This window comes from Kocuria nitroreducens (assembly GCF_042879195.1).
Classification (GTDB): Bacteria; Actinomycetota; Actinomycetes; order Actinomycetales; family Micrococcaceae; genus Kocuria; species Kocuria nitroreducens.
In genome coordinates, this window is record NZ_JBHZTC010000002.1 from 1 (window position 1) to 115343 (window position 115343).

Annotated in this window: 93 protein-coding genes, 5 tRNA genes, 2 pseudogenes and 1 riboswitch (1 of these 101 running past the window's edge); of the genes and pseudogenes, 26 read left to right on the forward strand and 74 right to left on the reverse strand. The window is 72.9% G+C overall.

What is annotated here, in order from left to right:
* From ACFYE1_RS01185 to ACFYE1_RS01210, 6 genes are all read left to right on the forward strand, one after another.
* Positions 1-650: transaldolase family protein (locus ACFYE1_RS01185; RefSeq protein WP_387739085.1), on the forward strand; the 650-nt coding region annotated here is incomplete at its 5' end.
* A gap of 56 nt (positions 651-706) precedes the next feature.
* Positions 707-2323: a glucose-6-phosphate isomerase gene (locus tag ACFYE1_RS01190; protein ID WP_387739087.1), complete on the forward strand. Its 1617-nt coding sequence runs from the start codon at positions 707-709 to the stop codon at positions 2321-2323.
* A 160-nt stretch (positions 2324-2483) separates the two neighbouring features.
* Positions 2484-3995: a glucose-6-phosphate dehydrogenase gene (gene zwf / locus ACFYE1_RS01195; RefSeq protein ID WP_387739474.1), complete on the forward strand. Its 1512-nt coding sequence runs from the start codon at positions 2484-2486 to the stop codon at positions 3993-3995.
* Positions 3992-5113 (forward strand): glucose-6-phosphate dehydrogenase assembly protein OpcA, encoded by a 1122-nt coding sequence (locus tag ACFYE1_RS01200; RefSeq protein ID WP_387739089.1) that lies wholly within the window; start codon positions 3992-3994, stop codon positions 5111-5113. The genes zwf and ACFYE1_RS01200 overlap by 4 nt, the downstream gene beginning before the upstream one ends.
* On the forward strand, positions 5110-5859 hold the full coding sequence (pgl, locus tag ACFYE1_RS01205) for a 6-phosphogluconolactonase (RefSeq protein WP_387739091.1): 750 nt from the start codon (positions 5110-5112) through the stop codon (positions 5857-5859). Before ACFYE1_RS01200 ends, pgl begins: the two co-directional genes overlap by 4 nt.
* Before the next feature lie 99 nt (positions 5860-5958).
* Positions 5959-6717, forward strand: coding sequence for an AfsR/SARP family transcriptional regulator (locus ACFYE1_RS01210; protein ID WP_387739093.1), 759 nt, complete (start codon positions 5959-5961; stop codon positions 6715-6717).
* 94 nt (positions 6718-6811) lie between these two features.
* Here ACFYE1_RS01210 and ACFYE1_RS01215 read toward each other — a convergent pair whose 3' ends face one another.
* From ACFYE1_RS01215 to ACFYE1_RS01280, 14 genes are all read right to left on the reverse strand, one after another.
* Positions 6812-8194, reverse strand: a complete 1383-nt coding sequence (locus ACFYE1_RS01215) for an FAD-binding oxidoreductase (RefSeq protein ID WP_387739096.1) — start codon at positions 8192-8194, stop codon at positions 6812-6814.
* A 210-nt stretch (positions 8195-8404) separates the two neighbouring features.
* Complete coding sequence (gene secG, locus ACFYE1_RS01220; RefSeq protein ID WP_387739098.1) at positions 8405-8659, reverse strand: preprotein translocase subunit SecG; 255 nt, start codon at positions 8657-8659, stop codon at positions 8405-8407.
* Positions 8660-8730: 71 nt separating this feature from the next.
* Complete coding sequence (gene tpiA, locus ACFYE1_RS01225; RefSeq protein WP_387739100.1) at positions 8731-9546, reverse strand: triose-phosphate isomerase; 816 nt, start codon at positions 9544-9546, stop codon at positions 8731-8733.
* A gap of 125 nt (positions 9547-9671) precedes the next feature.
* Positions 9672-10895 carry a phosphoglycerate kinase gene (locus tag ACFYE1_RS01230; protein WP_387739102.1) on the reverse strand — a complete coding sequence of 408 codons (1224 nt, stop codon included), beginning with the start codon at positions 10893-10895 and terminating at the stop codon, positions 9672-9674.
* 40 nt (positions 10896-10935) lie between these two features.
* The gene (gene gap / locus ACFYE1_RS01235; RefSeq protein ID WP_387739104.1) at positions 10936-11940 is read right to left on the reverse strand and encodes a type I glyceraldehyde-3-phosphate dehydrogenase; all 1005 of its coding nucleotides are present in this window, start codon (positions 11938-11940) and stop codon (positions 10936-10938) included.
* A 274-nt stretch (positions 11941-12214) separates the two neighbouring features.
* Positions 12215-13195, reverse strand: coding sequence for a DNA-binding protein WhiA (gene whiA / locus ACFYE1_RS01240; protein WP_387739106.1), 981 nt, complete (start codon positions 13193-13195; stop codon positions 12215-12217).
* A gap of 47 nt (positions 13196-13242) precedes the next feature.
* The gene (locus ACFYE1_RS01245; protein ID WP_387739109.1) at positions 13243-14349 is read right to left on the reverse strand and encodes a gluconeogenesis factor YvcK family protein; all 1107 of its coding nucleotides are present in this window, start codon (positions 14347-14349) and stop codon (positions 13243-13245) included.
* Positions 14350-14380: 31 nt separating this feature from the next.
* Complete coding sequence (gene rapZ, locus ACFYE1_RS01250) at positions 14381-15307, reverse strand: RNase adapter RapZ (RefSeq protein ID WP_387739111.1); 927 nt, start codon at positions 15305-15307, stop codon at positions 14381-14383.
* Positions 15308-15468: 161 nt separating this feature from the next.
* Positions 15469-17517 carry an excinuclease ABC subunit UvrC gene (gene uvrC / locus ACFYE1_RS01255; protein ID WP_387739112.1) on the reverse strand — a complete coding sequence of 683 codons (2049 nt, stop codon included), beginning with the start codon at positions 17515-17517 and terminating at the stop codon, positions 15469-15471.
* Between the two features lie 13 nt (positions 17518-17530).
* The gene (locus ACFYE1_RS01260) at positions 17531-18229 is read right to left on the reverse strand and encodes an HAD hydrolase-like protein (RefSeq protein ID WP_387739114.1); all 699 of its coding nucleotides are present in this window, start codon (positions 18227-18229) and stop codon (positions 17531-17533) included.
* A complete protein-coding gene (gene uvrA, locus ACFYE1_RS01265; RefSeq protein WP_387739477.1) occupies positions 18226-21231 on the reverse strand; it encodes an excinuclease ABC subunit UvrA in 3006 nt (1001 codons plus the stop codon). Before uvrA ends, ACFYE1_RS01260 begins: the two co-directional genes overlap by 4 nt.
* 44 nt (positions 21232-21275) lie before the next feature.
* Positions 21276-23033 carry an MDR family MFS transporter gene (locus ACFYE1_RS01270; protein WP_387739116.1) on the reverse strand — a complete coding sequence of 586 codons (1758 nt, stop codon included), beginning with the start codon at positions 23031-23033 and terminating at the stop codon, positions 21276-21278.
* Positions 23030-23638: a MarR family winged helix-turn-helix transcriptional regulator gene (locus ACFYE1_RS01275; protein WP_387739118.1), complete on the reverse strand. Its 609-nt coding sequence runs from the start codon at positions 23636-23638 to the stop codon at positions 23030-23032. The genes ACFYE1_RS01270 and ACFYE1_RS01275 overlap by 4 nt, the downstream gene beginning before the upstream one ends.
* A 255-nt stretch (positions 23639-23893) precedes the next feature.
* Positions 23894-24451, reverse strand: coding sequence for a hypothetical protein (locus ACFYE1_RS01280; protein ID WP_387739120.1), 558 nt, complete (start codon positions 24449-24451; stop codon positions 23894-23896).
* Between the two features lie 153 nt (positions 24452-24604).
* On the opposite strand from ACFYE1_RS01280, the gene ACFYE1_RS01285 reads away from it, so the two are divergent.
* The 3 genes from ACFYE1_RS01285 to ACFYE1_RS01295 all read left to right on the forward strand — a co-directional run bounded on the left by ACFYE1_RS01285 (position 24605) and on the right by ACFYE1_RS01295 (position 29792).
* Positions 24605-25264 carry an MBL fold metallo-hydrolase gene (locus ACFYE1_RS01285; RefSeq protein WP_387739123.1) on the forward strand — a complete coding sequence of 220 codons (660 nt, stop codon included), beginning with the start codon at positions 24605-24607 and terminating at the stop codon, positions 25262-25264.
* Positions 25258-26232 (forward strand): bile acid:sodium symporter family protein, encoded by a 975-nt coding sequence (locus tag ACFYE1_RS01290; protein WP_387739125.1) that lies wholly within the window; start codon positions 25258-25260, stop codon positions 26230-26232. Before ACFYE1_RS01285 ends, ACFYE1_RS01290 begins: the two co-directional genes overlap by 7 nt.
* Before the next feature lie 74 nt (positions 26233-26306).
* Positions 26307-29792, forward strand: coding sequence for a DUF3376 domain-containing protein (locus ACFYE1_RS01295; protein ID WP_387739127.1), 3486 nt, complete (start codon positions 26307-26309; stop codon positions 29790-29792).
* A 48-nt stretch (positions 29793-29840) separates the two neighbouring features.
* Here ACFYE1_RS01295 and ACFYE1_RS01300 read toward each other — a convergent pair whose 3' ends face one another.
* Complete coding sequence (locus ACFYE1_RS01300) at positions 29841-31577, reverse strand: formate--tetrahydrofolate ligase (protein ID WP_387739129.1); 1737 nt, start codon at positions 31575-31577, stop codon at positions 29841-29843.
* 123 nt (positions 31578-31700) lie between these two features.
* Here ACFYE1_RS01300 and ACFYE1_RS01305 point away from each other — a divergent pair, with 123 nt between their 5' ends.
* Entirely contained in the window at positions 31701-34313 is a 2613-nt protein-coding gene (locus tag ACFYE1_RS01305) for a DEAD/DEAH box helicase (protein WP_387739131.1), read from the forward strand.
* 114 nt (positions 34314-34427) lie between these two features.
* Here ACFYE1_RS01305 and ACFYE1_RS01310 read toward each other — a convergent pair whose 3' ends face one another.
* Together ACFYE1_RS01310 and uvrB are read right to left on the reverse strand one after the other, a co-directional pair.
* Positions 34428-35756 carry a TerC family protein gene (locus tag ACFYE1_RS01310; protein ID WP_387739133.1) on the reverse strand — a complete coding sequence of 443 codons (1329 nt, stop codon included), beginning with the start codon at positions 35754-35756 and terminating at the stop codon, positions 34428-34430.
* Positions 35757-36016: 260 nt separating this feature from the next.
* Positions 36017-38137, reverse strand: coding sequence for an excinuclease ABC subunit UvrB (gene uvrB / locus ACFYE1_RS01315; protein ID WP_387739136.1), 2121 nt, complete (start codon positions 38135-38137; stop codon positions 36017-36019).
* Positions 38138-38286: 149 nt separating this feature from the next.
* On the opposite strand from uvrB, the gene ACFYE1_RS01320 reads away from it, so the two are divergent.
* Both ACFYE1_RS01320 and ACFYE1_RS01325 read left to right on the forward strand, forming a co-directional pair.
* A complete protein-coding gene (locus ACFYE1_RS01320) occupies positions 38287-39096 on the forward strand; it encodes a phosphatase PAP2 family protein (protein ID WP_387739138.1) in 810 nt (269 codons plus the stop codon).
* 158 nt (positions 39097-39254) lie between these two features.
* The gene (locus tag ACFYE1_RS01325; protein WP_387739140.1) at positions 39255-40109 is read left to right on the forward strand and encodes an SDR family oxidoreductase; all 855 of its coding nucleotides are present in this window, start codon (positions 39255-39257) and stop codon (positions 40107-40109) included.
* 89 nt (positions 40110-40198) lie between these two features.
* Here ACFYE1_RS01325 and ACFYE1_RS01330 read toward each other — a convergent pair whose 3' ends face one another.
* The 8 genes from ACFYE1_RS01330 to ACFYE1_RS01365 form a co-directional block, all read right to left on the reverse strand.
* Positions 40199-41053 (reverse strand): DUF1206 domain-containing protein, encoded by an 855-nt coding sequence (locus ACFYE1_RS01330; RefSeq protein ID WP_387739142.1) that lies wholly within the window; start codon positions 41051-41053, stop codon positions 40199-40201.
* A 50-nt stretch (positions 41054-41103) separates the two neighbouring features.
* Positions 41104-42102, reverse strand: coding sequence for a sugar phosphate isomerase/epimerase family protein (locus ACFYE1_RS01335; RefSeq protein ID WP_387739144.1), 999 nt, complete (start codon positions 42100-42102; stop codon positions 41104-41106).
* A gap of 45 nt (positions 42103-42147) precedes the next feature.
* Positions 42148-43314, reverse strand: coding sequence for a Gfo/Idh/MocA family protein (locus ACFYE1_RS01340; protein ID WP_387739146.1), 1167 nt, complete (start codon positions 43312-43314; stop codon positions 42148-42150).
* Positions 43311-44180 carry a sugar phosphate isomerase/epimerase family protein gene (locus tag ACFYE1_RS01345; protein ID WP_387739148.1) on the reverse strand — a complete coding sequence of 290 codons (870 nt, stop codon included), beginning with the start codon at positions 44178-44180 and terminating at the stop codon, positions 43311-43313. Before ACFYE1_RS01345 ends, ACFYE1_RS01340 begins: the two co-directional genes overlap by 4 nt.
* A 98-nt stretch (positions 44181-44278) precedes the next feature.
* Positions 44279-45529 (reverse strand): substrate-binding domain-containing protein, encoded by a 1251-nt coding sequence (locus tag ACFYE1_RS01350; RefSeq protein ID WP_387739480.1) that lies wholly within the window; start codon positions 45527-45529, stop codon positions 44279-44281.
* Positions 45529-46626 (reverse strand): ABC transporter permease, encoded by a 1098-nt coding sequence (locus ACFYE1_RS01355; RefSeq protein WP_387739151.1) that lies wholly within the window; start codon positions 46624-46626, stop codon positions 45529-45531. Before ACFYE1_RS01355 ends, ACFYE1_RS01350 begins: the two co-directional genes overlap by 1 nt.
* The gene (locus tag ACFYE1_RS01360) at positions 46623-47633 is read right to left on the reverse strand and encodes an ABC transporter permease (RefSeq protein ID WP_387739153.1); all 1011 of its coding nucleotides are present in this window, start codon (positions 47631-47633) and stop codon (positions 46623-46625) included. The genes ACFYE1_RS01355 and ACFYE1_RS01360 overlap by 4 nt, the downstream gene beginning before the upstream one ends.
* Entirely contained in the window at positions 47630-49138 is a 1509-nt protein-coding gene (locus tag ACFYE1_RS01365) for a sugar ABC transporter ATP-binding protein (protein ID WP_387739155.1), read from the reverse strand. Before ACFYE1_RS01365 ends, ACFYE1_RS01360 begins: the two co-directional genes overlap by 4 nt.
* Positions 49139-49253: 115 nt before the next feature.
* On the opposite strand from ACFYE1_RS01365, the gene ACFYE1_RS01370 reads away from it, so the two are divergent.
* Complete coding sequence (locus ACFYE1_RS01370) at positions 49254-50474, forward strand: ROK family transcriptional regulator (protein ID WP_387739158.1); 1221 nt, start codon at positions 49254-49256, stop codon at positions 50472-50474.
* 158 nt (positions 50475-50632) lie between these two features.
* Here the strand turns inward: ACFYE1_RS01370 and ACFYE1_RS01375 are convergent, their stop codons facing one another.
* The 3 genes from ACFYE1_RS01375 to ACFYE1_RS01385 all read right to left on the reverse strand — a co-directional run bounded on the left by ACFYE1_RS01375 (position 50633) and on the right by ACFYE1_RS01385 (position 52234).
* Complete coding sequence (locus ACFYE1_RS01375; protein WP_387739160.1) at positions 50633-50947, reverse strand: hypothetical protein; 315 nt, start codon at positions 50945-50947, stop codon at positions 50633-50635.
* Positions 50948-51103: 156 nt separating this feature from the next.
* Positions 51104-51820, reverse strand: coding sequence for a sigma-70 family RNA polymerase sigma factor (locus tag ACFYE1_RS01380; protein ID WP_387739162.1), 717 nt, complete (start codon positions 51818-51820; stop codon positions 51104-51106).
* Between the two features lie 6 nt (positions 51821-51826).
* Complete coding sequence (locus ACFYE1_RS01385; RefSeq protein ID WP_387739165.1) at positions 51827-52234, reverse strand: YciI family protein; 408 nt, start codon at positions 52232-52234, stop codon at positions 51827-51829.
* Positions 52235-52443: 209 nt separating this feature from the next.
* On the opposite strand from ACFYE1_RS01385, the gene ACFYE1_RS01390 reads away from it, so the two are divergent.
* Positions 52444-52971, forward strand: coding sequence for a nuclear transport factor 2 family protein (locus ACFYE1_RS01390; protein ID WP_387739167.1), 528 nt, complete (start codon positions 52444-52446; stop codon positions 52969-52971).
* 25 nt (positions 52972-52996) lie between these two features.
* On the opposite strand, the gene ACFYE1_RS01395 is transcribed toward ACFYE1_RS01390, so the two are convergent.
* From ACFYE1_RS01395 to ACFYE1_RS01410, 4 genes are all read right to left on the reverse strand, one after another.
* Positions 52997-53266: a hypothetical protein gene (locus ACFYE1_RS01395; protein ID WP_387739169.1), complete on the reverse strand. Its 270-nt coding sequence runs from the start codon at positions 53264-53266 to the stop codon at positions 52997-52999.
* A gap of 110 nt (positions 53267-53376) precedes the next feature.
* A complete protein-coding gene (locus ACFYE1_RS01400; protein WP_387739171.1) occupies positions 53377-55134 on the reverse strand; it encodes a BCCT family transporter in 1758 nt (585 codons plus the stop codon).
* Between the two features lie 111 nt (positions 55135-55245).
* Positions 55246-55863 (reverse strand): dephospho-CoA kinase, encoded by a 618-nt coding sequence (gene coaE / locus ACFYE1_RS01405; RefSeq protein ID WP_387739174.1) that lies wholly within the window; start codon positions 55861-55863, stop codon positions 55246-55248.
* Positions 55864-55907: 44 nt separating this feature from the next.
* On the reverse strand, positions 55908-57629 hold the full coding sequence (locus ACFYE1_RS01410) for an alpha-amylase family protein (protein ID WP_387739176.1): 1722 nt from the start codon (positions 57627-57629) through the stop codon (positions 55908-55910).
* Between the two features lie 89 nt (positions 57630-57718).
* On the opposite strand from ACFYE1_RS01410, the gene ACFYE1_RS01415 reads away from it, so the two are divergent.
* A complete protein-coding gene (locus ACFYE1_RS01415) occupies positions 57719-58438 on the forward strand; it encodes an IMPACT family protein (RefSeq protein ID WP_387739178.1) in 720 nt (239 codons plus the stop codon).
* Positions 58439-58589: 151 nt separating this feature from the next.
* On the opposite strand, the gene rpsA is transcribed toward ACFYE1_RS01415, so the two are convergent.
* From rpsA to ACFYE1_RS01435, 4 genes are all read right to left on the reverse strand, one after another.
* Entirely contained in the window at positions 58590-60083 is a 1494-nt protein-coding gene (gene rpsA / locus ACFYE1_RS01420) for a 30S ribosomal protein S1 (RefSeq protein WP_387739181.1), read from the reverse strand.
* 172 nt (positions 60084-60255) lie between these two features.
* Positions 60256-61668, reverse strand: a complete 1413-nt coding sequence (locus tag ACFYE1_RS01425; RefSeq protein ID WP_387739183.1) for a GNAT family N-acetyltransferase — start codon at positions 61666-61668, stop codon at positions 60256-60258.
* A gap of 62 nt (positions 61669-61730) precedes the next feature.
* Entirely contained in the window at positions 61731-64619 is a 2889-nt protein-coding gene (polA, locus tag ACFYE1_RS01430; protein ID WP_387739185.1) for a DNA polymerase I, read from the reverse strand.
* A gap of 85 nt (positions 64620-64704) precedes the next feature.
* Entirely contained in the window at positions 64705-65307 is a 603-nt protein-coding gene (locus ACFYE1_RS01435) for an ANTAR domain-containing response regulator (protein WP_387739482.1), read from the reverse strand.
* A gap of 227 nt (positions 65308-65534) precedes the next feature.
* Between ACFYE1_RS01435 and ACFYE1_RS01440 the strand changes: the two genes are divergently transcribed.
* Positions 65535-65618, forward strand: a tRNA-Leu gene (locus ACFYE1_RS01440).
* Positions 65619-65665: 47 nt separating this feature from the next.
* On the opposite strand, the gene ACFYE1_RS01445 is transcribed toward ACFYE1_RS01440, so the two are convergent.
* From ACFYE1_RS01445 to ACFYE1_RS01510, 14 genes and pseudogenes are all read right to left on the reverse strand, one after another.
* Complete coding sequence (locus ACFYE1_RS01445) at positions 65666-66124, reverse strand: PaaI family thioesterase (RefSeq protein ID WP_387739485.1); 459 nt, start codon at positions 66122-66124, stop codon at positions 65666-65668.
* 14 nt (positions 66125-66138) lie between these two features.
* Entirely contained in the window at positions 66139-67617 is a 1479-nt protein-coding gene (gene pyk / locus ACFYE1_RS01450) for a pyruvate kinase (RefSeq protein WP_387739187.1), read from the reverse strand.
* Between the two features lie 289 nt (positions 67618-67906).
* Entirely contained in the window at positions 67907-69370 is a 1464-nt protein-coding gene (locus ACFYE1_RS01455; protein ID WP_387739188.1) for a glutamate synthase subunit beta, read from the reverse strand.
* Positions 69363-74033, reverse strand: a complete 4671-nt coding sequence (gene gltB, locus ACFYE1_RS01460) for a glutamate synthase large subunit (protein ID WP_387739190.1) — start codon at positions 74031-74033, stop codon at positions 69363-69365. Before gltB ends, ACFYE1_RS01455 begins: the two co-directional genes overlap by 8 nt.
* 302 nt (positions 74034-74335) lie before the next feature.
* A complete protein-coding gene (gene lgt / locus ACFYE1_RS01465) occupies positions 74336-75226 on the reverse strand; it encodes a prolipoprotein diacylglyceryl transferase (protein WP_387739192.1) in 891 nt (296 codons plus the stop codon).
* A gap of 78 nt (positions 75227-75304) precedes the next feature.
* On the reverse strand, positions 75305-76111 hold the full coding sequence (trpA, locus tag ACFYE1_RS01470; RefSeq protein WP_387739488.1) for a tryptophan synthase subunit alpha: 807 nt from the start codon (positions 76109-76111) through the stop codon (positions 75305-75307).
* A gap of 44 nt (positions 76112-76155) precedes the next feature.
* On the reverse strand, positions 76156-77409 hold the full coding sequence (trpB, locus tag ACFYE1_RS01475; protein WP_387739490.1) for a tryptophan synthase subunit beta: 1254 nt from the start codon (positions 77407-77409) through the stop codon (positions 76156-76158).
* Positions 77410-77469: 60 nt separating this feature from the next.
* Positions 77470-78282: pseudogene (trpC, locus tag ACFYE1_RS01480) on the reverse strand (indole-3-glycerol phosphate synthase TrpC); the annotation flags it as partial.
* 154 nt (positions 78283-78436) lie between these two features.
* The gene (locus ACFYE1_RS01485) at positions 78437-78700 is read right to left on the reverse strand and encodes an HGxxPAAW family protein (protein ID WP_387739193.1); all 264 of its coding nucleotides are present in this window, start codon (positions 78698-78700) and stop codon (positions 78437-78439) included.
* Positions 78701-78895: 195 nt separating this feature from the next.
* On the reverse strand, positions 78896-79495 hold the full coding sequence (locus ACFYE1_RS01490) for a Trp biosynthesis-associated membrane protein (protein WP_387739195.1): 600 nt from the start codon (positions 79493-79495) through the stop codon (positions 78896-78898).
* On the reverse strand, positions 79488-81086 hold the full coding sequence (locus ACFYE1_RS01495; RefSeq protein ID WP_387739196.1) for an anthranilate synthase component I: 1599 nt from the start codon (positions 81084-81086) through the stop codon (positions 79488-79490). Before ACFYE1_RS01495 ends, ACFYE1_RS01490 begins: the two co-directional genes overlap by 8 nt.
* Before the next feature lie 45 nt (positions 81087-81131).
* The gene (gene hisI, locus ACFYE1_RS01500; protein ID WP_387739198.1) at positions 81132-81512 is read right to left on the reverse strand and encodes a phosphoribosyl-AMP cyclohydrolase; all 381 of its coding nucleotides are present in this window, start codon (positions 81510-81512) and stop codon (positions 81132-81134) included.
* Between the two features lie 90 nt (positions 81513-81602).
* The gene (locus tag ACFYE1_RS01505; protein ID WP_387739200.1) at positions 81603-83075 is read right to left on the reverse strand and encodes an AAA family ATPase; all 1473 of its coding nucleotides are present in this window, start codon (positions 83073-83075) and stop codon (positions 81603-81605) included.
* Positions 83041-83706, reverse strand: coding sequence for a Pr6Pr family membrane protein (locus ACFYE1_RS01510; RefSeq protein WP_387739202.1), 666 nt, complete (start codon positions 83704-83706; stop codon positions 83041-83043). The genes ACFYE1_RS01505 and ACFYE1_RS01510 overlap by 35 nt, the downstream gene beginning before the upstream one ends.
* A gap of 194 nt (positions 83707-83900) precedes the next feature.
* Here ACFYE1_RS01510 and ACFYE1_RS01515 point away from each other — a divergent pair, with 194 nt between their 5' ends.
* Positions 83901-84359 (forward strand): hypothetical protein, encoded by a 459-nt coding sequence (locus ACFYE1_RS01515; RefSeq protein ID WP_387739204.1) that lies wholly within the window; start codon positions 83901-83903, stop codon positions 84357-84359.
* A 10-nt stretch (positions 84360-84369) separates the two neighbouring features.
* On the opposite strand, the gene ACFYE1_RS01520 is transcribed toward ACFYE1_RS01515, so the two are convergent.
* From ACFYE1_RS01520 to ACFYE1_RS01600, 17 genes and pseudogenes are all read right to left on the reverse strand, one after another.
* Entirely contained in the window at positions 84370-85374 is a 1005-nt protein-coding gene (locus tag ACFYE1_RS01520) for a helix-turn-helix transcriptional regulator (protein ID WP_387739206.1), read from the reverse strand.
* A gap of 330 nt (positions 85375-85704) precedes the next feature.
* On the reverse strand, positions 85705-86469 hold the full coding sequence (gene hisF, locus ACFYE1_RS01525) for an imidazole glycerol phosphate synthase subunit HisF (protein WP_387739208.1): 765 nt from the start codon (positions 86467-86469) through the stop codon (positions 85705-85707).
* A gap of 44 nt (positions 86470-86513) precedes the next feature.
* Positions 86514-87359 carry an ATP phosphoribosyltransferase gene (gene hisG, locus ACFYE1_RS01530; RefSeq protein ID WP_387739209.1) on the reverse strand — a complete coding sequence of 282 codons (846 nt, stop codon included), beginning with the start codon at positions 87357-87359 and terminating at the stop codon, positions 86514-86516.
* Positions 87360-87418: 59 nt separating this feature from the next.
* Positions 87419-87682 (reverse strand): phosphoribosyl-ATP diphosphatase, encoded by a 264-nt coding sequence (locus tag ACFYE1_RS01535; RefSeq protein WP_298590715.1) that lies wholly within the window; start codon positions 87680-87682, stop codon positions 87419-87421.
* Positions 87683-87752: 70 nt separating this feature from the next.
* Positions 87753-88232, reverse strand: coding sequence for a 6,7-dimethyl-8-ribityllumazine synthase (gene ribH, locus ACFYE1_RS01540; protein ID WP_387739210.1), 480 nt, complete (start codon positions 88230-88232; stop codon positions 87753-87755).
* 218 nt (positions 88233-88450) lie between these two features.
* A pseudogene (locus ACFYE1_RS01545) lies at positions 88451-89074 on the reverse strand (GTP cyclohydrolase II); the annotation flags it as partial.
* Positions 89071-89745: a 3,4-dihydroxy-2-butanone-4-phosphate synthase gene (gene ribB, locus ACFYE1_RS01550; protein WP_387739492.1), complete on the reverse strand. Its 675-nt coding sequence runs from the start codon at positions 89743-89745 to the stop codon at positions 89071-89073. The pseudogene ACFYE1_RS01545 and the gene ribB, both read right to left, overlap by 4 nt.
* On the reverse strand, positions 89745-90422 hold the full coding sequence (locus ACFYE1_RS01555) for a riboflavin synthase (RefSeq protein ID WP_387739211.1): 678 nt from the start codon (positions 90420-90422) through the stop codon (positions 89745-89747). The genes ribB and ACFYE1_RS01555 overlap by 1 nt, the downstream gene beginning before the upstream one ends.
* 140 nt (positions 90423-90562) lie before the next feature.
* The gene (gene ribD, locus ACFYE1_RS01560; protein WP_387739213.1) at positions 90563-91621 is read right to left on the reverse strand and encodes a bifunctional diaminohydroxyphosphoribosylaminopyrimidine deaminase/5-amino-6-(5-phosphoribosylamino)uracil reductase RibD; all 1059 of its coding nucleotides are present in this window, start codon (positions 91619-91621) and stop codon (positions 90563-90565) included.
* 117 nt (positions 91622-91738) lie between these two features.
* Positions 91739-91902: riboswitch (FMN riboswitch) on the reverse strand.
* Between the two features lie 54 nt (positions 91903-91956).
* Positions 91957-92622 (reverse strand): ribulose-phosphate 3-epimerase, encoded by a 666-nt coding sequence (gene rpe, locus ACFYE1_RS01565; RefSeq protein ID WP_387739215.1) that lies wholly within the window; start codon positions 92620-92622, stop codon positions 91957-91959.
* A gap of 31 nt (positions 92623-92653) precedes the next feature.
* Positions 92654-94258 (reverse strand): RsmB/NOP family class I SAM-dependent RNA methyltransferase, encoded by a 1605-nt coding sequence (locus tag ACFYE1_RS01570; protein ID WP_387739217.1) that lies wholly within the window; start codon positions 94256-94258, stop codon positions 92654-92656.
* Positions 94255-95178: a methionyl-tRNA formyltransferase gene (gene fmt / locus ACFYE1_RS01575; RefSeq protein WP_387739219.1), complete on the reverse strand. Its 924-nt coding sequence runs from the start codon at positions 95176-95178 to the stop codon at positions 94255-94257. Before fmt ends, ACFYE1_RS01570 begins: the two co-directional genes overlap by 4 nt.
* Positions 95179-95216: 38 nt before the next feature.
* Positions 95217-95783, reverse strand: a complete 567-nt coding sequence (def, locus tag ACFYE1_RS01580; protein WP_387739221.1) for a peptide deformylase — start codon at positions 95781-95783, stop codon at positions 95217-95219.
* A 72-nt stretch (positions 95784-95855) separates the two neighbouring features.
* The gene (locus ACFYE1_RS01585) at positions 95856-96710 is read right to left on the reverse strand and encodes a cytochrome (protein WP_387739223.1); all 855 of its coding nucleotides are present in this window, start codon (positions 96708-96710) and stop codon (positions 95856-95858) included.
* Positions 96711-96919: 209 nt separating this feature from the next.
* A tRNA-Val gene (locus ACFYE1_RS01590) sits at positions 96920-96994 on the reverse strand.
* A gap of 50 nt (positions 96995-97044) precedes the next feature.
* A tRNA-Cys gene (locus tag ACFYE1_RS01595) sits at positions 97045-97115 on the reverse strand.
* Between the two features lie 60 nt (positions 97116-97175).
* Positions 97176-97248, reverse strand: a tRNA-Gly gene (locus ACFYE1_RS01600).
* Between the two features lie 297 nt (positions 97249-97545).
* Here ACFYE1_RS01600 and ACFYE1_RS01605 point away from each other — a divergent pair.
* Positions 97546-97617 (forward strand) — tRNA-Val (locus ACFYE1_RS01605).
* A 164-nt stretch (positions 97618-97781) separates the two neighbouring features.
* Here ACFYE1_RS01605 and zapE read toward each other — a convergent pair.
* A complete protein-coding gene (zapE, locus tag ACFYE1_RS01610) occupies positions 97782-98843 on the reverse strand; it encodes a cell division protein ZapE (RefSeq protein WP_387739226.1) in 1062 nt (353 codons plus the stop codon).
* Positions 98844-99088: 245 nt separating this feature from the next.
* Here zapE and ACFYE1_RS01615 point away from each other — a divergent pair, with 245 nt between their 5' ends.
* Genes ACFYE1_RS01615 through ybaK form a run of 3 tightly spaced genes read left to right on the forward strand, consistent with a single transcriptional unit; the run spans position 99089 to position 100958 of the window.
* The gene (locus ACFYE1_RS01615) at positions 99089-99997 is read left to right on the forward strand and encodes a sulfurtransferase (protein ID WP_387739228.1); all 909 of its coding nucleotides are present in this window, start codon (positions 99089-99091) and stop codon (positions 99995-99997) included.
* The gene (locus tag ACFYE1_RS01620; protein WP_387739229.1) at positions 99994-100449 is read left to right on the forward strand and encodes a SufE family protein; all 456 of its coding nucleotides are present in this window, start codon (positions 99994-99996) and stop codon (positions 100447-100449) included. Before ACFYE1_RS01615 ends, ACFYE1_RS01620 begins: the two co-directional genes overlap by 4 nt.
* A gap of 17 nt (positions 100450-100466) precedes the next feature.
* Positions 100467-100958 carry a Cys-tRNA(Pro) deacylase gene (ybaK, locus tag ACFYE1_RS01625; protein ID WP_387739231.1) on the forward strand — a complete coding sequence of 164 codons (492 nt, stop codon included), beginning with the start codon at positions 100467-100469 and terminating at the stop codon, positions 100956-100958.
* A 7-nt stretch (positions 100959-100965) separates the two neighbouring features.
* Here ybaK and ACFYE1_RS01630 read toward each other — a convergent pair whose 3' ends face one another.
* Positions 100966-102279, reverse strand: coding sequence for an alpha/beta hydrolase family protein (locus ACFYE1_RS01630; protein ID WP_387739233.1), 1314 nt, complete (start codon positions 102277-102279; stop codon positions 100966-100968).
* A 169-nt stretch (positions 102280-102448) separates the two neighbouring features.
* On the opposite strand from ACFYE1_RS01630, the gene msrB reads away from it, so the two are divergent.
* From msrB to ACFYE1_RS01645, 3 genes are all read left to right on the forward strand, one after another.
* Positions 102449-102883: a peptide-methionine (R)-S-oxide reductase MsrB gene (msrB, locus tag ACFYE1_RS01635; protein ID WP_387739236.1), complete on the forward strand. Its 435-nt coding sequence runs from the start codon at positions 102449-102451 to the stop codon at positions 102881-102883.
* A gap of 96 nt (positions 102884-102979) precedes the next feature.
* Positions 102980-103642 carry a DUF3000 family protein gene (locus tag ACFYE1_RS01640; RefSeq protein ID WP_387739238.1) on the forward strand — a complete coding sequence of 221 codons (663 nt, stop codon included), beginning with the start codon at positions 102980-102982 and terminating at the stop codon, positions 103640-103642.
* A gap of 52 nt (positions 103643-103694) precedes the next feature.
* A complete protein-coding gene (locus ACFYE1_RS01645) occupies positions 103695-105041 on the forward strand; it encodes an HRDC domain-containing protein (RefSeq protein WP_387739240.1) in 1347 nt (448 codons plus the stop codon).
* 127 nt (positions 105042-105168) lie between these two features.
* Here ACFYE1_RS01645 and ACFYE1_RS01650 read toward each other — a convergent pair whose 3' ends face one another.
* Positions 105169-105597 (reverse strand): hypothetical protein, encoded by a 429-nt coding sequence (locus ACFYE1_RS01650; protein WP_387739242.1) that lies wholly within the window; start codon positions 105595-105597, stop codon positions 105169-105171.
* A gap of 246 nt (positions 105598-105843) precedes the next feature.
* On the opposite strand from ACFYE1_RS01650, the gene ACFYE1_RS01655 reads away from it, so the two are divergent.
* Entirely contained in the window at positions 105844-106266 is a 423-nt protein-coding gene (locus tag ACFYE1_RS01655; protein WP_387739243.1) for a Rieske (2Fe-2S) protein, read from the forward strand.
* 6 nt (positions 106267-106272) lie between these two features.
* Here the strand turns inward: ACFYE1_RS01655 and dxs are convergent, their stop codons facing one another.
* From dxs to ACFYE1_RS01675, 4 genes are all read right to left on the reverse strand, one after another.
* Entirely contained in the window at positions 106273-108315 is a 2043-nt protein-coding gene (dxs, locus tag ACFYE1_RS01660; protein ID WP_387739246.1) for a 1-deoxy-D-xylulose-5-phosphate synthase, read from the reverse strand.
* A 166-nt stretch (positions 108316-108481) separates the two neighbouring features.
* Positions 108482-111310 (reverse strand): aconitate hydratase, encoded by a 2829-nt coding sequence (locus ACFYE1_RS01665; RefSeq protein WP_387739248.1) that lies wholly within the window; start codon positions 111308-111310, stop codon positions 108482-108484.
* A gap of 165 nt (positions 111311-111475) precedes the next feature.
* Positions 111476-112876: a class I SAM-dependent RNA methyltransferase gene (locus tag ACFYE1_RS01670; protein ID WP_387739251.1), complete on the reverse strand. Its 1401-nt coding sequence runs from the start codon at positions 112874-112876 to the stop codon at positions 111476-111478.
* Positions 112873-114885 carry an APC family permease gene (locus ACFYE1_RS01675; protein ID WP_387739254.1) on the reverse strand — a complete coding sequence of 671 codons (2013 nt, stop codon included), beginning with the start codon at positions 114883-114885 and terminating at the stop codon, positions 112873-112875. Before ACFYE1_RS01675 ends, ACFYE1_RS01670 begins: the two co-directional genes overlap by 4 nt.
* 86 nt (positions 114886-114971) lie before the next feature.
* On the opposite strand from ACFYE1_RS01675, the gene ACFYE1_RS01680 reads away from it, so the two are divergent.
* Positions 114972-115343: the 5' portion of a potassium channel family protein gene (locus ACFYE1_RS01680; protein WP_387739257.1), read on the forward strand. Its footprint extends 375 nt past the window's final position; only the first 372 of its 747 coding nucleotides appear in the window; it begins with the start codon at positions 114972-114974; its stop codon lies off the right edge, out of view.

The following is a 115343-nucleotide window of genomic DNA, read 5'->3' on the forward strand; positions in this document are numbered from 1 at the left end:
CCACCATCGCCGAGGGGATCTCCGTCAACGTGACGCTGATCTTCTCCCTCGAGCGCTACCGCGCGGTCATCAACGCCTATCAGCTGGGGCTGGAGCAGGCGCTCGAGAACGGCAAGGACCTGGCCGGCATCCACTCCGTGGCCTCCTTCTTCGTCTCCCGGGTGGACTCCGAGGTCGACCAGCGGCTGGACGCGATCGGCACCGACGAGGCCGAGGAGCTGAAGAGCCAGGCCGGGCTGGCCAACGCCCGGCTCGCCTACCAGATCTACGAGGACGCCCTGACCACCGAGCGCTGGGAGCGGCTGGCCGCGGCCGGGGCGAATCCGCAGCGCCCGCTGTGGGCCTCCACCGGGGTGAAGGACCCGTCCCTGCCGGACACCCTGTACGTGACCGGTCTGGTGGCCCCGAACACCGTCAACACCATGCCGGAGAAGACCCTCGAGGCGACCTTCGACCACGCCGAGATCACCGGGGACACCGTCACCGGCACCTACGCGGAGTCCAACGAGCTCCTGGACCGGATCGCCGGCGTGGGGATCTCCTACGACGAGGTCGTCGACAAGCTCGAGGCGGAGGGACTGAAGAAGTTCGAGGACTCCTGGGCGGAGCTGCTCGACACCGTGCGCGCCGCCCTCGACAACGCCCGCTGAGCCCGTCCCGATCTGATGCGCGTTCTGTCCGTGCTGCCCGACCCCAAGGAGAACCCATGAGCTCCCTGTCCGTCCAGACCTCCGGCGCGGCCCGCGAGGCCGTCGACCGGCACGTGCCCGCGCTGGTGGGCGACGGCTTCGCCTCGAAGCTCTTCGCCCAGGACCCCACCCTGTGGGGCACCGCGGCCGAGGACGAGTCCGCCAAGCGGCTGGGCTGGGTGGAGGCCGCCGAGGTCTCCCGTCCGCTCGTCGCCGAGATCACCGCGCTGCGCGAGGAGTTCGCGGCGGAGGGCGTGGACCGGTTCGTGCTCGCGGGCATGGGCGGGTCCTCCCTCGCCCCCGAGGTGATCACCCGGACCGCCGGTGTCGAGCTGTTCGTGCTCGACTCGACGGACCCGGAGATGGTGGGCGCGGCCCTCGCCGACCGCCTCGAGCGCACCGCGATCGTGGTCTCCTCCAAGTCCGGCTCGACCGTGGAGACCGACTCGGCGCGCCGGGTCTTCGCCCGGGCGTTCGAGGACGCGGGCATCGACGCAGCCTCCCGCATCGTGGTGGTGACCGATCCCGGTTCGCCCATGGAGGCGTCCGCGAAGGAGGCCGGCTACCGCCGGGTCTTCACCGCCGACCCGACCGTGGGCGGGCGTTTCTCCGCGCTGACCGCCTTCGGCCTCGTCCCCTCCGGCCTGGCCGGGGTGGACGTCGGGGCCCTGCTCGACGACGCCGACGAGGCCGTCGAGGTGCTGCGCGAGGACGCCGAGGACAACCCCGGCCTGCACCTGGGCGCGGCACTCGGCGGGACGCAGCCGTTGCGGAACAAGCTCGTGTTCCGGGACCTGGGCTCCGGGATCGCCGGGTTCGCCGACTGGGCGGAGCAGCTGATCGCGGAGTCCACCGGCAAGGAGGGCAAGGGCGTGCTGCCCGTCGTCGTCGGCGCCGGTGACGCTCCGGAGGCCACCTCGGGAGCGGCCGACGTCCTCGTCGTGGAGCTCGTCGGCGTCGACGAGGAGCAGGTCCCCGAGGGCGACGTCGTACGGGTCTCCGGTTCCCTCGGCGCGCAGCTCATGCTGTGGGAGGTCGCCACCGCGGCGGCCGGGCGGCTGCTCGGCATCAACCCGTACGACCAGCCCGACGTGGAGTCCGCCAAGAACGCCACCCGCGCCCTGCTCGAGGACAAGCCGCAGCCCACGGCCGCGGACGTCGTGGACGGACCCGTGGAGATCCGCGGTGCGCAGGAGTTGCTCGACGGGGCGCAGACGGTCGAGGACGCGCTGGCCAGGCTGCTCGCGCAGCTGCCGGTGACCGGCTACCTGTCCGTGCAGGCGTACTTCGACCGGCTCGCGTGGGCTGAGCTGGAGAGCGTGCGCCCGGACCTCGCCCGCGCCACCGGCCGGCCCGTCACGTTCGGCTGGGGCCCGCGGTTCCTGCACTCCACCGGCCAGTACCACAAGGGCGGACCGGCAGAGGGCGTGTACCTGCAGATCACCGCCGCCTCGGAGACCGACCTCGACATCCCCGACAGCCCGTTCAGCTTCGGTGAGCTGATCTCTGCCCAGGCGGACGGGGACGCCCAGGTCCTCGCCGACCACGGCCGGCCCGTGCTGCGACTGCGGCTCGCGGACCGCGCCGCGGGCGTGGCACGGCTGCGGCAGGCCGTCGACGCACTCGGCGGCTGACCCGGTCGGAGCGACCCGACCGCTGACCTAGAATGGGAGCACGCCACGGTCGGCGCGGGAGTCCCCGCGCCGACCGTTGCGCGTGCAGGCCGCCATGGGTGCCACGGCCCCGCAGAGACGTGAAGGAGTTCCGTTGCCAGACACCAACGCCCGCAATCCCCTGCGGGACCAAAGGGACAGGCGGCTCGTCCGGGTCGCAGCCCCGTCGGCGCTCGTGCTCTTCGGCGTGACGGGAGACCTCGCGAAGAAGAAGCTGCTGCCGGCGATGTACGACCTCGTCAACCGGGGGCTGTTGCCGCCGTCCTTCGCGCTCGTCGGCTTCGGCCGCCGTGACTGGTCCCACGATCGGTTCCGGGAGGTGGTGCGCGAGTCCGTCGAGGCCCACGCACGCACCCCGTTCCAGGAGGACGTGTGGCGCCAGTTCGCCTCCGGCGTCCGGTTCGTGCGCGGGGAGTTCGACGAGGACACGGCCTACGAGGCGCTCAAGTCGACCCTCAAGGAGCTCGACGTGCACTCCGGGACGCGCGGCAACCACGCGTTCTACCTCTCGATCCCGCCCAAGGCGTTCGAGACGGTCTGCCAGCAGCTCGCCGACCACGGCCTGGCCCAGCACGAGAACGCCTCCGGGTGGCGCCGCGTGGTCATCGAGAAGCCCTTCGGCCACGACCTCGACTCCGCGGCGGAGCTCAACGCCATCGTCGAGCGGGTGTTCCCGGCGGACTCGGTGTTCCGCATCGACCACTACCTGGGCAAGGAGACGGTGCAAAACATCCTCGCGCTGCGCTTCGCGAACCAGATGTTCGAACCGCTGTGGAACGCGCAGTTCGTGGACCACGTGCAGATCACCATGGCCGAGGACATCGGCATCGGCTCCCGCGCCGGCTACTACGACGGCGTGGGCGCGGCCCGCGACGTCATCCAGAACCACCTGCTGCAGCTGCTGGCCCTCACCGCCATGGAGGAGCCGCTGTCCTTCCAGGCCCACCACATGCGCGCGGAGAAGGCGAAGGTGCTGGCCTCCGTCGTCGTCCCCCAGGACCTGGCGGCGCACTCGGCGCTCGGCCAGTACGGGTCCGGGTTGCAGGGCGGTGAGCGCGTGCGGGCCTTCCTCGAGGAGCAGGACATCCCCGCCGACTCCCGGACCGAGACCTACGCGGCGCTGCGCCTGGACATCAACAACCGCCGGTGGGCGGGCGTGCCGTTCTACCTGCGGGCGGGCAAGCGCCTGGGCCGGCGGGTGACCGAGATCGCGGTGCAGTTCAAGAACTCGCCCAACCTGCTGTTCGGCGACAACGGCCACGAGGACCTGGGGCAGAACGTCATCGTGATCCGGATCCAGCCCGACGAGGGCGTGACCATCCGGCTGGGCTCCAAGGTGCCCGGGACGCAGTCGGAGATCCGGGACGTGACCATGGACTTCGGCTACGGCCACTCGTTCACCGAGTCCAGCCCGGAGGCCTACGAGCGCCTCATCCTCGACGTGCTGCTCGGGGAACCGCCGCTGTTCCCGAACCACGAGGAGGTCGAGCTGTCCTGGCGGATCCTCGACCCCTTCGAGGAGTGCTGGGAGCAGCAGCAGATCATGCCGGAGCCGTACGCGCCCGGGTCCTGGGGACCCGCCGCCGCCGACGAGCTGCTGGCCCGTGACAGACGCGTCTGGAGGCGACCGTGATCGTTTCGATGGAGAACACCACCACCTCGGCCATCGACAAGAAGCTGAACCTGCTCAGGGACCAGCACGGCGTCGTGACGCTCGGACGGGTCCTCACGCTCGTGATCATCGCCCAGGCGGGGCACTCCGAGGCCGCCCTGGAGGCCGCGAACTTCGCCAGCCACGAGCACCCGTGCCGGATCCTCGTGCACGTTGCCCACTCCCAGGCCGAGAGCACCCGGCTCGACGCCCAGCTGCGGATGGGCGGTGACGCGGGCGCCTCCGAGGTCATCGTGCTGCACGGCTACGGCGAGCTCGCCGAGCCCACGGAGACCCTGTTCTCGGCGCTGCTGCTCCCGGACGCGCCGATCGTCGCCTGGTGGGCGCACACGGTACCGCCGCCCTCGCCCCACACGTCGTCGATCGCCGGGATCGCCCACCGGCGGATCACGGACTCCGCGCGCAGCGACGACGCCTACGAGGCGCTCGCGGAGCTCAGCGCCCGGTACGTCCCCGGCGACACGGATCTCGCCTGGACGCGGGTGACCAACTGGCGCATCCAGCTGGCCGCGGTCCTGGACCAGGCGGAGCCCGCACCCGTGCGGGAGGTCGTCGTCGAGGGGTGCGGCCGCTCCCCCAGTGTGGTGCTGCTCGGCACGTGGCTGGGCACCCGGCTCGATGCCGAGGTGACGCTCGTCAACAACCCGGGGCCCCGCCGCCTGGACCGGGTGACCCTCGTCCGGGACGACGGCGAGATCGTGCTCGAGCGCCCGGGCCGGTCCGTGGCGATGCTGCGGCAGCCGGGCCAGCCGGACCAGCAGATCGCCATGCCCGTGCGGGACCTCAACGCCTGCATCGCCGAGGAGCTCCGGCGCCTGGACCCCGACGAGGTCTACGGCGAGGTCGTCACCACCGGTCTGCGGGACGTGCGCGTCGCGCAGATCGTGGACACGACCGGCGAGCTCACCCCCGGCGCCGAACGGTTCCTGGCCGAGCACGGCGGAGGCTCCCCGGACCCGGAAGGTTCGGCGCGCGCGACGCCCGGCGACGCCGCGGAGCCGGTCGCCGATCTGCCGGAGCCCGACGAGGTCCCGGCCGTCGAGCTGTCCGTCCCGGTCCCCGGAGAGGAGCACGCATGAGCGCCGAGCTGGAGACCATCGCCCACCCGGACAAGGAGTCGCTTGCCGCGGACACCGCGGAGCGGGTCCTCGACGTCGTCGTGGCGGCGCAGGAGGATCGCGGTGGGGCGAGCGTCGTGCTCACCGGCGGGAGCATGGGCACCGCGGTGCTCGCGGCCCTCGCGTCCTCCGCCCGCCGGGAGGAGGTCGACTGGGCGCGGGTCGACGTGTGGTGGTCGGACGAGCGCTTCGTGGCCGGGGACAGCCCCGAGCGCAACAGCGTCCAGGCCGCCGAGGCAGTGGGTGACGCCCTCGCGCTGAACCCTGACCGGGTGCACCGCATGGGCAGCGCGGACGACTTCGACGCCGCCGAGGACGCCGCGTTCGACTACCGGCGGGAGCTCGCCGCAGCCGCCGACGCGGAGCTCCGGACGGAGGCCTTCCCCCGGTTCGACCTCTTGCTGCTGGGCCTGGGCCCCGACGGCCACGTGGCCTCCCTGTTCCCGGGGCTGCCGCACGTGCACGAGGACGACGCCACCGTGCTGGGGGTGCAGGACTCCCCGAAGCCCCCGCCCGAGCGGGTGAGCATGACGCTGCCGATGATCAACAGCGCGGAGCGGGTCTGGTTCCTCGTGGCCGGGGCGGACAAGGCCGAGGCGGTCGCGGCCGTCCGGGCCGGGGCCCCGGTCGAGCGCACGCCCGGGGCTGGGGTGCGCGGGACCGAGGAGACGCTGCTGCTCGTGACGGAGGACTGCCTGCCCGGCTAACGATCCGGCCACGCCCGTGGACCGCCCCGGCCCGCGACGGGGACCATGGGCACACGCGCACCGTTCCGCGCCCGCCGCCCGCCGAGGGAAAACTCCGCCATGATCCACGAGCCCGTCCCCGCACCCGTCCCCGCACCCGTCGCCGGGACCGTCTCCGAGCCGGTTCTGCAGCTGCGGCTGCTGGGCTCGTGCGCGGTCCTGTGCGGCGGGGACAGGGTGGACCCGGGCGCCCGGCAGCTGCGGCTCCTGGCGGCCCTCGCCCTGCTCGGGCGCCGGGCGCGGGGATACCTCGGCGGCCTGCTGTGGCCCGGCTGCCCCGACGCCCGGGCGCTGGGGAGCCTGCGGGCCGCGGTCTTCGGCGTCAACCACCACCTCCCCGGGGTCCTGGTCGCCGACGGCCACGACCTCGCGCTGTCCCCGGCCCTCGGCGTGGACGTGCACGCGCTCCGGGCCCGTCTCGCGGCGGTGGCGCAGGCCGAGGAGCCCGCCGCGCTGGGCGCCGCGGACCCCGCCGGCCCGGGCGTCCCCCAGCTGCTTCCCGGGTGGTACGACGACTGGGTGCTCGCCGAGCAGGATCGGCTGCGCAGCCTCTACGTCCACGCGGCCGAGCATGCCGCCGGACTGTGCCTGGCGCACGGCGACCCCTCCCGGGCCGCGAGGTGGGCGGAGGCGGTGCGCGCGGCGGACCCGCTGCGCGAGAGCGCCGTGCGCCTGCTCGTGCGAGCCCATCTCGCCCTCGGAAACCCGGCCGCGGCCCTGCGGGACTTCCGCCGCTACTGCGCCGTCGCGGTGGCCGAGACGGGCGCGGGCCCGTCGGACGAGCTCGTCCGTCTCGTCGGCTCCGTGGCGCGCCTGTGACGCGGTGACCGCCTGCGCGGTCCACCGGGACACCTCGACGCAGGGCCTGGGCGCACGCGCGTGCAGCACCCGGGCCTCGGCGTCCCGCGGACGCTCAGGCGCGCACCGCGTGCTGGAACCGGAGCAGGTTCTCGGGGTCGTAGGCGGCCTTCGCCGCCAGCAGCCGGGCGTGGCCCTCCTCGCTCCAGGCGCGGGAGGAGTCCGCGTTCCCGCCCACCGAGCCCAGGAAGTTGACCATCGTCCGTTCCGACACGTGCCCGCCCAGGGACGCCAGGATGCCCTCGATCGCCGCGGGCACCCGCTCGCCGTCCGGCGGCACGGCGAGACCGACGAGGCCGATCAGGTACGGGGCGTCGCGGCCCGGGACGAGCTCCGCGCCGCCCTCCGGGACCCGGGACAGGGCGCCGCCCAGGAGCCGGATCTCGATGAAGGCGAGCGGGCAGTCCGTGTCCGGGCCCGCCTGCGCCAGGAGGGCGTCGATCGTGGCGTCGTCCACGTCCTCCAGCAGCCGGCCCGCGTCCCGGAACGGGAGCGGGACCGGTGGGTCCAGGTGGATCGCGTCGACGTCCCGGTAGCTCATGCGCCCCACCGTGTCCATGACCGGGTCGGAGAGGTGCCGCATCGGCGCCAGCAGCCGCACCGCCTCCTCGTCCCCGGCCGTGCAGGCGTACCGGAGGTGCAGCACGAAACGGTTCCGCAGCGGCTCCGGGACGATGTCCATCGCCGGCAGCCGCAGCAGCGCGATCGAGGTGGAGACCGTTTCCGGCAGGTCCGCGGACCACCGCGACCATGCGGTGAGCACGTCTCGGGCGTCGGCGCCGGGGTAGAAGATCCCTCCGCCGTAGAGGCCGTCGAGCGGGAGCAGCCCGAACTCCAGCGCCGTGACGACGCCCAGGTTGCCCTTGCCCCCGCGCAGCAGGTCGAAGAGCTCGGGATCGTGCGTGGCGTCCACCGTCCGGCGCCGGCCGTCGGGGGTGACGACGTCGGCGGAGCGCACGTGGTCGGCCGCGAACCCGTAGGTCCGCCCGAGCACCGGGAGTCCCCCGCCCAGGGTGTAGCCGACCACGCCCACGTCCGTCGTGGAGCCGTTGAGACCCACGAGCCCGTGCGGCACGGAGGCCTCCAGCACGCTCCGCCAGCGCACCCCGGCGCCCACGCGCGCGGTGCGGGCCTCCGGGTCCACCGTGCACTCCTGCAGGCGGGCCGTGCTGATGAGCAGACCGCCCTGCATGGGAAGGTCGGCTCCGTGGCCGGTGGCCTGTACGCCGACGGGCACGCGGTGGGCTGCGGCCCAGGCCACGGCGGCGGACACGTCGGCGGCGTCCACGGCCCCCACCACCACGTCGGGGCGGATCGGTGTCGCGAGGTTGTAGGCGGCGGTCTCCCGCTCGTAGCCGTCGTCCTGCGGGGTGAGGACCGGGCCGGCGACCTGCCGTCCGAGCTCCTCCACGTCCGCCGGAGGAATTGTCGGGACCATGGTGTCGGCTCCTCGGGGAGTGGGCGGCTCGCCGGGCCCCGGACGGGGCGCGGCACGTCGCCAGCATCCCGCCGCTCGTGTGACGGGGGCGTGATCACCCGCGTCACACGACGACATGCGGCACCGGTGCGGACGACCCCGGGTTCCCCGTCCGGCCACGACGTTCCGTGGCCGGACGGGGAACCCGGGGTCGTCCGAGGGGCGGTCGGCTCAGGCGGCCACTTGGGCGAAGCGCATGGTCAGCGCGTAGGCCGCGATCGACAGGGCCCAGACCACGGCCGTGGCGGTGGTCAGGCGGACCAGGTTCTTCTGCGCCACGCCCGAGGTGTTGAGGGACTGGGTCATCCCGCCGCCGAACATGTCGGAGAGGCCTCCGCCCTTGCCCTTGTTGAGGAGCACGAGCAGGACGGCCAGGAGGCTCGTGACCACGATGATCGCCAGGAGCACGTTCTGCAGAATTTCCACTGGGGCCTTCCCTCGGGGGTGTCCGTCGAGCAGCCGCGCCCGGTGCGGCGCGGACGGTCAGGGGGTCGTGATCAGTCGGTCACGAGGTGCTGCTCGAACCTGGCAATGCTAGCAAACTCCTCGGCGTCGAGGCTGGCGCCGCCGACGAGGACGCCGTCGACGTCCTTGCCCTTGAGGATCGAGCCCGCGTTGGCGGCCTTCGCGGAGCCGCCGTAGAGGACGCGGGTCTTCGCCGCGGTCTCGGCGTCGTAGAGACCGGCGAGCTCGGCGCGGATGGCGGCCGCCATCTCCTGGGCGTCCTCCGGGCCGGCGACCTCGCCGGTGCCGATCGCCCACACGGGCTCGTAGGCCACCACGAGCTCGGCCACCCGGTCCGCCTCGAGACCGGCGATGGAGCCGCGCAGCTGCTCGAGCGTGAAGGCGACGTGCTCGCCGGCCTGCCGGACCTCGAGGCCCTCGCCGACGCACAGCACCGGGACCAGTCCGTGGCGGTGGGCGGCGGCGATCTTGGCGTTGCACAGCTCGTCGGACTCGCCGTGAAGAGTGCGGCGCTCGGAGTGGCCCACGAGCACGTAGGTGCAGCCGAGCTTGGCCAGGAACTGGCCGGAGATGTCGCCGGTGTAGGCGCCGGAGTCCTGGTCGGAGAGGTCCTGGGCGCCGTAGACGACGCGCAGGTCGTCGCCGTCCACGAGGCTCTGCACGGAGCGGAGATCGGTGAACGGCGGGAAGACGGCCACCTCGGCGCGGGCGTAGTCGTGCTTGGCGTCGTCCAGGGTCCACGCGAGCTTCTGCAGCAGGGTGATCGCCTGGGCGTGGTCCATGTTCATCTTCCAGTTGCCGGCGATCAGCGGCGTGCGGTCGAACTGTCCGTTGGTCTGGGAGGTCATCGGGGACTCCTGTCCGCGGCGGGTGCGCCGCTCGTCGTGCGTTTCGGCAGTGGTGCGCTGGCCGTCAGGGGCGCCCGGGGCGGGCGGCTCCGGGCGCCCCTGACGGGGGTGGTCGAGCGTGCGGGTCAGGCGCCCAGGGCCACGACCCCGGGCAGCTCCTTGCCCTCGATGAACTCGAGGGAGGCCCCGCCGCCGGTGGAGATGTGCCCGAACTGGTCGTCCGAGAAACCGAGGTTGCGCACGGCCGAGGCGGAGTCGCCGCCGCCGATGACGCTCATCGCGTCCGAGGCGACGACGGCCTCGGCGACCGCTCGGGTGCCCCCGGCGAAGGCCTCCATCTCGAACACGCCCGCGGGGCCGTTCCAGAACACGGTCTTCGCCCCGCGGATCCGCTCGGCGAACAGCTTCGCGGACTCGGGGCCGATGTCCAGGCCGAGGCCGGTGGAGCCGATCTCGCCGTCCTCGATGGCGTCGACGGGGCGCACCTCGTGCGCCGCGTCCGCGGCGAACTCGGCCGCGTAGACGATGTCCACGGGCAGGACGATCTCGGTGCCGGCCGCCGAGGCCTTCTCGAGGTAGTCCCTGACCGTCCCGATCTGGTCCTGCTCCAGCAGGGACCCGCCGACGGAGTGCCCCTGCGCGGCCAGGAACGTGAAGACCATGCCGCCGCCGATGAGCAGCGAGTCGGCCTTCCCGATGAGGTTCTCGATCACCGCGAGCTTGTCGGAGACCTTGGACCCGCCCATGACCACCACGAAGGGACGCTCGGGGGCGGAGACGACCTTGGTGAGCACGTCGAGCTCGCGCTTGACGAGGTCGCCCAGGTAGGCCGGGAGGCGGTGGGCGATGTCGTACACGGAGGCGTGCTTGCGGTGGACAGCGCCGAAGGCGTCGTCCACGTAGGCCCCGTTCTCGCCCGTCAGGGCGGCGAGCTCGTCCGCGAAGGCGCCGCGCTCGGCGTCCTCCTTCGAGGTCTCGCGGGCATCGAAGCGCACGTTCTCGATCACGAGCACCTCGCCGTCGGCGAGGGTCTCGGCCTTGGCCCGGGCGTCGTCCCCGACGACGTCGGAGGCGACCGCCACACGGAAGCCGGCCAGCTCGGCCAGCCTCCGCGCGGCGGGGGCGATCGAGTACTTCGGGTCGACCTGTCCCTTGGGCCGGCCGAGATGCGCCATCACGATGACGCGGGCCCCGGCGTCGGCCAGCTTCTGCAGGACCGGCAGGGACGCGCGGACGCGCCCGTCGTCGGTCACGGTGGAGCCGTCCAGGGGGACGTTCAGGTCGGAGCGGACCAGGACGCGGCGCCCGGCGACGCCGTCGGCGATGAGTTCGTCAAGTGCATGAGCCATGTCACTCACCCTACCCCGGGGACGTCGCGCGGACGCGGTGTCAGAGCTGCCCGCCGACGTGGGAGACGACGTTGACGAGGCGGGAGGTGTAGCCCCACTCGTTGTCGTACCAGGCGATGACCTTGACCTGGTTGCCGATGACCTTGGTCAGCGGGGCGTCGAAGATCGTGGAGATGCTGTCGCCCTGGATGTCCGAGGAGACGATGGGGTCCTCGGTGTACTTGACGATGCCCTTCATGGGGCCCTCGGCGGCCTCCTTCATGGCGGCGTTGACCGACTCGACGGAGACCTCCTTCTGCGCGTCGAAGGTGAGGTCCACGACCGAGCCGGTGGGCACGGGCACGCGTACGGCGAAGCCGTCCAGCTTGCCCTTGAGCTCGGGGAGTACGAGGCCCACGGCGGCGGCGGCGCCGGTGGTGGTCGGCACCATGTTGAGGGCGGCGGCGCGGGCGCGGCGCAGGTCGCTGTGCGGGCCGTCCTGCAGGTTCTGGTCCGCAGTGTAGGCGTGGATCGTGGTCATCAGACCCTGCTCGATGCCGAACGCGTCGTTGAGGACCTTGGCCATCGGGGCGAGGCAGTTCGTGGTGCAGGAGGCCGCGGAGACGATGTTCATCGACGCGGAGTCGTAGGTGTCGAGGTTGACGCCGGGCACGAACGTGCCGTCGATCTCCTTGCCGGGGGCGGACAAAACGACCTTCTTGGCGCCGCCGTCCAGGTGTGCCTTGGCCTTGGAGCCGTTGGTGAAGCGGCCGGTCGACTCGACGACGACGTCCACTCCGAGCTCGCCCCAGGGGAGCTTGGCGGGGTCGGGCTCGGCGAGGAACTTGACGTCGTGGCCGTCGACGCTCATGGTGTCGCCGTTGAGGGTCACCTCGCCGGGGAACCGGCCCATGATGGAGTCGTACTTGAAGAGGTGGACCAGCGCCTCCGGGTCCGTGAGGTCGTTCACGGCAACGACCTCGATGTTCTCGCCCTGCTCGCGCGCGGCGCGGAGGAAGTTGCGTCCGATGCGTCCGAATCCGTTGATGCCCACTCGAATGGTCACTGGCTTCTCCTGTGTTGGTCGGGGTCTGGATCGTTGAAGTCTGGATCGTTGAACCGGAGTCCATTCTACGTGGTTATCCCTGGGATGTCTTGGGGTCATGAAAGATTGAACCCGCATTCATCGCTAAAACCACATAAACCCACATCGACAGTCGTGGAACCTCGGAAACCCACGCGGGAACGTCCGGAAGGCCTCCGGCGCCGCCCTGAAGGACCGCCCCGGCGGAACTGCTCCGCCGCGCCGGCCGTGGACGAGCCCCGCCGGAGCGCTCCGCTCAGGAGGGCAGGGCCTCCGCGGCGACACCGGAGTCGGTGCCGGGGAGATTCAGCTCCTCCGCCCGGCGGTCCGCCATGGCCAGGAGCCGGCGGATCCGGCCCGCCACGGCGTCCTTGGTGAGCGGGGGGTCCGCGAGCCGGCCGAGCTCGTCCAGACTGGCCTGCTTGTTGGACAGCCTCAGCTCCCCCGCCTGCCGCAGGTGCTCCGGGACCTCGTCGCCGAGGATCTCCAGCGCGCGCTCGACCCGGGCCCCGGCGGCCACGGCGGCCTGCGCGGAGCGGCGAAGGTTGGCGTCGTCGAAGTTGGCGAGGCGGTTGGCCGTGGCGCGCACCTCCTTGCGCATCCGCCGGTCCTCCCACTGGAGGAGCGTCTGGTGGGCGCCCATCCGGGTGAGCAGCGCGGCGATCGCGTCCCCGTCCCGCACGACCACGCGGTCGACCCCGCGCACCTCGCGGGCCTTCGCGAGGACGCCGAGCCGGCGGGCCGCACCGACGAGCGCGAGGGCCGCCTCGGGGCCAGGGCAGGTGAACTCCATCGCGGCGGAGCGGCCGGGCTCCGTGAGGGAGCCGTGGGCGAGGAAGGCCCCGCGCAGCACCGCCTCGGCGTCGGCCACGGCCCCGTTGACCACGGCGGGCGGGAGCCCGCGCACGGGGCGCCCTCGCGAGTCGAGCAGGCCCGTCTGGCGGGCGAGGGCCTCGCCGTCCTCGACCACGCGCACCACGTACGAGCTGCCGCGACGCAGTCCCCCGCCGGAGACGACCACGATCTCGCTGTCGTGGCCGAAGACCTCGTGGACGGCGCGGCGCACCCGGCGCGCGGTGGCGCCGAGGTCCACCTCCGCCTCGACGACGATGCGTCCCGAGACGATGTGGAGCCCGCCCGCGAAGCGCAGCAGGGCGGAGAGCTCGGCGCGACGCTCCGAGGACCTTTTGATCTCGAGACGGGACAGTTCTTCCTTCACCGATGACGTCAGAGCCACGCGGTTCCTTTCCTGGGGATGCTGGGGGTGTGGGGTGGGCGGAGGGCTCAGCGGTGGCGCTCGAAGATCTCCTGGTAGGCGGCCGCGAGCCGGAGCGTGTTGTGCACGGCAGTGCCGGGGTGCGCCCGGACGTCGGCGTAGAAGACCTCGGCGCCCAGGCCGCGGGCGACCTCCTCGAGGTCGGCGCCGTCCTCGGTGGCGGAGGGGTCGGCGAGGACGACGTCCAGGGACAGCTCGGGGCAGTAGGAGTGCAGGACCCGCAGGTGGTCGGCTGCCGTCTTGCCGCGGGTCTCGGTGTCCGGCGAGAGGTTCAGGGTGACGCAGCGGCGCGCCCGGGTGCCGCAGATGGCCTCGCGCAGCTCGGGCAGCAGCAGGTGCGGCAGCACGGAGGTGTGCCACGAGCCCGGACCCATGATCACCCAGTCGGCGAGCCCGACCGCCTCGACCGCCTGCGGGCACGCCGGGGCGTCCGGAGGCACGAGCCGCACGTTGCCGACGTCGGCCTGCTTGGCCAGGACGGCCTGCCCGGTGATCGTGCGCACCGTGCCGAGGGACCCTTCCCCCTCCGGGGTGCTGCCACCGGCGGACGGGGCACCGGGGGCGTCACCGGTGACGTCCCCGGGGACGTCACCGGCGATGACCAGCGGCTGCGTGGACATCGGCAGCACCCGGCCGCGGGCGCCCAGCAGGGCGCCCGCCCACTCGAGCCCCGCCACCGGGTCCCCCAGCAGCTCCCACAGCGTGACGATGAGCAGGTTGCCCAGCGCGTGGTTGTCGAGCGTCGTGGAACGGCCCTCCGAGGAGCTGAACCGGTGCTGCATGACGTCGCGCCACGTCCGGCCCCACTCGGAGTCGTCGCACAGCGCCGCGAGCGCCATCCGCAGGTCTCCCGGAGGCAGGACCCCGAGCTCGTCGCGCAGCCGGCCGGAGGAGCCGCCGTCGTCGGCCACCGTCACCACCGCGGTGAGCACCGGGGTGATCCGGCGCAGGGCCGCGAGGTTGGCCGAGAGCCCGTGCCCGCCGCCGAGGGCGACCACGGAGGGGCTGGCGCCGCCGGGCCGCCGGGCGGAGGGGTCCGGCGAGTGGTGGGGGTCGACATCGGCGCCGCTGCTGAGGGGCAGCCGGGGGAAGGCGCCGGTGGGAGGAAATGTCATCGGAGGTCCAATTGGGGTGAGGGCGAGCCGGTCACTCGCGGCCCATGTCCCGGTGCTGGATGTTGACGGTCACGAGCGGCAGCTTGGCGAGCCTGCGGGCCACCTCCTCGCTCACGGCCACGGAGCGGTGCTTCCCGCCCGTGCAACCGATCGCGATGGTGGCGTAGTGCTTGTTCTCCGTACGGTATCCCGCGAAGACGGGTTCGAGCATGGCGACGAACCGGTCCACGAACTGCTGGGGGCCCTCGTCCTGGAAGACGTAGTCCCGGACCTCGTCGTCCTTGCCGGTGCGCGGTCGCAGCGACGGGACCCAGTGCGGGTTGGGGATGAAGCGGACGTCGGCCACGTAGTTCGCGTCCGCGGGGACCCCGTACTTGAAGCCGAAGCTGAGCACGGTCAGGCGCAGGACCACAGGCCCGTTCGTGGAGAAGAGGTCGGCCACGGCCCGGGACAGCGCGTGCACGTTGAACCCGGAGGTGTCCAGGACCACGTCCGCCGACTCCCGCAGGTCCGTCAGCAGTGCGCGCTCGGCGCGGATGCCGTCGAGGATCCGCCCGCCGGCCTGCAGCGGGTGCGGCCGGCGCTGGTGCTCGTAGCGGGAGACCAGCACGTCGTCGGCGGCGTCCAGGAACAGCACTGAGAAGTCGACGTCGGACGCCTCGAGGGCGGCCAGCGTCTCCTTCATGTCGCTGAACAGGGCCTTGCCGCGCACGTCGATGACGACGGCCAGCTTGGGCAGGGCCTGCGGGGTCCGGGAGACGAGGTCCGCGAGCGTGTGCAGCATCTGCGGCGGCAGGTTGTCGACCACGTACCAGCCGAGGTCCTCGAGGGCGTTCGCGGCCGTGCTGCGCCCGGCACCGGACATGCCCGTCACGACGAGCAGCTCCGAGCTGGTCGGCCTCGCGTGGTCCGTCCTGTCCGCCGTCCCGACGTCCGCCCCGGCGGTGTGCTCGCTCATGTCCGCTCCGTCTCCCGTCGTCGTGCCCTGCGCCTGGTGATCCGTGGACGCTGCTCCCGCCGCGCCCGGCGCACCGGTCGCGGTCGGCCTCGTGCGGCGCTCCCGCCCCAGCCTAACGAAGTCCGCGGGGCGCCGCGGCGACCCCGGCGGCGCGCCCGCGCTCAGGAGAGTACCTCTCCGGTGGTCATGTTGACCGCCGGGGCGGTGTCGGCGTCGGAGGCCTGCAGCGCCGCGGCCACCTTCTCGGCCAGGGTCCGCCCGAAGCCGGGGACCTGCTCGAGCTCCTCGACCCGGGCCGCCCGGAGCTTCTTGACCGAGCCGAAGTGCTTCAGCAGCGCCTTCTGCTTGGCGGGGCCCACCCCGGGCAGCTCGTCGAGCACGGAGACCGTCATGGCGGAGGAACGCTTCTTGCGATGGAAGGTGATGGCGAAGCGGTGGGCCTCGTCGCGGATCCGCTGGAGCAGGTACAGGCCCTGGCTCGCGCGCGGCAGGATCACGGGGAACTCGTCGTCCGGCACCCAGACCTCCTCGAGCCGCTTGGCCAGGCCGACCACGTGGACGTCGTCGATCCCGAGGTCGCTCAGGGCCCGGGCCGCTGCCGCGACCTGCGGGGGCCCGCCGTCGACCACCACGAGGCTGGGCGGATAGGCGAACCGCGCCCGCTCGGGGGCCTCGGCCCCCGCGTCCACCTGTCCGGTGCGCGGCCCGGCGGCCTCCCGCTCGGCCTGCTCCTCGAGGTGCCGGCGGAAGCGCCGGGAGATGACGTCGTACATGGATGCGGTGTCGTCCCGTGCGGCCTCGCCGGTGACCGAGAATTTCCGGTAGTCCGACTTCCGGGGCAGCCCGTCCTCGAAGACGACCATGGAGGCGACGACGTTGGTCCCCTGCACGTGCGAGATGTCGTAGCACTCGATCCGCATCAGCGGCACGGGGATGTCGAGGGCCTCCTGGAGCTCCTGCAGGGACGCGGAGCGGGTCGTGATGTCGCCCGCCCGCCGGGACTTGTGCAGCTTCAGGGCCTGCCGGGCGTTCTCCTGCACCGTCTCCATGAGGTGCGCCTTCTCCCCGCGCTGCGGGACGGCGATCGAGACCCGGGACCCGCGCAGGCCCGAGAGCCACTCCTCGAGCCGGTCGGTGCTGTCGGCGGGCTCGGAGAGCAGCACGGTGCGCGGGATGGCGTCCTCCCGGTAGGCGAGCTCCGCGGAGGGCCGGTGCTTGGACCCGCTTGCGGACGGGGGCGCGGCGGAGTGGGCGCTCTCGGCGGCGTCCGCGGCGGTGTCGCCGTAGACCTGCTCGAGCAGCTGCTCGAGGAGCCGTCCGCCGTCGGCCTCCTCGACCTTCTCGGTGACCCAGCCGCGCTGTCCGCGGATCCGCCCGCCCCGGACGTGGAAGACCTGGACGGCGGCCTCCAGCTCGTCCTCGGCGAGTGCGAAGAAGTCGGCGTCGGTGCTGTCGGAGAGCACCACGGCGTTGCGCTCGAAGGCCTTCTCCAGAGCGGCGATGTCGTCCCGGCGCGCGGCGGCGGTCTCGAAGTCCATGGCCGCGGAGGCCTCCTGCATCTGCCGCTGCAGCTCCCTGATGAATGGGGTCGCGTGCCCGGCCATGAACCGGCACAGGTCCTCCGCGAGGGCGTAGTGGTCCTCCTCGGAGATCCGCCCGACGCACGGGGCGGAGCACTTGTCGATGTAGCCCAGCAGGCACGGGCGACCGGACTGCTCGGCGCGCCGGTAGACGCCCTTGGAGCAGGTCCGCACGGGGAAGACGCGCAGCAGGGCGTCGAGGGTCTCGCGGATCGCCCAGGCCTGGGAGTAGGGGCCGAAGTAGCGGTTGCCCTTCTTCTTGTCCCCCCGCACCACCTGGGCGCGGGGCACCGACTCGGCCATCGTCACGGCGAGGTAGGGGTAGGACTTGTCGTCCCGGTAGGCGATGTTGAACCGGGGCTTGAACTCCTTGATCCAGGTGTACTCGAGCTGCAGCGACTCCAGCTCGCTGCCCACCACGGTCCACTCGACGCCGGCCGCGGTGGTGACCATGGCGCGGGTCTTGGGGCTCAGGGCGTGCGGGGGCGCGAAGTAGGAGCTCAGCCGGTTGCGCAGGTTCTTGGCCTTGCCCACGTAGACCACGCGCCCGTACTCGTCCCGGAAGCGGTAGACCCCGGGGTCGGTCGGGATGTCCCGGCGGGCGGGGCGGTAGCTCTCCGGATCGGCCACGGTCCGGTCCCCCTCAGCGGCCGGTCGGGGCCGGGGCGGTGTACCGGGCCAGCAGCTCCCCGAGCTCGGCGGCGTCGCCGGCCACGGCGGCGAAGCCGGTCCCCAGCTCGCCCTCGTCGGCGAAGCCCCAGGCGACGCCCAGGCAGTCGATCCCGTGGGCGGCCGCGCCCTCGGCGTCGTAGCGGCGGTCCCCGATCATGACGGTGCGCGCGGGGTCCGGGGCGTCCACGCCGAGCCGGCGCAGGGCCTCGGCGATGATCGCGGGCTTGTCGTGGGCGAGCCGCGGGTGCGTCTGCGGGGCGGCGAGGTCGTCCGCGGCCCCCGAGACCGTCTCGAACCACCGGCCGAGTCCGAACGTGCCGACGGCGAGCTGGGCCGTGGGCTCGGGCTTCTGGGTGGCGACGGCCATCCGCACACCGGCGCCGTGCAGGCGCTCCAGGAGCTCCTCCACCCCGGGGTAGACGCGGGTCTGTGCAAGCCCCTCGGTGCGGTAGCGGGCCCGGTAGGAGGCGACCACGCCCGGGATCTCCTCCTCCGGGACGTCGGTGAAGGTCCGCAGCGAGAAGCCCACGGGCGGGCCCACGAACCGGCGCAGGTCCTCGGGCACGGCGTGGCCGTGCTCGGCCAGGGCCCGGGCGATGCCGCCGGTGATGGCCCCGGCCGGGTCGAGGAGCGTGCCGTCGAGGTCCCAGAGCACCACGGGTGCGGTCATCGGGCGGCCCCCACGGGGGCGGAGCGCCCGCCGAGGACCTCGGCCAGGAACCGGCCGGTGTGGCTGTCCGTGCTCCGGGCCACCTGCTCCGGGGTGCCCTCCGCCACGACCTGGCCGCCGCCGGAGCCGCCGTCCGGGCCGAGGTCAACGATCCAGTCGGCGGACTTGATGACGTCCAGGTTGTGCTCGATGGTCATCACGGTGTTGCCCTTGTCCACCAGACCCTGCAGCACGAGCAGCAGCTTGCGGATGTCCTCGAAGTGCAGGCCGGTGGTGGGCTCGTCCAGCACGTAGATGGAGCGGCCGTTGGAGCGCTTCTGCAGCTCCGCGCCCAGCTTCACGCGCTGGGCCTCGCCGCCGGACAGGGTCGTGGCGGGCTGGCCCAGCCGGACGTAGCCCAGACCGACGTCCACCAGCGTGTTGAGGTGCCGGGCGATCGGGCCGAACGCCTTGAAGAACTCGGCGGCCTCCTCGATGGGCATCTCCAGGACCTCGGCGATCGTCTTCCCCTTGTAGTGCACCTCGAGGGTCTCCCGGTTGTACCGGGCGCCCTTGCACACCTCGCACGGGACGTAGACGTCCGGCAGGAAGTTCATCTCGATCTTGATCGTGCCGTCGCCGGAGCACGCCTCGCAGCGCCCGCCCTTGACGTTGAAGGAGAACCGGCCGGCCTGGTAGCCGCGCACCTTAGCCTCCGGGGTCTCGGCGAAGAGCTTGCGGATGTGGTCGAACACGCCCGTGTACGTGGCGGGGTTGGAGCGCGGGGTCCGGCCGATGGGGCTCTGGTCCACGTGCACCACCTTGTCCAGCAGATCCACGCCGTCGATCCGCTTGTGCCGGCCGGGGACCTGCTTGGCCCCGTTGAGCTTGTTGGCCAGGGACGTGTAGAGGATGTCGTTGACCAGCGTGGACTTCCCGGACCCGGACACCCCGGTCACCGCGGTCAGCACCCCCAGCGGGAAGGAGACGTCGATGCCGCGCAGGTTGTTCTCCCGCGCCCCGACGACCTTGAGCATCCGCCTGCGGTCGATCGCGCGCCGCTGCGCGGGCACCCGGATGGCCCGGCGGCCGGAGAGGTAGTCGGCCGTGATGGACCCCTCGTTGGCCAGCAGCTCCTCGTAGGTGCCGGAGTGCACCACGCGCCCGCCGCGCTCACCGGCGCCGGGGCCGACGTCCACGATCCAGTCGGCCTCGCGGATGGTGTCCTCGTCGTGCTCGACCACGATCAGGGTGTTGCCCATGTCCCGCAGCTTGGTGAGGGTCCCGATGAGCCGGCGGTTGTCCCGCTGGTGCAGGCCGATCGACGGCTCGTCCAGGACGTAGAGCACGCCCACGAGCCCGGCCCCGATCTGGGTGGCCAGACGGATGCGCTGGGCCTCGCCGCCGGACAGCGTCGCGGCGGCGCGCTCGAGGTTGAGGTAGTCCAGGCCCACGTCCACGAGGAAGGTCAGGCGGGCCTGGATCTCCTTGAGCACCTGCTCGCCGATCTTCGTCTCGCGGGTGCTCAGCTCCAGGTCGCGGAAGAACGCGTGGGCGTCCCGCATGGGCATCCGGGTGGTCTCGGCGATGTTCTTCCCGCCCACGGTCACGGCGAGCATGGTCGGGTTCAGCCGGGCGCCGTCGCAGGCCGGGCAGGCCACCTGGCGCATGTACTGCTCGTAGCGGTCCTTGGCGTTGTCCGACTCCGTCTCCGCGTGCTTGCGCTTGATGTAGCCGATCACCCCCTCGAAGCCCTGGGTGTAGCGGCGCTCCCGGCCGAACCGGTTCCGGTAGGCCACGGTGACCTGGTAGTCCTTGCCCTCGAGGATCGCCTTGCGCGCCTTGGCGGGCAGCTTCTTCCACGGGGTGACGAGGTCGAAGCCGAGCTCGTGGCCCAGCCCGGCGAGCAGGCGGTTCCAGTACTCGCTGGTGGCCTTGCCGAGCGACCACGGGGCGATCGCGCCCTCCACGAGGGACAGGTCCGGGTTGGGGACCACGAGCTCCTCGTCGACCTCCAGGCGCGAACCGATGCCGTCGCACTCCGGGCACGCGCCGAACGGGGCGTTGAACGAGAAGGACCGGGGCTCGATCTCGTCGGCCTGCAGCGGGTGCTCGTTGGGGCAGGCGAGGTTCTCGGAGAACGGGCGGCGCAGTTCCAGCGGGTGGGCGATCTCCTCGTCCGTGCGGGGCACGAGCTCGACGACGACGCGCCCCTCGGCGAGACCGAGCGCCGTCTCGACGGAGTCGGTCAGGCGCTGGCGGATGCCCTCCTTGACCACGAGCCGGTCCACGACCACCTCGATGGTGTGCTTGAACTGCTTCTTGAGCCTGGGCGGGTCCGAGAGCTGGACCGTCTCGCCGTCCACGGTGGCGCGGGAGAAGCCCTTCGCGGAGAGCTCCTGGAAGAGGTCCACGAACTCGCCCTTGCGCTCGCGCACCACGGGTGCGAGCACCTGGAAGCGGGTCTTCTCCGGCATGTCGAGGAGCTGGTCCACGATCTGCTGGGGGGTCTGCTTCTTGATCGCCTCGCCGCACTCGGGGCAGTGCGGGTGGCCGACGCGCGCCCACAGCAGGCGCATGTAGTCGTAGATCTCGGTGATCGTGCCCACGGTGGAGCGCGGGTTGCGGGAGGTGGACTTCTGGTCGATGGAGACCGCCGGGGACAGGCCCTCGATGAAGTCGACGTCCGGCTTGTCCACCCGGCCCAGGAACATCCGGGCGTAGGAGGAAAGGGACTCGACGTAGCGGCGCTGGCCCTCGGCGAAGATGGTGTCGAACGCCAGCGACGACTTCCCGGAGCCGGACAGACCCGTGAACACGACCATGGCATCCCGCGGCACGGTCAGCGACACGTTGTCGAGGTTGTGCTCGCGCGCGCCCTGCACGACGATCTCGGTGAGGTCGGACCGGCGGGCGGACCGGGCGCCGGTGGCGGTCACCGGCCCGTCGAGGGCTTCGGAGGAGTCCGTCGACGGACTCAGGACCAGGGTGGACGTGGGGATCGGCTCAGACACGCCCTCCACTCTAGTACCGGCCCCGGACATCGGGGCCGGGTCCGTGGGCGGGTTCACACCCGGTCCACGGGGCCGGTGGAGGTGTCCTCGCGAACGAGCTGGCGGGCCGCTCCTCCGGTGGACGAGCCCTCCCGGGCGCGGGTGGCGCCGTCCGCCCGCGGACCGGCCTCCTCGGGAACCGGGCCCACCGCGGCGTCCTGCTGCCGGCGGACCCCACGGGCGTCGACCGTGCGGGTGACGACCTTGAGCCGGCCCGTGGCGGGGTCCACCTCGACGATGTCCACGGTGCGCCGCAGCGGGACCTCCTTGATGAGGAGCACCGCGAGCAGGGTCGCCAGGGACGCGACGGCGGCGACGAGGAAGACGAGTCCGGTGCCCGTGCCGTAGGCCTCGCGCACCACCCCCTCGACGGAGGCGGGCAGCGACTCCAGGTCCATCGTGGAGCTGTCCACGGCGGCGGGGTCCCCGCCCCGGGCCCGGGTGCTTTCGGCCAGCTGCCGGGCGAGGTGGGAGCTCATGAGGGCGCCGAAGACGGCGACCGCCACGGCGCCGCCCATGGTGCGGAAGAACGCGACCGAGGAGGACGCCGCGCCCATGTCCTTGAGCCCCACGGTGTTCTGCACGGCCAGGACCAGGTTCTGGTTCAGCGCGCCGATGCCGAGGCCCACGAGGAAGATAAGCGCGCTCACGCCCCACAGCGCGGTGTCGTGCGTGAGCGTCGCGGCGAGGAACAGGCCGGTGGACATGAGCACGGCGGCGACCACCAGGATGATCTTCCACCGCCCGTAGCGGGTGATCAGCTGCCCGGCGACCGTGGCGCCCACGAGGGAGCCGAACACCTGCGGGAGCATGAGCATCCCGGCCATGGTGGGGCTGAAGCCCTGGCCGAGCTGGAAGTACTGGCCCAGGTAGGTGGTCGAGGCGAACATGGCTCCGCCGGTGGCGATGGCCGCCACGATGGCCAGGGCGGTGGTGCGCTCGGTGACCACCCGGATGGGCAGGACCGGCTCGGTGGCCCGCTGCTCCACGAGCACGAACAGCACGGTCCCCACGAGCGCGGTGGCGGCGAGGGCCGCGGAGGTCGGCGAGATCCACTCGAACATCCCCGGCTGGCCGGCCAGGGACACCCACAGCAGCAGCGCGGAGGCCGAGAGGACCAGCAGCACGATGCCGAGCCAGTCGATGCTCACCTTCCGGGGCGCCTGCGGCGGGATGTGCAGGGTGCGGTGGACGAGCACGGCCGCCAGGACCGCCAGCGGGGCGGGGATGAGGAACACCCACCGCCAGCCGAAGAGGTCCACGATGAGTCCGCCGAGGAGCGGGCCGGCTGAGGTGGCCACCGCCATGACGGCGCCCATGTAGCCGGCGTAGCGACCGCGCTCCCGGGGCGGGATGATCGTGCCCATGATGGTCATGGCCAGGGCCATGATGCCGCCCATGGCCACGCCCTGGACCACGCGGGCCAGGATGAGGAACTCGATGGTAGGGGCCAACCCGGCCATGGCCGAGCCGAGCACGAAGATCACGATGGACAGCTGGAGCAGCTTCTTCTTGTCGAAGAGGTCGGCGAGCTTGCCCCAGACGGGCGTGGTGGCGGCGTTGGCGAGCAGGGTGCCGGTGACCGTCCAGGACAGCGACGTCTGATCCCCGCCGAGGTCGGCCATGATCACGGGCAGGGCCGTGCCGATGATCGTGAGGGTGACCATCGCCATGAAGAACACCGCGAGGATCCCGGTGAGCGCCCGCATCACGTCCTGGTGGGAGGCGCCGGTCCCCCCGCCCGGTGCGGCGGTCGATTGCTGTGACGTCATGGTGCGGGGTGCTCCTCGTGCTCTCGGTCTGCGGGGTCCTGTCCTGCGTGGTCCTGGACCGTGTTGTCGTGGGCGGCGTGCTCCGGGTCGGCGTCGGCCCCGCCGATGGCCGCCCCCGTGCGGTCAGGCTGGTGGGGGCTGCGGCAGGACGTGGTGCGCTCCACGCCGAGGGAGTCCAGGAAGACGGTGGTGATCTCGTTGATGGCCCCGCGGCTGCCACGGGCCTGCTCCTCGTCCCAGCCCTCGAGCCGCGCGGCGAGCCGCTGGGCGTCCTGTTCCAGCACGGTCCGGACCTCCTCCCGGCCACGCTCCGTGATGGCGACGAGCGCGGCGCGCCCGTCGTCGGGGTCGGGGGTGCGCTCGACGTGGCCCTCCCCCTCGAGGACGGCCAGCTGGCGGCTCAGCCCCGAGGGGCCGAGCCCGGTCTCGGAGGCCATCACGGTGGCCCGCCGCGGCCCGTTGCTGTCGAGGTAGTAGAGCAGGGCGATCGCCGTGGGGTTGAGCTGGCGCTGGCCGGCGTCGGTCTTGGTCACGCGCTTCATGACGCGCTGCAGCTCCAGCAGGTCGCGCACCAGTTCCACGGCGGTGTCGTGGGAGACGGGCAACGGGGCTCCTCCGGGATCGGGGACGGTTCGGACGGCAACCTCGTTCGGGCACCCGGTCCGCACTCCCCGTTGCTCGGGGGTCCCGCCTCGACGACGACGCGGGCGTGGTGCCACCGGATACCCTGATATTTTGTTGCCGCACGCAACTTTATGCGGGACGGTCGAAGGAGACAAGCACCCGGCATGTGCCGTCCGACACGGGCAGAGGTGTTCCGGCCGGGCGGCAGAGCCCGTGATGCCGTGGCCGGTGCGCCCCTATGGAGCTGGGGGCGGTGTGGGCACCGACTGGGTGGCGCAGTAGTCCTGCACGATCGCGATGTTCTCCGGAGTCGTCGGCACGTCCCCGAAGTGCCCCGAATGGCAGATCCCACCGCTGCGCACGAACAGGTCGACGACCGCCTGCGGGTCCGCAGGAGGCAGTGTGGGCAGCGGTTGCGTGGCGCAGTAGTCCTGCACGATCGCGATGTTCTCCGGAGTCGTCGGCACGTCCCCGAAGTGCCCCGACTGGCAGATCCCACCGCTGCGCACGAACAGGTCGACGACCGCCTGCGGGTCCGCGGCCGGCGCGGCCGGGGACGTGGCCGGCGCGGCCGGGGACGTGGCCGGCGCGGCCGGGGACGTGGCCGGCGCGGAGGCCGCCGGCGTCGAGGGTGCGGGCGGCGGCGTCGGAGACGGCGCCCGGGTCGACGTCGCGCTGCCGGACGCGCCGGCGGAGGCCGTCGGACCGGAACCTCCCGGTGGCTCCGGGGCACCGGAGCACCCGGTCAGCACGATCCCTGTCAGCGTCAGGACCAGCAGAGCTTCTCTCGGCACGATACTCTCCTCCTCCACCGGGCGGTGCTCCGGGACGAAGCACCGCCTCCATGTTCCCTGGTGCTAACGGTCCGGACCAGAGCGCGGAGGTCACGATGGGATCTCCGAGCCCGCGATTGGCGAGTGCCGGGGCACGGGAGTACCTTCGTCCTCATGATCGCAACGAAGACGGAGGTCACCGACCTCGCCGAGGTCACGATTCGCCGGATCTCCGTGAGCGAGATGGACAACAACGTCTACCTGCTCACGTCCAAGGACGAGGGAACGCAGGTCCTCATCGACGCGGCCGACGACGCCCGGGCCATCGCCGGTCTCGTGGGCGCCGGCAACGGCGACTGCTCCAAGACCTACGGGAATCTCCAGGTCATCATCACCACCCACTCCCACTGGGACCACGTCCGCGCCCTCGAGGAGGTCCGCTCCCGGTCCGAGGCCATGACGGCGTGCGGCGCCGACGACGAGTCCGACATCGCCGTGCCCATGGACCTGACCTTCGAGGACGGGGACACGGCCGAGTTCGACGGCTTCGACCTCGAGGTCATCGGCCTGCGCGGGCACACTCCCGGTTCGATCGCCCTGGTCTACCGCGACCCGGAGGGCCCGGCGCACATCTTCTCCGGCGACTCCCTCTTCCCCGGCGGCGTGGGCCGGACCAACAGCCCCGAGGACTTCCGGCAGCTGATCGACGACGTCACCGAGCGCGTCTTCGAGCGCTTCGACGACGACACCGTGGTCCACCCCGGCCACGGCAAGCCCACCACGCTGGGGGCGGAGCGTCCGCACCTGGACGAGTGGCGGGCCCGCGGATGGTGAACGCCGGCCCCGCGACCGCGGCCGAGACCACTGCCCCCGATCGCAGCGCCTACATCGCCGTCCTGCTCTTCCCCGTGCTCGTCCTCGCGGGCGGTCTCGTCGGGTTCCTGGCCCCCGGTGCCGTGAGCGGGCTGTCCGGATGGATCAACCCCCTGCTCGGGGTGGTCATGTTCGGCATGGGCCTGACCCTGCGTCCCGTGGACTTCGCGCTCGTGGCGAAGCGGCCGCTGCCGGTGCTGCTCGGTGTCGCGACCCAGTACGTGGTCATGCCCCTCGTGGCGCTGCTCGTGGTATTCCTGCTGCGGCTCCCGCCGGAGCTCGCCGCGGGCGTGATCCTGGTGGGTTGCGCGCCCGGCGGAACGGCGTCCAACGTGGTCGCCTACCTCGCCCGCGGTGACGTGGCGCTGTCGGTCGCCATGACCTCGATCTCCACGCTGCTCGCGCCGCTGCTCACTCCCCTGCTCACGCTGTGGCTGGCCGGACAGTACCTGCCGGTGGACGGCGGGGCCATGGCCTGGTCGATCACCAAGATCGTTCTCCTGCCCGTCGTCGCAGGCCTCGGCGTGCGCCTGCTGGCGCCCCGCCTGGTCGAGCGCGCCCTGCCCGTCCTGCCGTGGGTGTCGGTCGCGGCCATCGCCCTGATCGTGGCCATCGTCGTCTCGGGCAGCGCCGACCGGATCGTGGAGGCCGGCCTGCTCGTGCTCGCGGCCGTGGTCCTGCACAACGTGATCGGCCTGGCCCTGGGCCACTTCGTGGGCGCGGTGACGCGGCAGCCGATCGCCGTGCGGCGCACCACCGCCGTGGAGGTGGGCATGCAGAACTCCGGACTGGCCGCCGGGCTCGCCGCCCAGTACATGAACCCCCTGGCAGCCCTGCCGGCGGCGGTCTTCTCGGTCTGGCACAACCTGTCGGGCGCCCTGTTCGCCGTGCTCTGCCGCCGCGCCGACGCCCGCCGCGCCCGCGCTTGAGCGACCACCGGCCGGGCCGCCGGCGGGACGTCCCGGCGACCGGCCACCGTCCGCCGGAAGCCACGAATCCGCTGGTGAGTGCGGGCACAGGGTCCGTCGCTGCTCCTCTGCCCGTCACGCTGCTGCTGCCCGCACAGCCCCTCGCGGACGCGACCGCGGGGAAGGAACCGGCCTTCGGCCGCACCCTCCGGCTCGCCCTGGCCATGCGCGGCGGCGTGAGTCTCGCCGTGTGGATCGGCGGTGCCGTGGCGGAGCTGGACGTCCTGCGCCGGATCCGGATCCACCGGGACGGCCGCGGAGCGCTGCACGCCTACCTCCTGCACCCCTCCGCGACCCCTGATCCCCTGGTCGAGGAGCGCGCCGCGGTGTACGCGCGGCTGCTCGCGGACGCCGGCTACGACCGGGTGGAGTTCGATCTCCTCGCCGGGGCCAGCGCCGGCGGGCTCAACGGCGTGGTGCACGCCGTGGCCCAGCGCGCCGGCTCCGACATGGACGCCCTCGGCCGGATCTGGGCGGAGCACGGCGACCTCGGCCGCTTGCTGCGCCCGCTCGGACGGCGCCCCGTGGACTCCCTGCTGCGCGGCGACGAGTACTTGTGGCCGCGACTGCTGGAGGCGCTCCGGGCGCTTCGGGGCAGCACGGAGCACCACCCGGACCTGGAGGCCGAGCACGTCACGGTCGAGCTCTCCGCCACGGTCCTGGACAGCGACCCCTCCCCCCACAGCGCATCGGCGGAGGGGCGGAGCGACTTCCACTTCTCGTCCCCGGAGCCCGGCTCCCCCGCCCCGTCCCTGGACAACGACATCCCGGGGCGGGACACCGCCCCCGCGGAGGCCGCGGCCGCGCTGTCCCGGCTGGCCTACGCCGCCCGGGCCACTGCCTCCTTTCCCGGGGCCTTCGAGCCGGCCTCGGTGTGGGCCGCCCCGACCCCGGGCCCGCGGGGCGCACCGGGCCCGGAGGCCGGACGCCCGGACCTGAGCCAGGCGTTCGGCGCGCACCGCGACCCCGCGGAGCTTCCCTACCACGTGGTCGACGGAGGCGTGTTCGACAACATCCCCATCGACCGGGCGCTGGAGGCCGCGCGCACCAGGACGTCCCTGCGGCACGCCGACCGGGGCCTGCTGTACCTCGACCCGGACCCGCCCCACCGCGAGCGGGGCGTGCGGTTCGAGCGCGATCTGCCGCGCCTCGTGGGCACGCTCGCCGCCACGGTCGCCCGGCTGCCCCGGCGGGAGTCGGACGAGGACGAGGTGCTGGCCTTGTCCGACTACCTGGACACCCAGCTCGTGGCCCGCGGTCGCCTGCACCCGCTCGCGGCCCTGATCGGGTGCTGGGACGAGGCCTCGCTCGACGAGCGTCGCCGGGCCTATCTGCGCTGCCGGGCCCGGACCGACGCCGACCTGCTGTCCCGCCTCCTGACCCGTCCGGCGGAGTGGCAGCTCACCTCGACCCTGGCCCGGCGCGACGCCCTGCGGGCGCGGCCGCCCGGGGCGCTCGGGCCGTTGCGGACCGAGCTGCTCCGGCGCTACGACGCCCTTTCCCGGGGCCCGCTCGACGACCCTGCCGCCGCGGCGGTGCTGCGGGGAGCTCAGGCGCTGTTCGACGCCGCGTCCTGCGTGCTGTCCTGGGTGCGCGTCCTCGAGGAGCTGGACCTCGACGGGCTGCCCGCTCCTGCCGGCGGCTTCGACAGGGCCCTCGCCCGCGAGCGCGCCTACCGGGTGCTGGCGGTCGCCCGCCACGAGCGCGACCGGCGGTTCCACGCCGTGCTCGCCGCCGGCGCGGGTCAGGCGGAACGGCCCCCGGGAACCGTCGACTCCTGGCTGGGCGCCTCCGGCGCGGAGCACCGGCCGACCGCCGCTTCGTGGGCCGAGCTCGACGCGGTCGTGGCCGGGCTGCGGGGCCTGCACGCCGTGGTGGGCGAGCACCTGGCCGTCGACGGCCCCGGCGGGGCGGCGCGGCGGGCGGACTGGGAGGCGTCCCCCTGGTCGAGGATCCCTGCCGGGGGCACGGCGCCGGCCGCTGTGGACCTGCCCCCGCTCCTGGCCGCGGCCGGGATCCCCGCGGCGGTCTCCCGGGTGGCCTACGGGGAGATCCGCGGGGACCAGGCGCCCGCGGCGCCGGACTCGTTCCCCGCCCTCCGGGCGTCGCTCGCCCGTGACCGTCTCCAGCGGGCCCTCGACGCTCCGGGGGCGGGGACCAAGGAGCTGGCGCGGCTGCTTTCGGACGGTGACGGCCGGATGCCCGCGGGCGCCAAGCTGGCCGGTGCCGGACTGCTGAACTTCCGGGGGTTCCTGGCCGGGGACTGGCGGGCCAACGACTGGTGGTGGGGGCGCCTCGACGCGGCGGCCGGCGTGGCCGGGTTCCTGCGCGGGCTGCCCGCGCCTCCCCCGGCGACCTCGCCCGGCGCTCCCGGTGCTCGGCCCGCCGGGAGCACCGGGACGGCCGATCCTGTCGTCGCCGGACTGCAGGACGCCCTGTTGCGGGACGTCGGCGACGGCTGCGCCGAGCGCGGCCGGGCGGTGGTCGGCGCGAGCGCCGACGGGCTGGACCGGCTGGCCCCCGGCCACCGCCTCTCGCTGGCCTCGCGCGGGGTGCGCGTGCTGGGGCGGGCCCTGGCGGGCACCCCGGACCTGCCCCGCCCGGTCTGGGAGGTCGTGCTGCTGGTGCTCCAGCCCGTGCTCGTGCTCGTGCCCGCGGTGGTCACCCCGGTGCGCGCCGCCCTGGTCGCCGTCGCGCTGGCGGCCGGGCTGTGGGCGGCCGCGGGTCCGCTCGCCGCGGACGGGAGCGCCTGGTCGTGGCCCGGAGCCGCCCTGCTCACGGCCGGTGCAGCGGCGCTGGTGCTGTCCCTCCTGCGGACGGGCCGGCGTGCGCAGCGGCGGTGGACGGCCGTCCAGGAGGCCGCCGGGGTCCGGCCGCCCCCTCGTCCAGCGCCCTCGGCCGCGGGGCGCGCCGCGCCGCCGGTCACGGCCGGTGCGGTCGCCGCCGCCCGCCGCGGCGCACTGTGGCGGGCCGCCCTCGTGGGCGCCGCCGCGCTGTCCCTGCTGCTCCCGCTCTGGACCGCCGTGCCGTCCGGGCGCGCCGGCGCTGCCCTGCTGCTGGTGCTCGCCGTGCTCGCTCTGGAGCGCCTGGCCGCGATCGTGGCGGTGCGCGTGCCGAGGCACCGGGGTCTGGACGAGGTCGGTGGTGCGGCCCTCGTGGTGCCGGCGGCGGTGGCGGTCTGGGCCGGGGCCGCCCTGTCCGGGCTCCCGGACCGCGTGCCGGACGGCGCCGGGCCGCGGGCCGCCGCACTGGCCATGGCGCTGCTCGTGGTCGGTGCCCTGCTCCTGGCGGGATGGGTGCGGCCGGCGTGGGCCCTCGTCGTCGTGGTGGCCGCGGCGTTCCTCGGGGGCGCCGCGGCCTGGGTCCTGTGGTCCTGGACGGGCGGCCACGGGTCGCTCTCGACCGACCTGCCGGCCGTGGCCGGGGCGGCCTACTGCTGGGCGGCCGTCCTGTGGTGGGCACCCGGGGAGGGCATGCTGCGGCGGTACGGGCCCGGCGAGGAGCTGCTGCCCCGCCGGTGAGCCGCCGGCACGTGCGCCGGGCGTGGCGTGCGTCGGGGGTGGTGTGCGTCAGAACAGGCCGGTGACGCGCCCGTCGTCGTCGACACCGATCCGCTCGGCCGCCGGCGAGGTGCCCAGCCCCGGCATGGTGCGCATCGTCCCGCAGATCGCGTAGAGGTAGCCGGCGCCCACGGCGGCGCGCAGCTCCCGGACCGGCAGTAACCACCCGGTGGGCGCGCCCTTGCGGGCGGGGTCCGCGGTCGTGGACAGGTGGGTCTTGGCGATGACGACCGGCAGGCCTCCGTAGCCGAGCTCCTCGTAGCGGGCCAGCTGATGCTCCGCGGCCGGGGTGATCTGGATTCCGTCCGCGCCGTAGACGCGGGTGGCGACCGCCGTGAGCTTGTCCTCGAGGGACTCGGTGAGCCCGTAGGTCGGGGTGTAGCCGGCCGGGTGCTCGCACGCGGCGGCCACGGCGTCGGCGAGCTCGGCCGCCCCGGCACCGCCCTCGGACACCGCCGTGCACACGGCCACCTCCGCCCCGGTCGTCCGGGCGATCCGGCGGATCGCCTCGTGCTCCGAGGCGTGGTCCCCGGGGAACGCGTTGATCGCCACGACCGGGGAGATCCCGAAGGCCCGGGCGATGGCTAGGTGGTGGAGCAGGTTGGCTGCGCCCGCCTCCACGTCCCCGGGGTTCTCCTGGAGCATCTCCGCCGGCAGCGCCTTGCCCGGCAGCACGGTGTAGCGACCGGAGTGGGTCTTCAGCGCCCGCACCGTGGTCACGAGCACCGCCGCGTCCGGGGTCAGGCCCGAGGCCCTGGCCTTGACGTTGACCAGGCGCTCGAGGCCCATGTCCGCGCCGAACCCCGCCTCGGTGATGACGTAGTCGGCGTGGGCCATGGCCACGTAGTCGGCGACCACGGAGGAGTTGCCGGTCGCGATGTTGCCGAAGGGCCCGGCGTGGACCAGCGCGGGGGTCGCCTCGAGGGTCTGGAGCAGGTTCGGCTGGAAGGCGTCCTGCAGCATCACCGCCATCGAGCCGGCGGCCTTGAGGTCCTCCGCGGAGACGGGCTCACCGTTGTGCGTGGAGCCCACCACGATGCGGCCCAGGCGGCGGCGCAGGTCGGCGAAGGACGTGGCGAGGGAGAGGATCACCATCACCTCGGACGCCGCCGTGATGTCGAAACCCGTCTGGCGGGGCACGCCGTCCTGGTGGTCGCCGAGGCCGACCACCACGGTGCGCAGCGCCCGGTCGTTGACGTCGAGGACCCGCCGCCACGTGATCGAGCGGACGTCCAGACCCAGGGCGTTGCCGTGGTGCAGGTGGTTGTCGATCATCGCCGCCAGCAGGTTGTGGGCGGCAGTCACGGCGTGGAAGTCCCCGGTCAGGTGCAGGTTCAGCTTGTCCATCGGCAGCAGCTGGGCGTACCCGGCCCCCGCGGCGCCGCCCTTGATGCCGAACGTGGGGCCCATGGAGGGCTGGCGCAGGGTCAGGGCGGCGGAGCGGCCGGTGACCGCCATGCCCTGGGCCAGGCCCACCGCCGTGGCCGTCTTCCCCTCGCCGAGCGGCGTGGGGGTCAGCGCCGTGACCACCACGTACCGCACGCCCCGGGCGTGCTTCCGCTCGGCGGCCACCTCGGGGGTGGACACCTCGTCCGGGCGCGGGTCGACCTTCGCCACGAAGCGCCCGTAGGGCTCCAGTCGGTCGGCGGCGATCCCGGCCGCGGCCGCGATCTCGGACACGGGGCGGGGCCGGGCGGCCTGGGCGATCTCCAGGTCCGAGGGAAGCGGGGCGGTGACGTCCGTCATGGGCTCAGTCTGCTGGACCGGGCGTGTCCCGGCCAGTGCCCCGCCGTCGTCGACCCGGCCCGGGCCCCGACGACGCGGAACCGGCACGGGCCGGAACGCGCCGTCCCGATACAGTGGAGGACGATGAAACTCCTCGAAGCCCTCTCCCCCGAGCTCGGCACCCCGGGCCACCCGTACTACCGCGGCGACTTCGCCACCAACGCCCTGTCCGGGGACGAGGTCTACGAGGGGTTCCTCGGCTGGATCGCCTCCCGGGACATGGAGCTCTACCCCGCCCAGGACGAGGCCGTGCTCGAGTTCGCGAGCGGGTCCAACGTGATCCTCGCGACCCCGACCGGGTCCGGGAAATCCACGGTGGCGGTCGCGGCCCACTTCGCGGGCCTCGCCGCCGGGCAGCGCTCGTACTACACCGCTCCGATCAAGGCGCTCGTGTCCGAGAAGTTCTTCTCGCTCGTGGAGATCTTCGGCGCGGAGAACGTCGGCATGGTCACCGGCGACTCCGCGGTCAACGCCGCCGCCCCCATCATCTGCTGCACCGCGGAGATCCTCGCCAACGTCGCCCTGCGCGAGGGCCGGGACGCGGACGTGGGGCCCGTGGTGATGGACGAGTTCCACTTCTACTCCGACCCGCAGCGCGGCTGGGCGTGGCAGGTGCCGCTGCTGGAGCTGCCCCAGGCACAGTTCCTCGTCATGAGCGCCACGCTCGGGGACGTCTCCCGCTTCGAGGAGGGGATCACGGACCTCACGGGACGCCCGACGACGACCGTGTCCTCCGCGGAGCGGCCCATCCCGCTGCACCACTACTGGTCCGAGGACCCCATCCACGAGGCCCTCGAGGAGCTGCTGAGCACCAACCAGGCCCCGGTCTACGTCGTGCACTTCTCCCAGCTGCAGGCCATGGACCAGGCCCAGAACCTGATGTCCGTCAACGTGCTCACCAAGGAGGAGAAGGAGCGCATCGGCGAGCTGATCGCCGGGTTCCGCTTCTCCGCCGGCTTCGGCAAGACCCTCAACCGCCTGGTCCGCCACGGCATCGGGGTCCACCACGCCGGGATGCTGCCCAAGTACCGCCGGCTCGTGGAGCAGCTCGCCCAGACGGGGCTGCTCAAGGTCATCTGCGGGACCGACACCCTGGGGGTGGGCATCAACGTGCCCATCCGCACCGTGGTGATCACGGCGCTGTCCAAGTTCGACGGTGAGCGCACCCGCCGGCTCAACGCCCGCGAGTTCCACCAGATCGCGGGCCGGGCCGGGCGGGCCGGCTACGACACCGCGGGCACGGTGGTGGTCCAGGCTCCCGAGCACGTCATCGAGAACACCAAGGCCATGAAGAAGGCCCACGCCAAGTTCGGCGACGACCAGAAGAAGCTGCGGCAGGTGGTGAAGAGGAAGCCGCCGCAGGGCTTCGTGTCCTGGGGCAGGCCGACGTTCGAGACCCTGGTCGCCTCCGAGCCGGAACCGCTGACCTCGTCCTTCACGGTGACCCACTCGATCCTGCTCAACCTCCTGCAGCGCCCCGGGGACCCGGTGCTGGCGGCGTGGCACCTGCTGACTCACAACCACGAGACGCGGCAGCGGCAGCGCGCCCTGCTGAGGCAGGCCATCGGAATCCTCAAGGAGCTGCGCGCCGCAGGCGTCGTCGAGAAGCTGGACGAGCCCGACGAGGAGGGCCGCACCTGGCGGCTGACCGTGGAGCTCCAGGAGAACTTCGCCCTCAACCAGCCGCTGTCACCCTTCGCCCTCGCCGCCCTCACCCTGCTGGACCGGGAGGACCCGGGCTACGCCCTGGACGTGGTCTCCGTCATCGAGGCGACCCTCGAGAAACCCCGCCAGGTGCTGAACATGCAGGAGAAGAAGGCCCGTGGGGAGGCCGTGGCGTCGATGAAGGCGGAGGGCCTCGACTACGACGAGCGGATGAAGGAGCTCGAGGACGTCAGCTACGCCAAGCCGCTCGAGGAGCTGCTGAGCCAGGCGTTCGAGACCTACCGCACCGGCGCGCCGTGGGTGGCGCAGTTCGAGCTGACGCCCAAGTCCGTGGTGCGGGACATGTACGAGCGCGCCATGACGTTCGGCGACTACGTGCAGTACTACGGTCTGGCCCGGTCCGAGGGCATCCTGCTGCGGTACCTCTCCGACGCCTACAAGGCGCTGCGCCAGACCGTGCCGCTGGACCTGCTCCGGGAGGACCTCGAGGACCTCGTGGAGTGGCTGGGCGAGCTCATCCGGCAGACCGACAACTCGCTGCTGGACGAGTGGGAGAAGCTGGCCGCCGGCGAGGAGTCCCCCATGGGCACCTCCGCGGACTCCCTCGAGGAGCTCATCGACGAGCAGCCCCCCGTGATCACGTCCAACCCGCGGGCGTTCCGGGTCATGGTCCGCAACGCCCTGTTCCAGCGCGTCGAGCTGTTCGCGGACGAGAAGGACAAGGTCCTGGGCGCCCTCGACGGCGAGCACGGCTGGGACCGGGACCGGTGGGCGGACGCCATGGACGCCTACTTCGCCGAGCACGAGGACATCTACACGGACCCCCAGTCGAGGGGGCCGGGGCTGATCCGGATCGACGAGCAGCCCGCGGGACTCCCGGGGTACTGGACCGTGGTGCAGGTCTTCGACGACCCGGACGGCCACCACGACTGGGGCATCAACGCCCGCATCGACCTGCGGACCTCGGACCAGGACGGCTTCCCCGCCGTGGTCGTGGACAACGTCGGTCCCATCACCGAGACCGGTCGCTGAGCCGGGTCCGCCTCCCCGGCGGTCCCCCGACGACGACGGAGCCCCCGGCCCGCGCCTGATCGGTGCGCGCCGGGGGCTCCTGCTCCCGGTGCGCGGGGCACCGGGAGCGGATGCTCAGACGGCGGAGCTGCCGCCGCCGCGGGGGGCGTCCGGGGTCGTGGTGCCGGCCGCCTCCTGGGTCTCGGCCCGGGCACCGGAGAGCGCCTCGGCCTCCGGCGCCGGCACGGCGTCCGGCTCGGGGCCCACACCGGTGCGCTCGAACTCGCTGTGCTTGCCGCGCGCGCGGTCCAGCAGCTCGTGGAAGTTCTTCTCGGACTCGAGCAGCTCCTCGCGGTGCCTGTCGGAGATCTTCGGCATGTGCCTCTGGTAGTCCGCGGCCTTCTCCGCCAGCTTCCGGCGCTCCTCCGCGGAGGCGTCCTGCGGCAGGGTCACGTACCGCTCGGCGACGGTCTGCAGCCCGTTGAGCACGCGCAGGGCCCGGCCCTTGGGGCTGAAGAGGGAAGCCAGGACGGTGATCACCAGCACACCCACGATGACGGTCAGCGAGAGGCTGATGCCGATCTCGACGACCTCCACGTGCTCGCCGTTGTTGATGAAGCCCAGGTTGTTCTCGTGCAGGGCGTGCAGGATCAGCTTGACGCCGATGAAGCCGAGAATGATCGCCAGGCCCCAGGACAGGTAGATGAGCCGGTCCAGGAGCCCGTCGATGAGGAAGTAGAGCTGGCGCAGGCCCATGAGCGAGAACGCCACGGCGGTGAACACCAGGTACGTCTGCTGGGTCAGCCCGAAGATCGCGGGGATGGAGTCCAGGGCGAAGAGGACGTCGGTGCCGCCGATCGCCACCATCACGAGCAGCATCGGCGTCATGACCTTCTTGCCGTTCTCGATGGTGAACAGCTTGTCGCCGTCGTACTCGTCCGAGGTGTGCATGAAGCGCTTGGCGGTGCGGATGATGAAGTTGTCCGCCTCGTCGTGCGCGGACTCGGACAGCTCCCCCTTGATGAGGGAGCCGGCCGTCAGCAGCAGGATGAGCCCGAACAGGTAGAAGACCCAGGCGAACTGGTTGATCAGCCCGGCGCCCACGAAGATCAGGGCGGTGCGGGCGATCAGGGCGAACGTGATGCCGAAGAGCAGGACCTTCTGCTGGTCCTCGCGCGGGACCTTGAAGGACGCGATGATGATGAGGAAGACGAAGAGGTTGTCGACCGACAGGGCCTTCTCGGTGATGTACCCGGCGTAGTACTCCCCGGCAAAGGTACCGCCCCACCTGAACAGGACGAACAGGCCGAAGAGGAGGGCGATGCCCACGTAGATCGCGGACCAGATCGCGGCTTCCTTGAGCTGCGGTTCGTGGGCCTTGCGCACGTGGAACACGTAGTCGAAGAGCAACAGGCCGGCGATGGCCGCGATGGTGACGATCCAGACGGTGAGTGAGACTTCCATGGTTCTGCCTTCGGGGTCGAGTACGGGACAGCCGTAAGTCTCTCCGCCGTTCCCGCCGGACCGTTCCGGTCCGTCGTGCTGGGCTCGACCGCTGCGTCCGGCCGGGATGAGACTCCCGACGTGCTGACGTCCACAGCGCTGAGGGATACTCCCCTAGGCTGAGCACAGTCTATACGTGCCCTGCGCCCGTCCCGTGCAGGGCCGACGACCTGCTCGCGCCGCCCGCGGACGACCCGGTCCGTGCCGCCCCGCCTCCGGGCTCAGGCGTGCCCCGCCTGCTGCATCTGCCGCAGCTCCTTCTTGAGGTCCGACAGCTCGTCGCGGATCCGCCCGGCGAGCTCGAACTGCAGCTCCTGGGCCGCGGCCTGCATCTGCTCCGTCATCTGTGCGATGAGATCCACGAGGTCCTCCGCCGGCGCGGCCGCGAACCCGTCCTGGCGCAACTTGTCCTCCGCGGCCGCCACGGCGTCCCGCCCGCTCTTCGCCCCGGTCGGCGCGGTCTTCTTGCCGGCCGCGGCACGCCGGGCGAGCAGCTCCCGGGTGTCCTCCTCCTCGCGCTGGAGCTGGTCGGTGATGTCCGCGATCTTCTTCCGCAGCGGCTGCGGGTCGACCCCGTGCTCCGTGTTGTAGGCGACCTGGATCTCCCGGCGCCGGTTCGTCTCGTCGATGGCCGTGGCCATCGAGTCGGTGATCCGGTCGGCGTACATGTGCACCTGGCCGGAGACGTTTCGGGCGGCGCGGCCGATCGTCTGGATGAGGGAGGTCGTGGAGCGCAGGAAGCCCTCCTTGTCGGCGTCGAGGATCGCCACCAGGGACACCTCGGGCAGGTCCAGTCCCTCCCGGAGCAGGTTAATGCCGACGAGCACGTCGAACGTGCCCATCCGCAGCTCGCGCAGCAGCTCCACGCGGCGGAGGGTGTCGACGTCGGAGTGCAGGTACTGGACCTTGACCCCGTGCTCCATGAGGTACTCGGTGAGGTCCTCGGCCATGCGCTTGGTCAGGGTGGTGACGAGCACGCGCTCGTCCCGCTCGACCCGCACGGTGATCTCGTCCAGGAGGTCGTCGATCTGCCCCTTGGTGGGCTTGACGACGACCTCGGGGTCCACCAGGCCGGTGGGGCGGATGATCTGCTCGACGTAGCCGTCCGCCTGGGACAGCTCGTACTTGCCCGGGGTGGCCGAGAGGTAGACGGTCTGGCCGATGCGCCCGAGGAACTCGTCCCACTTCAGCGGCCGGTTGTCCATCGCGGAGGGCAGCCGGAAGCCGTGCTCCACGAGCGTGCGCTTGCGGGACATGTCGCCCTCGTACATGCCGCCGATCTGCGGGATCGTCACGTGGGACTCGTCGACCACCAGCAGGAAGTCGTCCGGGAAGTAGTCGATGAGGCAGTGCGGGGCGGACCCGCGGGGACGGCCGTCGATGTGCAGGGAGTAGTTCTCGATGCCGTTGCAGTAGCCCATCTGCTCCATCATCTCGAGGTCGTACGTGGTGCGCATGCGCAGCCGCTGGGCCTCGACGAGCTTGTTCTGGGACTCCAGCTCCTGCAACCGCGCGGCGAGCTCGTCCTCGATGGACTTCACGGCCGTGGCCATCCGGTCCGCGCCGGCCACGTAGTGGGAGGCGGGGAAGACGTACATCTCGGTCTCCTCCCGGATGATCTCCCCGGTGAGCGGGTGGAGGGTGTAGATCGACTCGATCTCGTCGCCGAAGAACTCCACCCGGACCGCGTGCTCCTCGTACATCGGGATGATCTCCACGGTGTCCCCGCGCACGCGGAACGTGCCGCGGTGGAAGTCGACGTCGTTGCGCGCGTACTGCATGTTCACGAACCGGCGCAGCAGCTCGTCGCGGTCCATCTCCTCCCCCCGGCGCAGGGTGACCATCTGCGCCACGTACTCCTCGGGGGTGCCCAGGCCGTAGATGCAGGACACGGTGGCGACCACGACGACGTCGCGCCGGGTCAGCAGGGCGTTCGTGGCGGAGTGCCGCAGCCGCTCGACCTCCTCGTTGATGGAGGAGTCCTTCTCGATGAAGGTGTCCGTCTGCGGGACGTAGGCCTCGGGCTGGTAGTAGTCGTAGTAGGACACGAAGTACTCGACGGCGTTGTGGGGCAGCAGCTCCCGCAGCTCGTTCGCCAGCTGCGCCGCCAGCGTCTTGTTCTGCACCATGACGAGGGTCGGCCGCTGGACGCGCTCGATGAGCCACGCCGCGGTCGCGGACTTGCCGGTGCCGGTGGCCCCGAGCAGCACGACGTCCTTCTCCCCCGCCTCGATCCTCGTGGCGAGCTCCTCGATGGCCCTGGGCTGGTCACCGGCGGGCACGTAGTCGGAGATGACCTCGAAGGGGGCGACGACACGGTTGATCTTCTGGGCGAGGCTCATGGCACCAGGCTACGCGCCGCCCCGGACACGGAGCCCGGGTTCCTCCGGAGGCGATCGGCCCGTGCGCGGGACGCCGTAGGCTCGTCCCACAGGCGCCCCGGGAGGCTCCGCCGGGCCGGCGGGTCCGGGGGCCGGAACGGGAGGGCGGCGTGACCGACGAGCGAGGGCGGACCGGCAGCCACGAGGACCGGTTCGTGGGCGAGCAGGACCTCACGGCCTGGCCGACCCGCCTCGGCCGTCTCCTGGTCCGGTGCGTCCGGTGGCTGGCCCGGCGGCTCGGTCCCCACGCGGCGCTCCTCGTCCCGCTCGCGGTCGGTCTGGGCATCGCGGTGACCATGACGGTCGCCTCGGCGGAGGTGTACGAGTCCGTGATGGACCAGGACGACGCCGCGGTGCTGGACGAGCCCCTGCTGGAGACGGCGATGTCGCTGCGCTCGCCCCCGCTCGACGCGCTCGTGACGGCCTACACGCACGTGGGCGGGGTGATCGGCATGCCGATCCTGGCGGCGACCGTCATGGTGGCCCTGGCCCTCGTCCGGCGGTCCTGGACCCCGGTCGTGCTGATCGCGGTGGCCGCGGCGGGCTCCCTGCTGATGACCGTGGCGGGCAAACCCCTCGTCGGACGCGCCCGGCCGGACCTGGCGGACGCCGTCCCGCCCTACGAGTACTCGGCGTCCTTCCCCAGCGGCCACTCCCTGAACTCGTTCGTCATCGCCGGCATCGTGGCCTACCTGCTCGTGGTGCGGCAGCGCGCCCGCCTCGCCCGGATCCTGACGATCGCCGCCGCGGCGGCCTTCGCGGTCAGCATGGCCCTGAGCCGGGTGTACCTGGGCCACCACTGGTTCACCGACGTGCTCGTGGCCCAGACCCTCGGGGCGGCGTGGCTGGCGCTGGTCATCACGGCGCACCGGCTCCATCTCACCGTCCGGCACCGTGGTGCTGCCGGCGACCGCCCCTGACCGGCTGATCGCCGCCCCGGACCCGGGGGTCCCCCGGAGGCGACCAGCCCCGCAGCGAAGGCAGGAAATAGGCCGCGATCGCTGCCCGTTGCACAGGGCACACCGCCGCGCCCGGCAGGCAACGGCCGGGTCCGCGGACCGCCGTCGAGAGGAACACCGTGTCCATCGTCATCACCGGCGCGACCGGCCGGCTGGGCCGTCTCGTCCTCAGCTCCCTCCTGCGCCTGGACGTGCAGCTGCCGGACCTCGTGGCCGCCGGCCGCAACGAGGACAAGCTCGGCGCCCTCCGGGAGCTGGACCTGACCACTGTCCAGGTCGACTACACCGACCCCGCGACCCTCGACGAGGCCTTCGCGGGGGCGGACACGGTCCTGCTGATCTCCAGCAGCGAGCTGGGCGTGCGAGTGCCCCAGCACCGGAACGCGGTCGACGCCGCCGTCCGGGCCGGGGTGTCCCGCCTCGTCTACACCAGCGCCCTCGGCGCCGACCGCGGGAGGCTCCTGCTCGCGGACGAACACCTGGCCACGGAGCAGGCCGTCGTCGACTCCGGGCTCCCGTACACGATCCTGCGCAACGGCTGGTACACCGAGAACTTCGAGCCGGCCCTGCGGCACGCGGAGACCACCGGCGTGGTCCTGGCCAGCGCCGGGGACGGCCGGGTGGCCAGCGCCACCCGCGAGGACTACGCGGAGGCGATCGCCGCCGTCCTCGCCCAGGACGGCCACGCGGGGCAGACCTACGAGCTCTCCGGGGACACGGCCTGGAGCTTCGACGAGCTCGCCGCCGCGCTCACCGAGGTCCTGGGCCGGGAGGTGACCTACCGGCGCCTCTCGCCCGAGCAGCACCTCGCGGAGCTGGAGCGGACGGGCGTGGACGAGAGCACCGCACGGTTCCTGGTGGCCCTGGACGCCAACATCGAGGACGGCGCCCTGGACCTCGTCACCGGGGACCTGTCGCGGCTGCTCGGCCGGCACACCACGCCGCTGGTCGAGGCGCTGCGCGCGATGCGCTGAGGCACCCGGCAGGATCCTCGCCCGCGGCCGGCGGACGCCGATCGACCAGCAGCCCGGGGCACCTCGAGCAGCGTTCCTCGAGGACGTCGTCACATCCGCTGGTACTTGGCCCGGACCACCATGAACAGCCCGTAGCAGATGAGTCCCAGGGCCACGGCCCCGAGGATCCACGCCCCGAAGGGCTGCTCCTGGAGGGTCTTGAGCGCGCCGTCCAGACCCGTCGACCGCTCCGGGTCGTGCTGCACCGTGGCCACGACGAAGAGCACGCCGAGCACGGCCAGGGCGGCGCCCTTCGCCGCGTAGCCGGCGGTGCCCAGCCACAGGACGGCCCTGCCGGCCGTGCCCGGTGGCAGGCTCGTCAGGTTCTCCCGGAAGGACCTGGTCACGCCCCGGTGGACGAAGAACGCACCGGCGACGACGAGGCCCAGGCCCACGGCGATCAGCAGCACCATGCCGGCCGGATGCGCCATGAGCCGAGCGCTGAGCGACTGCGTGGACTGGCTGCTGTCGCTCGAGCCCCCGAGGGCGTAGGTCCCGAACACGGCGGCGATCGCGCCGTAGACGACCGCCTGGCCGCCCGTCTTGAGCCGGTGCTTGAGCCGCTCCCGGTCCGAGCGCTGCGTCGCACCGAAGAACACCTCGCTGAGCAGGAAGACGGCGAGCGCGGCGCAGCCGAGGAAGCACGCCCACAGCAGGACGTTGCCGCCCGGTCTGCCGGCGAGCGCGGCGACCGCCCCGGACTGGTCCGCGGAGCCCGTGCCGCCGGAGGCGATGCGCAGGGCGATGACCCCGATCACGACGTGCAGCAGGCCCGCCGCCACGTACCCCGCGCGGGCCGCGAGGAGGAACCCGCGGGAGTCCGTCGCGTCGTCCGCGGCGTTGGCCGCTCTCGTGGCCTGCCGGCCGACCTCGCCCATGGCTCCTCCTGCGGTGTGGAACTCCATGGTGCGCCTGTGGGCCGCCGGTGTCCACGACGCCGTTCGGCTGACACCGGCTACTGTTCGAAGGCGGCGTCGAACGAGGCGCCGGAGGGGGCGAAGTCGAAGCGCCTCAGGAAGGCCAGGGCCTCGGGCGCTCCCCGGAGGCGGTCCATTCCGGCGTCCTCCCACTCCACGGAGATGGGTCCGTCGTAGCCGATGGCGGTGAGGGCGCGGAAGCTGTCCTCCCACGGCACGTCGCCCCGGCCGGTCGAGACGAAGTCCCAGCCGCGGCGGGGGTCGCCCCAGGGCAGGTGGGAGGACAGGATGCCGTTGCGCCCGCCGCCCATCCGCATCTTCGTGTCCTTGCAGTCCACGTGGTAGATCCGGTCCGCGAAGTCCGAGATGAACGCCACCGGGTCGATCTGCTGCCACAGGAAGTGACTGGGGTCCCAGTTCAGCCCGAAGGCCTCACGGTGGCCGATGGCCTCCAGGGCCCGGTGCGTGGACCAGTAGTCGTAGGCGATCTCGGAGGGGTGGACCTCGTGGGCGAAGCGCACCCCGCACTCGTCGAACACGTCCAGGATGGGGTTCCACCGGTCCGCGAAGTCCTGGTACCCGGCGTCGATCACGTCCTGGGAGACCGGCGGGAACATCGCCACGTACTGCCAGACGGAGGACCCGGTGAAGCCGACCACCGTGTCGACGCCCAGCTTCTGCGCGAGCCGTGCGGTCAGCTGCATCTCCTCGGCGGCACGCGCGCGCACTCCCTCGGGCGCTCCGTCGCCCCAGACCCGGGCCCCCACGATGGACTCGTGCCGGAAGTCGATCGGGTCGTCGCAGACCGCCTGGCCCTTGAGGTGGTTGGAGATGGCCCACAGCCCGAGTCCGTGGCGCTCGAGGATGTCGAGCCGGTCCTGGACGTAGGCGTCGTCGTCCCACCGCCAGGCGTCGAGGTGCTCACCGGAGACGGCGATCTCCAGACCGTCGTAGCCCCAGCCGGCGGCCAGCTCCGCGACCTCCTCGAGCGGGAGGTCGGCCCACTGGCCGGTGAACAGTGTGTAACGGTGTCCCATCAGAGTCCTTCGTGTCGGGGAGAGCGGGTCTCCGGTGGTCCGGGGTCAGAGGTGGACGGTGGCGCCGGACCGCGCCGCGCTGGCCGTCACGGCGCCGAGCACCCGTTGGACCTCCAGGCCGTCCTCGAATCCGGGGGCGGCCGGGGTCCCCGTGTCGATGGCCCGCAGGAGATCGGCGGCCTGGCTGGTGAACGTGTGGTCCCAGCCGAGGACGTGCCCGGGGGGCCACCACGCCCCCACGTAGGGATGGGCGTCCTCGGTGACGAGGATCCTGCTGTAGCCCTGGGCGCCCGGGGCCGCGGCGGCGTCGAACAGGTGCAGCTCGTTCAACCGCTCGAGGTCGAAGCGCAGCCCGCCGGTCGATCCGTAGACCTCGATCTCGAGGGCGTTCTTGCGGCCGGTGGCGCAGCGGGAGACCTCCAGGCTGACCACCGCACCGGACGCGGTGCGCAGGGTGGCCCAGGCGGCGTCGTCGACCGTCACCGTCTCGGGGCCGGCCTCGCCCTCCCGGGTCGGGACGAACGTGGTGACCGTCCCGGAGACGGAGGTGACCGACGAGCTCAGGAGGAAGCGCACCTGGTCGACGGCGTGCGAGGCGAGGTCGCCCAGCGCGCCGGACCCGGCGGTCTCCCGGCGCAGGCGCCAGGTCATGGGCGCGTGCTCGTCGGCGAGCCAGTCCTGCAGGTAGCTGACCCGGACCTGCCGGACCCGGCCCAGGCGGCCGTCCGCGATCAGCTCCCGGGCCAGTGCCAGGGCCGGCACCCGGCGGTAGTTGAAGCCCACCATGGACCGGACGCCGCGGTCCCGCGCCGCCGCGGCGGCCGCCACCATCCGCTCGGCCTCGGCCACCGTGTTGGCCAGCGGCTTCTCCACGAGCACGTGCTTGCCGGCCTTGAGGGCGGCCACGGCCATGTCGGCGTGCAGGTGGCCAGGAGTGCAGATGTCGACGACGTGGATGTCGTCCCGTTCCAGCACCGACCGCCAGTCGGTGCCGCTCTCCTCCCAGCCGTACTGCCGTGCGGCCTCGGCCACGTGCCCGGCGTCCCGGCCCACCAGCACCTTCTGCGCCACGCGGGGCGTGGGGTAGAAGGCGTTGACGTTGCGCCACGCGTTGGAGTGGGCCTTGCCCATGAAGGAGTAGCCGAGCACGGCGACGCCCAGGGCGTCGGTGACGGGCCCGCGGCCGGCGGGGTCGGGCACGGTGGTGGTCATGGGTGTCCTCCTGGGGACCGGGCGCCGGCCGAGCGCAGGAACGCCAGTCCGTGCTCCGCGAGTTGGTCCTGGCTCGCCGCCAGGGGCCGCCAGATCGAGGCGGCGGTGGCGATGCTGGCGTTGAGGGCGGTGAAGCTCTCGATATTGAGGGCGCCGGTGTAGCCCACCGCGTCCAGGGCGTCGAAGATGCCCATCCAGTCCGTTTGGTCCCCGCCGGGAGCTCCCCGGTCGTTGCCGCAGACCTGGACGTGCACGAGGTGCTCGCCGGCCGCCCGGACGGCGTCGGCGGAGGAGCGCTCCTCGATGTTCAGGTGGTAGGTGTCCAGGGCCAGGCCCACGCCGTGTCCGAGCAGCGGCCCGAGGGCGTCGAGGGCCTGTGCGGTGGTGTTGATGAGGGACGTCTCGTAGCGGTTGAGCGGTTCGATGCCCAGGACGACGCCGGCGGCCTCGGCCTCGGCGGCCAGCGGGGCCAGGTTGCGCCGGAGCTGCGCGTACGCGTCCGCGCGCTGCGCCGCGTCCATCCGCCACAGCCGGCCCGTGTGCGCGTAGAAGGGCCCGCACACGGCCGGTGCGCCGATGTCGTGGGCCAGCCGGATGCAGGCACTGAGGTAGCGCTGGGTCCGGGCGATCACGGCGTCGTCCGCCAGGACCAGTTCGCGCCCGGGCGCCATGGCGCCGACGATCCACGGCCGGAGTCCGGCGAGTGCGTCCCGCACCGCCCCGGCCGAGAGGTCGCCGGCGTTCTCCAGCGGCAGCTCGACGGCGTCGAAGCCCATGTCCGCGATCTTCTGCAGCAGCGGGGGCAGGTTCGTGTCGGTGAGCGGAGACTCCCACACCCAGGTGTTGACGCCGATCAAGCGCTGCACAGGCCTGGCTCCTCTCGGTGCGGTTCCGTGGATGGCACCCTGCCCGCCGCCGGGGGTCCCGGGACCGGGCCGGTGGCGGGCAGGGTGGGTCGTGCGGATCAGGGGATGACGCGGTCCCGCCAGACGTCGGGGTAGCCGGGCAGGTCCTCGCCGCCGAACTTGGCGTAGTGCCCGTCCGGCATCCCCTCGTTGTCCGCGAGGAAGTCCGCCCGCTGGTCCTCGGTGATCGGCTCCTGCGGCAGGACCCACTCGGCGGGGACCTCCTCGCCGGCGAAGATCTGCTCGAGCGCCAGCAGCGGGGTGCGCCACTGGAAGTTCGAGTACACCGGGGCGATGCCGGTCAGGCCGGTGTCCTCCCACTTGCGCAGGAAGCTCATCTCGTCCTCACCGGTCATCACCGGGTAGTCCGCGCCGGCGTCCTCGAACGCCTCGATGGCGGCGACGGCGCCGTCACCGGCGTCCATCCACACACCCTGCACGTCCCCGGTGGCGAGCTCGTCGGAGATGATCTTCTTGATCTCGGTGGGATCGGCCCCGGTGAAGTAGTCGGTCGCCTCGATCCCGTTCTCCTCGAAGATCCGCTCGGCCGCGGCCCAGCGCTGCTCCAGGACGTCGACGCCCGGGAGGATGCGCAGGGCCACCACCTTGTCGCCCTCCTGCAGGTTGTCGACCAGGAAGTTCGCCGAGTCGATGCCCCAGGCGAAGCCGCCGATGGGGTGGATGAACGTCGTGGCGCAGTCGGTCTCCACCCCGCGGTCGAAGACCACCACCGGCTTGCCCGTCTCGCACGCGCGTTCCACGGCGGGCGTCAGGGCGGCGGTCGAGTTCGGCGAGATGATGAACCCGTCGCACTCGCCCTCGGCGATGAAGTAGTCGATGTCGGCGATCTGCGTGTTGTCGTCGTCCTGGGCGTCGCGTGTCTCCATCTCGGAGATCACCCCGGAGTCCTGGAGCACCTTCAGCTGCTCGTTCATGGTGATCCACCCGGTCTGGCGCCAGGGGTTGGAGATGGAGGCGTTGGAGAAGCACACCTTCTGCGGGCCGTCGGCCGCGAACTCGGAGGTCGCGGTCATCTCCCCGTCGATGTACTGCCTCCAGGGCTGCTCCGGGTCCCCCTCGAAGGAGGCGGAGCGCTGTTCGAACTGCTCGTCGTACTCCACCTGGTCGAACCACTCGTCACCGCCCTCCGGGGCCGGCGTAGCAGCGGCCTCCCCGGTGGGGGCCGTGGCCTCCCCGCCCTCCGTGGCCGCGGGCGGGTTCTCGATCGACTGGTCGGTGGTGCAGGCGGTCAGTCCCAGCAGCGCTGCCGCTGCCACCACGGTGACCTTTGACTGGATGCTTCGGCGCATCATGTTCCTTCCTCATCGGTGCCCGGGGTGGGCGGTGCTGGTATGGCACGTCTCGGCTCCTGCGCCGCTGCCGTCCGGCCGCGCCGGCGGCGCTTCCAGGTCTGGGTGCCGGCGGCGACGGCGAGGATGATGATCGCGCCCTGGACGGTGTCCCGCCAGGTCGACTGGACGCCCAGGAAGTTCAGGAGCGCGAAGAGGGTCTCGAGGGCGAAGGCGCCGGCCGCCGCGGAGAGCACCCAGCCGCGCCCGCCGCCCAGCACGACCCCGCCGAGGACGACGGCGGTGATGGCCGTGAACTCGTAGCCGCGCCCCACGGACGGGTGCACGCCGGCGTAACCCACGAGGATGATCCCGGCCACGGTCGCGGCCAGCGAGGAGAGCATGAACGCCCGGGTGCGCACCCACCAGACCCGGGCCCCGGTCAGCGCGGCGGCCCGGGGGTTGTCGCCCACGGCGATGAGCGTGCGCCCGAAGGGCCGGCGCATGAGCCAGAAGGCGGCGGCCGCGATGACCGTCACCAGGACGACCGGATAGGGCAGGACCCCCAGGACCGGGACGTCCTGGATGCCGCCGCGGCCGATCTGCCGGAAGCTGTCCGCAGGGTTCCCCGTGGCCGCGCCGCCCGTCCAGTAGAGCACCAGCCCCAGCAGGGCGAGCATGGTGCCGAGGGTCACGATGAAGCTCGGCACCTTCAGGAGCGTGGTGACCAGCCCGTTGACCAGACCCACGAGGGCTCCGAGGACGAGCATCAGCACCAGGACGGGCACGGTCCGGCTGTCGTCCTGGCCGATGAGGTTGCCGGCCACGAACACCTGGGTGGTGACCACCGAGCCCATCGAGAGGTCGAACTCCCCGGAGACGATCACGAAGTACTGCCCGATGGCCGCGATGGCGATCGGTGCCGTGCGGCCGACGAACCGGATCAAGGAGCCCGGTTCGCCGAAGGACGGGTTGACGGCGACCGCCGCGACGAGCAGCACCACGAGGAGCACGAAGACGGCGCCGCCAGGGGTCCGCAGCCCGCGCAGCACCCGCTCGTGCCACGGCGACCGGTTCTGCTGGAGGACCGCGGCCCGGTCCGTGACGGCGGCGCTCATGCCGGGACCTCCTGCTCGGTCCGCCCGCTCCGGTGGCCGTCGAAGCGCGCGGGTCGGCTGACCACCCGGCGCCGGGCGTACACGGCGACGGCGACGACGATGACGATGCCGCGGACCACGTCCTTCAGGAACGGGTTGATCTGCATGACGCTCATGACGTTGTCGATCATCGCGAAGATGAGGACCCCGCCCAGCGTCCCCACCAGTGACCCTTTGCCACCCGCCAGCAGCGTCCCGCCCAGGACCACGGCGGCGATGGAGAGCAGGTCGTACCCGCCCTGGGAGCCGATCGTGGGGCTGCCCACGCCGAGGCGCGCCGCGAGCAGCAGGCCCGCCAGACCGGCCATGACGGAGCAGATGACGTGGGCGGCGACGATCGGGGTGCCCGTCTGGATCCCGGACATCCGGGCCACCCGGATGTCCCCGCCGACCGCGTACATGTGGTGGCCCAGGCGGCTCCGGGTCAGCATGAGCAGCACCACGCCCGCGCAGGCCAGCATGATCAGCGTGGAGACCGGGACCGGGCCGATGCCCGTGGCGCCGACGAGCCGGAACGTCAGGGGGGTCTGCCCCGAGCTGCCCTTGTAGTTGGTGGCGAGGTAGCCGCTGACGACCAGCCCGGTGCCCAGCGTGGCGATGAACCCGTGGACCCTCAACCCCGACACCACGAGGCCGTTGACGAGGCCGATGCCCGCGGAGACGACCAGGGCCAGGGCGACGCCGGCCAGGATGTTCCCGGGCTGGTTCGCCATGAGACCGGCCGAGAGCAGGCTCGCGAGGCTGATGACGTACGGCACGGACAGGTCGAGGCTCCCCACCAGGATGACGAGCGTCTGGCCGATCGCGATGAAGCCGAGGACGCTGGTCCCGGTGAGGATGGCCGAGATGTTGCCGGCGCTGAGGAAGCTGCGCCCGGTGGCACCGACGAGCACCACGCCGACCACGAAGGTGAGCAGCACCACGAGGTAGACGATGTGGGTGGACGTGAGCCTTGAGAACGCGTTCACGGTCTCGCCCCTTCCGTGCGGGCGCCGGTGGCCAGTTGCAGCACCTGCTCCTCGGTGGCGTCCGGCGGGAGCTCGCCGGCGATCCGGCCGTCCCGCATGACGACGATCCGGCTGGACATGCCCAGGACCTCCGGCAGCTCGCTGGAGACCATCAGCATGGCCTTGCCCTCGGCGGCGAGCATGCGCATGAGGTTGTAGACGGCGATTTTGGCACCCACGTCGATCCCGCGGGTGGGCTCGTCGAGCAGCACGACCTGCGGGTCCACGGCCAGCCACTTGGCGAGGACCACTTTCTGCTGGTTCCCTCCCGAGAGGTACTGGACCTCCTGGTCCAGGTCCCGGGCCACCACTTCGAGCGAGGAGAGCACCCCCGGGACGTCCTTCCTGGCCGCCGCGGTCCGCCGCGGGAAGACGGAGCGGATCACGCCCAGGGCGTTGTCCAGGATGGACTGGTCGAGGCTGAGCCCCTGGGACTTGCGGTCCTCCGTGATCAGGGCGACGCGCTGCCGGACGGCCTGCCGCGGCGAGGAGGCCGTGTACGGTCTGCCGTTCAGCTCCATGGACCCTCGGGTGAACGGGCGGACGCCGAAGACGGCCTCCACGAGCTCCGTGCGCCCGGAGCCCTGCAGCCCGGCGACTCCCACGATCTCCCCCGCGCGCAGCGTCAGGTCGATGCCGTCGAGCTGGTCGTTGCCGCCGTCGTCGATCCTCAGGAGCTCCCGCCCCACCCCCGTGCCGGGCACCTCCTCCGGGAAGTAGGCGGAGATCGGGCGGCCCACCATCATGCGCACCAGGGCGGCGTCGTCCATGGCGGACGCGGGCTCGGTGCCCACCACGCGGCCGTCCTTGAGGACCGTGATGGTGTCGCACAGGTCGAAGATCTCCTTCAGCCGGTGGGACACGTACAGGATGGCGGTGCCGCGCGCCCGGAGCCGGCGGATGATCGCGTAGAGCAGGTCCACCTCAGGGCCCGCGAGCGCCGCGGTCGGCTCGTCCATGGAGATGATCCGGGCGTCGTAGCTGATGGCCTTGGCAATCTCCACGATCTGCTGCTGGGCGACGGACAGCGAGCTCACGGTCGTGGTCGGCTGGATGCTGGTGATGCCCAGGTCCTCGAGCAGGGTGCTCGTCATCGCGTTCATGGCCCGCCGGTCGACGAGCAGGCCCCTGCGCGGCTCGCGGCCGAGGAAGACGTTCTCGGCCACCGTGCGGTCGGGCAGCAGGTTGAACTCCTGGAACACGGTCGACAGCCCGGCCACGTGCGCCTGGGTCGGGTGGTGGAACTCGACGGGGGTGCCGCCGATCTCCACGGTCCCCGCGTCCCGGTCGTGGACGCCGGCGAGCACCTTCATCAGCGTGGACTTCCCGGCGCCGTTCTCGCCCACGAGCCCGTGCACCTCACCGGCGTGCAGCCGGAGGTCCACGTCCTCGAGCACCGGCACCCCGAAGAAGGACTTCGACAGGCCGGTGACGTCCAGCACCGGGGAGCTCGTGCGCTCGTTCATGCGGTCACTGTGACACGAACCACAGACTTCTGTCGACCGCCCGACAAAAGTCGCTTCCTGTCTGTACATTTGTGACGTGCTTGACCGCCATAAGGGGGCGTGCTCTACTGAAAAAGTGCTGCAGAGTCCACCGCCGGCGCCGTCGCCGCGCTCCTCGGACTCGCCCGCTCCGGGGGCGAGCGAAGTCTTCCAGCTGCTGCGCGACGGCCGGCCGAGAACCCGGGCGGAGCTCGCCCAGCTGACCGGGCTGGCCCGTTCCACCGTGGCGTCCCGCGTGGACACCCTCATGGCGCTGGGTCTCGTCGCACCCTACGGCGGAGCCGCCTCCACCGGCGGGCGCCCGCCCTCCCTGTTCGCCCTGAACCCGGGTGCCCGGGTGGTGGTCGGCGCGGACATCGGGGCCACGCACGCCCGGGCGATCTTGGCGGACCTCTCCGGCCGGGAGCTCGCCGAGGAGCGGCAGGCGCTCGCGATCGGCGAGGGCCCCGAGACGGTCCTGGGCTGGTTCGTGGGCACGGTCGCCACGCTGCTCGATCGCGCGAACCGCTCGGCCGCGGAACTGGCCGCCATCGGCATCGGGCTGCCCGGACCCGTGGAGCACGAGACGGGCCGCCCGATCAATCCGCCCATCATGCCCGGGTGGGACCGCGTCGACGTCCCCGCTCTCGTGCAGGCCCGCTACGACGTGCCCGTGCTGGTCGACAACGACGTGAACATCATGGCCCTGGGAGAGCAGAGCTTGTTCTGGCCCGAGACCACCGAGCTGATGTTCGTCAAGGTGGCCACGGGCATCGGCGCGGGAATCATCTCCGGCGGCGCGCTCCAGCGCGGCGCCCAGGGGACCGCCGGGGACCTCGGCCACGTCCGGGTCCCGCGCGGCGGCGAGATCCTCTGCCGCTGCGGCAACACCGGCTGCCTCGAGGCGCTGGCCGGCGCCCCCGCGCTCGTGCGGACGCTCAACGAGCAGGCGGGCGGCGCCCTGGCCACCAGCCAGGACGTGATCGACCTCGTCCGTTCCGGCGACTCCCGGGCCGTCCAGGCGATCCGCCAGGCGGGCCGGGACATCGGGGACGTCCTGGCCACCTGCGTGAACCTGATCAACCCGTCCGTGATCGTGATCGGCGGGAGCCTCGCCCAGGCCGGTGAGCACCTGCTGGCCGGCATCCGCGAGGTCGTCTACCGGCGGTCGCTGCCTCTGGCCACCGAGCACCTGCGGGTGGCCCCCTCGGTCGCCGGGCATCGGGCCGGCGTCATGGGGGCTGCGGTCCTGGCCATCGACCACGTCCTGTCCCCGGAGTCCATCGAAGCCGCCTGCGCGGCCCTGAGCACGGGCTGAGCCCGCCCACCGCAGCAGCGGGAGGGAGGGCCGGAACCCCGGCCCAGCAGGCCGTCGTCATCCTCGCCACCGCCCGATCCCGGACGAACGCCGAGCCCCGAGACGTCGCCGAGCAGCCGGCCACCACCGGCGTCCTCACCGGTGAGGTCCCCGGGAGATCAGCCGGCCCGCGGAGCTCCGGACCGGCCCGGACCGGCCGCTTTCCCGAGGACCCGCGCGTTGACCCGTGCGGCCTGCAGCGTGAGGTGGTCGCGCTCGGGCACGCTGGGCGCCGACCGGGCGGCCTCGGCGTAGAGCCGTGCCGCGGTGACGGGGTCTCCGTCGCGCTCGTGGAGGTACGCCGCGGCGGCGGTGTACCGGGGCAGGCAGGGGTCCAGCCCTGCCAGGGCGGCCAGACCGGCCCGCGGGCCCGCGGCCTCGCCGAGCGCGACGGCGCGGTTGAGGCGCGCCACCGGGCTGCCGGTGAGCCGCACGAGCTCGTCGTACCACTCGACGATCTGCGTCCAGTCCGTCTCCTCGGCCGTGCGGGCGTCGGCGTGGAGCGCGGCGATGGCGGCCTGGGCCTGGAACTCGCCCAGGCGGTCGCGGGCGAGGGCTGCCTGGAGCAGGCCGACGCCCTCGGCGATCAGTCAAGTGTCCCACCGGCTGCGGTCCTGCTCTGCGAGGGGCACGAGGCTGCCCTCGGGCCGGGTGCGGGCCGGCCGGCGTGCGTGGTGGAGCAGCATGAGCGCGAGCAGGCCCGCCACTTCCTCGTGCTCGATCCCGGCCGCCAGCTGGCGGGTGAGCCGGATCGCCTCGGCGGCGAGGTCGACGTCGCCGGAGTAGCCCTCGTTGAAGACGAGGTAGAGCACGCGCAGCACCGTGGCGACGTCACCGGGCCGGTCGAACCGCACGCCCGAGACGGTGCGCTTGGCCCGGCTGATCCGCTGGGCCATGGTCGCCTCCGGCACCAGGTAGGCCTGCGCGATTTGCCGCGTGCTGAGACCGCCCACCGCGCGCAGCGTGAGCGCCACCGCCGAGGCCGGTGTCAGGGACGGGTGCGCGCACAGGAAGTACAGCTGGAGCGTGTCGTCCGCCGCCGCGCCCGGGCCGGGCGCCGGTTCGTCCTCGATCCGGAGGTCGCGCCGCCGCCGGGACGTGTCGGCGCGGGCGGCGTCGAGGAACTTGCGCCAGGCCACGGCGACCAGCCAGGCCTTCGGGTTCCGCGGTGGGTTCTCCGGCCACACCCGCACCGCTTCGACCAGGGCATCCTGCACGGCGTCCTCGGCCGCCGCGAAGTCGGCTCCGCGGCGGCGGAGGTTCCCGATCACGGTGGGGGTGAGGGCCCGCAGCAGGGTCTCGTCCACCGCGGGTCACTCCGCGATGGTCGGCGGCGCGGTCAGGAACGGACGGATCTCGAGCCACTCGTGGATCGGCTTCCCGCCGGCCCCCGGGGCCGCGGACAGCTCACCCGCCAGTTCGAGCGCACGGTCGTAGGACTCCACGTCGATCACCATCCAGCCGGCGACCAGGTCCTTGGTCTCGGCGAACGGGCCATCGGTGACCGGCGGCCGCCCCTCGCCGTCGTGGCGGACGAACGTGCCCTCCGGGGACAGCGCCTGCGCGTCGACGAACTCGCCGGTCGCCTCCAGCCGCGCGGCGAAGTCGTTCATGTACTGCATGTGCGCCGACACCTCCTCCGGCGTCCACCAGTCCATCGGGACGTCGTTGACCGGTGCCGGAGCGCCCCGGTAGTGCTTGAGCAGCAGGTACTTGGCCATGGTGTTCTCCTCGCTGAGATACGGCCCATTGTGGCCGTGTTCACCCTGGAGACGGAGCTGGACGAGGGATCTCGACATCCGCGGCGACATTTTCCGGTGATCTTCCGTGCCGTCGCCGGGCGGGAGGACGATGGTGGGTGACACCAGGGCCGGGCGGCTCACCGCGTGCGAGTCCCCGGCGCGATCACCGGCACCTGCAGGGGGCTCCCATGGACACGGACATCATCGCCGACACCTTCGAGTCGTCGCAGGCGGCAGTGGACTCCCGGATCCATGAAATTCTGGACGCGGCGATCACCAGGGATCTCGACCGGCTGGCGAGCTACCACTTGGAGGGCCCCAAGTTCAGCAAGTTCGACGACGTGGAGCCATTGGACCGCCAGGACGCGGAGACGAGCGCACGTCTGGAAGCCGAGCAGTTCGCGGCCGTGCAGGATCTCCACGCCGGGTTCGACGACCTCAAGATCGACGTGTTCGGCCCGGTGGCGATCGCGACGGGGATCTTCGTCTGGGACGGCACGGTGGACGGCAGCCCCTCCTCCGGCCGGACCCGGTCGACGGTGGTGTTCGTCGACGACGGGAGCCAGTGGCTGATCGCGCACGAGCACCACCCTCGTCGGCGCCACCCCGCCGGCGGGGTGGCGGGACGGGTGCCCGAACTGGTTCGCCGTGCTCAGCCAGAGAGTCGTCGTCGTAGACGTCTAAGCCGAAGACAGCAGGACGGGGAGCCTCGATGAGACTCCCCGTCCTGTTGTGTGCGTGTCAGTTGCGCGAGCTGCCGGTGTTCGTTCCCTCGCCGGAGTCGTCCCGGTGGTAGAGGTACTCGTTGCCGTGCTCGTCCTTCTCCACGTAGAAATGCTCCTGGACCTCCTGGTACCACGTCTCCGCGGCCTCGCTCATGTGCTCGCCCGCCTGGGCCTGGGCCGTTCGGTCCCCGGGCCCGTAGACGCTCATCGCAATGGCGTTGAGCCGGTCGAGGATGCGGTGCCGCTGCTCGCCGTCCTGGTTGGTGTTCTGCCTGTTCCTCGCCATGACGTCCCCCGTTGCCCACTGTGATGGTGGTCACCATTCTAGCGCGCACGGGGTGCCACGGGACGGGCCGACCGGCTGGTGACGCCGGTGGGCCCGCTCGGTCCGCGCGGCTACTCGACGTCGCGGATCTGCTTGAGCGAACCCGTGCTCGTGCGGTACTGCCGCACGTAGTCGGGCTGCTCCGGGTGCTCGATGGCCGGGGCGTTGGCCGGTTCCGAGCCGTGCACGTAGTCCGGGGCCACCACGATCTCCTCGTCCACCTCGGTGCCGGTGGAAGCGCGGCGGTGGAACTCCTCGGGCGGCAGCACCCGGCGCCACTGGCGGGTGGGCAGGACGCCCACCTCCCCGGCGTCCTCGCGCAGGGCCCGGAGCAGGGAGTAGATCATCAGGTATCCCAGCACGAAGAACGGTAGGCCGATGAGGATCGCCACGTTCTGCAGCGCGGCGAGGCCGGTGGCGCCGGTGGCGGTCAGCAGGATCGCCGCGATGAGTCCAATGGCGACGACCCAGAACACGCGCTGGTGCACCGGGGACTCCTCCTCGTGGCCGCTGCCCATGGTGTCCATCACCAGGGCCGCGGAGTCGATGGAGGTGATGAAGAACAGCACCACGATGAGCACGCCCACGGCGGAGGTGACGGTCGAGAACGGGAAGTTCTCGAGGAAGACGAACATCGCGCCGGGTATGTCCCCCTCGTCGACGACCGCCTCCACGAGCCCGCCCCCGCCGTTGAGCTCGATGTCGAACACGCCCATGCCGAAGATCCCGAACCAGATGACGGAGAACAGCGTGGGGAACGCGAGCACCCCGGAGACGAACTGGCGGATGGTGCGGCCGCGGGAGATGCGGGCGATGAAGATGCCCACGAACGGGGACCAGGTGATGGTCCACGCCCAGTAGAAGACGGTCCAGCCGCTCTGCCACCCGGTGTCCGCGAGCGAGTCGTTCCAGAAGGCGAGCACCGGGAGCATCGACAGGTACGTGCCGGCGGACTCGACCATGCCCTTGAGCATCAGCACGGTGGGCCCGGAGATCAGGATGAAGACGAGCAGCCCGATCGCGATGAGGATGTTGGTGTTGGACAGCCGCTTGATGCCGCGGTCGAGGCCGAGGGCCACGGAGACCGAGGCGACGAGGCTCACGGCCGTGATGATGAGGATCTGCGACAGCGCCGACTCCGAGATGCCGAAGAGCCGTGCCAGGCCGCTGTTGATCTGCATGGTGCCGAGCCCGATCGAGACGGCCACGCCGAAGAGGGTGCCCACGATGGCCAGGATGTCGATGAGCCGCCCGATCGGCCCGTGGATGCGCTCCCCCAGCAGCGGCTGGAACATGGAGCTCACCCGCGGCGGGAGGTTGCGCTTGTACATGAAGTAGCCGAAGGCCAGCGCCGGGAGGGCGAAGATCGTCCAGGTGTGCAACCCGAAGTGGTAGAGCGTGAAGCCCATGGCCTCGCTGGCGGCCTCCATGGAGGACGGCTCGACGCCCTGCCGGGGCGGGTTCGCGAAGTGGTTCACCGGCTCGGCGACGGCCCAGAACATCAGGATCGTGCCGATGCCCGCGGCGAACAGCATCGAAAACCAGGACAGGTTCGTGTGCCGTGGCCGTTCGTCGTCGGTTCCGAGCCGGACCTGCCCGAAGCGGCTGACCATGAGGTAGACCAGGAACAGCAGGAAGACGGTCACGCCCAGGATGTAGAACCAGCCGAGCTGCTCGATGACCCAGGTGGAGCCGTCCGCGAAGACCGCGTCCATGAAGTCCGTGAACACCAGTGTCAGGACCACGAACGCGGCGATCACCAGCGCTGAGCCGAAGAAGATGGTGGGACTGGTCCGCAGTCGCAGGGAGTCGTGCAGTCTGTTCAGCATCGCCGTGCTTCCCCGGCTGCCCCCGGCCTCGGACGAGCGGACGGCCGCCGTGTCTCGGTTGTGTGCTTCGGTGGCTCCGACCCTACCGCGTGGTCGTCCGGCGGTGGAGGCTCATTCCGCGGGCGGCGTGGCCGGCAGGCGCGGCTCCACGTGCCACTCCCACCACGCGTCCACGCGGTCGAGCAGCCGCTGCACGGAGCCGTCGTTGACCAGTACGCTGCTGGAGACGGCCTCCCGGTCCTTGTCCGTGGCCTGCGCGGCGATCCGGGCGCGGGCGTCCGCCTCCGTCATGCCGCGGTCCTCGACCATCCGCCGCACGCGCTCCTCCGCCGGGGCCTGAACGGTGAGGACGAGGTCGAAGCGGCCGTCCTGGCCGGTCTCCACGAGCAGGGGGATGTCCTCGACCAGGACCGCGTCCTGTCCCGCCGCGGCCGCGAGCCGTTCCGCCTCCGCGCGGACGAGGGGGTGGATGATCGCGTTGAGCCGCGCCCGCGCCTCCGGGTCCGCGAACACGCGGGCACCGAGCGCGGCCCGGTCCAGGCGTCCGTCCGGGGTCAGCACGGAGGGGCCGAACTCTTCGACGATCCCCTCGAGGCCGGGCCGGCCCGGCTCCTGCAGGGCCCGCGCGATCGCGTCGGCGTCTATCACGGTGGCCCCGAGCTCCATGAGCCGCCGGGAGACCGTGGACTTGCCCGAGGCGATCCCGCCGGTGAGTCCGATGGACAGCATGGGACCATGCTAGCGGCCGGCCCCGGCCGGGCCCCGCGGGGCGCTCACGGCTCCCCGGCGCCGGCCACGGTGGTCATGACGTCCGGCAGGGTGCCGGGCCCGTGCGCCCGCCGCACCCGAAGCCAGCGGTACCCGTAGCCCTGCAGGGCCAGCTCCGCCGAGGAGTCGGCGTCGAGGGTGCACGTCCCGTTCTCCAGCAGGTCCAGCAGCTCGGTGCCCTCCTCCTCGTCGGGCAGTCTCAGGGGCACCGTGGTGGGCTCCGCGGAGAGGTTGTGCAGCGCGACGATGCCGGAGCCCTCCCACGAGCACCGGTGGGCCAGCACCTCCCGGCGCGGCTGTTCCAGGACCTCGGCGGTCCCCCAGGCCAATTCGGCGCACTCGCGGTAGCGGCGGGCCAGGGCGGTGACGAAGTGCAGCAGGGACTCCGGGTCCCGCTTGGCGTCGGCCACGTTCACGTGCGCGGGCCCGAACTCCCCCTCGACGACGGGACCGGAGAGGTCCTCGGCGTCGGCCGAGGAGAACCCCCCGTTGCGCCCGGAGGTCCACTGCATGGGCGTGCGCACGGCCATCCGGCCCTCGGCGGCGAGGTTCTCGCCCATGCCGATCTCCTCGCCGTAGTACAGCACCGGGGTACCCGGCAGCGAGAAGAGCAGCGAGTAGACCATCCGGATCCGCTGCTGGTCGCCCTGCAGCATGGGCGGCAGGCGCCGCGTGAGACCACGGCCGTAGACCTGCATGCGCTCCTCCGGCCCGAAGGCGGCGAACACCTCCTCGCGCTCGGAATCGGAGAGCTGGTCGAGGGTCAGCTCGTCGTGGTTGCGCACGAAGTTGGCCCACTGGGCGTCCTGCGGGATGCGCGGCCGGTTCTTCAGGGCGGTCGCCAGCGGCCCGGCGTCCTGGCGGGCCAGCGCGAGGTAGAGGCCCTGCATGGCCACGAAGTCGAAGATCATGGTGAGCTCGCCCCCGTCCTCGGTGCCGAACAGCTCGAGCTGTTGCTGGTAGGGCAGGTTGACCTCGCCCAGCAGGGCCGCCCGGCCGTTGCGGCGGTTGGCGAACTTGCGCAGCGAGCGCAGGAACCCGTGCGGGTCGGTGAACCCGCCCTGGTTCTCGAAGTCGTCGCCCTGCCCGAGGGTGAGCAGCTGGGGGATCCCGTCCACGCGGAAGCCGTCGAGGCCCAGGTGCAGCCAGAATCCGACGATCTTCGCGATCTCGTCCCGCACCTTGGGGTGGTTGAGGTTGAGGTCCGGCTGGTGGCGGTAGAAGCGGTGCAGGTACCAGTGCCCCGTGATCTCGTCCCGGGACCAGACTCCGCCCTCCTTGTCGGGGAACACAGCCTTCTCGGACGTGTCCGGCGGCTCGTCCGCCCGCCACACGTAGTAGTCCCGGTACGGGCTGTCCGTGCCCGAGCGGGCGGCCCGGAACCACGGGTGCTGGTCGGAGGTGTGGTTGACGACCAGGTCGGCGATGACCCGCAGACCGCGGTCCTGGGCGGTGCGGACGAGCTCCACGAGGTCGCCGAAGCTGCCCAGCCGCTGGTCGACGCCGTAGAAGTCGGTGATGTCGTACCCGTCGTCCCGGTTCGGCGTGGGGTAGAACGGCATGAGCCACAGGCAGGTGACACCCAGCTCCGCCAGGTAGTCCACCCGCTCGGCCAGCCCGGCGATGTCGCCGACGCCGTTGCCGTCCGTGTCCAGGAACCGCTCGACGTCCACGCAGTACACGACCGCCTGCTTCCACCAGAGGTCGGAGGTGTCGGCGATGCGCATGTCTGCTCCCTCGGTCGCGGATGCCCCCCTGTCTAGCACCCCGCCCCGGTCACGTCGAGGGCGCGGGGGCCCGGCCTAGAGTGGGGAGCATGGACCCGGACCCCCTGCTCAGCCGCGCCACCCGGTACACGACGCTCGCCACGGGCACGGAGGCGGTGGCCGAGCTGGAGATCAAGCGGTCGCGCTTCCTGGCGGTGCTGCGGCGGGCCTCCACGGAGGCCGAGGCCCGGGCCCTGGTCGAGGAGCTGCGGCGCGGCTTCCACGACGCCCGCCACCACTGCTCGGCGTTCGTCCTGGGCCCCGACCGGGACGTGCAGCGCTCCTCGGACGACGGCGAGCCCGCCGGCACCGCGGGACTGCCGATGCTCGAGGCCCTCGTGCTGAGGCGCACCGCCACGGACCCGTCAGGCCACGACGTCACGGACCTCTCGGACGTGAGCGCCGTGGTGGTCCGCTGGTTCGGAGGCACCCTGCTCGGCGCCGGCGGACTGGTCCGCGCCTACTCCGACGCCGTGTCCCAGGCCCTCGACGACGCGTCCCTGGTGGTCCGCCGGCGGCAGCGGCTCTACCGGCTCCCCGCCTCCCACGCCGAGGCGGGCCGGATCGAGAACGAGCTGCGCTCGGCCGGGACCACGGTCCTGGACACCGCCTACGGGGCGGCCGGCGCGGAGCTGGGCCTGGCCCTGCCCGACGACGACGCGGCCGTCGCCGCGCTGCACTCCCGCGTGGCCTCGCTGACCTCCGGCGCCGGGGAGCTGCGCCCCGCCGGCGTGGACTGGGTCGACATCCCCGTCACCGCGCGGGGCTGACCGGGGCCGCACCCTCCCGCTCCGCACGCGCCCGGCCCGATCCGCGGGGCGCCGCTGGGCGCAGCGGGCGGCGCACGGCGACGGCCCCCGCCCGGGAAGGGGCGGGGGCCGTCGTCGGTGCCGTGCGGAACGGCCTGGCGGTGCCGGTGGCTCAGGCGCCGGTCAGCTTCTCGCGCAGAGCGGCCAGGGCCTCGTCGGAGGCCAGGGTGCCGGAGTCGGCGGCCGGAGCCTCGGAGGAGTAGCTGGTCGGGGCCGGCGCGGACGAGGAGGACGTCGACGAGGAAGGGGAGGACGAGGAGCTCGTCGTACCGCCGGCGGCGGCCTCGGCGTCCTCGGCGATCGACTTCCGGACCTGCTCCTTGTGCGCCTCCCAGCGCGACTGGGCGTCGGCGTACTGCTGCTCCCAGGCGGCGCGCTGGGTCTCGTAGCCCTCGATCCACTCGTTGGTCTCGGGATCGAAGCCCTCGGGGTACTTGTAGTTGCCCTGGTCGTCGTACTCGGCGGCCATGCCGTACTGGGCGGGGTCGAACTCGGTGGAGTCCGAGTCCACGCCCTCGTTGGCCTGCTTGAGCGACAGCGAGATGCGGCGGCGGTCCAGGTCGATGTCGATGACCTTGACGAACAGCTCGTCGCCCACGGAGACGACCTGCTCGGCCATGTCCACGTGGCGCTGGGCCAGCTCGGAGATGTGCACCAGGCCCTCGATGCCGTCCTCTACGCGCACGAACGCACCGAAGGGGACGAGCTTGGTGACCTTGCCCGGCACGACCTGCCCGAGGGCGTGGGTGCGGGCGAACAGCTGCCACGGGTCCTCCTGGGTCGCCTTCAGCGACAGGGAGACGCGCTCGCGGTCCATGTCGACGTCCAGGACCTCGACGGTGACCTCCTGGCCGACCTCCACGACCTCGGAGGGGTGGTCGATGTGCTTCCAGGACAGCTCGGAGACGTGCACGAGGCCGTCCACGCCGCCCAGGTCCACGAAGGCGCCGAAGTTGACGATGGAGGAGACCGTGCCCGTGCGGACCTGGCCCTTCTCGAGCTTGTGCAGGAAGTTGGAGCGGACCTCGGACTGGGTCTGCTCGAGCCACGCACGGCGGGACAGGACCACGTTGTTGCGGTTCTTGTCCAGCTCGATGATCTTCGCCTCGATCTGCTGGCCGATGTACGGCGCGAGGTCGCGCACGCGGCGCATCTCCACGAGGGAGGCAGGGAGGAAGCCGCGCAGGCCGATGTCGAGGATGAGACCACCCTTGACGACCTCGATGACGGTGCCGGTGACGACCCCGTCGTCCTCCTTGATCTTCTCGATGTCGCCCCAGGCGCGCTCGTACTGAGCCCGCTTCTTGGACAGGATCAGGCGACCTTCCTTGTCCTCCTTGGTGAGGACCAGGGCCTCGACCTCATCACCCACGGTCACGACCTCGTCCGGGTCGACATCGTGCTTGATGGACAGCTCGCGGGACGGGATGACGCCCTCGGTCTTGTAGCCGATGTCGAGAAGGACCTCGTCGCGGTCGACCTTGACGACGGTGCCCTCGACGAGGTCGCCGTCGTTGAAGTACTTGATGGTCGCGTCGACAGCGGCGAGGAAGTCCTCGGCGGACCCGATGTCGTTGACGGCAACCTGCGGGGTGGTGGTGGTCATGTAGTAGGGGCTCCGATGTGGATAGTTTGTGATCAGTCGGAACGGAGATTGTCCGGCCGGACCGCGGCCGTTCCGAAGGATTGCTGGACAGGGCACGTGCAGAGCACGCACCGGGTCAGTCTACGGACGGAGGAAAACGGGCGCAACACGCGACCCGCCGCGCCGCCCCGGCTCAGAACTGCGTGACGCCGTACGGGGCGGTCGGGGTTTCCATGAAGTCCTGCAGGTCCCGCAGCGCGGCCTCGTCACGGGCCACGATCAGCCCGGCCTGCGCGAGGGTGCTCGCCTTCACCGCCCCGAGGTACAGGGACCCGAGCACGTCCACCCGCATCGCCACGTCGGCCCCGTCGGGCAGCTCCACCGCGGGGACCGAGCGCCCGGCGTCGTCGTCGGCGGTGCGGGGCCGGTCGCGCAGGCGCTCGACCACGGGCGCGGTGCCGGTGGTGTCCAGCGCCCAGAGGCCGTCGGCGTATCCCATCGAGTCCACGAGGGAGATCACGATCCGCCCGCGGAAGGTGTACGGGCGGGCCTCCAGCGCGGCGGCGGGGTCCAGGACCCGCACCCACACCTTGTCGGACTCCGCGGTGACCCGGTACTTGGCGCGGTCCGCCATCGACCACACCAGCGGGTCCTCGACGGGGGCGCGGCCGAAGCTGACCTGGTCCACGAGGTCCAGGGAGGTCACGAACTCCCACAGGGCGATCGACACGTCCGGGGAGGCGCCCACGAGGTCGAGCACCGTCAGGGTGAGGGGGTAGGAGGTGTTGGGCTCGAACCGGTAGGTCACGTAGCCGTCCGGTCGCATGGCGTCGTCGTAGTGCACCGCGCAGCGCACCTCGGGGTCCGCCTTCTGCGGGGTGATGGCGTACTCCCCCGTGTACTCGGGCCAGTGGTAGGCCACCCGGCTCACCGATCCGTGCGAGCTCTCGTGGAAGCGCTGGAAGAGCACAGGGGCGAGCTGGCGCACCGCCTCGCCGTCGGCCATCTCCACGCTGCCCACGGTGGGCGCCTTGAGCTCCAGGCGGGTGGTGGCGTCCACGGTGACCTCGCGGTTGAACGTGGCCGCGCCGAAGCCGAACCGGCCGTAGATGGTGGCCTCGGTCGCGGTCAGCAGCGCCACGGGGTAGCCGTCCCGCCGGGCGCGGTCGAGCTCCCCCGTCATGAGCCGGCGCAGCAGCCCGCGGCGGCTGTGCGTGGGCCGGACGGTGACCTCGGAGATGAGCCGGGCGCGCAGCAGCCGGCCGCGGCCGGCGTTGAGCGAGCCCGCCCAGGACGTGAACGTCGCCACGGGCCGCCGGGTGGGCAGCGCGGCCTCCGGCACGGCGTGGGGGTACGCCGCCCGCAGCCGCACCCGCTCGGCGTGCATCCAGGACAGGGTGCGCTCGAGGGTCTCGTCGGTCGGCTCCGCCTGGTGGAAGCCCTGGCGGATCGCCCGCACCCACTCCACGGCGGCCGGGTTGGCCGCGACGCCCCCGGGGCCCACCCCGAACTCCGCGAAGGTGTAGTCGTGCCCGCCGGCCGAGTAGGACTCGGTCACGGTGCCGGGGGTGGACGGTGGCGTCGGAGCGTCGTGCTGGGGGTCCATGGTGGGTTCCTCGTTCGCGGTGGGGTCGGGAGGCGTGCCGGCCGGGGCGCCGGTCCGGCCGGTCAGTGGGCCGCCTCGTGCCAGGAGCGGCCCGCGCCGACGTTGACCTCCAGCGGCACGGACAGCTCGGCCGCGGCGCCCATCTCCTCGCGCAGCACCTGATCCACGGTCTCGCGCTCCCCGCGGACGACCTCCACCACGAGCTCGTCGTGGACCTGCAGGAGCATCCGCGAGCCGAGCCCCTCGTCGGCGAAGCGCCGGTCCACGCCGAGCATCGCCTTCTTGATGATGTCCGCGGCCGAGCCCTGGATGGGGGCGTTGAGGGCGGCGCGCTCGGCCATGGAGCGCAGCTGCCGGTTGTCGCTGGAGAGGTCCGGGAGGTACCGGCGGCGGCCGTCGATCGTGGCCGTGTAGCCGTCCTCGCGGGCCTGCTCCACGACGCCGCGCAGGTAGTCGCGCACCGCCCCGAACCGGGTGAAGTAGTCGCTCATCAGGGTGCGGGCCTCGTCCACGGGGATCCGCAGCTGCTTGGAGAGCCCGAAGGAGCTCAGCCCGTAGACCAGCCCGTAGCTCATGGCCTTGACCTTGGAGCGCATGGGCGCGCTGACCTCCTCCGGGGCCACGCCGAAGATCTTCGAGCCGACGAAGCGGTGCAGGTCCTCGCCGCTGCGGAACGCCTCGATCAGCGCCTCGTCCCCGGACAGGTGCGCCATGATGCGCATCTCGATCTGGGAGTAGTCGGCGGTCAGCAGCTGCTCGTACGCCCGCCCGTCCTCCGGGCGCCCGACCACGAACAGCCCGCGGATGCGGCGGCCCTCCTCGGTGCGCACCGGGATGTTCTGCAGGTTCGGGTTGGTCGAGGACAGCCGGCCGGTCGCGGCGACGTTCTGCATGTAGGTGGTGTGCACGCGGGCGTCCTCGGCGATGGCCTTCTGCAGGCCCTCGACGGTCTGGCGGAGCTTGTTGGCGTCCCGGTAGGCCAGCAGGCCGGCGAGGAAGCGGTGCCCCCTGGAGTCCGGGTCGGTGCGGGTGAGCAGCTCCGCCACGGCGTCGGCGTCGGTGGTGAAGCCGGACTTGATCTTCTTGGTCTTCGGCAGCCCCAGCTCCTCGAACATCACCTGCTGCAGCTGCTTGGTGGAGCCGAGGTTCACGGGCTCCGCGATCTGGGCGTGCGCCTCCTGCTGTGCCTGCTCGATCACCCGGGCGAAGTCGTCGAGCAGGACCTGGACCCCCTCGGGGTCCACGGCGATCCCGGCGAGCTCCATCCGGCCCAGCACCACGACCAGGGGCAGCTCCAGGTCCGTGAGCAGGGCGGTCTGGTGCGTCTCGGCCAGCTTCTCCAGCAGGTGCTCGGAGAGCTGGACGGTCGCGACCGCCAGCTCGGCCTCCCGCCGCAGCACCGCGGGGGCCGGCCAGGGCCCGTCGTCCAGGGCGAGCTGCTGCTGACCCTCCGCGGCGGACCCGTCCGCGACGGGCGCCACGGCCAGGCCCAGCCGGTCCTCCAGGAGGGCGGGGAGCTCGTAGCTGCGCCGCGCCGGCTGCAGCAGGTAGGCCGAGAGCTGGGGGTCGTCCACGACCCCGGCCAGAGGCAGGCCGCGCACCGCGAGGGACTTCCAGACGTCCTTCAGCCCGTCCACGATCTTGGGCCGGTCCGCGTCGGCCAGCCAGCGGGCGAGGGCGGACTCCAGGGCGGAGTCCGCGGCCGCGAGGTCCAGGAACAGCGCGGACGGCTGGTGGCCGCCCCGGGCGAGGACCGCGCCGGAGAGCTCGCGGGCGCCCGGGAGCACGGGGTCGTCGTCGCGGTGCAGCGCGTGCAGCACCACGGGGCCCTGCCCGCCGGCCAGCCACCGCTCGAGCTCCTCGGCCGTGCCGGGACGCTCGACGTCGCCGAGGCCGAGGTCGGCCCTCGGCGCGGCCTCGTCCGCGGGGCGACCGAAGGCGTCGAAGAGCCGGTTGCGCAGGCCGTCGCCGAACTCGAGGTCGTCGAAGACCTCCCCCACCGCCTGGGCGTCGGGCACGGGCAGACCGGCGTCGGCGAGGTCGATCCCGAGCCCGAGATCGGTGACCAGGCGGTTGAGCCGCCGGTTGCGCTCGACCGCCTCGCGGTGCTCGCGCAGCGCCTCGCCCTTCTTGCCCTTGACGCGGTCCGCGTGCGCCAGGATGGTGTCGACGCCGCCGTAGGCGAGGATCCACTTGGCCGCGAACCCCGCGCCCACGCCCGGAATCCCCGGGAGGTTGTCGGCCTGCTCGCCGGTCAGTGCCGCGAGGTCGGGATAGTGCTGGGGCGGCACCTTGTACTTCTCCACCACGGCGGCGGCGTCCATGTGCTTGAGGTCGGACGGGGTGCGCCCGGGGTAGACGACCGTGACGTGCTCGTCGATCATCTGGAAGGCGTCCCGGTCCCCAGAGAAGACGAGCACCTCGTAGTCCTGCTCGGCGCCGCGGCGGGCGAGGGTGGCCAGGACGTCGTCGGCCTCGTGGCCCTCGGCGGTGACCACGGGCACGCCCAGGGCGTCGAGGATCCGGCGGATCTGCGGGACCTGCCCGTGGAACTCCTCGGGCGTCTCGTCCCGCCCGCCCTTGTACTCCTCGTACTCCTGGGAGCGCAGGGTGGGGCCCTCGAGGTCGAAGGAGACCACCAGGTGCGTGGGCTTCTGCTCCCGCACCAGCTTCACGAGCGTGTTCACGAAGCCGTAGACGGCCTCGGTGTGCCGGCCGTCGGAGGTGACGAACGCCGGCCCGCCGCCGTACTCCGCGGCGCGGGACAGCGCGAAGAACGCGCGGAAGGCCAGGGAGTGGCCGTCGACCAGCAGCAGCTTCCGGTCGGGCCGGGAGACCGGGCGGGGGATCTCGACGTCGACGGGGTCGTCGGTGTCGGTCCCGACGGTCACCGTGCGGACGGCGGTCTCGGGGCTCGTGTCGGTCTGCGTCTGCTGCGTCGTTTCACTCACGGAACCATCCTAGGGCCCGGGCGGGCCCGGGGGCGGGCGGTCCCTCGGGCCCCGGTGGGGCAGCCGGTGCGGTCGGCCGGTGCGCTCAGGCGACCTGGTTGATGATGGCCTCGGCGACCTCCCGCATGGACAGCCGGCGGTCCATCGAGGTCTTCTGGATCCAGCGGAACGCCTCGGGCTCGGTGAGGCCCATCTTGGTGGTCAGCAGCGACTTCGCGCGCTCCACGAGCTTGCGGGTCGCAAACTGCTCCTTCATGTCCGAGACCTCGCGCTCGAGCGCGGCGATCTCCTCGGCACGGGAGATCGCGATCTCGATCGCGGGCACGAGGTCGTCCACCGTGAACGGCTTGACCACGTACGCCATGGCCCCCGCCTCGCGGGCCCGCTCCACGAGCTCACGCTGGCTGAAGGCCGTGAGCAGGACCACCGGGGCGATCCGGTCCGAGGCGATCTGCTCTGCCGCCGTGATCCCGTCCAGGACGGGCATCTTCACGTCCATGAGCACGAGGTCGGGGCGGTGCTCGCGGGCGAGCTCGACCGCGCGCTGGCCGTTGTCGGCCTCCGCGACGACCTCGTAGCCGGCGTCCCGGAGCATCTCCACGATGTCCAGGCGGATCAGGGTCTCGTCCTCGGCGACCACCACCCGGCGTGCCGGGCGCAGGTCGCTCTCCGCGGCCCCGGCGGGCAGGTCGTCCCGGGCCTCGGGATCCTCGGCCGGGGAGGGGTTCGGCTGCTCCGTCACGCTGACTCCTTGGCTGCTGGTGCGTCGTTGCCCGCGCCGCGCGGGCAGCGGGTCCGGCGGCGCCCGAGTGCCCGGCGCCGCGCGTTGGGTCCGATCAGCACCAGCCTATAACTGTTGTAGAGTGGTCGAGCGCAGGAGCCGCCCTCCCGAGGCGGCGCGGACCGCGACCGCGGGCCCAAGTGGCGGAATTGGCAGACGCGCCGCACTCAAAATGCGGTTCCACTGGAGTGTGGGTTCGAGTCCCACCTTGGGCACCAGCACCCCGGACCGACGGTCCGGGGTCTTCTCGTCCCACCTCGTGCCCTCAGTCTGCGGGACCCCGCTCCCGCACCAGGTTCGTGACCCGGGCCGTGGACAGCCGCCTCCCCCGGTCGTCGGTCATCACGACCTCGTGGACGGTGAGCGTGGCTCCGAGGTGCAGCGCCGTGCACGTGCCGGTGACCGTCCCGGAGGCCACGCCGCGCTGGTGCGTCGCGTTGACGTCGACGCCCACCGCGTACCGGCCCGGCCCGGCGTGCACGCTCGCCGCCGTCGAGGCGAGCGTCTCCGCCAGGACGCAGTGCGCTCCCCCGTGCAGGATCCCGCCCGGCTGGGTGTTCGGCTCGACCGGCATCGTGGCGACCGACCGCCCGGGCGTGAGCTCCGTGAACCGGATGCCCATCGCCCGGGCGAGACCGCCCATCCCGTGGCCGGGGAAGGCGGAGTGCAGCTCCTCGGGGACGCCGTGCTCGCGCAGGTCCCGGGAGTGCTCCTCGGGGGTCATGCCCGCGGGGCCGGTCAGGACTCCCGCCACGGTCCCACGCGCTCGCGCCGGCCCTGCTGGCCGATGAGCTCGCCGGCGTCGGCGACGTCGCCCACACGGTGGACCTTGACGAGGTTGGTGGTGCCGGCGACCCCGGGGGGCGAGCCGGCGCAGATCACCACGAGGTCGTCCTTGCCGGCCAGGCCCTGCTCCTGCAGGTGGAGGTCGACCTGCCGGGTCATCTCGTCCGTGTGGTCCACCTTCGCCACGTGGATGGGCTGCACGCCCCACAGCAGGGACATCAGCGCCGTGACCAGGGGCTCCGGGGTGAAGGCCAGGATCGGGTGGGCCGGGCGCAGCCGTGACAGCCGGCGGGCGGAGTCCCCGGACTGGGTGAACGTGCAGAGGTAGCTGACGTCGAGCTGCCGGGCGATGGTCACCGCCGCCCGGGTCACCGCACCACCGCGGGTGCGCGGCTCCGTGCCGAGGGCGGGAACGCGCTCGAGCGCCTGGGACTCGATGGCCTCGATGATCCGGGCCATGGTCTCGATGGTCTCGATCGGGTACTTGCCCACCGAGGTCTCCCCGGAGAGCATCACCGCGTCCGCGCCGTCGAGCACCGCGTTGGCGCAGTCGGAGGCCTCGGCCCGGGTGGGGCGCGGGCTGTCGATCATCGACTCCAGCACCTGGGTGGCGACGATCACCGGCTTGGCCCAGCGACGGGCGAGCTCGATGGCGCGCTTCTGCACGATCGGCACCTGCTCCAGCGGCAGCTCCACGCCCAGGTCCCCTCGGGCCACCATGATGCCGTCGAACGCGTCGATGATCTCGTGCAGGGAGTCCACCGCCTGCGGCTTCTCGATCTTGGCGATCACCGGCAGCCGCCGGCCCTCCTCGTCCATGATCTCGTGCACCCGCACGATGTCCTTCGCATCGCGCACGAAGGACAACGCGATCAGGTCCACGCCGCGGCGCAACGCCCAGCGCAGGTCCTCCTCGTCCTTCTCCGACAGCGCCGGGACGTTCACGGCCACCCCGGGCAGGTTGATGCCCTTGTTGTTGGACACCGGCCCGCCCACCACCACCTCGGTGGTGACCGTGGTGTCCGAGACGGCGGTGGCGCGCAGGGCCACCCGGCCGTCGTCGATGAGCAGCGGGTCGCCCACGTTGACGTCGCCCGGCAGGCCCTTGTGCGTGGTGGAGGACAGGCTGCGCGTGCCCTCGACGTCGTCGACGGTGATGGAGAACTCGTCGCCGGGGAGCAGCTCGTGCGGGCCGTCCGCGAAGCGGCCGAGCCGGATCTTCGGTCCCTGGAGGTCGGCGAGGATCGCGACCGTCCGCCCGAGGTCGCCCGAGGCGCGCCGCAGGTTCTCGTAGGAGGTGTCGTGCACGGAGTGGTCGCCGTGGCTCATGTTGAGCCGGGCCACGTTCATGCCGGACCGGATCGCCTGGGAGAGGTTCTCGTAGGAGGAGATGGCCGGACCGATCGTGGCCACGATCTTCGCTCGTCGCATGTGTGCCGCCTTGGGTCGAGGGGTGCCACCGGGGAGGACGTGCACAGCACCGCGGCCGGGGCTCCGTCGTGCAGGGCACGACGCAGCTCCCGGCCGCACTGCCTGGATGTCCGCCCCGGGGCGGGAGGTCGTCCCCAGCCTATCAACGCCGTCGCCGGTGTCGAGGCGGCGGGTCGCCTCCCCGCCCCGGACGTGCGACGGCGCGGGCCGCCCCGGTGGACCGGGGGCGGCCCGCGCCGTGGTGCCGTGGTGCCGTGGTGCCGTGGTGCCGTGGTGCCGTGGTGCCGGCCTACAGGGCGAGGTCGATCGCCCGGTCGGTCGGGGCCACGGGCTCCGGCAGACGGGTCGAGCCCATGAGGAACCGTTCGACGGCGGCCGCGCAGGCGCGGCCCTCGGCGATCGCCCAGACGACCAGGGACTGGCCGCGGCCGGCGTCGCCGCACGCGAACACGCCCTCCACGTTGGTCATGTACCGGTCGTCACGGGCCAGGTTGGTCCGGCCGTCCAGCTCGGCGCCGATCTGCTCGGTGATGTCCTCGGACTCGGTGCCGGTGAAGCCGAGCGCCAGGAAGACCAGGTCGGCCGGGATCACCCGCTCGGTGCCGCCCTTCGGTGCGCGCCGGCCGTCGGGCAGGTACTCGGTCTCGGCGACCTTCAGCCCGGTGAGCTTCCCGTCCTCGCCCACGAACTCCACGGTGGAGGCCATGTAGGTGCGGTCGCCGCCCTCCTCGTGGGAGCTCGAGACCTCGAAGACCTTGGGCATCATGGGCCACGGGTCGGCGTCGGAGCGGTCCGTGGCCGGCTTGCGCCCGATCGCCAGGGACGTGATCGACGCCGCGCCCTGGCGGTTGGCGGTCCCGATGCAGTCCGAGCCGGTGTCGCCGCCGCCCAGGACGATGACGTGCCGGCCCTCGGCGGAGATCTGGTCCTCGACCTCGTCGCCGGCCACCACGCGGTTGCCCTGCACCAGGTAGTCCATCGCGAAGTGGACGCCGTCGAGGTCCCGGCCCGGGATCTGCAGGTCCCGCGGGCGCGTGGCTCCGGTGGCGACCACCACGGCGTCGTAGCGGCGCTTGAGCTGGTCCCAGGTGATGTCCTTGCCGATCTCCACCCCCGGGCGGAACCGGGTGCCCTCGGCGCGCATCACGTCGAGGCGCCGGTCGAGGACCTCCTTCTCCATCTTGAAGTCGGGGATGCCGTAGCGCAGCAGCCCTCCGATCCGGTCGTCGCGCTCGTAGACCGCCACCGTGAACCCGGCCTGGGTCAGCTGCTGGGCCACCGCCAGGCCGCCGGGCCCGGAGCCCACGACCGCCACGGTCTTGCCGACCAGGCGCTGCGGGACGAACGGCTTGACGACCCCCTCGTCGAAGCCCATCTCGCCGATCGAGTACTCGATCTGCTTGATGGTCACCGCGGGCTGGTTGATGCCGAGCACGCACGAGGACTCGCACGGCGCCGGGCAGACCCGCCCGGTGAACTCCGGGAAGTTGTTGGTGGCGTGCATGCGCTCGACCGCCTCGGCGTCGAGGCCCCGCCACACGAGGTCGTTCCACTCCGGGATCAGGTTGCCGAGGGGGCAGCCCTCGTGGCAGAAGGGGATCCCGCAGTCCATGCACCGGCCGGCCTGCTTCTGCAGGACCCCCCGGTCCTGGGCCTCCTGGACCTCCTTCCAGTCCATGATCCGGACGGGCACCGGCCGTTTGGGGCGGTCGACGCGCTCGGTCACCTTCATGAAACCGCGCGGATCAGCCACGGGTCGTCACCTCCAGGATCTTGTGCCAGGCCTCGTCGCCGTCGGGGTCCTGCCCCTGGGTCCGGGCCTCTTCGCGGATGCCCTGCACGGCGGCGTACTCCCGCGGCAGGACCTTGGTGAAACGCCCGAGCGTGGCCACGGGGTCGGCCAGGAGCCGGTCCGCGAGCTCGGAGCCGGTCTCCTCGCCGTGCTTCGTGATGAGCGCCAGCACGGTCTCGGCGTCCGCCTCGTCCAGCGGCAGCAGCTTCAGCTCGCCGCTGTCGCGCGCCTGCTTGTTGACCGAGGTCTCGGCGAGGTCGATGACGTAGGCGACGCCGCCGGACATGCCGGCACCGAAGTTGCGCCCGGTCCGGCCGAGCACCAGGGCGGTGCCGCCGGTCATGTACTCGCAGCCGTGGTCGCCGATGCCCTCGACCACCGCGGTGGCGCCCGAGTTGCGCACCAGGAACCGCTCGCCCACGGTGCCGCGCAGGAAGATCTCCCCGCCTGTGGCGCCGTAGCCGATCACGTTGCCCGCGATGACGTTCTCGGAGGCCTCGAACACCGCGTCCCGCTCGGGACGCACGATGATCCGCCCGCCGGAGAGACCCTTGCCGCTGTAGTCGTTGGCGTCGCCCTCGAGCCGCAGGGTGATGCCCTGCGGGAGGAACGCGCCGAGGGACTGCCCGGCCTGGCCCGTGAGCGTCACGTCGATGGTGTCGTGCGCGAGGACGTCGGTGCCGAACGTCCTCGTCACCACGTGGCCGAGCATCGTGCCGACCGCACGGTCCGTGTTGATGATGGGCTGCTGGATCCGCACGGGCTCCCGCTTCTCCAGGGCGGCCCGGGAGAGCCGGATCAGCTCGTTGTCGAAGTGCTTCTCCAGCTCGTGGTCCTGGCCGCGCATGTTGCGCACCGCCGCTCCACGGTGCTCGAGCACCGTGGAGTGCAGGACCGGCGAGAGGTCGAGCCCGTGCGCCTTCCAGTGGTCGATGGCGTCCTTGGTCTCGAGGACCTCGGCGTGCCCGACGGCCTCCTCGATCGAGCGGAAGCCGAGCTGGGCCAGGTACTCCCGGACCTCCTCGGCGATGAACTCGAAGAAGTTCACCACGTGCTCGGCCTTGCCCGTGAACCGCCGGCGCAGCTCCGGGTTCTGGGTGGCCACGCCCACGGGGCAGGTGTCGAGGTGGCACTTGCGCATCATGATGCAGCCCTCGACGATCAGCGGGGCCGTGGCGAAGCCGAACTCCTCCGCCCCGAGCAGCGCGGCGACGATCACGTCACGGCCGGTCTTCATCTGCCCGTCCGCCTGGACGACCACGCGGTCCCGCAGCCCGTTGAGCATCAGCGTCTGCTGCGTCTCGGCGAGGCCGAGCTCCCACGGGGCACCGGCGTGCTTGAGGGAGTTCAGCGGGGCCGCGCCGGTGCCGCCGTCGTGCCCGGAGACGAGCACCACGTCGGCCTTGGCCTTGGTGACGCCGGAGGCCACGGTGCCGATGCCGATCTCGGAGACCAGCTTGACGTGCACCCGGGCCTGCGGGTTGGAGCGCTTGAGGTCGTAGATCAGCTGCGCCAGATCCTCGATCGAGTAGATGTCGTGGTGCGGCGGTGGCGAGATCAGCGACACCCCGGGGGTGGAGTGGCGGGTCCGTGCGATCCAGGGGTACAGCTTCTGGGCCATGAGCTGGCCGCCCTCACCGGGCTTGGCGCCCTGGGCCATCTTGATCTGGATGTCCTCGGCGTTGGTGAGGTACAGGCTCGTGACGCCGAAGCGTCCGGAGGCCACCTGCTTGATCGCCGAGCGCCGCTGCGGGTCGAGCAGCCGGTCGACGTCCTCGCCGCCCTCACCGGTGTTGGACTTCGCACCGAGCCGGTTCATGGCGATCGCCAGCGTCTCGTGCGCCTCCTGGGAGATGGAGCCGTAGCTCATCGCGCCGGTCTGGAAGCGCTTGACGATCGAGCTGACGGGCTCGACCTCTTCCAGGGGCACCGGCTTGCGCTCGGAGGAGAAGCCGAGCAGCCCGCGCAGGGTCAGCAGCTTCTTCGTCTGGTCGTCCACGAGCTTCGTGTAGGACTTGAAGACGTCGTACCGGCCGCTGCGGGTGGCGTGCTGGAGCCGGAACACCGTCTGCGGGTTGAACAGGTGCGGCGGGCCGTCCCGGCGCCAGTCGTACTCGCCGCCGGTCTCGAGGTCCCGGTAGGGCTCGGTCACGCCGTCCTCCGGATAGGCCCGGCGGTGGCGGGAGGCGGTCTCCTCGGCGATGACGTCGAGGCCGATGCCGCCGATCTGCGTGTGGGTGCCGGTGAAGTAGTCGTCCACGAGCTCCCGCGAGAGGCCGAGCGCCTCGAACACCTGGGCGCCGCAGTAGGAGGACACCGTGGAGATGCCCATCTTGGACATGATCTTCTGCACGCCCTTGCCCAGGGCCTTGATCAGGTTGTGGACCGCGTGCTCGGTGGTGATCCCGGTGAGGTCGCCCGAGCGGACCAGCTCCTCCGCGGACTCCATCGCCAGGTACGGGTTCACGGCCGACGCACCGTAGCCGATGAGCAGCGCCACGTGGTGGACCTCGCGGACGTCCCCCGCCTCCACGATCAGCCCGACCTTGGTGCGGGTCGCCGAGCGCAGGAGGTGGTGGTGCACCGCGGAGGTCAGCAGCAGCGACGGGATCGGGGCCCACGCGCCGTTGGAGTCGCGGTCCGAGACGATGACGTACTCCACGCCGCGGGCCACGGCCGCGGAGACCTTCTCGCAGATCTCGGCGATCCGGGCGCGCAGGGACTCGGCCCCGCCGTCGGGCCGGTACAGGCCCCGCACCTTGAGGGCCGCGGGCATCCCGTCCTCGCCCTCGAGGTGCAGGAACTGGTCGAGCTGGTCGTTGTCGAGCACCGGGAAGTCCACGACGATCTGGCGGGTGCGCACCCGCTCGGTGGTCAGCAGGTTGCCGGTCGGCCCGACGGACCCGCGCAGGCTGGTGACCAGCTCCTCGCGGATCGCGTCCAGCGGCGGGTTGGTGACCTGCGCGAAGGACTGCACGAAGTAGTCGAACAGCGTGCGGGACTTCTCCGAGAGCACGGCGATCGGGGTGTCGGTGCCCATGGCGTAGATGGGCTCGGCGCCCTTGGCCGCCATGGGCCCGACGATCATCTTCAGCTCCTCCTGCGTGTACCCGAAGGTCTTCTGGCGCAGGGTGATGGAGGAGCGGGGGTGGATCATGTGCTCGCGCTCGGGCAGGTCGCGGACGTCGATGATGTTGCCGTCGGCCCACTCCTCCCACGGCGCGGCGGAGGCGATCTCGGCCTTGATCTCGGCGTCCTCGATGATCCGCCCGCGGGCGGTGTCCACGAGGAACATCGTGCCCGGGGACACGCGGCCCTTGCGCACGATCTTGCGGTCCCCGATGTCGACGACGCCGACCTCCGAGGCGAAGACGACCAGGCCGTCGTCCGTGACCCAGAACCGGCCGGGGCGCAGGCCGTTGCGGTCCAGCAACGACCCGACCTGCACGCCGTCGGTGAAGGCCACCGCGGCCGGGCCGTCCCACGGCTCCATGAAGGAGGCGTGGTAGCGGTAGAACGCCTTGCGGGCGGGGTCCATGGTCTCGTGGTTCTCCCAGGCCTCCGGGATCATCATCATCATGGCCTGGGTGGCGGGCCGGCCCGAGAGCACGAGCAGCTCGGCGACCTCGTCCAGGGACTGCGAGTCGGACGCGCCCTCCGAGCAGATCGGGAACAGCTCCTCGGGGTTGCGGCCGAGCAGGGGGGACTTCAGCTGCGACTGGCGGGCGCGCATCCAGTTCCGGTTGCCCTTGACAGTGTTGATCTCGCCGTTGTGGGCGAGGGTGCGCATGGGCTGGGCGAGCGGCCACGAGGGGAAGGTGTTGGTGGAGAACCGGGAGTGCACGATCGCGAGCTCGGTGGTGAAGCGGTCGTCGGACAGGTCCGGGTAGAACGGCTCGAGCTGCTGGGTGGTCAGCATGCCCTTGTAGACGATCGTGCGCGAGGACAGCGAGGGGAAATAGACGCCGGACCGGTTCTGGGCCCGCTTGCGGAGCCGGAACGCCTTCTGGTCCAGGCGCCGCCGGGCCGCCTCGTCCTCGGGGTCCGGCGTGGTCTCGGCCACGAAGAGCTGCACGAAGTACGGCATGACCTCCAGCGCGGACCGGCCCACCACGGACTCGGCCACCGGGACGGGCCGCCAGCCGAGGACCTCCAGCTCCTCGGAGCGCGCGAGCTCCTCGAGGGCGCCCTGGATCCGCTCGGCGTCCGCCCCGCCGTGCGGGAGGAACGCGGTGCCCACGGCGTAGCCGCCCAGGGGCGGCAGCTCGAAGTCCAGCACGGCGCGGAAGAAGGCGTCCGGCAACTGGGTGAGCAGCCCGGCGCCGTCACCGGTGCCCTCGTCGCCGCCCACGGCGCCGCGGTGCTCCAGGTTGCGCAGGGCCGTCAGCGCGGCGTCGACGATCTCGTGGTTCGGGGCGCCGTTGAGGGTTGCGACCACGGCGAGGCCGCACGCGTCCTTCTCCTCGTCCGGGTGGTAGAGGCCCTGCTCCTCGGGTGCGTTGGAGAACTGCTCGAACGGGGACTCCGCCTGCTCCGGGGCGGTCCCGGCGGGCGCGGCCGGACGCGGGTCCGTGCCGTCCTGGGCAGAATTGTCACCGGGGGTGCCGGCCGGGGTAGAGGTCATGACTGACGTCTCCTCACCATGGGATGCGGTCAACAGGAGCGGCCCCCGCGGCAGAGCTCCGGTCGGGAGGTGCCGCCGGATCGTGAGCTGCCGCCGACGTCCTCGAGCAGTGTCCGAGGTGGTGCCGGGCGGCGGAAGGGCCCCGTTCCAGGAATGTCCGACGATGGACGATCGTGGCGTGCGCCGGAGCGGGGACGTGGTTCGCCCGTCCGCCGGTCAGGCGCCAAAGAAATCTAGCACTCAGATGTTACAGCTCTGAAAACTCTCCGGCCAGGAGCCCCGTTCCGTGCGCCGGTGCGGTATCAGGTGCGCGAGGCCTCCACGGCGCCACCGCGGGCCCTGCGGCGGCGGAGCACCCCCGCCGCGAACAGCGCGAGCCCCAGGAGCACGACCCCCAGGGCGGTCCACACGTGCACGCGCAGGCCCAGCACCATGAGGGACGGGTCGATCCGCAGGAACAGCTCGATGAGCATCCGGCCCAGGCCGTAGTGGACGAGGTAGAGCGCAAACAGGCGGCCGCCGTCGAGGCGGAAGCGCCGGTCCAGGGCCAGCAGCAGCACCACGCCGAGCAGGTTCCACAGGGACTCGTAGAGGAACGTGGGGTGGAAGAGCGTGTCCGCCGGCAACCCGGCCGGGAAGTTGGCGCTGCCGGGATCGATCTCCAGCCCCCACGGCAGGGTGGTGGGCCGTCCGAAGAGCTCCTGGTTGAACCAGTTGCCCCAGCGCCCGATCGCCTGCGCGAGCAGCAGGCCGGGTGCGGCCGCGTCGGCGAAGACGGTCAGGGAGACCCCGTGCCGGCGGCACACCCACCACGCGGCCAGGGCGCCGAACGCCACGGCCCCCATGATCCCGAGACCGCCCTCCCAGATCCGCAGCGCGTCGACGGGGTCCGCGCCCGGGCCGAAGTAGCCGGCCGGGTCGGTGATCAGCACGTGGTAGGCCCGGGCGCCCACGATCCCGGCGGGGACGGCCCACATCACGATGTCCCACACGATCTCCGGGTCCAGCCCCCGGGCCGCCCAGCGGCGGGTGGTCAGCCACAGCGCCGCCGCAATGCCCGCGAGGATGCACAGGGCGTAGGCGTGCACGGTCAGCGGGCCGACCGAGAAGCCGGACCAGTCCGGGGAGGGAAAACCCTGCCGGAGGGGGGCGCCCAGCAGGGCGTGCACGGGGGGAACGGCGCTCAGCAGCATGCGGTGGGGCCTCGGCTCGTGGGGTCGTCGGGACGGGCGGTCCCGCCCGCACGGGGGCGGGTCCGCCCCGTCACGCTATCAGGCGCGCCCGGCCAGTTCCCGGGCCAGCGCGCCCACGGCCTCGGGGCCGCCGTCGGCCAGCGCCTGCACGAGGGCGGTGCCCACGATGACGCCGTCCGCGTACGCGCCGATCTCCTCGACGTGCTCCCGGCTGGAGACGCCCAGGCCCACGCACACGTGCTGGGCCCCGGCCGCGCGCGTGTCCGCGACGAGCTGCTCGACGACGTCGGAGACGGCGTCCCGGGCGCCGGTGACGCCCATCACGGAGACCGCGTAGACGAAGCCGCTCGAGGCCCTGACCACCAGGTCGAGCCGCTCCCGCGAGGAGGAGGGCGCCACCAGGAAGATCCGGTCCAGGCCGTGGGCCTGGGACGCGGCGAACCAGGCCCCGGCCTCGTCGGGGATCAGGTCGGGGGTGATGATCCCCGCTCCCCCGGCCTCGGCGAGCTGCCGGGCGAACGTGTCGACGCCCATCTGCAGGACGGGGTTCCAGTAGGTCATCACCACGGGGATCGCGTCGGTGCGCTCGACCACGGCACGGACCACGCGGAAGACGTCGGCCACCCGGAAGCCGTTGGCGAGGGCCGTCGTGGTCGCGTGCTGGATCACCGGGCCGTCCATGACGGGGTCCGAGTACGGGATGCCGATCTCGATGACGTCCGCGCCGTTGGCGCCCAGGGCCACGGCCGCTTCGATGGACTCGTCCACGGTCGGGAAGCCCGCCGGGAGGTAGCCGACCAGGGCCGGCCGGCCCTGCGCCCGGCACTCGGCGATGCGCGCGGCGAGCCGCGAGCCGGGGTCGGCGCTCAACCCCGGGGGCAGGATGCGGGAGGCGAGGTCGGCCCCGGAGATCTCGTGTCGGGTGGTGCTCACAGTCGCTCGCCCTTCTCGCCGAGCTCAGCCTCGGCGCTGTCGTCCGGGAGCATCCCGAACCATTCCGCGGCGGTCGCCACGTCCTTGTCCCCGCGCCCCGAGAGGGAGACCACGACGATCTTCTCCGCGGCCGCCTCCGCTCCGAGCTCCTCGACCCAGCGGCGCCCGATCTTCAGCGCCCCGGCCAGGGCGTGGGAGGTCTCGATCGCGGGGATGATGCCCTCGGTGCGGCACAGGAGCCGGAAGGCCTCCATCGCCTCCGCGTCGGTGATCGCCTCGTAGCGCGCCCGCCCGATGTCGTGCAGGTAGGAGTGCTCGGGGCCCACGGCCGGGTAGTCCAGGCCCGCGGAGATCGAGTGGGACTCGAGCGTCTGCCCGTCCTCGTCCTGCATGAGGTAGGTCCGGGCCCCGTGCAGCACCCCGGGACGGCCCAGGGAGATCGTGGCGGCGTGGCGTCCGGACCCCACGCCGTTCCCTCCGGCCTCGAGGCCGTAGAGCTCCACCGAGGGGTCGTCCAGGAAGCCGTGGAAGATGCCGATCGCGTTGGACCCGCCGCCCACGCAGGCCGCGACGGCGTGCGGGAGGCGCCCGGCCTGCGCCTGGATCTGCTCGCGGGTCTCCTCGCCGATCTGCTCGTGGAAGTAGCGCACCATCGCGGGGAACGGGTACGGGCCCGCCGCGGTGCCCAGCAGGTAGTGGGTGTGCTCGACGGAGGCGACCCAGTCCCGCAGGGCCTCGTTGATCGCGTCCTTGAGCGTGCGGGAGCCGTTGGTCACGGGCACCACGGTGGCGCCCAGCAGCTCCATGCGCGCGACGTTGAGGGCCTGCCTCCGGGTGTCCTCCTCGCCCATGTAGACCACGCACTCCATCCCGAACAGGGCCGCAGCGGTGGCCGAGGCCACCCCGTGCTGGCCGGCGCCGGTCTCGGCGATCAGCCGGGTCTTGCCCATCCGCCGCGCCAGCAGGGCCTGGCCGAGCACGTTGTTGATCTTGTGCGAGCCGGTGTGGTTGAGGTCCTCCCGCTTGAGGAAGATCCGGCACCCGGCCTCGGCGGCGAAGCGCTGGGCCTCCGTCAGCAGGGAGGGCCGGTTCGAGTAGTCGCGGGAGAGCCGCTGGAACTCCGCGGTGAACTCCGGATCGGACTTCGCCTTCTCGAACACGTCCGTGAGCTCGTCGAGGGCGGCGATGAGGGACTCGGGCATCCACCGGCCCCCGAAGTCCCCGAAGTACGGCCCGGGGGCCTCGCGCAGGGAGGACGCCTCCGCGGCGACGGTCTCCGCCTCCGCCTCCGGGACGCGCCGCCGGGCCCGTGCGGCCGCCCCGGCCGCGCGGAAGCCCGCGATGGTCGCGGCGGGCTCGGCGCTGCGCACGAGGGCCTCGCCGACCAGGACGGCCTTGGCCCCGTGCGAGGCGTAGATCGCGATCTGTTCCTCGCCCTCGACCCCGGACTCGGCCACGATCACCGCGTCCTGGGGCAGGAGCCCTGCGAGCCGGCCGAAGGTCTCGACGTCGGTGTCGAGGGTCTTGAGGTTGCGGACGTTGACGCCCACGATGCGGGCGCCCACGGCGACCGCGCGCTCGATCTCCTCCGGCGTGTGCGTCTCCACCAGGGCGTGCATGCCCAGTTCGTGGGTCAGCCCGAGGAAGCGGCGCAGCTCGTCGTCGGAGAGGGCGGCGACGATCAGCAGGACGAGGTCCGCACCGTGGGCCCGCGCCTCCCAGATCTGGTACTCGTCGACCGTGAAGTCCTTGCGCAGCACGGGCACTCCCACGGCCCCGCGCACGGCGTCGAGGTCCGCCAGGGAGCCGTCGAAGCGTCGCTGCTCGGTCAGCACGGAGATCACCGAGGCCCCGCCGTGCTCATAAACCGCGGCCAGTCGCGCCGGGTCGTCGATGGGGGCCAGCGCACCTTTGGAGGGGCTCGAGCGCTTGACCTCGGCGATGACCTGCACCGCGTCCGTGCTGGGTCCCCGCAGCGCCGCCTCGGCGTCCAGGGCCGGCGGCCGCTGCGCGGCCGCCCGGCGGAGCTCGTCGAGGCCGATGCGCTCGCGGCGCTCCGCCAGGTCCGCCCGGACGCCCTCGATGATGGCGTCCAGGACCGTCCCGGTGCTCTGCTGCGACATGGTTTCCTGTCCTCTCGACGGCGCGAGCCGCCCTGGTGCGTTCGTGGGGTGCGGGCCGCGCCCGGACCGGGCGGGGACGGCGACCGGTCCACGACGGGGCCGGTCGGATCGTGCGCGTGCCGCGCTCCCGGGGCCGGCTCGCGCCGGCCCGGTCTCAGCCCTGGTGGTTGCCGGCCTCGTGCTTGCGCTGCTCGGAGCCGCTGCCGTGACCCATCCTGCTGAGCACGGCGCCGGCCACGAGCCCGACGACGACCAGCACGATGCCCACGATCAGCACGACGTTGCTGCCCACCGTGAAGCCCACCACGCCCACGATGACGCCCAGCGACATGATGCCGACGGTCACCCACGCGGCCAGCGTGTTGCCGTGCCCCACGAAGCCGGTGTGGTCGAGGACGATGTCGTTTCCGTTTGCCATGTTGTTGCACTCCCGATTTCCCTGCCGGAGCCGGCCGGCTCCGCTCGCACGGCCCCGGCGGGGCGCAGCGGTTGCTCACGTTCTGTCCCGCCCCATTGTGCCACCCCTCGGGCCGCCCCCGCGCACGCACCACGGGGCTCCTGGTCCTCCGGTCCCCCGCGGTGGCTGGCCTGGAGCCCCGGGCGGGCGCAGCGCTCAGGCGGTGGGGTCGCGGCCCTCGGTGAGGGCGTCCCACGAGTCGATCTCGTCGCCGGGGCGGGGCGTCCCGGCCGGGGCCCCGTCCGCCCCGGAGCGCTCGTAGCGCCGCGCCGCGGTCCAGGACCGGCCCGCCACGAGGGCCCAGGCGCCGCACAGCGCCACGAGCGCCGAGGCGGCCGCCGCGAGCGACGGCCAGGCGGTGACGGTGAAGTCGCCGTCGGCGTTGATCATGCCGGTGGCCTCGCCCACGGCGGTCCGGGCGGCGCCGGCCGGGTCGGACAGCACCGCCACGGACGCCGCCAGGGCGCCGAGGCCGGCGAGCAGGACCACCACGGCCACCACGGCGCGCAGCACCCGCCCGGAGATCGCCGTGGTGAGGGCACCGGCGGCCGCGACGAGGCCGAGGGCGGTGACGGCCGGCGCGGCGTCGGACCCGGCGACGTCCACGGCAACGGGTTCGAGCGTGGTCTGCACCGTGGCGGAGATCCACGTGGCGGCCGAGCAGGCGAACACGGCCAGGGCGGCGACCAGCGTGGCGAGCACCACCGTGGACCGCCGGGTCAGCGCCTCCCGCCGGGAACCCCGGCCCTCAGGCACGCCCGGCGTCCGTTCCCGGCACGGCCACCCGGTCGAGGTCCAGGACGTGCAGCCGCTCGGCGAGCATCACCGCCCGCAGCGGTGCGGTGGCCTTGTTGAGGGACTCGAGGGCCTCGGTCTCGGGGTCCGAGTCCGCGACGATCCCGCCGCCGGCCTGCACGTAGGCCTTGCCGTCGACGAGCAGCGCCGTGCGGATGGCGATGGCCATGTCCATGTCGCCGGCGAAGTCGAGGTAGCCGACCACGCCGCCGTAGACGGCGCGGCGCAGCGGTTCGTACTCGTCGAGCAGGCGCAGGGCCCTGGGCTTGGGGGCCCCCGAGAGGGTGCCGGCGGGGAACGTCGCCGCGAGCACGTCGTAGGCCGTGGCGTCCGGGCGCATCCGGCCGACGACGTTGGAGCACAGGTGCATGATGTGGCTGAAGCGCTCGACCTCCATGAACTCCGTGACCTCCACGGAGCCCGGGACGGCGATCTTGGAGATGTCGTTGCGGGCGAGGTCCACGAGCATGAGGTGCTCGGAGCGCTCCTTCTCGTCCTGGAGCAGGTCCCGCTCCAGCGCGAGGTCCTCCTCGACCGTGCGCCCGCGCGGGCGGGACCCGGCGATCGGGTGGGTCACGGCCTGCTCGCCGGTGACGGTCACCAGGGCCTCCGGGGAGGAGCCCACGATCGAGAAGGGGCGGCCGCCGGCGTCCTCGAAGCTGTACAGGTACATGTACGGGCTGGGGTTGATGGCGCGCAGCATGCGGTAGACGTCGAGGGAGTCGGCCGTGCACTCGGTCTCGAAGCGCCGGGAGACGACCACCTGGAAGATGTCCCCGTCCACGATCGCCTTCTTGCCCTCCACGATGGAGTTCATGAACAGGGTGCGGTCCCAGCTCTGGTCGACCTTGGACTCCAGGTCCCCGCGGACCTCGCCGCTGCCGGTGAGCGTCGAGGCCGTGCCGTGGCCGACGGGCCGGACGAGCTTCTCCAGCATCGCGTGCACCCGGTCCACGGCGTCGGCCCACGCCTCGTCGACGCGCTCGTCCGTGTCGTCGAAGTTGATTGCGTTGGCCACGAGCATCACGGTGCCGTCCGTGTTGTCGTGGATCGCGATGTCCGAGACCAGGTTCATGGCCAGCTCGGGGATGCGCAGGTCGTCCTCGGGCGGGTGCGGGAGCTTCTCCCAGCGGCGCACGGCCTCCCAGCCCACGAAGCCCACGAGCCCGGAGGTCAGCGGGGGGACGTCCTCGAAGCGCTCCGTGTGCAGCAGCGCCATGGTGTCCCGCAGCGCCTCGACGGGGTTGCCGCCGGTGGGGGCGCCGGCGGGGGCCTGACCGATCCAGTGGGCCTCGCCGTCCCGGGCGGTGAGCGTGGCCCGGGAGTTGGCGCCGACGAAGGAGTAGCGGGACCAGACCCCGCCCTCCGCGGCGGATTCGAGGAGGAACGTGCCCGCCCGTGCCGCCCCGTCCTCGAGGGCGAGAGCCCGGTAGAGCCCGATCGGGGTCATGGCGTCCGCGAGGATCTTGACGCGGACGGGGATGACGCGGCGCTCCGCGGCGAGCGCGCGGAACTGCTCGAGCGTGGGGCTGATGGTGCCCAGGTCCTGCATGGGTGTCGACCTGACTTCCTGGTGGCGGACGGGAGTGCGGGGGGGTCAGACGGCGGTGACGGCGCCGAGGTCGCGGCCGTCGAAGCAGCTGCGGGCGCCGGTGTGGCAGGCCGCGCCGGTCTGGTCGACCTGGACGAGCAGGGCGTCGCCGTCGCAGTCGAGGCTCACGCTGTGCACGGCCTGGACGTGCCCGGACGTGTCGCCCTTGCGCCAGTACTCCTGGCGGGAGCGGGACCAGAACGTGACGCGGCCCTCCGTGAGGGTGCGGCGAAGGGCCTCGTCGTCCATCCAGCCCAGCATCAGCACCTCCTTGGTGTCGTGCTGCTGCACCACGGCGGCCACGAGGCCGGCGGGGTCGCGCTTGAGCCGCCGGGCCACGGCGGGATCGAGGACGTCGGTTCCGGTGTCGGGGGTCTGCTCGCTCATCGCCACCCATCCTATCGACCTGTCCGGGCGGCCCGGGCCCGCGGTCCTTCCTTGGAGGCCGTCGGACTCCGCCGCGGCCCGCCGGAGCCGTCAGAAGTGCTCCGGCAGGTCGTCCCCCTGGAGCCCGTCCGTCTCCTCGTCCGTGCCTTCGTCCGGGAACTCCGTGGCGTCCGCGTGGCCGAGCAGCCGGCGGGTCAGCGCCTCCCGGCCGGAGAGGAGCTCGTCGAGGGCGGCGGTCAGGTCCGCGTCCGTCGCGTCCTCGCCCCGCACGGCCGCCGCGAGGACGGCCCGGCGGACGAGCTCCTTCGGGAAGGACCCGGTGGTCCCCTCCGCGCGCGCCGCCGCGGCCTCGAGGGCGGCGGCGGAGAAGCTCTGCTCCCCCGCGTACCGGTGGAACAGCCGGGACCGGGCGTCCGCGTCCGGCAGCGGCACCTCGACGGCGAGGTCCACGCGGCCCGGCCGCTCGGCGAGCGCCCGCTCCAGCACGGCCACCCGGTTGGTCGTGAGCAGGAACGCGACGTCGGCGTCGCCGTCGAGCCCGTCCAGGGCGTCGAGCACCTCGAAGAGCACCGGGTCGGGCCCGGCCCCGAAGTCCCGGTCCATCGCCACGAGGTCGACGTCCTCGAGCACCACGAGCGACGGCTGGAAGGTGCGGGCCACCTCTGCGGCGGCCCCGATGAGGTGCAGGCTCGACCCGGTCAGCAGGATCGCGGTGGTCCCCGGGGTGACGGAGAGCAGGTGCCGGACCGTGAGGGTCTTGCCGGTGCCCGGCGGGCCGTGGAGCAGGATGCCGCGCTTGAGGTGCTGGCCCGCGGCCCGGAGCGCGTCGCGGTGCTCCCCGATGCCCACGACGTGCCCCACGACCTGCTCCAGCAGACCGGCAGGCAGCACGATCCCGTCGGCGGGCACGTGCGGGCGCGGCAGGAACGTGGCCCCGGCCTCGCTGCCGTACTCGGTGGCGGCGAACGAGAGCACCTGGCCGCGCAGCACGCTGCGCTCGAGCATCAGCGCCCGCAGCCGGGTCAGGAACGTGCCGCAGACGGCGGGGTCCGCCGCGAGCACCTCCAGGACCACCCTGGTACGGCCGTACTCGGGCCGGGGCATGCGCTGGAGCACGGCCACCGGCACGCCGTCCACGGTGAGGCAGCGGATGCCGAACGCGACGACCTGCCGTTCCGTGTCCGGGCCCGTGGCCCGGGTCGCGTAGTCGACGGGGCCGACGTCGGCCCCGGAGTACGGGGCCGTGAGCAGCTCGGCGAGGCCGAGGTCGTGGCGGCTCTGGCCGCCGCTGACGCCGAGGAGGGAGGCGGGCCCGTTCCCCGCCAGCTCGGCGAGGGCGATGTCGACGTCGGCGAGGCGGTGCGGGGCGAAGTCCTCCGAGACCACCGGCAGGGTGCGCACGTCCGCCCCGAGCACGGCGGACAGGTGCCGCCCGAGCGGCGTGGGCTCGTCCCCGCGCTCGGGCGGCAGGGCGGAGAGGCGGTCCACCAGGCGTCGGAGCGCGCGCAGGAGCTGGGCGTCGTCCGGGTCACGGGTGGTGCCGGCGGGGGCGGAGTCGTCCATGGGTCGACCCTACCGGGACGGCGGGCAGACGGGTGGCGGCAACGGTCAGGAAGGACACCGCGAGGATGAGCACGGACAGCCCGAGGGCGTAGGTGCCCACCGCCCGGTAGCCGCCCACCAGGTCGGGGTCGAGGAAGAAGTACGGGTACCAGCCCACCATCCGGCCCCGGACCAGGGTGTACACGGCCCACAGCGCAGGGAACACGGTGGACGCCCAGGTGGAGGCCCAGCGCAGCCGCCGGCGGCCGGGGCCCAGCAGGAAGTCGGCCACGGCGTAGAGGGGCAGCACGAAGTGCAGCACCTGCGAGGACAGCGGGACGAGGAAGAGGTGGCCGAACAGCTCCGCGTTGGCGAGCAGCACTCCGAACACCGTCCCGGACACCACCGAGTAGGTGGTGGCCATCGCCCGGAGCCCCGTCAGCCAGCCCGGCTCCACGGCACGGGCCAGGGTGTGCAGCAGGGCCAGCAGCACGGCCAGGATCAGCAGCACGGCGCTGTGGACCGTGAAGTAGCTGAACAGGTTCGACCCCAGGCAGGTGCGCGTCACGAACGCGCAGTCGGACCGGGAGACCAGGGCCCAGACCGCGACCGCCAGGGCGCAGGCCCGGGCAACGACGACGACGAGTCGCACGTTCGACCTCCTCCCGCCCCTCCGGGCTCCAGGATAGGAGTCCCGGCGGCCGGCGGTCTCTCCGGCCCCGTCGCCCTGCCGGGCCGGGGCGGCGGGGCCTAAGGTGGGAGCAGGACCAGTTCGGCGACGGCGGGCGGGACACCGAGACGATGCATCCCAGGACGGCGACGGGGTGGCCGCGTGCGGCCCCCGGCATGTTGACGGCGGCGCTCGCCGTCGCGGTGCTCTGCGGGTGCGGGGGCCCCGGCGCGCCGGTCCTCCCGACCGGCTCCGCCACGGCGTCCTCGACCGCGACCTCCCCCGCCGCGCCGTCCACTCCGGCCACGGACGGCCCGTGGGGCGCCTATCCGGACCGGCGGGAGGCGTGCGCGGCGGTCGCCGACGACCTCCTGGCGCTCGCCCTGCTCCCGGCCGGCCTCTCGGCCGGCCCGACCGTGGCGGAGGTCCAGGACGTCGAGGACGAGGTCGAGGCCGTGCACGACGCCGCCCCTCCGGCGCTGGCCGCGGACTTCGCGCGGGTGCGGATGCTGGTCGACTCCTACGGCGAGGCGCTGGAGGAGGACCCCTCGGCACGGTTCGACGGGCAGGCGCTCGACGAGGCGCTGGCCCCCGTGCGGGGCTGGCTGGACGGGACCTGCCGGGACGCGGGCTGAGCCGGAGGGTTCAGCGGTGCAGCGTGGTGCCGGGCGGCTCCCCGAACCGGGCCCGGTAGGCGGTCGCGAAGCGCCCGGCATGGGCGAAGCCCCAGCGGGTCGCGACGGCCGCGACCGTCGTGCCCGCGGCCGGGTCGGCGCCGAGCAGGTCCCCGCGGGCGGCGTCCAGGCGTGCCTCCCGCAGGTAGCCGACGGGGGTGCGGCCGAGCTCACGGCGGAAAGCGGCCTGCAGCCCGCGGGGGCTCATCCGTGCCGCCGCGGCAATCTCGGCGAGACCGATGTCCTCGTGCAGGTGCTCGTCGACGAAGGCGACCGCCCGGCGCAGCTGCGCCGGCAGAGCCGACGTGCTCTCGGACGGCGCTGGCTGCGCCAGGAAGGTGTTCGGGAAGCAGTGCAGCAGGGCCCCGGCCAGCGACCGGAACGCCTCGGCCCGCACCAGGGGCGTGCGCAGGGCCTCCGTGTTGGGCAGCAGGTCCCGGTGGAAGTGCCGGACCTGGGCGAGCCAGTACCGCGTCATCTGCGGGGACACGGGCGTGCTGCCCGTGAAGTGCAGCCCGAAGGCCGGCGCGCCGAGCAGCTCCCGCGCGGTGTCCTCGACGGAACGGGCATCGAGGACCACGGTGCTCAGCTCCAGGAGCCCGTCCCACCGGCCGCCGTAGAGTCCCTGCGGCAGCAGGAACGGCAGCGGCGTGGCGATGCGCTCCTTCCCGGAGCTGACCGTCAGGTTCCCGGTCAGCACGTGCACGACCGAGTACGTGCCCGAGACGTCTCCCGTGCCGGAGGACTCGGAGGTGGACAGCCGGAACCGGTGGGCCAGGAGCGGGCCCACCGAGGCCGCGGCGATGCGCAACTCGAACGAGCCGTCCGTGGGCGCGCGCATGCCGAGGCCCGTGTACAGCTCGGACATGGCGGCGATGCCCCGGTCGGCGTCGTGCGTGGCGAACGACGTCCGGCGGACGGGCTCCTCCGCGGTGCGGGAGTCGTCCTCCGGTCCGGGCGTCTCCGACGTGGTCACCGGTGTTCTCGGCACGTGGAGGAACGGCCCCGGGACGGGGCCGCCCTCGCACGGTGTGCTATCGGCGGTTGAGGAGGCCTCGCAGCTTGCCCCCGAGGCCGCGGCCGCCGGTCCTGCCCGCGCCCGCCTGGCCGGCGGCGTTCAGTCCGCGGGTGCCCCGGCGACCTCCGCCGGCACGACCGGCGGTCCCCCCGCCCGCACGACCGGTGACGCTCCTGATGATGCTGTTCAGTCCCACGGTGACTCTCCTTCGGGTCGGCCTGTCGAGCGACTGTCGTCAGCTCTGTGTCGACTCTACGCCGGGCGGGCGTCCCGGGCCACGGGGGTCGGTCACCGGACCTGGTGGCCCGCGGCGCGCAGCGCGTCCTTGACCTCGGCGATCGCGTGCACGGGTCCGAAGTGGAAGATCGAGGCGGCCAGCACGGCGTCGGCGCCCGCGACCACGGCCGGCGGGAAGTGCTCGGGGGCACCCGCGCCGCCGGAGGCGATCAGGGGCACGTGCACCCGTGTGCGCACGGCCCGGATCATCTCCAGGTCGAAGCCCGCCTGGGTGCCGTCCGCGTCCATGGAGTTGAGCAGGATCTCCCCCACGCCGCGGTCCTCGGCCTCCTGCGCCCAGTCCAGGGCGTCGAGGCCGGTCAGCGTGCGGCCCCCGTGGGTCGTGACCTCGAAGCCCGAGGGCGTGTTGCCCGTGCGCCGGGCGTCGAGGGAGAGGACGAGCACCTGGCTGCCGAAGTGCCCGGTGATCTCGTCGATGACCCCGGGGCGGGCGACCGCGGCGGTGTTGATGGATGCCTTGTCGGCGCCGCAGCGCAGCAGCCGGTCGACGTCGGCGACCGCGCGGACGCCGCCGCCCACGGTGAGCGGAATGAAGACCTGCTCGGCGGTGCGGGAGACCACGTCGAAGGTCGTGGCGCGGGCCGCCGAGGACGCCGTGACGTCGAGGAACGTCAGCTCGTCCGCGCCGGCCTCGTTGTAGCGCTTGGCGAGCTCCACCGGGTCACCGGCGTCGCGCAGGTTCTCGAAGTTCACGCCCTTGACGACTCGACCGGCGTCGACGTCCAGGCACGGGATGACACGTACGGCAACGCCCACGGGCGGCACCTCCTCGGCTGCGGGGATGGGGCGGGAAGGGAGGCTCAGATCCGGGCGGCCTGGATCGGGGAGACCAGGATGGCGCGGGCCCCGACGTCGTAGAGGGCGTCCATGACCTTGTTGGTCTCGGACTTGGGGACCATGGCGCGCACGGCCCAGGCGTTGCCGCGGCCGAGCCGGGAGATGGTGGGTCCCTCCATGCCGGGGGTGATCCGGGTGGCGGCCTCGACGTACTCCTCAGCCACGTCGTAGTCCATCAGCACGTACTGCCGGGCCACGAGCACGCCCTGCAGGCGCCGCCGCAGCACGGCCAGGCCCTCGGGCTCCGCGGCGGCGCGGCTGCGGATGAGCAGCGCCTCGGAGGTCATGATGGGGTCGCCGAAGACCTGCAGGCCCGCGGCGCGCAGGGTGTTGCCGGTCTCCACGACGTCGGCGATGGCGTCGGCCACGCCCAGCCGGATGGAGGACTCCACGGCGCCGTCGAGGCGGACCACGTCGGCCTCCACACCCCGCTCGGCGAGGTAGTCGCGCAGCAGGCCGTCGTAGCTCGTGGCGATCCGCCGGCCCGCCAGCTCGGCGATCGAGGAGAACTCGCCCGCCGGGCCCGCGAAGCGGAACGTGGACCGGGCGAAGTCCAGCCCGAGGTCCTCGTCGGCGTGGGCGCCCGAGTCCAGGAGCAGGTCCCGGCCGGTGATCCCGACGTCGAGGATGCCCCCGCCCACGTACACCGCGATGTCGCGGGGGCGCAGGTAGAAGAACTCGACGCTGTTCTCGGGGTCGACGAGCACCAGCTCGCGGGAGTCCCGCCGCTGCCGGTAGCCGGCCTCCTTGAGCATGGTGACGGAGGACTCGGACAGGGCGCCCTTGTTGGGCACTGCGACACGCAGCATGGGGTTCCTTCTCGGCTTCGGGGCTTCGGTGGGGCGGGGACGCCGGTGCGGCGGGCCGCTCACAGGTGGCGGTAGACGTCCTCGAGCCGCAAGCCCTTCGCGACCATCATCACCTGCAGGTGGTAGAGCAGCTGCGAGATCTCCTCCGCGGCCTGCTCCGAGGTCTCGTACTCGCATGCCATCCAGACCTCGGCGGCCTCCTCGACGACCTTCTTGCCGATGCCGTGCACGCCGGTGTCGAGCTCCCGGACCGTGCCGGAGCCTTCCGGTCGGGTCACGGCCTTGTCGCTGATCTCGGCGAAGAGGGTCTCGAAGGTTTTCACGACTACCAGGGTAATGGGTCCGCGACGGCCTCCCGACCGGCCGGGACCCGCACGGCCCACGGAGCCGGGCTCAGACGCCGAGTGAGCGCAGCAGCAGCGCGGTCCGCACCGCGGCGGCCGTGGCCTCGTAGCCCTTGTCCTCCTGGGAACCCTCGAGCCCGGCGCGGTCCAGTCCCTGCTGCTCGGTGTCGCACGTGAGCACGCCGAAGCCCACGGGCACGCCGGTGCGCACCGACACGTCCGTGAGGCCCTGCGTGGCCGCGGAGCACACGTAGTCGAAGTGCGGGGTGCCGCCGCGCACGACCACGCCGAGGGCCACCACGGCGTCCAGGCCCGGGGCGAGGCGGGCCGCGGCGACGGGCAGCTCGAAGCTGCCGGGCACGCGCACGACCGGCGCGTCCCGCACGCCGGCGTCGGCGAGCGCGCGGCGGGCTCCGTCGACGAGCCCGTCCATGATCTCCGTGTGCCAGCTCGAGGCGACGACGGCGACGCGCAGGCCGCTCGCGTCGGCGGTGCTGAGGTCGATGTCGGGGGCTCCGTGTCCGCTCATGGGGTGAGGTCTCCTGTGCTGTCGATGGTGCTGTCGATGGTGCGGTCGATGGTGCGGTCGATGGTGCGGTCGATGGTGCGGTCGATGGTGCGGTCGATGGTGCGGTCGATGGTGCGGTCGATGGTGCGGTCGATGGTGCGGTCGATGGTGCGGTCGGTCGTGCTGTAGGCCCGGTCGGCGGGGTCCGCCGCTTCGCCGCGGCGGGCGGTGGGGTCGTCGACGTGGCGCAGGCGGTGCCGCATGCGGTCCCGCTTGGTCACGAGGTAGTCGTGGTTCTCCGGGCGTGCCGGTACCTCGTTGGGCACCATGGTGACGACGTCGATCCCCAGGTCGGCCAGCCGCTCGGCCTTGGCGGGGTTGTTGCTGAGCAGCCGGATCCGGGTCAGCCCGAGCCGGTGCAGGATGGCCGCCGCCGCGGTGTAGTCCCGGGCGTCGGCGGGCAGGCCGAGCAGCTCGTTCGCCTCGATCGTGTCCGCGCCCCCGTCCTGGAGCTTGTAGGCGCGGAGCTTGTTGACCAGTCCGATCCCCCGGCCCTCGTGGTTGCGCAGGTAGAGCAGGGTGCCGCCGTCGTCGGCGATCCGCCGCAGCGCCAGATGCAGCTGGGGCCCGCAGTCGCACCGGTAGGACCCGAAGACGTCGCCGGTGAGGCACTCGGAGTGCAGCCGCACGAGCGGCGGCCGGCCCACGGGCACGCGGTCCGAGGACGGCGCGGTGAGGCTGAGGTGCTCGGCGACCGGATCCCCGGGTGCGCCCGGCAGCTGCCAGCCGATCACCTCGAACCGCCCCTCAGGCGTGGGCACGACCACGGGCTCGGTGCTGACCAGGGGGTGGTCCGGCCTCATCGGCGGCCCTCCTGCAGCTGCGCCGCCAGGTCCTCGATGCTCACGAGCGGGATGCCGTGCCGGTCGGCGAAGGCGCGCAGGGCGGGCAGGCGCATCATCTCGCCCTCGTCGTGGACGAGCTCGGCGATCACGCCGACCGGCTCGAGGCCCGCGAGGGAGCACAGCTCCACGGCGGCCTCGGTGTGCCCGCGGCGGACGGTGACCCCGCCGTCGGCGGCGCGGAGGGGCAGCACGTGCCCGGGCCGGGTGATGTCCCCGGGCCCGGCCGCGGGGTCGGCGAGCACCCGGGCGGTGAGCGCGCGGTCGGCGGCGCTGATGCCGGTGCTCACCCCGAGGCGGGCGTCGCACGTGACGGTGTAGGCGGTGCCCTTCGAGTCCTCGTTGACGACGACCATCGGGGGCAGCCGCATCGCGTCGGCCCGCGCCCCGGTCATGGGCACGCACACGACCCCGGAGGTGTGCCGGACGGTGAAGCCCATCAGCGCGGGCGTCGCGTGCTCGGCCGCGAAGACGATGTCGCCCTCGTTCTCCCGGTCGGCGTCGTCGACGACGACGACCGGCCGCCCCTGGGCCATGGCCTCGACGGCCGCGTCCACGGGGTCGAGCCGGATCTCCCCCGTCGTCCCGTCCCCCCCGGGGCCCGTCCCCTCGTGGGTGCTGCTGGTCCGCATCATGCTCCTTCTCCTGCCGTGGACCGGACCGTCTCCGGCGCCGGGGTGCTGTCGGTCCGGGCGAACGCCAGCAGGCGCTGGGCGTACTTCGCCAGGACGTCGACCTCGAGGTTGACGGACGCGCCGACGGGGCGGCGTCCGAGGGTGGTCTCGGCGAGGGTGGCCGGGATGAGCCCGATCTCGAACCAGTGCTCCGCGGCACCGGGCGCGCTGACCGCCGTCACGGTGAGGGACACGCCGTCCACGGCGATGGACCCCTTCTCGGCGACGTAAGGGGCCAGTTCGCCGGGCACGGCGACCCGGACCCGCTCCCACTCCCCCAGGTCCTCCCGGACCGAGACGGTGCCCGTCCCGTCAACGTGGCCCTGGACCACGTGCCCGTCGAGCCGCCCGCCGGCGGGCACGCAGCGCTCCAGGTTCACGGTGTCTCCGGCGGTCAGCGCCCCGAGATTGGTGCGCGCGAGCGTCTCGCCGATGACGTCGGCGAGGAACTGCCCGGAGCCGATCTCCTGGGTGCGGGTGGCGGTGAGGCAGACCCCGTTGACGGCGAGGGAGCCGCCGTGCGGCAGGTCGGCCACGAGCGGCCCGGCCTCCACGAGGAGGCGGGCGCTCGTGCCGTCCGGCCGGGGGTCGACCGAGCGCACGGTGCCCTGGCCGGCGACGATTCCTGTGAACATGCGGTGCTTCCTCTGTCTCTCGGGTCTTTCGGTCTCTCGGTCTCCGGTGCCGGTGTCCCGGGCGCTCCGGCTCGTGACGACCCGGGTCCTGGGACGGTGCTGGGGTCGGGGCGGCCGTGCTGCGGTGGGCCGGGCGCCCCTCAGTCCGGCGGGACGGGCCGCAGGTGGATCCACAGGTCCTGGCCGAGCTGCTGCACGGGCCCGCCACCGGCGGGGTCGAGCCGCCAGCGGGAGGCGTCCGCGAGGGTGCCGATGCCCAGCTCCTCGAAGGCGGGCCGTCCCGCTCCGAGCACGAGGGGCGCCTGGTAGAGGCTGAGCTCGTCGACGAGTCCGGCGCGCAGGAAGCCTGCTGCCACGGTGGCCCCGCCCTCGATGAGGACGTGGCGCACGCCGGCCTCGTAGAGCTCGGCCAGGGCGGAGTGGGGGTCGTGGGTCGCGACGTGCCGGAAACGCCCGTCGGTCCCGCGGATCGCGGCGCCCGGGGGCACGGGGCGCAGGCCCATCGCCACGCGCAGGGGCTGCCGCGGGACGACGCCGCCGTCGTCGGTGCGGGCGGTGAGCCGGGGGTCGTCGGCGAGGACCGTGCCGCTGCCCACGAGCACGGCGTCGGCACGGGCGCGCAGGTCGTGGCCGTGCTCACGGGCCGACGACGAGGTGATCCACCGGCTGGTCCCGTCCGCGGCGGCGATCCGGGCGTCGAGGCTCTGGGCGACCTTGAGGGTCACGAACGGGCGCTGGGCGCGCACCGTCTCGCCCCAGCGGTCGTTGAGCCGCTCCGCCTCCTCGGCCAGCAGCCCCGAACGGACCTCAAGGCCCGCCGCGCGCAGGGTGGCGGCTCCGCCGGCGGCGGCGGCCGTGCGGTCGGGGGCGCCGTAGACCACCCGGGGCACGCCCGCCTCCACGATCGCCTCGGCGCACGGACCGGTGCGGCCCCAGTGGTTGCACGGTTCAAGGGTCACGTACAGGGAGGTGCCGCGCAGGTCGGTGCCGGCGGACCCGGCGCGCTCCAGGACCTCGATCTCGGCGTGGACGGTGCCGGCCCCGCGGTGGTGGCCGACGTGCAGGATCCGGCCGTCGACGTCGACGAGAACGGCTCCGACGAGAGGATTGGCCCCGCGCGGGCCGCGCGCCGCCGCGTGCAGGGCGGTCCGCATGACCGACCGCTCGGCGTCGTCGCCGGTCCGGTGCTGCGGGTCCATCGCGTCGTCCTTTCCCGGAGTGGTTCCGGGGCGCAGGACAACGGTGCCGCCGTCGGGACCCGCGGATCCGGACGGCGCCGCGGCAGGTGCCGTCGACGGCACGCCACGAGGGCCGTTGAACGTGTTGCCTTCCATCCAGACTGTGACTGTCGGCACCGGAGTTCCACCGGTTCGGCCGGGCGACCCACCGGTGCCGGAGCTGGGCTCCCGCACGGACGTGGTCGTCCGGTTCGCGGACTGTGACCGCCGGTTCGGACTTCCACCGACCCCGGAACACGTTGTTCGTGCCCCGATTATGACACAGGGAGCGCCGGTGCGGCCCGCGGCCGGCCGGCTCAGGCCTGGGCGGCGCGGGCCGCCCCGCGCAGGGCCGTGATCGCGGCCCCGGGATCCTCCGCGCCGTAGACGGCGGAGCCCGCCACGAACGTGTCGGCCCCCGCCTCCGCGGCCCGCACGATGGTCTCCGCCGTGATCCCGCCGTCCACCTGCAGGGCCACCCGGCCCCCGCCCGCCCGGATCGCCTCGGCGGCCCGCCGGATCTTCGGCAGGGTGACGTCCAGGAAGGCCTGTCCGCCGAAGCCCGGCTCCACCGTCATGACCAGGAGCATGTCCAGCTCCGGCAGCAGGTCGAGGTACGGCTCCACGGGGGTCGCGGGGCGCAGTGCCATCCCGGCCCGGGCGCCGTGGGCGCGCAGCTCGCGGGCCAGCTTCAGCGGGGCGCGCGCGGCCTCGGCGTGGAAGGTGACCGACTCGCAGCCGAGCTCGGCGTAGCCGGCGGCCCAGCGGTCCGCGTCCTCGATCATCAGGTGCACGTCCAGCGGGAGGGGGCTGACCGCGAGGATCCGCTCCACGAGCGGCATGCCGAGGGTGAGGTTCGGCACGAAGTGGTTGTCCATGACGTCCACGTGCACGGCGTCGGCGTCGGCGATCCGGCCCAGCTCGGCCTCGAGGTTGACGAAGTCGGCGGAGAGGATCGAGGGATGGATGCAGTGTCGGGACACGGGGACTCCTGGTGGGTGGTCGGTCGGGGCGTCAGCGCTTGCGCAGCAGCGCCAGGAACATGGCGTCCGTGCCGTGGACGTGCGGCCACAGCTGGACGGTCGCGGGGCCGGCGCCGCCCTCCCACGGGCGGGACGGGTCGCGGTCCGCGTCGAGGCTGCCGGGCAGGGCCGCGGCCCGGACCGGTTCCAGGGCGTCGACCAGCTCGGCGTCCCGGCGCCCGGCCAGCACGTCCTGGACCACGGTGAGGGTCTCGGCCGCGTGCGGGGAGCAGGTCGCGTAGGCGACCAGTCCGCCGGGGCGGGCCACGTCCAGAGCGGCGTGCAGCAGCTCCCGCTGCAGCGGCCCGAGCTCGGCCAGGTCCCGGGGGCTGCGCCGCCAGCGGGACTCCGGGCGGCGGCGCAGCGCTCCGAGGCCCGTGCACGGGGCGTCGACGAGCACCCGGTCGAAGCCGGCCGCCTCCACGGGGCGGCCCTCGAGCAGCTCGTCGGTGCTGCGGCCGTCCCCCGTGCGCACCGTCCAGGCGCGCTCCGGGACCGGCCGCAGGGCCCGGCGCACGAGCTCGGCCCGGTGCGGGGCCACCTCGTTGGCCGTCAGGTGAGCCCCCTGCCGGTCGGCGAGCGCCGCGAGCAGAGCGGCCTTCCCGCCCGGGCCGGCGCACAGGTCCAGCCAGCGCCCGCCCTCCGCCCCGCCGTCGGCGTCCTGCCCCCCGGGGCCCTGCCCGGCGGCGACCAGGGCGCGGGCCACGAGCTGGGAGCCGGCGTCCTGGACGCGGACCCCGCCCTCGCGCACGGACGCCAGCCGGTGCAGGTCGCCGCCGCTGCTGAGCACGGAGCCCGGGACGAGGGTCCCCTGCTCCGCGCCCGCGGCGAGGGCCTCGCCGAGGTCGCCGAGACCGGGCAGGGCCACGAGGTTGACCACGGGGGCGTCGTTGTCCGCCTCGAGCAGGGCCTCGATCTCGGCGGCGTCCCGACCGTGGGCGGTGAGTGCCTGGCGCAGGGCCCGGACCACCCACGCCGGGTGGGAGTGGGCCAGGCCGAGGCGCGCGGTCTCGTCGGTGGCGTCGGCGGTCAGCTCCGCGACCCACTCGGACAGGTCCCGCGCCGCGACCTTGCGCAGCACCGCGTTGACGAGCCCACCGGGGCCCGCCCCGACGACGGCCCGGACGAGGCCCACCGTCTGGTCGATGGCCGCGTGGTCGGGCACCCGCATGGCCAGCAGCTGGTGGGTGCCCAGGCGCAGGGCGTCGAGCACCGCGCCGTCGAGCTCGCCCAGCGGGCGGTCGACGCACCGGGCCAGCACGGCGTCCCAGGTGCCCTGCCGGCGCAGCGCGCCGTAGGCCAGCTCCGTGGCGAAGCCCGCGTCCCGGCGGTCCAGGCGGTGGGTCCGCACGAGCTTCGGGAGCACGAGATTGCCGTAGGCGCCCTCCTCGGACACCGCGCGCAGGGTCTCGAACGCCGTCAGCCGGGCCGGATCGGCCCGCCGCGTCCGCCCCGCGGGTGCCGAGGAGGAGAAGGCCCGGTCGGACTGCGCCCGCCGGTTGCGCTCGTGCCCCCTCGCGTTGCGCCGCGCGCCTGCCGGTCGACGGTCGCGGTCGCCTCGTCGGTCGCCGCGCCGCCCGTCCTCGCGCTCGCTCATTGGAACACCACCTCGTCCTCCGTGCTGCGGCCCCGCGCCCAGGCGGTGGCCTCCATGATCGTCTTCCCCGCCGGCTGCACCCTGGTGAGCTGGACCGCGTACGAGCCCGTGCCCACGAGCACGGCGTTCCCGCGCAGGACGCACCGGCCCGGGGCGAGGTCCCGGACGTCGGGCCGGGGCACCACGCGGTCGAGCTTGAGCCGGCGGTCGTCGAGCCGGGTCCACGCCCCGGGCTCGGGGGTCGCCCCGCGCACCCGGTGGGCCACGGCCACGGCGGGGTCCGTCCAGCGGACCCGCCCGTCCTCGGCGGTGAGCTTCGGGGCGTGGGTCACGTCGCCCTGCTGCGGGGCCGGGCGGGCCGAGCCGTCGACCACGGCGCGCAGGGAGTCCGCCAGCAGCGGCGCCGCGGTGCGGGACAGCCGCTCCAGGACCGTCCCGGCGGTGTCGTCGGGACGGACCTCGTCGGTCATCGTGCCGAGGACGGGCCCGGTGTCCAGGCCCGCCTCCAGCAGGAAGGTGCTGGCCCCGACCACCGTGTCCCCGGCCATGAGGGCGCGCTGGACGGGGGCGGCGCCGCGCCACTGCGGCAGCAGGGAGAAGTGCAGGTTGATCCAGCCGTGCGGCACGGCGTCCAGGGCGGCCTGCGGCACCAGGGCCCCGTAGGCGACGACGGCGGCGGCGTGCGCGCCCAGTCCCCGGATCCGCTCCGTCAACTCTGCGTCCACCCGGTTGGCCTTGAGGACGGGCAGGCCCCGCCGCGCGGCCTCCTCGGCCACGGTTGAGGGGGTGAGCACCTTCTTGCGCCCCACGGGCGCGTCGGTGCGGGTGAGGACGGCCACGATCTCGACATCGGGCCGCTCGGCCAGGTGGACCAGGGACGGCACGGCGGCGGACGGCGTGCCGGCGTAGAGGATCTTCACGGCTCTCCTGACGGGTGGGGGACGGGGCGGGGCCGTGCTCAGGCCGGGCGGGACGGGGCGGCGCCGAAGGAGGTGCCCACGTGCGCGGCGCGCTGCCCGGCCACGCCGCGCACCACGCCGTCGTAGTCGGCGGCGCGGATGGCCCGCATCGCGTCCTTCCTGGCGGCACCGATCAGCCGGTCGACGTAGAGCCGCCCGTCCAGGTGGTCGGTCTCGTGCTGCAGGCAGCGCGCCAGCAGCCCGGTGCCCTCGACGGTCACGGGCGCGCCGTGCTGGTCGAGGCCGGTGACCCGGGCCCAGTTCCGGCGCGGGGTGTCGTAGGCCAGGCCCGGGACGGAGAGGCAGCCCTCGCCGCCCTCCTGGGGCTCCTCGCCCAGCTCCAGGACCGGATTGACCACGTGCCCCTCGCTGCTCTCGACCGCCCAGGTGAACAGCCGCACGCTGACGCCGATCTGGGGCGCGGCGAGGCCGACGCCCCCGACGTCCAGCATCGTCTCGTGCATGTCCGCGACGAGGCGGCGCAGGGCGTCGTCGAAGGCCGTGACCTCCTCCGCGCGGGTGCGCAGGACGGGGTCACCGATGGTGCGGATGGGCAGGACGGACATGGAGGGACCTCGCTCTCGACCCGGCAAGTCTACGGGCCGCCCGTCCCCGCGAGCACGCGGGGCGCTCCGGGCCTACGGCTGCTCGCGCAGCGGCGGCGGCGGCACGGGTCGCAGGGCCGGGCCGGCCGCGGCGAGGGCCGTCTCCTGGGTCCACAGCCGGTGCAGGGCGCAGAACTTGTACCAGTGCTGCTCGAGCACCGCCGGGACGGCCTGCACGGGAACGACCTCCGTCTCGCCGACCGCCACGCCCAGCAACAGGTCCGCGCCGCCGTACGCCCACGGCTCCCAGGTGCCGGACTCCGCGTCCACCAGGGACTCCTCCGCCTTGAGCCCGGCCACGAGCTGGGTGACGACCTTGGGGTCGAGGGACTTCACGCGCCCGTCCCGGTCCGTGCCCTTCGTCTTGTAGTCGATCAGGCATACCTTGCCCGCGATCCGGGCCACGAGGTCGAGGGTACCCGCGTAGCCCACGGTGGAGTTCCACACCGTGACCTCCACCGCGAGCGGTTCGGGGGCGTAGAGGTCCCACCACTCGTCGAAGCGCGAGGCGAAGCGCTCCTCGCCGTGCTCGGCCAGGGCGGCCCGCGCGTCCGCCGCCCGGTGGGGCCGGCCGAGGGCCCGCAGGGCGATCTGCTCGGCGTAGGTGTGCACGCGGTCCCCGCGCGCCGCGGCCTCGTCGCGGTGCCGTTCGGCGGCCTTGGCCGCGTCGCGCACCACGGCGCGCAGCTGGGCCGGGGAGCCCAGGGCCGCGCGCAGCCGGTCGTCCCGCACGGCGGCCTGCGCGGCGGTGTAGCCGTACCAGCCGTCCAGGTCCGTGGCGGCCCGGGAGAGGACCGTGGTGATGGAGGGGACGGTCGCCTGGTCCGCGACGGACCTCGCGTACATCCGTCCGTACTCGGTCTGTTCCGCCAGCCTGGGCTGTGTCACGCTGCTCGTCGCCTCTCCCTCGCGTCGCCCCGGGGCCCGGGGCGGTCCCGATGCTCCGGGTCCTGGCCCGCAGGCTACCGACCGCCTCGGACACGGGACGCGGCGGCGCCCGCGGGGCGGTGCCCACCCCGGTCGTGGTCCCGGTGCCGGCCCGGGGCGGAGCGCGGGCACGACGAAGACCCCGGCTCGTGGAGCCGGGGCCTTCCAGGTGGTGCGCGATACTGGGATCGAACCAGTGACCTCTTCCGTGTCAGGGAAGCGCGCTACCGCTGCGCCAATCGCGCTCGACCGGCGGTTCCCGGGGGAGACCGTCGAGCGTGGTGGGTGTGCACCGAGGTGGAGACGGGATTCGAACCCGCGTAGACGGCTTTGCAGGCCGCTGCCTAACCACTCGGCCACCCCACCGGGACCTGGTCCTTGCGGACAGGGCCGTCGGTCACGACATCGTTCATGCCGATCACTGCGAGCGGACGACGGGAGTCGAACCCGCGACATCCACCATGGCAAGGTGGTGCTCTACCAGCTGAGCTACGTCCGCATGTCGTGCTTCGGTCGACCTCTCGATCGTCCGATCAGGAACTCTAGCACAACCCGTTCCGGCGGTGTTCGCGCCGAAGCAGGGCGTGCCGAGATCGACGGGCTCGGGGTCGTGGGCGGCCTTGTGGTCGCTCCTCCCGCCGGGATCCGTCGGTGTTCCTGACAGGTGGAGACTTTACGGGACCCGTTTCCGAAACGCCAAATCCCCGGGGCGGCCGCGCCGCGGCGGGGCCGCCGTTCCGCGCCCGCCCCGAATTGGCCCGCGGCCAGGATGTGGGTTATGGTTTTCGAGCAGTGAGCGCGATTGGCGCAGTGGTAGCGCGCTTCGTTCACACCGAAGAGGTCACTGGTTCGAACCCAGTATCGCGCACGAGCACCGCACAGAGGGCCCCGGCTGAGAGTTCAGCCGGGGCCCTCTGTCGTCGTCGGACCCGTCCTGCGGTGCCGCGGTGCGCACGGGTCCGGAGCGGGACCCCGGAACGGGGCGTGCCCGCCTGCCGTGCGCGGCGGCGCACGGGAGGCGGGCTCGGGCGCTCAGACCGCGGAGACGTCCCCGAGGATGCCCTCGCGGGCCAGGGCCGTGAGGCGCGAGACGGCGCGGAAGTACTTCTTCTGGTAGCCGCCGGCCATCATCTCCGCGGTGAAGACCTCGTCGAAGGGCCTGCCGGAGGCGATGATCGGCAGGTTCTTGTCGTAGAGCCGGTCCGCCAGCACCACGAAGCGCAGGGCCACGGCCTGCTGCTCGATGGTGTGCACGTCGCGCCAGACCACGGCGTCGATCCCCTCGAGGAGCTTGCGGTACCGGGAGGGGTGCACGCCCGCGAGGTGTTCCACGAGGTCGGCGAACCGGTCGGCGGCCACGACCCGGCCGGAGAAGTGCTCCTCCACGGCCCGGTCGAGCTCGCCGTCGGACAGCGGTGCCGGGGCCTGCGGCAGGCCGCGGTGGCGGAAGTCCTCGCCGTCGATGCGCTGCACGTCGAACTGGTCGGCCAGCACCTGGATCTCCCGCTGGAAGTCCTGTGCGGCGAAGCGGCCCTCGCCGAGCGAGCCGGGCAGCGTGTTGGACGTCGCGGCGATCCGCACGCCGGAGTCGGCGAGCTCGCGCATCAGCCGGGACATGAGGACCGTGTCGCCGGGGTCGTCGAGCTCGAACTCGTCGATGCACACCAGGCTGTAGGTGCTCAGGGCGTCGACGGCCTTGCGGAACGTCAGGGCCCCCACGAGGTTGGTGTACTCCACGAAGGTGCCGAACGCCTTGGGGCCGGGCACCGCGTGCCACAGCGACGCGAGCAGGTGGGTCTTGCCCACTCCGAAGCCGCCGTCGAGGTAGATCCCCGTCCGGACCTCGTCCTTGCGGGGCCCACCGCCGAAGAGCTTGGTGAAGAACCCGCCGCCGGAGCCGGTCGAGCGGTTGACGGAGTCCGCGAACCTCCGCAGCTCCTGCACCGCCTCCGCCTGGGACGGCTGCTGCGGGTCGGGGCGGTAGGTGTCGAACGAGACCTCCCCGAAGCGCTCGGAGGGCCGGAACGCCGACAGCAGTTCGTCCGCCGACACCTGGGGGCGCCGCTCGGTGAGGTGTTCGATCTGGATGCTCACGGGGAGACCTCTCTGTCCGCCGTGCCCGGCGGTTCGCTGGTTCGGCGCGCCGAGCGGCGCACGCGCGTGCTCCGGCGATTTTACCGGCTGCCCGCCGCCCGGGGTGCGCCCACCGCGAAATACGGGCTGTGACAGGGCCGCGGCGGCTCCCCCGGCGGACGGCCCGCCGCCGGGGCCACTACCCTGGAGGGGAAGCCGGTCCGCGAGGACCCGTGCCCCCGATCCCCACCCCGGAAGGAGTCCCCATGGGCGTTGCCGTGGAGAACAACGAAGAATTCGCGCAGTACGCGCACCCCGAAAGGCTCGTGTCCACCCAGTGGGTCGCCGAGCACCTGGACGACCCGGGAGTCGTGGTCGTCGAGTCGGACGAGGACGTCCTGCTCTACGAGACCGGCCACGTGCCCGGAGCCGTGAAGGTCGACTGGCACACCGACCTCAACCGCCCCGACACCCGCGACTACGTCGACGCGGCCGAGTTCGCCGAGCTCATGGCGCGCAAGGGCATCTCCCGTGACACCACGATCGTGGTCTACGGGGACAGGTCCAACTGGTGGGCCGCCTACGCGCTGTGGGTGTTCGAGCTGTTCGGCCACCCGGACGTGCGCCTCATGAACGGCGGCCGGGACAAGTGGGTCGCCGAGGGGCGGGACCTGTCCACGGAGAAGGTCACCCCCGAGCCCGCCGACTACCCCGTGGTCGAGCGCGACGACGCGCCGATCCGCGCCTACCAGGAGGACGTGCTGGCGCACCTGGGCGATCAGCCGCTGATCGACGTCCGGTCCCTGCCCGAGTACACGGGCGAGCGCACGCACATGCCCGAGTACCCCCAGGAGGGCACGCTGCGCGGTGGGCACATCCCGACCGCGGCGTCCGTGCCGTGGGCGCGGGCCGCCGCCGAGGACGCCACGTTCCGCTCGCGCGAGGAGCTCGAGGCGATCTACCGCGACGAGGTCGGGCTCTCCGACGACGACGACATCATCGCGTACTGCCGCATCGGCGAGCGCTCCAGCCACACGTGGTTCGTGCTGAAGCACCTGCTGGGCTTCGACAAGGTCCGCAACTACGACGGCTCCTGGACCGAGTGGGGCAACTCCGTGCGCGTGCCGATCGTGCTCGGCGAGGAGCCCGGCGAGGTCCCGGGGTCGGCCCGGTGAGCGGGGCCCTGCCCACCCAGCTCGAGGAGCTCGTCGCGGACTTCACGGCCGTGCCGCAGGAGGACAAGCTGGAGCTGCTGCTCGACTTCTCGCGCTCCCTGCCGGTGCTGCCGGACCGCTTGGGCGAGCACCCGGAGGAGCTCGAACAGGTCGTCGAGTGCCAGTCGCCGCTGTTCCTGACGGTCGAGTGGGAGGAGGGCGCCGTCCCCGGCCCCGGTGCCCCGGTGCGACTGTTCTTCTCCGCCCCGGCGGAGGCCCCGACCACCCGCGGATTCGCCTCGATCCTGCACGAGGGCCTCGACGGTCTCCCGGCCCAGCAGGTCCTGGACGTCCCCGACGACCTGCCGGAGCGCTTCGGGCTCACCCAGCTCGTGTCGCCCCTGCGGATGCGCGGGATGTCCGCGATGCTGGCCAGGATCAAGCGGCGCGTCCGCGAGCTCCAGGACGCCTGAGGATCCCGGGCACCGGCATGGCGAAGGCGTCCCGCGGCGCGGGCCCCACCGCCGCCGTCGCGCTCCTGGCGCGCGAGCGCGTGGCCTTCACCCTGCACGAGTACGCCCACGACCCGGCGGCGGCGTCCTTCGGCCTGGAGGCCGCCGCCGCCCTCGGGCGCGACCCGGAGCAGGTGTTCAAGACGCTGCTGGTCGTCCACGAGCGGGAGTGGGCGGTCGCGGTGCTGCCCGTCTCCGCGCGGCTGTCCCTGCGCGCGGCCGCGACCGCCCTGGGCTGGAAGCGGGCGGCCCTCGCCGAGCCCCGGCTCGCGGAGCGGCGCACCGGCTACGTGGTGGGCGGGATCTCGCCCCTCGGCCAGAAGACGCCCTCCCCCACCCTGCTCGACGACTCCGCGGGGGCCTGGTCCACGGTCCTCGTCTCCGGCGGGCGGCGCGGGCTGGACGTGGAGCTGCCGCCCGCCGAGCTGCTGCGGCTCACGGGCGGTCGCACCGCGGCGCTGCGGTCCTGACCGGGCCTCAGCGCAGCAGTGCGCGCACGGGCCCGAGGGTCCGGGCGTCCTGGGCCAGGCGAGCCGGCAGCCAGCGCCGCACGGCGTCCTCCCACCGCTGCGGGTCCACGTTCCACTCCTTGGTGTGCCGGGCGCGGGCGAAGGGCACGAACTCGACGAGCCGGTTCAGCTCCGCGAGCCGGCGGGAGCTGGCCGCCGGGACGAACTCGTCGTCCACGGAGTGCAGCACCAGGGTGGGCGTGCGCAGGTGCTCGGACCGGGAGAGCCAGTCGAGGGCCTGGAGGTCCACCGGCGCGGCGAGCCCGGTCAGCATCCGCCCTGCCGGGTGGGAGATCAGGTTCGTGGCCAGCCGGCCGATCCCCGAGGGGATGCGGCGCGTGCGGGAGTGGTGGGCGATCAGCTCGAACCAGTCGACCACCGGGCCGGTGAGTACGAGCGCGGCGATGTCGTCCCGGTAGAAGGACAGGTCCGCCGTCTGCAGGGAGATCGCCCCGCCCATCGACCAGCCGAAGAGCACGATCTGGGTGGCTCCGCGGGACTTGGCGTAGCTGATCGCCGTCTGCACGTCCTTCCACTCCGTGAAGCCCAGCCCGTACCGGAAGTCGTGCGTGGGCGGCGCCTCCCGGTCGTTGCGGTAGGAGATCAGCAGGGAGGTCAGCCCGAGCTCCCGCGCCACCGGCACGGCGCGGACCGTCTCCATCCGGTTGGCGCCGCGCCCGTGCACCATGATCGCCCACGGTCCTGGGAGCACCCGGGGCCGCTCGCCCTCCGGGGTCGGCCCGCCCTCCGCCGGGACCACCCAGCAGGGCGCCGGCCCGACCTCGATGGGGATCTCCACCTCCTCGAACGGCAGCCCCGCGGCCCCGGGGTCCGGGTAGACCGTCCCGGACCAGAATCCGCGGGTCGCCCGGAGCAGGTCTCCCGAGTAGACCTCCTCGACCACCCGGGTCACGGTCCCCTCCTGGGGGGAGTACGAACGGATGGCACCGATCCGGGCGTGACCACGCCCCCCGTCGAAGCGCAGGCTGTAGGTCCCGGCCACGGTCGTGTCCACCGTGGCCGGGAGCCGCACGAGCGTCGTCGCGGACGGGTCGCCGTCCTCGCCGGTGCGGGTGACGGCCAGGATCTGCAGGTCCTCGGAGCGGTACTTCGGCGGGACCACCACCTGACGCGCGAAGTAGGCCGCCGCGGCGCTCGAGAGCCCGAAGGACAGGGACGCCGCCCCCACGGTGACGGCCGCGCCCACCACGGCACCGCGCGCCCACTGCGTCGCGGACTGGGGCTCGGGAGCGGCGGGGACCGGCAGGGGGCGACGAGGCATGCCCCCCAGTCTTCCACGCGGCACGGGCATAACCGGGCGGGACGCGTCGTTGTGCTGGCCGGGCGGTCCGCGCCCGGCCGGCACCGAGCCGCCCCGTGCGGTCCGCCGGGCGGGCCCTGCACCGGGTCCGCTGCCCGGACCACCGACCACCATCCCGGAGGACGACACCATGAGCGAGACCACCAGCCACGGCGACCGCCCCGACGCCGCCGGACGGACCGAGGAGGACTGGCGCTCGATCCTGTCCCCGGAGGAGTACCACGTGCTGCGCGAGGCCGGCACGGAGCGGCCCTTCAGCGGCGAGTACTGGGACACGAAGACCGAGGGCGTCTACGAGTGCCGCGCGTGCGGGGCGGAGCTGTTCCGCTCCGACACCAAGTTCGACGCGCACTGCGGCTGGCCCTCCTTCTACGCCCCGCTCGCCGAGGACCGGGTCCGCTACATCAAGGACACCGCCCTGGGCATGGAGCGGGTGGAGGTCCGGTGCGCCGCCTGCGACTCGCACATGGGCCACGTCTTCGGCGGGGAGGGCTTCCCCACCCCCACGGACCTCCGGTACTGCATCAACTCGGTCTCCGTCCGGCTCGCGCCCCCCGCCTCCTGAGCGGCCCGGGTGACCCGGGCCACGCCCATCGGGCGCTCGCGGCGTGGCACGACCGGCCGGGAGGCCCCGACGGCCTACCCTTCCAGTGTGAGCGCGGTGAACGGCCTGTCCAAGGTGTACCAGGACTTCCAGGACGCCCTCGAGCAGCTGCGCTGCGCCGGCGACCGGGAGGGAGTCGAGCTCTCGGCGATCCCCGCCCCCACGCACCTCGCCCCGTTCGCCGCCGCGGTGCGCGCCGAGGTGCAGCGGCCGCCCGTGCCGTTGCACGCTCCGGCCCTCGCGGCCGGTCCGGCAGCGGCGCCGGCGGCCGGTCCGGCCCTCGTGGCCCCGGACCGCGTGACCGGCGCCCCGGACGACGAGCTGGCCACGGGGCGCTTCGTGCTCCTGCACGACCCGTCCGAACCCGTCGCGTGGGGCGGGGCGTTCCGCATCGTCACGTGGGCGCGGGCGGCCGCGGGCCGTGAGATCGGCTGCGACCACACGGCGGGCATGATCGCGTGGACCTGGCTCCTCGAGGCCCTGGAACGCCACCGGGCCGGATATTCTCGGGAGGGCGGCACCGCGTGCCGGGTCCTCGCCGAGGGGTTCGGACTGCTCGGGGACCAGGAGGAAGGGGCCGACGTCGAGCTGCGGGCCTCCTGGACGCCCGACGGCTCCGACGTGGCTCCGCACCTCGCCGCCTGGGTCGACACGGTCTGCACCCTCGCGGGCCTGCCGCCGTACCCACGGGGCGTGACCGTGCTGCACCCGCGCCGCTGACCACCGAACCGACCGCGCCCCGCCGGGGCCGACACAGAATCGAAGACGCTCCTTGACCAGCCCAGCCGACCGCCGATCCGCGCCCGACGAGCCCTCGACCCCTGTGGTCGCCGGTTTCGAGGACTATGAGATCCCCGACAGCGTCCACCTCGCGGCGCCGTTCGACGGGATCCCCCCCGTCATCGACACGGTGGCCGGACTGGAACGGGCCGCCGCGGCCGTCGCCGCCGGCTCCGGCCCGGCGGCGATCGACACCGAGCGGGCGTCCGGCTTCCGCTACGGGCAGCGCGCCTTCCTCGTGCAGCTGCGGCGCGAGGGCGTGGGCACCGTGCTGATCGACCCGGAGGCCACCGGCTCGCTGGCCGTGCTGGGCGAGGCGCTCTCCGGCGTCGAGTGGGTGCTGCACGCGGCCACCCAGGACCTGCCCTCCCTGCGCGCGCTCGGCATGGAGCCGGACCGGCTCTTCGACACCGAGCTGGGCGGGCGCATCGCGGGGCTCCGCCGGGTGGGCCTGGCCGCGGAGACGGAGGAGCTGCTGGGCTACACGCTCGCCAAGGAGCACTCCGCGGTGGACTGGTCGAAGCGACCGCTGCCGCGGGACTGGCTGAACTACGCCGCGCTCGACGTGGAGATGCTCATCCAGCTGCGCTGGGCCATGGAGGAGCTGCTGCGGGAGAAGGGCAAGCTCGAGTGGGCGCTCCAGGAGTTCGAGGCCGTGCGCACGGCCGAGCCCGCTCCCCCGCGCCAGGACCCGTGGCGCCGGACGTCCGGGATCAACAAGGTGAAGGGCCGGCGACAGCTCACTGCGCTGCGCGGCCTGTGGGAGGAGCGGGAGCGGCTCGCCCAGCACAAGGACGTCGCTCCCGGCCGGCTGCTGCCCGACGCCGCCCTGGTCGCGGCGGCGACAGCCATGCCGCGCACCGTGCCCCAGCTCATCGCCACTCCCGGCTTCCACGGCCGGCTCGCGGCGCGGGAGGCACCCCGGTGGCTGCGGGCGATCGCCGAGGCCCGCACGGCCACGGAGCTCGTCCCCTTCACCGTGAAGTCCGACGCCCTGCCGCCCGTGAAGGCGTGGGAGGTCAAGCGGCCCGAGGCCGCCGCGCGGCTGCGGGCCCTCAAGCCGCTCGTGGCCGAGCTCGCCGAGGCGCACGAGCTGCCCACCGAGAACCTGATCACCCCTGAGCACCTGCGGCGCTTCTGCTGGCAACCGCCGAAGAGCACCACAGACCAGGCGGTGGCGGACCGTCTGCGGGACCTGGGGGCGCGCCGCTGGCAGGTCGAGCTGACGGCGCCGGTCCTCGGCCCGGCCTGGCGGGAGCTGCGGGCCCGCAAGCGCGCGGCGCGCCAGGTGGAGCGCGACCAGCCGCCGGCCGGTGACGAGGACGCGCCCGCCGCCTGAGCCGAGTCACGGGACGAGGACGGGCCCCGGCCGTCGGCCGGGGCCCGTCGCCCGGTGCGGGCTCGGATCAGCCCACCGTGCATTCCGCGCACCTCGGACCCCTGCACTCCGATGGCGGTGCTGCGGGTCAGTTCTGCGTGTCGCCGGGGGCCGGGTGCGGCTCGGCCGGGTCCATGGGGCTCTCCGGGGTGACCGGCTTCGCGTCCTGCAGGTCGGCGTAGCCGGTGGTCGAGGTCCCGGTGGTCGAGGTCCCGCTCGAGGAGTCCGCGCCGGCCGAGGAGCCGGAGACCTTGTCCTTGACGGACGAGGAGGCGTCGGAGGCCTTGGTGCCCACGGTGTCGGCCGCCTTCTTGGCGCTGTCGGCCAGCTTGCCGCCGACCACCGGCACCTCGGACTTCACCCAGTCCGTGCCCTCGGACACCTTCTCCTGCACCTTGGGGTCCTGCCAGGTCTTCACGGCGTTCTGCTTCAGGGCCTCGTAGCTCTTGCGGCCCGAGGCCGAGCCGACCACGAAGCCGACGCCGAATCCGGTGGCGAAGATGAGTCGCTTGATCATGGTGCTGTCCTTCCGTCCGTCCCGGCGCGGAGACCGGGGCCGGGACGGAGCCGGTCGTGCACGGCCCGTCCCGCTGACTGATGTCTTCATCATCCTACTGATGAACCGGCGCGGCGGACACCGGTGCCGAGCGGCTCAGCTCACAGCGATCACCGCCGGGAGGGGTGCAGGGCCCGGGCGGGGGGCCCGGGGACACGGCGCCTAGACTGGCGGTGCACACCGCATCCCGTCGTCGAGAGGACCCCGATGCCCGAGTTCCCGACCACTTCGTCCGCCCCGTCCCGGCGCGCGGTCCTCGGCCTGGCCGGTTCCACGGCGGTGCTCTCCGCGTGCGCCGCCGACGGTGCGCCGACGACCGGGAGCACCGGCGGCACCGCGCCGGTGGACGCGGGTTCCGTGGGGGACCTGCCGGTGGGCTCGGCCGTGAAGGTCGACCAGGACGGCGTGCAGGCTGTCGTGAGCCGCCCGGACGCGGAGACGGTCGTCGCGTTCTCCCCCGTGTGCCCGCACCAGGGGTGCATGGTGGCCCCACAGGAGGAGCTCTACGTCTGCCCGTGCCATTCGTCGCAGTTCGACCTCACGACGGGCGAGGTCCTGTCGGGCCCCGCCGAGACCGGCCTGGAGCCGTACCCTGCGAGCGTGGCGGGGGGACGGATCCTGCTCGGCTGAGCGGGCTCAGCCCCGGTGCATCCGCGGCACCGACGCGCCGCGGACGTCGTCGGCCGTGTCGGGCACGGCTTCCGGGCCGGAGGCGGCGCCGCCCTGCACCGGGCGCGCGTAGGGCACCTTGGTCCCGAGCACGGACGCCAGCGTGTCCTGGGCGACGCGCTGGGCGGTGAGCCCGACCCGTGCGAGGACCTGGGAGCGGGAGCCGTGCAGGAGGAACTCCGTGGGCAGGCCCACTTCGTTGAGGGCCGTGTCGACCCCCGCGGCCCGCATCTCCTGGCGGATCCGGGAGCCGATCCCGCCGGCGCGCACGCCGTCCTCGACGACCACCACGATCCGGTGCTGGGCGGCCAGTTCGATGACCGAGGCCGGCACGGGCAGCACCCAGCGGGGGTCGACCACGGTCGAGGAGACGCCGTGGGCCTCGAGCCGGTCGGCCACGTCCAGCGCCAGGCCGCTCATGGCGCCGACGGACACGAGCAGGACGTCCCGGCGGGCGCCCTCCGTGCCGCTCTCCCCGCCGTGGCGCGCGAGCACGTCCACCCCGTCCGCCAGCCGCTCGACGGCCGGGACGGGGGTGCCCACGGCGCCCTTGGGATAGCGGATGACGGTGGGGGCGTCGTCGACGGCCACGGCCTCGCGCAGCTCCTCGGTCAGGGTCGGCTCGTCGCGCGGGGCGGCGAGGTGGAGCCCGGGCACGATCTGCAGCAGCGCCAGGTCCCACATGCCGTGGTGGCTGGGGCCGTCCGGGCCGGTGATCCCGGCACGGTCGAGGACCACCGTGACGCCGGCCCGGTGCAGGGCCACGTCCATGAGGAGCTGGTCGAAGCCGCGGTTGAGGAACGTCGCGTAGAGGGCCACCACGGGATGCAGCCCGCCGTAGGCCATGCCGGCGGCCATCGCGATGGCGTGCTGCTCGGCGATGCCCACGTCCACGACGCGGTCGGGGTGGGCGGCCTGCATCTTCTGCAGCCCCACAGGGATGAGCATGGCGCCGGTGATGCCGACGACGTCCTCGCGCTCGTCGGCGATCCGGGCGATCTCGTCGCGGAACACCGCCGTCCAGCTGCGCTCGGAGCTCGTCGCCGTGGAGCGGCCGGTGACGGGGTCGATGACGCCCACGGCGTGGAACTGGTCGTCCACGTTCGCGGTCGCGGGCCCGTAGCCGTGGCCCTTCTCGGTGATCGCGTGCACGATGACCGGCCCGCCGTAGTTCTTGGCGTTGCTCAGCGCCTGCTCGACGGCCTCGAGGTCGTGCCCGTCGACGGGGCCGACGTACTTCATGCCGAGGTCCTCGAAGATGCCCTGGGGCACCACGACGTCCTTGATGCCCTGCTTCATCCCGTGCAGGCCCCGGTAGAACATCCCCCCCACCGGGCCGGAGTGCTTCAGCAGGTCCTTGACGGTGCCGAGGGTCTGCTCGTAGCGGCGGTCGGTGCGCACGGCGTCCACGCCCTGCTGCACGCTCGCCTGCAGCTCGGCCAGGTGGTTGGCGAAGCCGCCCACGGTCGGGGCGTAGGACCGGCCGTTGTCGTTGACCACGATGACGACCTTGCGGTCGCGGTCGGAGGCGATGTTGTTGACGGCCTCCCAGGCCATCCCGCCGGTGAGCGCCCCGTCCCCCACCAGCACGACCGTGTGACGGTCGTGCCGGCCGGTCATGGCATAGCCGCGCGAGATGCCGTCGGCCCAGGACAGGGACGACGACGCGTGCGAGGACTCGACGATGTCGTGCTCGGACTCCCGGCGGTCCGGATAGCCGGCGAGACCGCCCTCCTGGCGCAGGGTCTCGAAGTTCTTGCGGCCGGTAAGCAACTTGTGCACGTAGGACTGGTGCCCGGTGTCGAAGACCACGGAGTCCTTGGGCGAGTCGAAGACCCGGTGCACCCCGAGCGTCAGCTCGACGACCCCCAGGTTGGGCCCCAGGTGACCGCCCGTGGCGGAGACGTGGGTGACGAGGAACTCGCGGATCTCCTCGGCCAGCCGGCCCAGCTCCGCCCGGCTCAGGCCGGCGAGGTCCTCGGGCCCGGACACCCGCTCCAGCACGCTCATGGTTTCTCCCGCAGTCCTCGGCGTCGTGGTCGCTCGCGCCGTGCTTCCCGGGGATCCGGGCGGCGCGCTTCCCCGATCCTACTCGTTCGCCCCGACAGGGCGGTCAGCACACAGGGGCCCGGTCCGTTCCCGGACCGGGCCCCTGTGTGCTGCGAACGCCCTGGGATCAGGAGCCGGCGATGTTCCTGAGCACGTACTGCAGGATGCCGCCGTTGCGGTAGTAGTCCGCCTCGCCCGGCGTGTCGATGCGCAGGACCGCGTCGAACTCGACCGTGGCGCCGTCCTCCTTCGTGGCGGTGACCTTGAGCGTCTTCGGGATGGTGCCCTCGTTGAGCCCGGTCACGCCCTGGATGTCGAAGGTCTCCGTGCCGTCCAGGCCGAGGGAGTCCGCGGACTCGCCGGCCGGGAACTGAAGCGGGAGCACGCCCATGCCGATGAGGTTCGAGCGGTGGATGCGCTCGTAGCTCTCAGCGACGACGGCCTTGACGCCCAGCAGGGAGGTGCCCTTCGCGGCCCAGTCGCGCGAGGACCCGGAGCCGTACTCCTTGCCGCCCAGCACGACAAGCGGGACGCCGGCCTCCTGGTAGTTGATCGAGGCGTCGTAGACGGCCGCCTGCGGGCCGCCCTCCTGCGTGAAGTCGCGGGTGTAGCCGCCCTCCACGCCGTCCAGGAGCTGGTTCTTGATCCGGATGTTGGCGAAGGTGCCGCGGATCATGACCTCGTGGTTGCCGCGGCGGGAGCCGTAGGAGTTGAAGTCCTTGCGCTGGACCCCGTTCTCGATGAGGTACTTGCCGGCCGGGGTGTCGGACTTGAACGAGCCCGCCGGGGAGATGTGGTCGGTCGTGACCGAGTCGCCCAGCTTCAGCAGCACGCGGGCGCCCGTGATGTCCTCGACCGGGGTCGTCTCCATGGTCATGCCCTCGAAGTACGGGGGCTTGCGGACGTAGGTGGACTCGGGGTTCCACGCGAACGTCTTGCCGGTGGGGGTGTCCAGGTTCTGCCAGCGCTCGTCGCCGTCGAAGATGGTGCCGTACTGGTAGGTGAACATCTCGGTGTCGATGGACGCGTCGATGATCTTCTGCACCTCCGCCGGGTCCGGCCAGATGTCCTTGAGGAACACCTCGTTGCCGTCGGCGTCCTGGCCCAGGGACTCCTTGTCGAAGTCGAAGTCCATGTTGCCGGCCAGGGCGTAGGCGATGACCAGCGGCGGGGACGCCAGGTAGTTCATCTTCACGTCCGGGTTGATCCGGCCCTCGAAGTTGCGGTTGCCCGAGAGCACCGAGGTCACGGCCAGGTCGTTGTCCTGGATGGCCTGGGAGATCTCGTCCTCGAGCGGGCCCGAGTTGCCGATGCAGGTGGTGCAGCCGTAGCCCACGATGTAGAAGCCGAGCTCCTCCAGCGCCGGGACCAGACCGGACTTCTCGTAGTAGTCGGTGACGACCTTCGAGCCCGGGGCGATCGAGGTCTTGACCCAGGGCTTGGCCTTGAGCCCCTTCTCGACGGCGTTGCGCGCCAGCACCGCCGCGGCCATCATGACCGACGGGTTCGAGGTGTTGGTGCACGAGGTGATCGACGCGATCGACACCGCCCCGTGGTCGAGCTCGAACTCCCGGCCGTCGGGCATGGACACGGGAACCCGCTTGGTCGGACGGTCGTCCTCGGTGAAGGCGTGGTGCTCCCGCGGGCGATCCGCCTCGGGCTGCGGGTGCTCCGGGGTGTAGGCCGGCGCGTCGGAGGCCGGGAAGGACTGCGCCGAGGCGTCGTCGATGGTGTTGCCGGCGGTGACGTCCTCGTCCACGTGCGTCGCGTAGTTGCCCAGATCCTCGTGGAACTGCGCCTTCGCGTCGGTGAGCGAGATGCGGTCCTGCGGGCGCTTCGGCCCGGAGATCGAGGGCACCACGGTGGAGAGGTCCAGCTCGAGGTACTCGGAGAAGGCGATCTCCTCGGCGGGGTCGTGCCACATCCCCTGCTCCTTGACGTACGCCTCGACGAGCGCGATCTGCTCGTCGGAGCGTCCGGTCAGGCGCAGGTACTCCAGGGTGACGTCGTCGATCGGGAAGATCGCCGCGGTGGAGCCGAACTCGGGGCTCATGTTCCCGATGGTCGCGCGGTTGGCCAGGGGCACGGCGCCGACGCCCTCGCCGTAGAACTCGACGAACTTGCCGACCACGCCGTGCTCGCGGAGCATCTCCGTGATGGTGAGCACCACGTCGGTGGCGGTCGCTCCGGCGGGGATCTCACCGGTGAGCTTGAAGCCCACGACCCGCGGGATGAGCATGGAGATGGGCTGGCCAAGCATCGCGGCCTCCGCCTCGATGCCGCCCACGCCCCAGCCGAGCACGCCGAGGCCGTTCTCCATGGTGGTGTGCGAGTCGGTGCCCACGCAGGTGTCCGGGTAGGCGCGCAGCACGCCGTCGACCTCGCGGGTCATCACGACGCGGGCCAGGTTCTCGATGTTGACCTGGTGGACGATGCCCATGCCCGGGGGGACGACCTTGAAGTCGTCGAAGGCGGTCTGACCCCAGCGCAGGAACTGGTAGCGCTCCCCGTTGCGCTCGTACTCGATGTCCATGTTGATCCCGATCGAGTCCGAGGTCCCGAAGGAGTCGATCTGCACGGAGTGGTCGATCACGAGCTCGGCCGGGGCGAGCGGGTTCACGCGGGCGGGGTCGCCGCCGAGGTCCGCGATGGCCTCGCGCATCGTGGCGAGGTCCACGATGCAGGGCACGCCCGTGAAGTCCTGCATGATCACGCGACCCGGGGTGAACTGGATCTCGATGCTGGGCTCGGCCGTGGGGTCCCAGCTGGCCAGGGACTCGATGTGCTCGGAGGTGATGTTGGCGCCGTCCTCGGTGCGCAACAGGTTCTCGAGCAGAACCTTCAGGCTGTACGGGAGCTTCTGCGCGCCCTCCAGCGTGTTCAGTCGGAAAATCTCGTACTCGGTGCCTTTGACGTCGAGAACGCCCTTGGCCCCGAAGCTGTCCACCGTGCTCATATGCGTGGAACTCCTCTCGCCACCGTCTTGGAAACGCCCGCGGGAGGATGCCGGCGAAGCGCCGGGGTTCTCCCGTGAACAGTCACCTGTCAGTGTAGCCCGTGTGCGCGCGGTGACTCCGATCCACCCCTCGGCCCGCCGTCATGCGGACGGGGGCGGCCTCCGTCAGGGCTCCAGGACCGCCAGCGTCTCCACGTGGTGGGTGTTCGGGTACATGTCGAAGGCGCGCACCGACCGCACGTGCCACCCGGCGCGGCGGAACCGGCCCAGGTCCCGCGCCAGCGTGGCCGGGTCGCACGCGAGGTACGCGATGCGGCGCGGGGCGAGCGCCACGAGCTGGTCCACGACGGTCCGTCCGGCGCCCGCCCGGGGCGGGTCCAGGACCACGACGTCGGGGCGGGCCGCGCCGCCGCCCCGGGCCGGGCGGCGGCGGCCCCGGGCCGGCGCGTCCAGCGGCCAGGTGCGTGCCAGCACCTTGTCGACGCTCCCCCGCTCGACGCGGACCGCCGGCCGGCCGGCGAAGGCGCTCCGGGCGTCGGCGCTGGTGACCGGCGATCCCTCGACGGCCACGACGGTGCCCGCCTCCCCCACGGCGTCCGCGAGCGCGGCCGTGAACAGGCCGGCGCCGGCGTAGAGGTCGAGGGCGTGCTCCCCCGGGCGGGCCCCGGCGGCCGCGGGCACCTCCTGGTGCAGCAGCGCGGGGGCGGCGCGGTGGATCTGCCAGAACCCCTCGGCCGAGACCTCCCACCGGTGCGGGCCCGCGTGCTCGACGACGGACGGCCGTCCCGCCCACGTCTCGGGCCCGCGCTGCCCCTCGGCCCGGGCGGTGACGGAGACGTCCCGGTCCGCGGTGAGCCGTGCGAGCTCACGGCGCAGCCGGTGCCGGTCGGCTCCGGCGGCGAGGCCCAGGTGCACCAGCGGCGTCCCGCCGTCGGCGGGGGCCGCGACGTCGACCCGCTCCGCCCCGCGCAGGTCGAGCCGCCCGAGCCGCAGGTCGTCGATGGCCGGGATCACGAGCGGGAAGCCGTCCACCGGGACGACGGCCGCGCTGCGGTGGGGATGCATCCCGATCCGTCCTGCGGGGTCCACGGCGAAGTGCGCGCGGGTGCGCCAGCCGAGGCCCCGCGGATCCTCCCCCGGCATGGGCTCCACGGCGATCCGGGCCTCGAGCCCGGCCAGGCGGGTGAGCTGCTCGGTGACCACGGCGGCCTTCAGGGCGCGCTGGGCCTCCAGCTCGGCGTGGCCGAACTCCGCACCGCCGACGGGCGGCTCGCCCCGCCGCCAGGTCAGCAGGGGGTCGGCCGGGGCCCACACGTGCTCGGTCCGCCGGTGGGCGTCCGCCTGGAGGACGTCCACGACGTCGCCGCGCCAGAACCGGGCCGCAGGGCCGCTGTCGGTGAGTCGGACGCGGACGAGCTCTCCGGGCAGACCGTGGCGGACGAACACCACGCGGCCCTCACCGGTGCGGGCCACGGTGTGGCCGCCGTGGGCGACGGGGCCCAGGCGCAGCTCGAGCTCGGCCGGCTCGGCGGACGCGGCGGGGGCCGGGGGGCGGGACGGGGTCACGGGCGGGACGCTCTCTGCTCGGGGGTGGTCTCGGGGGCGGACTCGGGACCCGTGTCCGCGCCGGAGGCGGAGGACAGGTGCCAGGGCACGGAGGCCGTCATGACCCCGCGCTCCTGGTGCAGGCGGGCCCGCAGCGGCCGGATGGCCTGGTTGTGCAGCAGCCGTTCCCACCGGTGCCGCACCACGTACTCGGGCAGGTACACCACGACCAGGTCCCGGGGCGACTTGCGGCGCACTCCGCGCACGTGGTCGAGGACCGGGCCGATGGTGTCCCGGTACGGCGCGTGGAGCACGGTGACCGGCACCGGGATCTCGAGCCGCCGCCACTCGTCGAGGATCCGCCGGGTGGCGGCGGCGTTCGTGTCCACGACGACGGCCTCGAGGGTCGAGGGCCGGGACGCCCGGGCGTAGGCCAGGGCGCGCATGAGGGGTTTGCGGACGGAGGAGACGTAGATGATGGCGTGCACCCGGGAGGGCAGGGCCCGCACCGGGGAGTCGGGCTGGAGCGCGAGCTCGGCGTCCACGGCGTCGTAGTGCCGCCGGACCCCCGCCATGACCGTGCTCAGGAGCAGGATGGCCACGATGGTGATCCACGCCCCCTGCGTCAGCTTGGTGACGAGCACGACCACGAGCACCGCCGCGCACAGGACGAAGGCGATCAGGGCCACGGCCCGGCGCAGGAACAGCTCGCGGCGGACCCCCGGGTGCGGCCGCATACGCCGCACGCGCGCCCAGTGCCGGACCATGCCGGCCTGGGTCAGGGTGAAGGAGACGAACACGCCCACGATGTAGAGCTGGATCAGGCTGTTGACGTTGGCGCCGAACGCCGTGGTGAGGACCACGGCGACGAGCAGCAGCAGCAGGATGCCGTTGGTGAACGCGAAACGGTCGCCGCGCGCCTGCAGCTGGCGGGGCAGGAAGGCGTCCCGCGCCAGCCGGGACGCCAGCGTGGGGAACCCGGAGAAAGCGGTGTTCGCGGCGAGGATCAGCACGCCCACGGTCGCGGCGACGAGCACGAAGAACCACAGGGAGTCGGTGCCGAAGACGGTCTTGGCGAGCTGGCCCAGGACAGGGTCCTGGAAGAAGTCGGGGCCGGGGAGCCGGCCGTCCACGAGCAGCTGCTCCTCCGGATCGCCGACCACCACCACGTCCGTGCGGTCGGCGAGGTACAGCACGCCGGCCAGCAGGGCCGCCGAGACCGCACCGAGCAGGCCCAGCGTGGCCGCCGCGTTGGCGGCGCGGGGCTTGCGGAAGTACGGCACCGAGTTGGTGATGGTCTCCACGCCGGTCAGGGCCACGGCCCCGGAGGAGAAGGCCCGCAGCACCAGCAGGGCGCCGGCCAGACCGGCCAGCCCGGCGTCGAAGCCGGCGGCGGGCAGGACCTCCCGGCCGGCGCTGGGGGCGTCCCCCAGGGACCCGGTGAGGTCCTGGCCCAGGCCCACGAGCAGCAGCGCCGCCAGGACGGCGAGGAAGAAGTAGGTGGGCACGGCGGCGGCCCGGCCCATGAACTTCAGGCCGCGGAGGTTGAGCAGCCCCACGAAGAGGATCCCGGCCACGGCCAGCTCCACCCGGCGCCCGGCGAGCGCGGGCAGCGCCGCCGTGACGTACTGCGCGGCGGTGGCCATGGACACGGCCACCACGAGGGCGTAGTCGGCCATCAGGGCCGCGCCCACGCCCACCCCCGCGGTGCGGCCGAGGTTCTTGGAGACGATCTCGTAGTCGCCGCCGCCGGAGGGATAGGCGCGCACGTTCTGCCGGTAGGCGGTGATCACCACGGTGAGCACCACGAGCACGGCCAGGCCCACCCACGGGGAGACCGCCACGGCCGTGGTGCCGGCGAGAGCGAGCGTGAGGATGATCTCGTCGGGGGCGTAGGCCACCGAGGAAAGGGCGTCCGCCGAGAAGACCGGCAGCGCCGTGCGCTTGGGCAGCACGGCGTCGCCGAACCGCTCGTTGTGGATGGGCTTGCCGACGAGTGCACGCCTCAGCGCCCGGGGAATGCTCTGCACGGCTCCCCACGGTAGTCCGTCCCGCACCGATTGTCCGCCGCACCCGGTGGGAGCCGAGTCCCCAGGGGTGACCTAGGCTGAGGGGCATGGCGCATTTCGTGATCATGGGAGTGGGGCGCGTCGGCGTGATGGTCGCCCACGCCCTGGAGGACTCCGGGCACACCGTGGCGGTGATCGACCAGGACGACCGAGCTTTCCGGCGGTTGCGCAAGTCCTTCGAGGGCAGGACGGTCACCGGCCTCGGCTTCGACCAGGAGGTGCTGCGCCGGGCCGGGATCGAGGACGCCTACGCCTTCGCGGCCGTCTCGAGCGGGGACAACTCCAACATCATCGCGGCGCGCGTGGCGCGCGAGACGTTCAAGGTCCGCCACGTGGTGGCCCGCATCTACGACCCCTCCCGGGCGGAGTTCTACCAGCGGCTGGGGATCCCCACCGTCGCCGCCGTGCGCTGGAGCGCC

Excerpts from the sequence above, each read along its gene's own strand:
- hisG (WP_387739209.1), bottom strand. The coding sequence starts at position 87,359 with ATGCTGCGTGTCGCAGTGCCCAACAAGGGCGCCCTGTCCGAGTCCTCC.
- tpiA (WP_387739100.1), bottom strand. The coding sequence starts at position 9,546 with ATGACCTCCCAGACCAACGGACAGTTCGACCGCACGCCGCTGATCGCC.
- ACFYE1_RS01630 (WP_387739233.1), bottom strand. The coding sequence starts at position 102,279 with ATGCCTCGTCGCCCCCTGCCGGTCCCCGCCGCTCCCGAGCCCCAGTCC.
- ACFYE1_RS01300 (WP_387739129.1), bottom strand. The coding sequence starts at position 31,577 with ATGACGGACGTCACCGCCCCGCTTCCCTCGGACCTGGAGATCGCCCAG.
- ACFYE1_RS01425 (WP_387739183.1), bottom strand. The coding sequence starts at position 61,668 with ATGGACCCCCAGCACGACGCTCCGACGCCACCGTCCACCCCCGGCACC.
- ACFYE1_RS01400 (WP_387739171.1), bottom strand. The coding sequence starts at position 55,134 with ATGCTGAACAGACTGCACGACTCCCTGCGACTGCGGACCAGTCCCACC.
- ACFYE1_RS01230 (WP_387739102.1), bottom strand. The coding sequence starts at position 10,895 with ATGGCTCATGCACTTGACGAACTCATCGCCGACGGCGTCGCCGGGCGC.
- ACFYE1_RS01310 (WP_387739133.1), bottom strand. The coding sequence starts at position 35,756 with ATGGAAGTCTCACTCACCGTCTGGATCGTCACCATCGCGGCCATCGCC.
- pgl (WP_387739091.1), top strand. The coding sequence starts at position 5,110 with ATGAGCGCCGAGCTGGAGACCATCGCCCACCCGGACAAGGAGTCGCTT.
- coaE (WP_387739174.1), bottom strand. The coding sequence starts at position 55,863 with ATGCTGTCCATCGGACTCACCGGCGGGATCGCCTCGGGCAAGTCCACG.
- ACFYE1_RS01385 (WP_387739165.1), bottom strand. The coding sequence starts at position 52,234 with ATGGCCAAGTACCTGCTGCTCAAGCACTACCGGGGCGCTCCGGCACCG.
- lgt (WP_387739192.1), bottom strand. The coding sequence starts at position 75,226 with ATGCTGCTGAGCGCCGTTCCCCCCGTGCACGCCCTGCTGGGCGCCCCC.
- ACFYE1_RS01190 (WP_387739087.1), top strand. The coding sequence starts at position 707 with ATGAGCTCCCTGTCCGTCCAGACCTCCGGCGCGGCCCGCGAGGCCGTC.
- def (WP_387739221.1), bottom strand. The coding sequence starts at position 95,783 with ATGTCCGTCCTGCCCATCCGCACCATCGGTGACCCCGTCCTGCGCACC.
- gltB (WP_387739190.1), bottom strand. The coding sequence starts at position 74,033 with ATGACCTCTACCCCGGCCGGCACCCCCGGTGACAATTCTGCCCAGGAC.
- msrB (WP_387739236.1), top strand. The coding sequence starts at position 102,449 with ATGAGCGAGACCACCAGCCACGGCGACCGCCCCGACGCCGCCGGACGG.
- ribH (WP_387739210.1), bottom strand. The coding sequence starts at position 88,232 with ATGAGCGGACACGGAGCCCCCGACATCGACCTCAGCACCGCCGACGCG.
- ACFYE1_RS01355 (WP_387739151.1), bottom strand. The coding sequence starts at position 46,626 with ATGAGCGCCGCCGTCACGGACCGGGCCGCGGTCCTCCAGCAGAACCGG.
- ACFYE1_RS01555 (WP_387739211.1), bottom strand. The coding sequence starts at position 90,422 with ATGTTCACAGGAATCGTCGCCGGCCAGGGCACCGTGCGCTCGGTCGAC.
- ybaK (WP_387739231.1), top strand. The coding sequence starts at position 100,467 with ATGGCGAAGGCGTCCCGCGGCGCGGGCCCCACCGCCGCCGTCGCGCTC.
- ACFYE1_RS01445 (WP_387739485.1), bottom strand. The coding sequence starts at position 66,124 with ATGACCCCCGAGGAGCACTCCCGGGACCTGCGCGAGCACGGCGTCCCC.
- ACFYE1_RS01215 (WP_387739096.1), bottom strand. The coding sequence starts at position 8,194 with ATGGTCCCGACAATTCCTCCGGCGGACGTGGAGGAGCTCGGACGGCAG.
- ACFYE1_RS01415 (WP_387739178.1), top strand. The coding sequence starts at position 57,719 with ATGGACCCGGACCCCCTGCTCAGCCGCGCCACCCGGTACACGACGCTC.
- ACFYE1_RS01245 (WP_387739109.1), bottom strand. The coding sequence starts at position 14,349 with ATGACATTTCCTCCCACCGGCGCCTTCCCCCGGCTGCCCCTCAGCAGC.
- ACFYE1_RS01570 (WP_387739217.1), bottom strand. The coding sequence starts at position 94,258 with ATGAGCGAGCGCGAGGACGGGCGGCGCGGCGACCGACGAGGCGACCGC.
- ACFYE1_RS01330 (WP_387739142.1), bottom strand. The coding sequence starts at position 41,053 with ATGGAGTTCCACACCGCAGGAGGAGCCATGGGCGAGGTCGGCCGGCAG.
- ACFYE1_RS01270 (WP_387739116.1), bottom strand. The coding sequence starts at position 23,033 with ATGACGTCACAGCAATCGACCGCCGCACCGGGCGGGGGGACCGGCGCC.
- ACFYE1_RS01340 (WP_387739146.1), bottom strand. The coding sequence starts at position 43,314 with ATGACCACCACCGTGCCCGACCCCGCCGGCCGCGGGCCCGTCACCGAC.
- ACFYE1_RS01485 (WP_387739193.1), bottom strand. The coding sequence starts at position 78,700 with ATGGCAAACGGAAACGACATCGTCCTCGACCACACCGGCTTCGTGGGG.
- ACFYE1_RS01365 (WP_387739155.1), bottom strand. The coding sequence starts at position 49,138 with ATGAACGAGCGCACGAGCTCCCCGGTGCTGGACGTCACCGGCCTGTCG.
- ACFYE1_RS01210 (WP_387739093.1), top strand. The coding sequence starts at position 5,959 with ATGATCCACGAGCCCGTCCCCGCACCCGTCCCCGCACCCGTCGCCGGG.
- ACFYE1_RS01350 (WP_387739480.1), bottom strand. The coding sequence starts at position 45,529 with ATGCGCCGAAGCATCCAGTCAAAGGTCACCGTGGTGGCAGCGGCAGCG.
- ACFYE1_RS01505 (WP_387739200.1), bottom strand. The coding sequence starts at position 83,075 with ATGGACGACTCCGCCCCCGCCGGCACCACCCGTGACCCGGACGACGCC.
- ACFYE1_RS01615 (WP_387739228.1), top strand. The coding sequence starts at position 99,089 with ATGGGCGTTGCCGTGGAGAACAACGAAGAATTCGCGCAGTACGCGCAC.
- ACFYE1_RS01335 (WP_387739144.1), bottom strand. The coding sequence starts at position 42,102 with ATGGGACACCGTTACACACTGTTCACCGGCCAGTGGGCCGACCTCCCG.
- pyk (WP_387739187.1), bottom strand. The coding sequence starts at position 67,617 with ATGCGACGAGCGAAGATCGTGGCCACGATCGGTCCGGCCATCTCCTCC.
- ACFYE1_RS01665 (WP_387739248.1), bottom strand. The coding sequence starts at position 111,310 with ATGAGCACGGTGGACAGCTTCGGGGCCAAGGGCGTTCTCGACGTCAAA.
- ACFYE1_RS01390 (WP_387739167.1), top strand. The coding sequence starts at position 52,444 with ATGGACACGGACATCATCGCCGACACCTTCGAGTCGTCGCAGGCGGCA.
- ACFYE1_RS01650 (WP_387739242.1), bottom strand. The coding sequence starts at position 105,597 with ATGATCAAGCGACTCATCTTCGCCACCGGATTCGGCGTCGGCTTCGTG.
- ACFYE1_RS01655 (WP_387739243.1), top strand. The coding sequence starts at position 105,844 with ATGCCCGAGTTCCCGACCACTTCGTCCGCCCCGTCCCGGCGCGCGGTC.
- rpsA (WP_387739181.1), bottom strand. The coding sequence starts at position 60,083 with ATGACCACCACCACCCCGCAGGTTGCCGTCAACGACATCGGGTCCGCC.
- hisI (WP_387739198.1), bottom strand. The coding sequence starts at position 81,512 with ATGAGCGAGCAGACCCCCGACACCGGAACCGACGTCCTCGATCCCGCC.
- ACFYE1_RS01260 (WP_387739114.1), bottom strand. The coding sequence starts at position 18,229 with ATGACCGCACCCGTGGTGCTCTGGGACCTCGACGGCACGCTCCTCGAC.
- dxs (WP_387739246.1), bottom strand. The coding sequence starts at position 108,315 with ATGAGCGTGCTGGAGCGGGTGTCCGGGCCCGAGGACCTCGCCGGCCTG.
- ACFYE1_RS01305 (WP_387739131.1), top strand. The coding sequence starts at position 31,701 with ATGAAACTCCTCGAAGCCCTCTCCCCCGAGCTCGGCACCCCGGGCCAC.
- ACFYE1_RS01290 (WP_387739125.1), top strand. The coding sequence starts at position 25,258 with ATGGTGAACGCCGGCCCCGCGACCGCGGCCGAGACCACTGCCCCCGAT.
- ACFYE1_RS01495 (WP_387739196.1), bottom strand. The coding sequence starts at position 81,086 with ATGCAGGACCTGGGCACCATCAGCCCCACGCTCGAGCAGTTCCGCGCG.
- ACFYE1_RS01515 (WP_387739204.1), top strand. The coding sequence starts at position 83,901 with ATGTTGACGGCGGCGCTCGCCGTCGCGGTGCTCTGCGGGTGCGGGGGC.
- ribB (WP_387739492.1), bottom strand. The coding sequence starts at position 89,745 with ATGCGGACCAGCAGCACCCACGAGGGGACGGGCCCCGGGGGGGACGGG.
- ribD (WP_387739213.1), bottom strand. The coding sequence starts at position 91,621 with ATGGACCCGCAGCACCGGACCGGCGACGACGCCGAGCGGTCGGTCATG.
- ACFYE1_RS01410 (WP_387739176.1), bottom strand. The coding sequence starts at position 57,629 with ATGCGCATCGCCGACACCTCCGACCTCTGGTGGAAGCAGGCGGTCGTG.
- rapZ (WP_387739111.1), bottom strand. The coding sequence starts at position 15,307 with ATGAGCGAGCACACCGCCGGGGCGGACGTCGGGACGGCGGACAGGACG.
- ACFYE1_RS01395 (WP_387739169.1), bottom strand. The coding sequence starts at position 53,266 with ATGGCGAGGAACAGGCAGAACACCAACCAGGACGGCGAGCAGCGGCAC.
- ACFYE1_RS01285 (WP_387739123.1), top strand. The coding sequence starts at position 24,605 with ATGATCGCAACGAAGACGGAGGTCACCGACCTCGCCGAGGTCACGATT.
- uvrB (WP_387739136.1), bottom strand. The coding sequence starts at position 38,137 with ATGAGCCTCGCCCAGAAGATCAACCGTGTCGTCGCCCCCTTCGAGGTC.